Consider the following 111,467-nt stretch of genomic DNA (forward strand, 5'->3'; position numbering starts at 1 on the left):
GTGTGGCGGAGCGGGTGTGATGAGCGGGGTCGCGACGATGACTGAGCCACTGCTCGAGGTCGAGGGCGTGAACAAGACCTTCCCCGGTGTCCGTGCGCTGCACGACATGCGGCTGGAGTTGCGTTCCGGCGAAGTGCTCGCGCTGGTCGGCGAGAACGGTGCCGGGAAGTCCACCCTGATGAAGCTGCTGTCGGGCATCCACCGGGCCGACTCCGGGCATTTCCGGCTGCGCGGCGAGCCGTACCAGCCGGCCGGCCCGCGGCACGCGCTCGAACTGGGCATCAGCATCATCCACCAGGAGTTCAACCTGGTGCCGCACCTGACGGTCGCGCAGAACATCTTCATCGGGCGGGAACCGCGGCGCGGGCGGCTGCTGCTGGACGAGCGCAAGCTCAACACCGGCGCCGCGGAGCTGCTGGACCGGCTGCACCTGCGGCTGGACCCCCGCGCGGTGGTCGGCGGGCTGACGGTGGCCAACCAGCAGATGGTGGAGATCGCCAAGGCGCTGTCCTACGACCCGCGCGTGCTGATCATGGACGAGCCGACCGCGGCGCTCAACGACGCCGAGGTGGAAACCCTGCACGAACTGATCCGGCGGTTCGTGCGGCCCGGCACCGGCGTCATCTACATCTCCCACCGGATCGAGGAGATCAAGCGCATCGCCGACCGGGTCACCGTGATCCGCGACGGCGAGTACATCGACACCCTCGACATGGCCACCGCGGCCACCCCGGACATCATCGCGCTGATGGTGGGCCGGCCCATCGACACCGAAGCCCGGCCGGAGGGGGTGCAGCAGGACCGGGAGGTCGTGCTGCGCGTCGAGGGCCTGCGCACCCGGGACCTGCTCAAGGACGTGTCGTTCGACCTGCGGCACGGCGAGATCCTCGGGTTCGCCGGGCTGATGGGCGCCGGCCGCACCGAGGTCGCCCGCGCCCTCGTCGGCGCCGACAAGGCGGAGGCCGGCACGGTGACCCTGCACGGCAAGCCGGTCCGCATCGCCAACCCCGCCGACGCCGCCCGCCTCGGTGTGGGCTACCTGTCCGAGGACCGGAAACGGTACGGGCTGCTGCTGGACCAGGACGTCAAGGCCAACATCGCGCTGTCCGCGCTGCGCGACCAGTTCACCCGCGGCGGGTTCGTCCGCGACGGCGCCCTGCGTGCCAAGGTCGAGAGCTACATCGGCACCTTGCGGATCAAGACGCCGTCGCTGGACCAGACCACCAAGAACCTCTCCGGTGGCAACCAGCAGAAGGTCGTCATCGCCAAGTGGCTGGCCAAGGACTGCGACGTCCTCATCTTCGACGAACCGACCCGCGGGATCGACGTCGGCGCGAAAGAGGAGATCTACCAGCTGCTCAACGAGCTCACCGCGCAGGGCAAGTCGATCATCATGATCTCCTCCGAGCTCCCCGAGATCCTGCGCATGTCGCACCGCGTCGTGGTGATGAGCGAGGGCCGCGTCACCCGCGTGCTCGGCGCCGCCGAAGCGACCCAGGAGAACATCATGCACTTCGCGACCCTGCGGCCGGACGAGAACCCCGCCGACGCCGCCGAGCTCGGACTCGCTCCCGAAGAGAAGGCAGGACAGGCATGACCACGGTCAAGGCTCCGGTGGCGGAGCGGCAGCAGGCCGGCGGCGTGGCCGGCGCGATCAAGAGCAGGCTCCAGCAACTGCTGGCGTTCGCGAGCCTCATCGTGATCTACGCTTTCTTCTCGATCGTCAGCCCGTTCTTCTTCTCCTACGGCAACTTCATCGCCATCCTGTTCTCCACGGTGGTGATCGGGACCCTCGCGGTCGGCACCACGTTCGTCATCATCACCGGCGGCATCGACCTGTCCATCGGCACCGGGATGGCGCTGTGCGCGGTCATGTCCGGGGTGTTCATCGTGAACATGGGACTGCCGCTGGCCGTCGGGGTGCCGCTGGCGATCCTGTTCGGCGGGCTGATCGGGCTGGTCAACGGGATCAACGTGGCCCTGCTGAAGATCCCGCCGTTCATCGCGACGCTGGCGATGATGCTCGTCGCCGAGGGGCTGGCGCTCGTGCTGTCGCACAGCACCCCCATCTACTTCAGCAACTCGCCCGGCTACATCGAGATCTCGGCGGGCAACCTGATCCCGAACGTGCCCAACGCGGTGCTGATCCTGCTGGTGATCGCGATCATCGCGGGCGTGCTGCTGACCAAGAGCGTGCTCGGCCGCTACACCTACTCCATCGGCAGCAACGAGGAGGCCACGGCACTGTCCGGCATCGACGTGCGCCGGTGGAAGCTCGGGATCTACACGTTCGCGGGGCTGTTCATCGGTCTGGCCGGCGTGATGATCTCGGCCCGGCTGGGGTCGGCGCAGCCGGCCACCGGCATGGGGTACGAGCTGCAGGCGATCGCCGCCGTGGTGATCGGCGGGACGTCGCTGTCCGGCGGCAAGGGATCGATCCTCGGCACCCTGATCGGTGCGCTGATCATCTCGGTGCTCAACAACGGGTTGCAGATCATGTCCATCCCGCAGGAGTGGCAGAACGTCATCCTCGGGTGCGTGATCCTGGTGGCCGTCTACACCGACCGGATCCGGAAACGGGAAGCCTGAAAGAACAAAGGAGTTCTTGATGAGGACTAAAAGGTTCGCCGCAGCGGCCGCCGCCGCCCTGCTGGCGCTGACGCTGGGCGCGTGCGGCCAGGGCGGGAACTCCGCCGGCGGCGGCGGTAACGGCCCGCTCATCTCGATCGTGTCCAAGGGCTTCCAGCACCAGTTCTGGCAGGCTGTGAAGAAGGGCGCCGAGGACGAGGCCGCCGCCAAGGGCGCGCGCACCACGTTCGTCGGCCCGGCCACCGAGAAGGACGTCGAGCAGCAGGTCAACATGCTCACCAACGAGCTGGCCAAGTCGCCGCAGGCGCTCGGGTTCGCGGCGCTGGACTCGCGGGCCGCCGCCCCGCTGCTGCAGCAGGCGAAGTCGCAGAACATCCCGGTGATCGCGTTCGACTCCGGTGTGGACAGCGACATCCCGGTCACCACGGTTGCCACGGACAACAAGGCCGCGGCGGCCGAGGCGGCCAAGCACCTGGCGCAGCAGATCGGCGGACAGGGCAAGGTCGCGCTGGTCGTGCACGACCAGACGAGCCTGTCCGGCAAGGACCGGCGGGACGGGTTCCTGGACTGGATGGCGAAGAACGCGCCCGGTATCACGGTGCTGCCGCCCCAGTACGGTGGTGGTGACCAGCTGGAGTCGGCCAACATCACCAAGTCGATCATCTCGGCCAACCCCGACCTGAAGGGCATCTACGCCTCCAACGAGGGTTCGGCGATCGGCGTGCTCAAGGGTGTGCAGGAGAGCGGGAAGCAGGGCCTGACGGTGGTCGGGTTCGACTCCGGCAAGGCCCAGATCGACGCGATCAACAGCGGCCTCGAGTTCGGCGCGATCACCCAGGACCCGGTGGACATCGGGCGGCAACTGGTGGACGCCGCGCTGAAGGCGATCAACCACCAGCCGCTGCCCAAGCGGATCGACACCGCGTTCTACTGGTACGACAAGACCAACATCAACGACCCGAAGATCCAGGCGGCGCTCTACCAGTGACCGCCCGGGGACGGGCCGCGGAACACCTTCCGCGGCCCGTCCCGGTGGGTTTCCTCCTCCGGTGCGGGTTTCGGCTTGGTGGCGGGGTATCAGCCCACGCCGCCGTCTGCTGGTGATGCTCGTCGCCGCGGTGGCGGTGGCGGGTCTGCTCGCGGGCGCCCTCGCCGCCGGCCGTTCTGCGCCGGCCGGTGACGGGTGGCCGGCGCAGGACGACCCGGGTCCCGTGCTGCTGGTTCCCGGCTACGGTGGCGCGCAGGACGCGCTCGCCCGGCTCGCCGGCCGGATCCGGCAGGCGACCGGACGGCAGACCGAGGTGCTGACACTGCCGGACGGCGGCACCGGGGATCTGCTGGCCCAGGTCGCCGTCCTGGACGACGCGGCCGAGCGGGCGCGCGCCCGCGGGGCACCGTCGGTCGACGTGATCGGCTATTCGGCCGGCGGGGTGGTCGCCGGCTGGTGGGCCACCCAGGGCGGCGGCGAGCACCAGGCCCGCCGCCTGGTGACGCTGGGCGCGCCCCTGCACGGCACCCAGCTCGCGGCGGCCGCCGCGGCGCTCGACCCGTCCGCGTGCCCGGCCGCGTGCCGGCAGCTCGCCCCCGGCAGCGCGCTGCTGCGGCAGCTGCAGGCGCAGCCGGTGCCGGCCGCCCTCCCGTGGCTGTCGGTGTGGACCGAGCGCGACGAGGTGGTGGTGCCGCCCGACTCGGCCCGGATCGACGGCGCGGTGAACGTGCCGCTGCAAGCCGTGTGCCCGGCGGATCCCGCCGCCCACGGCGACCTGCCCACCGACCCGCAGGTCACCGCGCTCGTCCTGCGCGCGCTGGGCACCGCACCGCTGACCGCGCCGGCCGGCTGCGGCTAGCTGGTGATGTCCCGGGTGGCGAAGTTGGCCCAGGCGGCGCCGAAGAAGACGACGAGGTAACCGGCCTGCAGGAGCAGTCCCTGGTCGATGTTGCGCCACAGCACCGGATCGCGGAAGAAGTCGATCCAGGACAGCCAGTAGTGCGTCGGCAGGTACGGCTTCGCGGGAGCTGCGGCGTCCAGGGTTTCCAGCACCGAGCTGGTGATCAGCACCGCGAGACCGCCGAGGGCGGCGCCGAGCGCCGAGTCCGTCACGGTGGACAGGAACAGCGTGATCGCGGCGAACCCGAGCATCGACACCACGATGTAGGCGACCGCGCCGAGCAGCCGCCACCCCAGTGCCGACGAGCTCAGCGCCGTGCCGGACATCGAGATCACCCCGGGTGGCGGCGCACCGCCACCGGCCACGCCGGGCTGCCCGCCGGTGCCGAACAGCAGCACCCCCACGGCCAGCGAGGTCAGGACCACGAGCGCGATCGCGGCCGTCACGTAGACGGCGACCGCGACGAGCTTCGCAACCAGCAGCCGGGTCCGGCCGACCGGCCGGGCGAGCAGGTACCGCAGCGTGCCGCCGGCGGCCTCGCCGGCGACCGCGTCCCCGGCGACGACCGCGACGGCGATCGGCAGGAACAACGGCAGCACCAGCGCGAGCGCGGCGGCCGGGTACAGCGAGCCGTCGGAGACCACCGCGGACAGGAACGCCGCGCCCTGCCCGGGTGGTGGGGCGAAGTCCGCGGTGGCCAGGAACACCGCGACGATCGCGGGCAGCAGGCACAACAGCCCCACGCTCACCCACATCCGCGGCCGCAGCACGAGTTTGCGCAGCTCCACCGCGATCACGGCGGCACCCCGAACCGGTCGGAGCCGGTGCCGGTGACCTCCAGCACGACCTGCTCCAGCGTCCGCCGTTCGGCGCGGATCGCGTGCACCCGCACGCCGGCCGCGACCAGCCGGGCGTTGAGCGCGGCCGGGTCGTCGTGCCGGACCACCAGCGCCTCACCGGCCCGCGACTCCAGGCGACCGTCGAGGACGGCGGCGGCCTGCGCCACGTCCGGCGTGGCGACCAGCACCCGGCCGGTCGGCTCGCGGAGCACGGCGAGGTCGTCCTCCAGCACGAGGCGGCCGCGGTCGACGATGCCGACGCGGGTGCACAGCTGCTCGACCTCGGCGAGCAGGTGGCTGGACAGGAACACCGTGGTGCCGTGGGCGTTCAGCTCGACGAGCAGGTCGCGAATCTCCTTGATGCCCTGCGGGTCCAGCCCGTTCGTGGGCTCGTCGAGCACGAGCAGCCGCGGGCGCCCGAGCAGGGCGGCGGCCAGCCCGAGACGCTGCCGCATGCCCAGGGAGTACGCCTTGACCGGGCGCTGGTCGACCGCCGCCAGCCCGACCCGGTCCAGGGCCTCCTCGATCCGGGCGCGCCGGGACCGCCGGGCACCGCCGCCCGCGGCGTCGAGCAGGACGAGGTTGCGGCGCCCGGACAAGTGGGCATACGCGCCCGGGCCCTCGACCAGGGCGCCGACCTGCGGCAGCACCTCCGCGGCCCGGCGCGGCATCGGACGGCCCAGCACCTCGATCTCGCCGCTGGAGGCGTAGACCAGGCCGAGCAGCATCCGGACCAGGGTCGTCTTGCCCGACCCGTTCGGTCCGAGGAAGCCGTACCGGTCGCCCTCGCGCACCCGCAGGTCCACGGCGTCGACGGCCACGGTGCGGCCGAACCGCTTGGTCAGCGCGTGCGTGGTGATCATCGTCCGCTCCGCTGGGCGAGCTCACCGGCGGCCGCGCGCAGCACCTCCGGGGTGACCAGGCCGGCGAGCAGGTACCCGCGGCCCCCTTCGTGGGGCTGCACCACGGCGAGCGACAGCGGCGGGATCGACAGGACCACCACGCTGCCCGCGGTCAGGGCCGATTTCGCCCCGCCGGCCGTGGCCGCCGCGTCGGCAACGGATCCGGCGACCTCCGGCGGCACCCGGACGACCGCGAACGCCGCGAGCCCGGGCCCGTAGAGGGCGACACCGTCCAGGCCCGAGGCGCGGGCGGGACGGCCGTGCAGCACCGGCGGCAACCGTGCGCTGCCGAGCGCGCGCAAGGCGCGGCTGAGGTCGGGAGCGGTGGTCAGGGTGAAGCTCGCGCCCGGCGCCAGATCGGGCGTGGCGATCACCGGCGCGGTCTCCTCGACGGCGTCGAACGTGCTCACCAGACCCGGCGCCCGCTGACCGCGCGCGGTCACCTCGACGCGCACCGGCAGCCCGGTGGCGGGATCGGCCCACAGGTCGGCCTGCCCGATGGCGGTGTCCGGATCGGCGGGCACCACCCGGAGTCCGGACGCGGCCACCCCTGCGACGTTCCGGCCGGGCAGGGCGTCCAGCCGGTCCCCCGGCGTGGCGTTCAGGAGCCACCGCGCCAGGTCGGGCGGGAGCAGGTCGCTCGCGCGCGGCAGCCGCAGCGCCGGTGTCCCGGTGAGCTCGGTGAGCGTCCGTGTGCCGTAGTCCCAGGTGTAGTCGGCGTCGGGCATCCGGTAGAGGTCCTGTTCGCCGGTGACGGTGAGGACGGCGACGCGGGAGCGGACGGGCCCGGCGTACCAGGCGTGCATGGTGGTCGTGGTGGCGAACAGCTTCGCGACGTCGCCGAGGTCCGGCAGATCGGGCAGCGCGAGCGCGCCGGTGCTGTGCGCGTATCCCTGGTACGGGACGGTGCCGGAACGCAGGACCAGCTCACGCAGCGCGGCCGGGTCCCGCGGCGGCCCGGACGGGCGCAGTGCGGCGACGACCAGGGGCGCCGTCAGCAGCGCCGCGGTCACCATGGCCACCACCGTCCAGCGGCGCCGTCTCGCGTCCCGCACGACCGCCAACGGCACCACCACCTCTGGGTTCCTTTGTACGCCCTGCGATCGTGCGGTTCGACGCGGAAATTCCCGGACCCGGGGACGGCACCCACCGGCCGCGACCCGGGCAGGTCCGGCGTGGACACCCGCGGCCCGTCTTCGGGACCACCGCCGACCGGGGTCACCACGGGAAATCCGGTGGACGCGGCCGGCACGCGCCCCGTATACAGGAGCAGGGGTTGTTTCCGCCTGCTGTCCTCCGGGACCGCGGCTGCGGTCGCTCCGGCGGGGCCGATGCCGTCTCCCCAGCCCCAGATCCCTTGCCACCACTGTCCCGTGAGGTGTTGTCCATGGCCGCCCCCGCGACCACTCCGTCCGGCGCGGCGGACACGACCCCGCCACGGTCCGGGCTGCTCATCGGCGTGCTCGTGGTGTCCGCGTTCGTGATGATCCTCAACGAGACGATCCTCAGCGTGGCGCTGCGCGACCTCACCGCCGACCTCGCCGTCTCGACCACCACCGTGCAGTGGCTGACCAGCGGGTTCCTGCTGACGATGGCCGTGGTCATCCCGACCACCGGGTTCCTGCTGGAACGGTTCACGCCGCGCCGGGTGTTCCTCGCGTCGCTGGGCCTGTTCAGCCTCGGCACCCTGGTGAGCGGGCTGGCGCCGGGCTTCGGCGTGCTGCTGGCCGGGCGCGTGGTGCAGGCGTGCGGTACCGCGGTGATGCTGCCGCTGCTGATGACCTCGGTGATGCGCCTGGTGCCCGCGCACAAACGGGGTGCGACGATGGGCACGATCACCATCGTCATCGCGGTGGCGCCGGCGATCGGCCCGACCATCGGCGGCGCGGTGCTGTCGTCGCTGACCTGGCGCTGGATGTTCTGGATCGTGCTGCCGCTGGCGCTGGCCGCGCTGTGCCTCGGCGCCGTCTGGTTCCACCTGGACGGCGCGACGCGGAAGGTGCCGCTGGACGTGCCGTCGGTGCTGCTGTCGGCGTTCGGGTTCGGCGGGGTGCTCTACGGCCTGGCCGGGATCGGCGAGGGTGGCGGCCACTCCCCCGTCGCGCCGTGGGTCCCGGTCGTCGCGGGGCTGGCCCTGCTCGCGGTCTTCACCTGGCGGCAGACGCGGCTGCAGCGCGCCGACCGGGCGCTGCTGGACCTGCGGCCGTTCACGCACCGCAGCTTCGTGATCGCGCTCGTGCTGGCCGCGCTGCTGTTCGTGTGCCTGCTCGGGGTCGCGTCGATCATGCTGCCGCTGTACCTGCAGACCGTGCTGCACACGAGCACGTTCGTCAGTGGCCTCGCGGTGCTGCCCGGCGGCCTGGCCCTCGGCCTGCTCGGCCGCCCGGTGGGCGCGTTGTTCGACCGGTTCGGCGCGCGGCCGCTGGTGATCCCCGGCGCGGTGGCGCTGGCGGTGTCGATGTGGTTGTTCGCCCTGCTCGGTCCCGGCTCACCCCTGGGCGCGGTGATCGCGATCCACGTGCTGCTGATGGCCGGGCTCGGGTTCATGATGACGCCGCTGATGACCGAGTCCCTCGGCGTGCTGCCGGACCACCTGTACTCGCACGGCAGCGCGATCCTGGCCACGCTCCAGCAGGTGGCGGGCGCGTTCGGCACCGCGGTGTTCGTCAGCGTCGCCACGCTCGGCAGCGCCGACCCGGCCGGACCGCCGGACGCGGCCGGCCTGCGCATCGCGTTCGTGGTGGCCGGCGTGGTCGGGGTGCTCGCCCTGGTGACGGCGCTGTTCGTGCGCCGCGCGCCGGCACCGGAACCCGTCGCCCGGTAGGCGCCGCGCCGCGTGACCTTCCGGCGGGTGTTGCGTTCCGCCATCCGGCGGCGCAAGGTGTAGGGCTACCGGCGGCGCCGCCGGGACGCCGCCTCGATCGGAGAGGGGGTGGACGGCGTGTTCGCACGTTCCACCACGATTCAGGCTCAGCAGGACACCCTCGACGCCGGCCTTTCCCACGTGCGTGACGAGACCATGCCCGAGTTGATGGACATGCCCGGTTTCGTCGGGCTCTCGCTGCTCATCGACCGCGACTCCGGGCGGTGCATCGTCACCACCTCCTGGGAATCGGCGGAGGCGATGCACGACACCGCGGACCGGGTACGCCCGCTGCGTGACCGCGCGATGGAGGTGATGGGCGGGGGCCGGCCGCAGGTCGACGAGTGGGAGATCGCGGTGCTGCACCGGGACCACCCGGCCCCGGAGGGCGCCTGCTGCCGCGTCACCTGGGTCCGCTTCGATCAGCTGGACCGCGCCCTGGACAGCTACCGGATGGGCCTGCTGCCCGAGCTGACGCAGTTCGGCGGCTTCTGCAGCGCCAGCCTGATGATCGACCGGGATTCCGGGCGGGCGGTCTCGTCGGTGACCTTCACCGACCGGCAGGCGATGGACTCCAGCCGCTCCCGGGCCGAGGAGCTGCGCTCGCGCATCACCGGCGAGGCCGGGGTCGAGATCCTCGAGGTGGGCGAGTTCGAGCTGGCCCTGGCACACCTGCGCGTGCCCGAGATGGCCTGACCGGAGACCGGCCGGGGCGCCGGGCGCCCCGGCCGGCCCACGGTGGCCTCCGCTGCCGCGGGATACGCTGGCTCGTGTGGGATCGCGGTGGACGGTGGCGCGCGTGCTGGCGCTGGCGCCCGACGCCGGGTCCGCGAAGGCCGCCCGCGCCCTGGCGAACCCGCGCACCTGGTCCGATCTGGGCAGTACCAGCTCACTCGTCTGGGGTAAGTGCCAGGGCAGCGCCCGCTCCCCCTACCAGGTGACCGTCGATCTCACCGAACCGTCCTTCCGGTGCACCTGCCCGAGCCGCAAGTTCCCCTGCAAGCACGGCCTGGCGCTGCTGCTGATGTGGGTGGCGGGCGACGGGTCGGTGACGGCCGGCGCCGCGCCTGCGGAGTGGGCCACCCCGGCCGCTCCCCGGACGGAACCCGCGCGGCCCGACCCGGAGGCACAGGCCCGCCGCCTCGCCGAGCGGGAGTCGCTGATGTCGGCCGGGCTCGGTGATTTCGAGTTGTGGCTGCACGACCTGGTTCGGCAGGGGCTGGCCACCGCCCGCAGGCAGCCGGCGGGCTTCTGGGACACCGCCGCCGCCCGTCTGGTCGACGCCCAGCTGCCCGGGCTGGCCGACCGGGTCCGCGCGGTGGCCGCCGACCTGCACGCCCGCGCCGACTGGGCCCCGCACCTGCTCGGCGAGCTGGGCGGCTGGTACCTCGCGATCCGCGCCTGGCGCCGCCGCGCCGAACTGGACGAGGCGGCCGTGGGCGACCTGCGTGCCGTGCTCGGCTGGCCGCGCCGCCGCGACGAGATCGGCGACCGGGTCGCCGACCGCTGGTGGGTGGTGGGCCTGAGCCAGGAGGAGGACGACCGCCTGCTGTCCCAGCGGACCTGGCTGCACGGCGAGCGCACCGGCGAGACCGTGGTGCTGCTGGACTTCGCCGCCGCCGGCCAGGCGCTGAAGGTGGCGCACGTGCTCGGGTCCGTTGTGGACGGTGAAGTGGCCCGGTACCCGGGTGCCGGCCCCCGGCGCGCGTTGCTCACCGGCGACGAGCACCAGGTGATGGCCGGTTCCGGCCTGCCGCACGCCACCGGCGTGCCCGACGCGCTCGCCCAGGCGGCCCGGTGGCTGGCCGGCAACCCGTGGTTGCGCCGCATCCCGCTGGCCCTGGCGGGCATGACGGTGGTGCCCGGTGAGCCGCCGCTGCTCGTCGATTCCGGCGGCGCGGCCCTGACCCTGGCGCCGGGCACCGACGTGTGGCAACTGCTCGCCCTGTCCGGCGGTCACCCGGTGGCGGTGTTCGGCGAGTGGATCGACGAGCGCCTGCACCCGCTGAGCGTGCAGGTCGGCGACCGGCTGGTGGCACTGTGACCGCCTGGGAAGACCTGCTCGGCACCGCACTGGTCGGCACCGGCCGCCGCCCGTTCACGCTCGCCGGGTGCGGTGTCGCGGGCGCCGACCGCGTCACCGCGGGCTCCCCCGAAGCCGCCGTCCTGGCGGCCGCCGCGCTCGCCGCCGGCTACCGGCGGGCCGGCTGGACCCCGCCCACCTGGCGCGGCACCCCACGGCAACCGGCGGATCGCGACGAGCGTCCCGAGTGCTCCCCGGTCGCCGCCCAGATCCTCGAACTCCTCCTCGGCCGCAGCATCCGTCTCGAGGCCGGCACCGACCTGCTCACCACCGGCTGGCTCACCGCGGCCCGCGCCTCCGGGCGGCGCCCGCCGTACCGGCTGCTGCCCGAGCTGCTCCGGTTCGGCACCACCGCCACCGGCGCGCGCCGCCTGGTCAAGCAGGTCATCGGCCCGCGGGGCACCTGGCTGGCCGGGCACCAGCCGGCGTGGAGCTGGGCCGCCACCGTCCCGCGCGCCGAGGTGGCCGGACGGTTCGCGACCGGCACCCGCGCCGAACGGCTGGCCCTGTTGAGCGACCTGCGGGAGACCGAACCGGACCGGGCTCGCGAACTCGTCGAGGACACCTGGGCCGCCGAACCGGCTGCGACCCGCGCCGCCTTCCTCGACGTCCTGCGCACCGGACTGTCCGATGCGGACGAGCCGCTGCTGGAACGCGCGCTGGACGACCGGGCCGGGACGGTGCGCGCGGCCGCCGCCGCGCTGCTGGAGCACCTGCCCGGTTCGGCCCGCGCGCACCGGATGGCCGGACGCGCGCGGCGGCTGCACACGGCGGCCGGCACCTTCGAGCTGCCGGGCGAACCCGACGAGGCGGCGCGCCGTGACGGGATCGGCGGCCACCGCGAACCGGGGCGGGGCCGGGCCGCGTCCCGGCTGATCCAGATCCTCGCCGCCACGCCACTGTCCACCTGGGACACCAGCGAGATCAGCCACGCGGACGCCGACGTCGTCCTCGGCTGGACGAAAGCCGCGGTGCGCCAGGGCGACCAGGAGTGGCTCACCGCGCTCGCCCGCCACGAGCCCACCCCGGACCTGATCGCCGCACTCACCCCGGACATCGCCACGGACCTCCTGAGCGGTGCGCGCAAGCTCGACACCCGCTTCGGCGCCCTGCTCGCCGCCGCCCCGGGACCGTGGCCGGCCCGGTTCTCCACGGAGCTCGTCGGCCGCCTGCGCGACGCGAAGGCCGAAGCTGTGCTGCGGCTCGCCGCGCGAGCACTGGCCGAGCACCTGCACCCGGCCGCGCTGGCCGCGGTGGAGAACTGGCTCCTGGCTCTGGGCACCGGCTCCGCACCAGCGGCCCGCACCCTGCGCGGCATCGCCCACGCACTGACCATCCGAGCGACCATCCTGCAGGAGTTCCCATGACGGATGTGCTGCGCGCGCACGCCGAGCAGCAGTACGCCGGCGAGCTGGCCGCGCTGGCCGCCACCGACGACCGGCCGAAGCCGCCCAACTGGCGCCTCTCCCCGTGGGCGGTCGCCACCTACGTGCTGGGCGGCGAGACCGGCGACGGCACCCCGGTCTCCCCCAAGTACCTCGGCTCGCGCCGGCTGGTGGAGGTGGCCATCGCGACCCTGGCCACCGACCGCGCGTTGCTGCTGCTCGGGGTGCCCGGCACGGCGAAGACGTGGTTGTCCGAGCACCTGGCCGCCGCGATCTCCGGTGATTCCACACAGCTGGTCCAGGGCACGTCCGGTACCCCCGAGGAAGCCATCCGCTACGGCTGGAACTACGCCCGCCTGCTCGCCGAGGGTCCGTCACCGAAGGCCCTGGTCGCCAGCCCGGTGCTGCGCGCCATGGAGACCGGCGGCATCGCGCGGATCGAGGAGCTGACGCGGATCCCGTCCGACGTGCAGGACGCGCTGATCACCGTCCTGAGCGAGAAGACGCTGCCGATCCCCGAGCTGGACAGCGAGGTGCAGGCCCGCGCCGGGTTCAACGTGATCGCCACCGCCAACGACCGCGACCGGGGCGTGAACGACCTGTCCGCCGCGCTCAAACGCCGCTTCAACGTCGTGGTGCTGCCGTTGCCGGACGACGCCGAGGCCGAGGTGGAGATCGTCCGCCTGCGCGTCGAGCAGCTGGGCCGGTCGCTGCGGCTGCCGGCTGGGGCCGAGCACGCCGACGAGATCCGGCGGGTGGTCACCGTGTTCCGGGAGCTGCGCGACGGGGTGACCACCGACGGCCGCACCAGGATCAAGTCACCGTCCGGGACCCTGTCCACCGCGGAGGCGATCTCGGTGGTGACCAACGGGATCGCACTGGCCACCCACTTCGGCGACGGCGTGGTGCGCGCCGACGACGTGGCGGCCGGCCTGCACGGCGCGGTGGTCAAGGACCCGGTGCAGGACCGGATCGTGTGGCAGGAGTACCTGGAAACCGTGGTCCGCGAGCGCAAGCCGTGGGCCGACCTGTATCGCGCGTGCCGGGAACTGGCGTGAGCCTGCACGTCCTGGGCGTCCGGCACCACGGGCCCGGGTCGGCGCGGGCGGTGGCCGGCGCACTGGCCCGGCTGGACCCGCAGGTCGTGGTGATCGAGGGGCCGCCGGAACTGGACGCGGTCGCCCCGCTCGCCGCGGCGGCCGGGATGCGGCCCCCGGTCGCCGGCCTGGTGTACGCGACCGCCACACCCGCGCGGGCCGCGTTCTACCCGATGGCCGTGTTCTCCCCGGAGTGGGTGGCGCTGCGGTGGGCGCTCGAGCACGGGCGGGAGGTGCGGTTCGCCGACCTGCCGGCGAACGTCGCGCTCACGCTCGAGGACGCGGACGATCCCGCCGGGCCGCCGATCGACCCGATCGCGACGCTGGCCGGCGCCGCCGGGTACGACGATCCGGAGCGCTGGTGGGAGGACGCGGTCGAGCTGCGCTACCACGGGCTGGAGGTGTTCGACGCGCTCCTGGACGCGATGCGCACGCTGCGCGAAGGGCACGTGCCGGACCTGCGCACGCAGCGGCGCGAGGCGGCGATGCGGCGGGTGCTGCGCGCCACGCTGCGCAGCGGCGCCGGGTCCGTCGCGGTCGTCTGCGGCGCCTGGCACGCACCGGCTCTCGTGCCGTCGGAGTTCCCGTCCCAGGCGGCCGACACCCGGCTGCTCAAGGGTCTGCGCACGACGAAGGTCGCGGCGACGTGGGTGCCGTGGACGTCTTCGCGGCTGGCGCGGGCGAGCGGTTACGGCGCCGGGATCTCCTCCCCCGGCTGGTACCACCACCTGTTCACCACCGGCCGGGACGAGGCGGTCGGCCGCTGGCTGGTGCGGGTGGCGCACCTGCTGCGCCGCGAGCAGCACGACGTGTCCCCGGCCGCGGTCATCGAGGCGGTGCGGCTGGCCGACGCGCTGGCCGCCCTGCGCGACCGCCCGCACCCGGGACTGCCGGAAGTGCTGGAAGCGTGCCGCGCGGTCCTGTGTGGCGGGTCGGACGTCCCGATGCGGCTGGTCGCCCGCACGCTGCTGGTGGGCGACGTCCTCGGCCGGGTTCCGGACGAGACACCGATGGTGCCGCTGGCCGCCGACCTCGCCGCGACCCGGAAACGGTTGCGGCTCAAGCAGAGCGCGGCCGAGCAGCAGCTGGACCTCGACCTGCGGACACCGTCCCACCTGGAGCGCAGCACACTGCTGCACCGGCTGCTGCTGCTCGGCGTGCCGTGGGGCGAACCGGCGGAGACCAGCCGCACCAAGGGCACGTTCCGCGAGTCGTGGGTGCTGGAATGGCGCCCGGAGCTGGAGGTCGCGCTCATCGAGGCGAGCGGTCACGGCACCACCATCGCCTCCGCGGCCACCGCGGTGGTCGCGCAGCGGACCGCCGAGGCCGGCATCGCGGAGCTGAGCACGCTGGTCGAACAGACCCTGACGGCCGACCTGCCCGCGGCGCTGGCCGGGGTGCTCGCCGCCCTCGACGAGCGGGCGGCCCGCCAGCACGACATCACCCGGCTGATGGCCGCCGTCGAGCCGATGGCGCGGGTGCGCCGGTACGGCAACGTGCGGCGGTCGGACACCGAACTGGTGCAGCGGGTGGTGAGCGGGGTGGTCACCCGCATCGCGGTCGGCCTGCCGGCCGCCTGCGCCGGGCTGGACGAGGAGTCCGGCCGCGAGGTGCGGCAGCTGGTGGACGGGGTGCAGCGCGGCATCGGGCTGCTCGACCAGCCGGAGCTGCGTGACGTCTGGTACGGGGCGTTGCGGACAGTCGCCGACCGGCGCGGCGTGCCGGGGCCGATCGCGGGCCGCGCGGTGCGGCTGTTGCTCGACGCCGGGCTGCTCGACGTCACCGACGCCGGCGGGCGCCTGTCCCGGCAGCTGTCCCCGGCCGCGGACGCCACGCAGGCGGCGGGGTGGCTGGAGGGGTTCCTGTCCGGCGAGGCGGCGTTGCTGGTGCACGAGCCGGAGCTGCTGGAGATCGTCGACCGGTGGGCCGGCGGCGTCGGCGGTGACGTGTTCGACCACCTGCTTCCGTTGCTCCGCCGGACGTTCGCCGGGTTTTCCGCCGCCGAGCGGCGGGAGATCGGGTTGCGGGTACGCCGCCTCGACCGCGGCGCGGCCGCGTCCGGGGTGCGCGCGGAGGACGAGGCGCTGGACCACGAGCGGGCGGCGCTGGTGGTGCCGCGGATCCTGGAGCTGCTGGGATGAGCGAACGGCTGCGACGCTGGCGGATGATCCTCGGCGGCCAGGACGCCGACGGCACCGGCACGGCACTGTCCGGTGTGGACGCCCGCCGGGACGCGGCGCTGGAGGCGTTGTACGGCACGGAGTCCGACCGCCGCGGCGGCCTGGGCGCTTCGTCACCGCGGGTGGCGCGGTGGCTGGGCGACATCCGCGGCTACTTCCCCAGTTCGGTCGTGCAGGTCATGCAGCGCGACGCGATCGACCGGCTGGGCCTCGCCGAGCTGCTGCTGGAGCCGGAGCTGCTGGAGTCCGTGCAGCCGGACGTGCACCTGGTGGGCACGCTGCTGTCGCTGAACCGGGCCATCCCGGAGCGGTCGCGGGAGACCGCGCGGGCGGTGGTCCGGAAGGTGGTGGACGAGCTGGAGAAACGCCTGGCGCAGCCGACGCGGCAGGCGGTGAGCGGCGCGCTGCACCGGGCCGGCCGCACGAACCGGCCGCGGCACGGCGACATCGACTGGAACCGCACGATCCTGGCGAACCTCAAGCACTACCAGCCCGAGCAGCGCACGGTCGTCCCGGAGCGGCTGGTGGGGTTCGGGCGGCGGCTGCCGAGCGTGAGCAGGCGGATCGTGCTGTGCCTTGACCAGAGCGGCTCCATGACGGCGTCCGTGGTCTACGCGAGCGTGTTCGGCGCGGTGCTGGCGTCGATCCGGTCCCTGCGGACGCAAATCATCGCGTTCGACACCGCGGTGGCGGACCTGACCGAGGCGATGCCGGACCCGGTGGAGCTGCTGTTCGGGGTCCAGCTGGGTGGCGGCACCGACATCAACGCGGCGCTGGCGTACTGCCAGAGCCGGATCGACGCGCCGCGGGAGACGGTGCTGGTGCTGATCAGTGACCTGTTCGAGGGCGGCAACGAGGCGGAGATGCGGCAGCGCGCGCAGGCGCTGCGGGCGGACGGCGTGCAGGTGGTCTGCCTGCTCGCGCTGAGCGACGACGGCGCGCCCGCCTACGACCACGACAACGCCGCCGCGCTCGCCGCACTCGGCATCCCGGCCTTCGCCTGCACCCCGGACCAGTTCCCGGACCTCCTCGCGGCGGCGATCCAGCAGCAGGACCTGGTCTCCTGGACCGCGGCGAACGACATTCCCACCGCCGCGCCGGCCGAGGGCGGCCAGTAGCGTCAGCGGGAACACACCCACCCGGTTTGCATGATCATGCATTGCCATGCATATACTGGTCTCGTGTCCAAGGTGCTCACCTCTCTGCCTGCCGGTGAACGTGTCGGGATCGCCTTCTCCGGTGGCCTCGATACGTCCGTAGCTGTCGCGTGGATGCGCGAGAAGGGCGCGGTGCCCTGCGCCTACACCGCGGACATCGGGCAGTACGACGAGCCCGACATCGCGTCCGTGCCCGGCCGGGCCAAGACCTACGGCGCCGAGATCGCGCGGCTCGTCGACTGCCGGGAGGCACTGGTCGAGGAGGGGCTGGCCGCTCTGGCCTGCGGCGCGTTCCACATCCGCTCCGGCGGCCGCGCCTACTTCAACACCACCCCGCTCGGCCGCGCCGTCACCGGCACCCTCCTGGTCCGCGCGATGCTCGAGGACGACGTCCAGATCTGGGGCGACGGATCCACCTTCAAGGGCAACGACATCGAGCGGTTCTACCGCTACGGCCTGCTCGCCAACCCGGCGCTGCGGATCTACAAGCCGTGGCTGGACGCCGACTTCGTGACCGAGCTGGGCGGCCGCACCGAGATGTCGGAGTGGCTGACCGCCCGCGGCCTGCCCTACCGGGCCAGCACCGAGAAGGCCTACTCGACCGACGCGAACATCTGGGGCGCGACCCACGAGGCCAAGGCGCTCGAGCACCTCGACGCCGGCATCGAACTGGTCGAGCCGATCATGGGCGTCCGCTTCTGGGACCCCCAGGTCGAGATCCCGGCCGAGGACGTGACGATCGGTTTCGAGCAGGGCCGGCCGGTGCGGATCAACGGCAAGGAGTTCGCCTCCGCCGTCGACCTGGTCCTGGAGGCCAACGCCATCGGCGGCCGGCACGGGCTGGGCATGTCCGACCAGATCGAGAACCGGATCATCGAGGCCAAGAGCCGCGGCATCTACGAGGCGCCGGGCATGGCGCTGCTGCACGCGGCCTACGAGCGGCTGGTGAACGCGATCCACAACGAGGACACCATCGCCAGCTACCACACCGAGGGCCGCCGCCTGGGCCGCCTGATGTACGAGGGCCGCTGGCTCGACCCGCAGTCGCTCATGCTGCGCGAGTCGCTGCAGCGGTGGGTCGGCACCGCCGTCACCGGCGAGGTGACCCTGCGGCTGCGGCGCGGCGAGGACTACTCCATCCTCGACACCACCGGCCCGGCGTTCAGCTACCACCCGGACAAGCTGTCGATGGAGCGCACCGAGGACTCGGCGTTCGGCCCGGTGGACCGCATCGGCCAGCTGACCATGCGCAACCTGGACATCGCCGACTCCCGGGCCCGCCTGGAGCAGTACGCGAACCTGGGCATGGTCGGCAGCGGCGGCACCGCGCAGCCGCAGCTGGTCGGCGCCGCGCAGGCCGCCTCGACGGGCCTGATCGGGGCGATGACCGAGGGTGGCGCCGAGACGATCGCCTCCCGCGGCACCACCACCGAGGAGGCCGAGCTGCTCGACCGCGCGGCCATCGAGTCCGGCACCGACTGACGACGTCGCCGGGGGCGGCGGGGCGCCCGCCCCGCCGCCCCGCCGGTCAGGACTGCGGGCCGAGGTTCACCGGGATCGACAGCGGGCCGATCGTGAAGAACGACGGCGAGTAGGGGATGTCGTCCGGGTCGACGGCCAGGCTCAGCTCCGGGAACCGCCGGTAGAGCGCGGCCAGCCCCAGCCGGCTCTCCAGGCGCGCGAGCGGCGCGCCGATGCAGTACCGCGGCCCGTGGCCGAACCCGAGGTTCGCGCCCTGCGGGCGCGTGATGTCGAACTCCCCGGCGGTGTCACCGTAGACCTCCGGGTCGAGGCCGGCGGCCTGGTAGACCACGCCCACCGCGTTGCCCTTGGGGATGTCCACGCCGGCGATGGTCACGTCCGCCAGGGTGAAGCGGAAGCTGGTCATCATCACCGAGTGCCGGTACCGGATCGTCTCCTCGACGACATCGGCCCAGCGGTCCTCGTTCTTCGCGAGGGCCAGCTGGCCGGGGTTCTGGGCGAGCGCGATGACGGCGTTGCCGAGGAGGTGGACGGTGGTCTCGTGGCCGGCGACCAGCATCAGCCACAGCACACCGACCAGTTCGTCGGTGGTCAGCTTGTCGCCGGAGTCGCGGGCCTGCACCAGACTGCTGGTCAGGTCGTCGGCGGGCTCGGCCTGCTTGCGCTCCACCAGCTCACGCAGGTAGCCGGTGAGTGCGTTGTGGGTCGCGAACGCCTCCTCCGCCGGCGTGGTGTGCGCCAGCAGCGTCGCGGTCCAGTTGCGCAGCCGCTTGCGCTCCGGCCCGGGCACGCCGAACAGCTCGCAGATCACGGCCATCGGCAGCACCTCGGTGAACTCCGAGACCAGATCCACGCCGTCGCCGGCGGCCGCGACTCCGTCCAGCAGCTCGTCGACGAGCTGCTGGATCCGCGGTTCCAGCGCGAGCACCCGGGCGGGCGTGAACGCCTTGCCGACCAGGCCTCGCAGCCGCCGGTGATCCGCGCCGTCCTTGGTGGACAGGTGATCGCCCTGCACGATGCTGCGCAGCGGCCAGTCCTCCGGGATGGAACCGTCGTGGAGGGCGGGCCAGTGCTTCGGCTCGCGCGCGAACGTCTTGTTGTCCCCGGCCAGGACCTCCCGCACCGCCCGGGTGGTCAGCGCCAGGTAGGCGGGCACGCCGCCGGGGAACTCCACCTCCACCACCGGTGCGATCTTCCGGAGACGGATGCACGTGTCGAGCGGCCTCTCGGCGGCGGCGGGAAAAGCGGGAAGACTGACGGTCATGCGGTTGCGCCCCTTCGGCCCCGTGCGCCCGTCGTCGGGCGCGTAGTACGAGTAGTACCGCAGCCGGTGAGACGCAACAAGAATCATGGCCCGACCGGGAATTCCCCGTACCGGACCCGTACTTCCCCCCGCTACAGCGGTCCTGCCTGCGGTTTTACCTGTTGCCCCGGCATTCACCAGTGCCGGGAACGGACGGCGCCGGCCCGTAGGATGCGCGCCACCATTCGCGCGGCACTTCCCGCGCGGGCAGTACGCGAACCCGCCGCAGATCAACTCTCGTGATCCGACTGTGATTCGTTCGTGACCTGTCCTGCCGGTCCGGGCCGTTCGACTGGAGGGCCGTCCCGAACCACGGAAGACGCCCATGACTCGCACGACGCCGGCAGTGCTGCTCGCCGCGGTCCTCGTCCTGCTCGGCACCACCGCCTGCCGGCCGGACGGCTCGTCGTCCGCGCCGCCGTCCCCGGCCGCCACGGCCGCGCCGGCGCCGGGCAGCGCGGCCGTGCCCGGACAGAGCTGCACCGACCCGGCGTTCACCACCAGCGATCCCGATGGGGGCTGGTCCGAGGGCGGCTACTACGTGCACAACAACATGTGGAACCAGGGCGAGGCCGGCCCGCAGACCCTGTCGGCGTGCTCGCACGGCAACTGGTACGTCGACTCCGCCCAGCCGGCCACGACCTCGGTGAAGACCTACCCGAACGTCCACCAGGACATCAACGACCAGGACGGCGCCCCGCTGTCCACCTTCCCCGCCATCCGCTCCACCTTCGCCGGCCGCGGGCCCGGCACCGGCATCTACGACGTGGCCTACGACCTGTGGCTGAACGGCGTCGGCGACGGGCCGGGTGTGACCGAGCTGATGGTGTGGACGGAGAACCACGGCCAGGTGCCGGACGGCAGCGAGGTGGCGACCTACACCGCGGACGGCGTGACCTACGACGTCTGGCGGGACGAGGGCTACCTGGCCTTCGTCGCCCAGGGCACGCACTACTCCGGCACGGTCGACCTCAAGGCGATGATCGGCTGGGCGATCGGCGCGGGCCACGTCCCGCCGAACCCGACGGTGAACCAGATCGGGTACGGCATCGAGTTCTGCTCGACCGACGGCAAGCCCGCGCGCTTCACCGTCACGGACTTCTCGGTCGCGCTGAGCTGATCCGGCACCCCATCACCACCGCGCATGGAGTGATCAGGAACGGGCATTTCTCGCCGGCCGGTACCGGCGACGATGATGTCGGTGATGACGGTGATGACGGTGCGCAGGAAGGACTTCCGATGGACGGCCTGACCGAGGACGAGGCCGCCATCGCCGCGGTGGTCGCCGACTGGGTCACCCGCGAGGTGCGGCCGGTGGTGCGCGAGCTGGAGCACGCGAACGCCTATCCGGAACAGCTCGTCGAGGCGATGAAACGGATGGGCATCTTCGGTCTGGCGATCCCGGAGCCGTGGGGCGGGGCGGCGGTCTCGGCCCAGTGCTACGCGGTGGTGACCGAGGAGCTGGCGCGGGGATGGATGAGCCTGGCGGGCGCGATGGGCGGCCACACCGTGGTGGCGAAGCTGCTGCTCGCCCACGGCACCCGGGAGCAGCAGGACCGCTACCTGCCGCGGATGGCCACCGGCGAGGTGCGGGCCACCATGGCGCTGACCGAACCCGGTGGCGGGTCGGACCTGCAGGCGTTGCGCACGACCGCCCGGCGCGACGGCGACGAGTACGTGGTCACCGGGTCCAAAACCTGGATCACCAACGCGCGGCGCTCGGATCTGGTCGCCCTGCTGTGCAAGACCGACCCGCGAGCCGATCCGCCGCACCGCGGCATCAGCGTGCTGCTGGTGGAGAAGGGCCCGGGGTTCCACGTCTCGCGCGACCTGCCCAAGCTCGGCTACAAGGGTGTGGAGAGCTGCGAGCTGACCTTCGACGACCTGCGCGTGCCCGCTTCGGCGGTGCTGGGCGGTGTGGAGGGGCGCGGATTCGCGCAGATGATGCGCGGGCTGGAGATCGGCCGCATCCAGGTCGCCGCCCGCGCGCTGGGCGTGGGCCGTGCCGCGCTGGAGGACTCGCTGCGCTACGCCCAGGAGCGCGAAACGTTCGGCAAGCCGATCTGGCAGCACCAGTCGATCGGCAACTACCTGGCCGACATGGCCACCAAGCTCGAAGCCGCCCGCCAGCTCGTGCACCACGCCGCCCGCCGCTACGACTCCGGTGAGCGGGCCGACCTGGAGTGCGGGATGGCGAAGCTGTTCGCCTCCGAGACCGCCATGGAGATCGCGCTGAACGCCGTGCGGATCCACGGCGGCTACGGCTACTCCACCGAATTCGACGTGGAACGCTACTTCCGCGACGCGCCGCTGATGATCGTCGGTGAGGGCACCAACGAAATCCAGCGCACCGTCATCGCCCGCCAGCTCGTCCGCCGCCACCCGATCCGATAGGGACCCCCCATGCTCGCTCCCGACACCGTCGAACGCACCGAAGTCCTGCTGCCCGGTCCGGCGCAGGCCCTCGGCGCGCTGCTGGACGTCCCGGTGCCCGACCTCGACCGCGAGGGGTTGCCGCTGCTGTGGCACTGGCTCTACCTGCTGGAACGGCCCGCGCAGGCGGATCTGGGCCCGGACGGCCACCCGGTCCGCAACTGCGTGCCGGCGCCGCCCGGCCCGGGACGGCGGCGCATGTGGGCGGGCGGGCGCGTCCGGACCGAGGGGGCGCTGCGGTGCGGTGAACCGGCGACGCGGCGCACCCGGGTGCTGTCCGTCCAGGACAAGCAGGGCCGCTCGGGGCCGCTGACGTTCGTGGTGGTCGGGCACCGGATCGAACAGGGCGGCCGGCTCGTGGTCGAGGAGCAGCAGGACATCGTGTACCGCCCGGTCGCCGCGGCGGCGTTGCCCGCCGGGGCCGGCGAGGAGGTGGTGCCGCCCGGACCGGGCGAGTGGGCGATCGAGGTGACCCCGACGCTGCTGTTCCGCTTCTCCGCGCTGACCTACAACGCGCACCGGATCCACTACGACCGCGGCTACGCGCGCGAGGTCGAGGGCTATCCCGGGCTGCTCACCCACGGGCCGCTGCAGGCGATCGCGATGGCCGAGGCGGCCCGCGCCACCGGGTGCGGCGGGGATCAGGTCTTCGAGTACCGGCTCGTCGCACCGCTGTTCGACCACCAGGGCCTGGTGGCCGGCGCGGTCGCGGGGCCGGCGGGGACCACCACCGCGGTGCGGGACCGGTACGGCCGCCGGACCGCGACCGGAACCGTGCGGAGCGCGCGGTGACCGGGCCGATCGCGGGTGCCCGGAGCCTGCTGTTCGTGCCGGGTCACCGCCCGGACCGGTTCGCCAAGGCCGCGGCCAGCGGGTGCGACCTGGTCGTGCTCGATCTGGAGGACGCGGTGGGCCCGGACAGCAAAGCCGCGGCGCGGGAGCACGTCCGGTCGTGGCTGGACGCGGGTCACGCCGCCGTGGTGCGGATCAACGCGCCCGGCACGCCCTGGTTCGACGCCGACCTGGCGGCGGTCGCCGGGCGCGCCGTCGCGGTGATGGTGCCCAAGGCCGAGGACCGCGCGGTGCTGGACGCGCTCGCCGACCGCGGGGTGGGTCCGGTGATCCCGCTGATCGAGACCGCGCTGGGCGTCACCCGCGCGGTGGAGGTGTGCGGCGCGGACTCGGTGGTGCGGCCCGCGTTCGGCAGCATCGACCTGGCGGTGCAGCTCGGCGTCGACCACCGCTCGCACGAGGCGCTGCGGCATGCGCGGTCCGCGGTCGTGCTCGCGGCGGCCGCGGCCGGGTGCGCCGCCCCGGTCGACGGCGTCACCACCGCCCTGGACGACCCGGCGGCGCTGCGGGCCGACGTCGCGCACGCGATCGAGCTCGGGTTGACCGGCAAGTTGTGCATCCACCCGCGCCAGGTGGCCGCGGTGAACGACGCGTTCCTTCCCGGCGAAGCCGAGACCCGCTGGGCGCGGGAGGCGCTGGCGTCGGTCACCGACGGCTCCGTCGGAGTCCACAACGGTCAGATGGTGGACCGCCCCGTGATCCTGCGCGCGGAGGCGATCCTGGCGCGCGCACGCCGGACCGGTAGCCCACACGACCCGGCGCACGACCGATCGCCCGGGTAGCCCGTCGTGCCGGTGCCACCACTCGTGCGGCGGCGTCCGGGGGCACCCCGCGGGCGAATGCTCCCGGCCCGCACCGTGCCGGGCGGGGGCCGGGTCGCGCGGTCAGCGCTGGTTCTTCTCCTTCTGCCGCGCGGCCTCCTGGCGCACGTCCGCCTGCAGGGCGCGCTCGCGCTGGAGCCACTCGGGGTTCTCGGTCTTGAGGGCGTCGATCTGCTCGGTGGTCAGCGGGTCGGTGATCCCGCCGCGGGCCAGGCCGCCGATCGACACACCCAGCTTCGCCGCGACCACCGGACGCGGGTGCGGCCCGTTGCGGCGCAGGTCCCGCAGCCACTCCGGCGGGTCGCTCTGCAGGGCGTTCAGCTCGTCGCGCGAGACGACACCCTCCCGGAACTGCGCCGGGGTGGCTTCGAGGTACACGCCCAGCTTCTTCGCCGCCGTCGCCGGCTTCATCGTCTGGGGGGTCTTCTGCGACGTCATGCCGTCCAGCGTATCCGCCACGGTCACGGCCGGTAGCCTGGCGTGGTGACCGAGCCGGACGCCGCCCCCTCCTTCACGCTCGGCTACGTGCCGGGGGTGACCCCCGGCAAGTGGGTGCGGATCTGGCAGGAACGCACGCCCGGCGTCCCGCTCGAGCTGGTGCAGGTCGGCGCCGCCGAGGCGGCCGGCCGGGTGCGCGACCGCGAGCTCGACGCCGTGCTGCTGCGCCTGCCGACGGACCGCACCGGGCTGCACGCCATCCCGCTCTACACCGAGACGACCGTGGTGGTGGTCCCCAAGGACCACGTGGTGACCGCGGCGGACGAGGTGCACACCGGCGACCTGGCCGACGAACTGGTGCTGCACCCGCTGGACGACACGCTCGGCTGGGCGCGCCCGCCGGGCCGCCCGGCCCTCGACCGGCCCGCCACCACCGCCGACGCGATCCAGCTGGTCGCGGCCGGGGTGGGCGTGCTCGTCGTGCCCCAGTCGCTCGCCCGGCTGCACCACCGGCGCGACCTGACCTACCGGCCGGTGGCCGACGCCCCGCAGTCGCAGGTGGCGCTGTCCTGGCTCGAGGACGAAACGACCGACCTGGTGGAGCAGTTCATCGGGATCGTGCGCGGCCGGACGGTCAACAGCACCCGCGGCCGGCCGCCCGCGGCGAAGCAGTCGAAGTCGAAACGCCCCGCGGCCGACGAGCGCAAGCCCGCGCCCCGCCGGAACCAGCCCCGCGGCGGCCGCCGCGGCAAGCCCCGCCGCCGCTGACCGGCCGTTCGGCGCACCGGGTGCGCCCGGTTGCCGCAACCGGTTTCTCCTTCACCGGTTCCCTGTCAACATCGTGGGAATGAACCAGTCTCTGCGTCCGGGCCTGCGGCAGCGGCACGTCCGGATGATCGCCCTCGGCGGGATCATCGGTGCCAGCCTGTTCGTCGGCAGCGGCGCCGTGGTGCACACGGTCGGCCCGGCGGCGATCGTGTCCTACGCGCTCGGCGGGCTGCTCGTCGTGCTGGTCATGCGGATGCTGGGCGAGATGGCGACCGCCTCCCCCGCGCTCGGCTCATTCATGGAGTACGCCCGGGAGGCGCTCGGCGGCTGGGCCGGCTTCGCGATCGGCTGGCTGTACTGGTACTTCTGGGTCGGCGTGGTGGCGTTCGAGGCGGTGGCCGGGGCGAAGATCCTCGTCGGCTGGCTGCCCGCGGTGCCGCAGTGGGTGTTCTCGCTCGCCCTGATGCTGCTGCTGACCGCGACCAACCTGGCCTCGACGCGGTCGTTCGGCGAGACCGAATTCTGGCTGGCGTCGGTCAAGGTCACCACGATCGTGGTGTTCCTGGTGATCGGGGTGCTGTTCGTGCTGGGCCTGTGGCCGCACGCCACGTTCTCGGTCGGCAACGTCGCGCTCGACGGGTTCTTCGCCACCGGCGGGTTCGCCGTCGTGCACGGCGTGGTGATCGTGATCTTCTCCTACTTCGGCACCGAGATCGTCACCATCGCCGCCGCCGAGTCGGCCGAACCGGCGAAGGCGGTGGCGAAGGCGACCGCGGCGACGGTGTGGCGGGTCATCCTGTTCTACGTCGGGTCGATCACGCTCATCGTGATGATCACGCCGTGGCGCGAGGTGCCCAGCGACACCAGCCCGTTCGCGGCGGCGTTCGGGCGGTTCGGCATCCCGGCGGCGGAGACGATCGTCAGCGCCGTGGTCCTGACCGCCGCGCTGTCCGTGCTCAACTCGGGCCTGTACACCGCCTCCCGCATGCTGTTCGCGCTGCACCGCCACCGCTGGGCGCCCCGCTGGGTCGCCGACGTCAACCGGCGCGGCGTCCCGTGGAAGGCCATCTTGCTGTCCACTGTGGTCGGTTATGTCGCGGTGGTGATGAGCTACGTCGCACCGGCCACCATCTTCTCGTTCATCATCAACTCCGCCGGCGCGGTGGCGCTGTTCGTCTACGCGTTCATCGCCGGCTCCCAGCTGCGCATGCGCCGCGACCTGCAACGGACCGACCCCGAGCGGCTGACGCTGCGCATGTGGGGTTACCCGTGGCTGAGCCGGCTCACCCTGGCGGCCACCCTCGCCGTCGTGGTGTCGATGCTGTTCGTCGGGGCGGCCCGGTCGCAGCTCTACCTCAGCGTGCTCAGCCTCGCGGTGATCCTGCTGGTGTACCCGCTGGTCCGGCGCCACGTCGCGGACCAGCCGGCCGACCGGCGGTGACGCGCACTTCCGCACCGGCCGGGTGGCGGCGGATACTCGGGCATGGCTTACGACCCCGGGCTCGCCGACCGCATTCGTGACCTGCTGTCCGGCGCCGAGGGCATCACCGAGAAGCGGATGTTCGGCGGGCTGGCGTTCCTGGTGCACGGCAACATGGCGGTCGCCGCGCGGTCGCGGGGCGGGCTGCTGGTGCGCGTCGACCCCGCGGAGGGCGAGAGCCTGCTGGGCGAGGACGTCCGGCCGATGGTCATGCGCGGGCGCGAGATGCCCGGGTGGCTGGAGGTCGACGCCGGCGCGGTGCGTGATCGCCGCCGCCTCGAACGCTGGGTGACCCGCGGACTGTCCTATGCGCGAGGGCTGCCGGCGAAGGCGTGACCGGTAATGCGGCGGAATCGCCGGTGGACGTCACCGCAGGCCGGCGAGGACGAGGTAGCGCTCGGTGCCGTCGTCGATGGCGTCGAGGTGCCATCCGGCTGCGGTGAGCGCGGCGCGGATGTTCGGTTCGGCGCGCAGGTCCCCGGCAGTCAGCTCGCGGCCCTGCCGCCGGGCGAGTGCCGCCCGGCCGACGGGGTGGAACAGGGCGAGGCGGCCGCCCGGACGGCACACCCGGGCCAGCTCGCGCAGCCCGGCGACCGGGTCGGCGAGGTGCGTGACCAGGCCCGCGGCGAACACCGCGTCCAGCGCCCCGGTGGCGAGGGGCAGGTGCAGGGCGTCGCCGAGGACGAGAGCCGCGAGGTGGTGCCGTCCCCGGGCGGCGGCCTCCTGGAGCATTTCGGGCGTTGCGTCGAGCCCGACGACCGTGCCGTCCGGGCCGACGGCGTCCCGCAGTTCCGGCAGGGCGCGCCCCGTGCCGCACGCGATGTCCGCGACCGCGCCCCCGGGCGGTGGCGCCAGCTCGGCGACCGCGGCCCGGTACCGCGGGCCGTCGTCGGGGAAGCGGGTCTCCCAGGTCGCCGCCCGCGGCCCGAAGAACGCCCGGGTCGCGGCCAGGCCGGTCGGTGGCACGCGCATACGGCAGCCTAACCACCACCCGGGTCGCGCGGCGTCCCTCAGCACCACCCCGCGCGGCCCGCGGCTCGCTCAGTCCCGCCCGACGGTGCCGCCGTCGACCATCACCGCGCTCACGGCTTCGGCCACCCACACCGCGGCCTCCGGCAGCGCGCCGGGCATCCGGGCCAGCATCAGCCGCCGTTGTTCGGCCGGGCCGCCGTGCACCGGCAGGACCCGCACGCCGGGTGGCACCACCGCCGCGAGCGACGCGGGCACCGTCGTGATGCCGCAGCCGGCGGCGACCAGGTGCAGCTTCGCCAGCCAGTCGCGCGCCGTGTGCGTGACCTCCGCCCGCTCGTCCAGCCCCGGCCACACCCCCATCAGCCCGTCCCGCCCGGTGCCCGCGATCCACCGTTGCCCGCGCAGGTCCGCGATGTCGACGAACTCACCGCGAGCGAGCGGGTGCGCGGCAGGCACGGCCAGGCACTGGCTGCGTTCGGCCAGCGTGGACAGCACCAGTGCCGGCGTTTCGTCATCCGGCGGGCGGAACGGCGGTGCGGCGGCGAGCAGCGCCAGGTCCAGCGTGCCGGCCCGCAACGCCCGCACCAGCGCGGGGGTGCTGCCCTCCCGCGTGATCACGGTGATCCCGGGATGAGCGGCGCGCACCGCGGCGAGCGCGCGCGGTACCAGCGTGGCTCCGGCGCTGGGGAACCACCCGAGCCGCACGGTGGCCCGCTCGTCGGGCAGCCCGGCCAGCTCGCGGGCGGTGGCGTCGATCTGGTCGACGACACTCGCGGCGCGGCGGACCACGACACGCCCCGCGGCGGTCAGCCGCACCCCGTCGTGGCGCCGCTCCAGCAGGGGCGCCCCCGCCGCCCGTTCCAGCGCCGCGATCTGCCGGGAGACGGCGGACTGGGTGTAGCCGAGCGCGGCCGCCGCCGCGGTGAGCGTCCCCCGCTCGGCCACCTCCCGGAAGACGCGCAGCGCGGTCAGCGACGCATCGGTGAAGGCCATGCCGAACAGGAATACCCCCGTTGCCAGACTTTCGCTACCCGAATGGCTCGCGCGTTCCTAGTGTGGTGATCATGAACGAAACACCGAAGGTCGCCGTCGTCACCGGAGCCACCCAGGGCCTGGGTCTCGCCCTCGTGGAAGGGCTCGCGCAGCGACTGTCCCCCGCCGACACCGTCTACCTCACCGGCCGCGACGCCGGCCGCGTGCAGGAGGCGGTGGAGGCGGCGCCCGCGGGCGGCGCTCAGATCCGCGGCGAAGTCTTCGACGTCGCCGACCCGGACGCCGCCGGCCGGTTCGCCGGTCTGCTGCGCGAGCGGCACGGCGGTGTCGACATCGTGTTCGGCAACGCCGTGATGCGGGTGGGCCCGGACGACGATCCGCGCGACGTCATCGAGCCTTACACCCAGGTGAACAACTTCGGCACCACCCGCCTGCTGCGCGCGTTCGCACCGCTCGTCCGGGACGGAGGCAGCCTGATCGTCGTGGCCAGCAGCCTCGGGACGCTGAACCAGCTCGCGCCCGTGCTGCACCGCCGGTTCGACGGCCTGACCACGCTCGAGGAGGTGGACGAGCAGGTCGCCGCGTGGCGGGACGCGGTCGCCGACGGGAGCGCCCGTGCCGGCGCGTGGCCCGGGTTCGTGAACATCCCGTCGAAGATCGGTCAGGTCGCCGCGGTGCGCGCGCTCGCCGCGCAGCGGCGCGCCGACGACCTCGCGCGCGGCATCCTCGTCGCGGCGGTGTGCCCCGGGATGATCAACACTCCGACGTCCGCGTTGTGGTGGGACGTGAGCGAGGCAGCGACGCCCGCCCAGGCCGCGGTCCCGCTGCTGGACCTCGCGCTGGAGCCGGTGAAGCCGGAGCAGTACGGCGAGCTCGTGCGGCACGGGCAGGTGGTGCCGTGGTCGCCGCGATATCATCAGTCCTGATGCCGTAACAGCGGCCATGCCGGTGCGTGATGCCGCACCTGGAGCCACGATGGGACGGGGATGGACTTCAAGCAGCTCAGGGCCCTCGTGACCGTGGCCGAGGTGGGCAGCGTGACGCGCGCGGCCGAGCTGCTGCACCTGGTCCAGCCCGCGGTCACCCGGCAGATCAAGGCACTGGAAGCGGAACTCGGGGTGCCGCTGTTCGACCGGACCCGGCAGGGCATGCGCCCCACCGAGGCGGGTGTGACGATGGCCGACCGCGCGCGGCGGGCCCTGACCGAGCTCGACCGCGCCCGCGCCGAGGTCGCGCCCGCCCGCGGCGCCGTCACCGGCATCGTCACGCTCGGTCTGCTGGAGAGCGCGGCCGGGCTGATCGCCGAGCCGCTCACCTCCGCGGTCCTGCGCGCCCACCCGGGTATCGAACTGCGCCTGCAGACCGGCTACTCCGGGCACCTGCGGCGCTGGCTGGACGAGGGCGACCTCGACCTGAGCCTGCTGTACGACATCACCGGCTCGCCGTCGCTGACCGTGACCCCGGTGGTGCGGGAACGGCTGTGGGTGCTCGCTCCCCCGGCCGCGGGGCTCGATCCGCAGCGGCCGGTGTCGTTCGCGCGGATCGCGCGGGACCCGCTCGTGCTGCCCTCGCCGGGGCACGGGCTGCGCAGCCTGATCGACACCGCGGCCCGCCAGGCCGGGGCCGAGCTGATCCCGAGCGTGCAGACCAATTCGATGCCGCTGCAGAAGAGGCTGGTGCTCGCCGGGCACGGCTGGACGATCCTGCCCGGTGTCGGGATCGCCGAGGACATCGCGGCCGGCCGGCTCACCGGCGCCCCGGTGCGCGAACCGGAGGTGTGGCGCTCGATCGCCGTGGCCCGGCCGCGGTCCGGACGGGTGCCGCCCGCGGTCGACGTGGTCGCCCGCGAACTGCTGTGCCAGGTCCACGCGGCCGTCGCGGACGGCCGTTGGCCGTCGGCGGAGCCGCTCATCGGGGACGGAGGACGATGATCGTCGCGCACGCGCCGGACGGCACACCGCTGGCGGCCCAGCCCGAGGGCACCGGACGGCCGCTGGTACTGCTGGCCGGGCAGGCCAACGACCACACGTGGTGGGACGCCGTCCGGGACGATTTCCCGTGCACCGTCACGGTCGACTACCGCGGCACCGGCGCGAGCGGCAAGCCGGACGCGCCGTACTCGACTCCGCTGTTCGCCGACGACGTGATCGCCGTGCTGGACGAGCTGGGCATCGAGCGGGCCGACGTGTACGGGACCTCGATGGGCGGCCGGGTCGCGCAGTGGATCGCGATCCGCTACCCGGAGCGGGTGCGGCGGCTGGTCCTGGGCTGCACCTCGCCCGGCGGGCCGCACGCGGTGGAGCGGTCGGCTGAGGTGCGCCGGGCGCTGATGCGGCCGGACGCCCGGGAGACGCTGGCCGACCTGATGTACACGCCGGCCTGGCGCGCGACGCATCCCGGCCCGTACCGCACCCTCGGCGATCCGGCGATGCCTCCGCACGCCCGCCGCCACCACCTGCGGGCCAGTGACCAGCACGACGCGTGGGACGCGCTCCCCCGCATCAGCGCGCCGACGCTGATCCTGCACGGTGACGACGACGGACTGGCCCCGGTTGCGAACGCCACGCTGCTGGCCGAGCGCATCCCGGACGCGCGGGTGCACGTCCTGCCCGGCGCGCGGCACGGGTACTTCGAGGAGTGCCGCCCGCACGCATCCGAGCTGGTCCGGGACTTCCTCGCCTGACCCGTCACCCGATCGGGCGGCGGTCACCCGCCACCACAGTGCCCCAGGCGTTGTGCATTTCCGGCGCCACCGGAGAAGAATCCCGGGCGCGGGCTGTCGAGTTCCGGGCATCCCGTTCGTCATCCTCTGCGGAGTCGCAACCGGGAGGGACCGATGCGCTACCTGCTGATGATCTACGACTGCGACCGGCCGGAACCGGGCGATCCCGGGTTCGCCGGTGCGCTGGCCCGGGTGGCCGCGTTCGCCGACGAGCTGCGGCGGCGCAACGCCCTGGTGTCCGGCGATCCGGTGGCGGACGAGCACAGCGCGACGACCGTGGCCGTGCGGGACGGGCGGACGCTGATCACCGACGGGCCGTTCGCCGAGACCCACGAGCACCTGGGCGGCTACTACGTCCTGGACTGCCGGGACCTCGACGAGGCGCTGGAACTCGCGGCGTTGTGCCCGATGGCCGAGACCGGGACGATCGAGGTCCGGCCGCTGGCACGGGTACCGGGCGTCGACCACCGCCCGGGCGGGCATGCGGCGTCCCCGGCCCGCTGATCCGGCGCTCGCGGTCGAGCAGGTCTACCGCGAGCACCGGACCCGGATGCTGGCCGCGCTGGTGCGGGTGCTCGGCGACTTCGAGGCGGCCGAGGACGGGCTGCAGGACGCGTGCGCGCTCGCCTTGCGTGCCTGGCGGGACACCGTGCCCGCCGATCCCGTCGCGTGGCTGCTCACCGCGGCTCGCAACCGCGTCGTGGACCGGTGGCGGCGGGCCCGCGTGGGCCGGGAGAAGGAGGAGCGGGCCGGGGACCCGCGACCGGTGATGACCGACTTCGACGTGGAACGCGTGCTCGCCGTCGGCGACGAACGGCTGAGCCTGATCTTCACCTGCTGCCACCCCGCCCTGGCGCCGGAGGCCCGGGTGGCGCTCACCCTGCAGGCCGTGGCCGGGCTGTCCGCCGCCCAGATCGCGCGGATGTTCCTGGTGCCCGAGGCGACACTCGCGCAGCGGCTGGTGCGGGCCAAGCGCAAGATCCGGGACGCCGGGATCTCCTTCACGGTGCCGCCCGACCACCTGCTCCCGGAACGGCTGTCCGGCGTCCTGTCGGTGATCTACCTGATCTTCACCCACGGGTACACGGCGGCGCCCGGGGACGGGGGCGCACCGCGGGCGGAGGCGATCCGGCTCGCCAAGCTCGTCGCGGCCCTGATGCCCGATGAACCCGAGGCCCTCGGCCTGGTCGCGCTGCTGCTGTTGCACGACTCGCGCGCCGGTGCCCGGCACTCCCCCGGCGGTGATCTGGTCCTGCTGGCCGACCAGGACCGCCGGGAGTGGCACGCGGGCGGGATCGCGGAGGCGGTCCGCGTACTGGACCGGGCGCTGCGGCTCGGCGCTCCCGGCCCGTACCAGCTGCAGGCCGCCATCGCCGCGCTGCACGCCCAGGCCCCCTGCGTCGAGGAGACGGACTGGCCGCGCATCGCCGCGCTCTACAGCGAATTGCTGCGGATGGCGCCGTCGCCGGTCGTGGCGCTCAACCACGCGGTCGCCGTCGCCATGAGCGACGGGCCCGCGGCCGGGCTGGCGCTGCTCGACCGGATCGACGGGCTCGACCGGTACCACCTGCACCACGCCGCGCGGGCCGACCTGTTGCACCGCCTGGGCCGCACCGCCGAAGCCGTCACGGCCTACCGGCGCGCACACGAACTGGCCGCCAACCCGGCCGACCGCCGGTTCCTGGCCGGACGGCTCGCCGCGCTCGACCCACGGGAGTCCCGATGAGACTGTCCATTCTCGACCACGGGCACCGGTTGCGCGCCCGGCTGTTCTTCGCCGCGACCGGCCGGGACGCCCCGGACATCGTGCGCACCCTGCTGTACCGGCCGGACTTCTTCGCCCGGCCGCTGCTGGGGATCGCCGCCCCCGCGATGCGCGGCCCGTCGTTCTGGAGCGCCGCCGAACGCGAGTACCTGGCGATGACCACCGCGCGCCGGCACCGGTGCCCGTTCTGCATCGATTCGCACACCGAGCTGGTCCGCATCGCTGGGAACGGCGAGCTCGACCCGGCCGCCGTGCGCCCCGAGCTGGCCGCGGTGCGCGCGTTCCTGGACGGCACGCAGACCGGCGAGGCGGTCCGCCCCGCGCTGCCCGAGCACGCGGTGCGCGAAGCCCTGCACGTCGACCTGGTGTGGAACGTGGTGAACCGGCTGGCCAACGCGTTCGGGTTCGTCCTGCGCGGTGACCAGGTGCACCGCGGCACGCGGGCGCTGCACCGCTTCGGCTACCGCTTCCCGGGTTTCCTCCTCGCCGGCGGCGAAACCACCGACCGCACCGACCACGCCGGCCAGGGCGACCCGGTGGCGAACCTGCGGCACGCCGTGTTCGAGGCGCCCGCGGTCACCCCGCCGTCGCTGCGGCTGGCCGCCGGGACCGGCGCCGCGGTGCCGGAACCGTGGCGGGCCTACACGACACTGGTGCGGGACGCCTCGGACCGGATCACCGGCGCCGACATCGCACGGCTGCCCGGCAGCGAGGACGAAATCTTCGAGGTGACGGTCGCCGCGGCGGTCGGCGCCGCGCTGACGGCCTTCGACACCGGCCTGCGCGTCCTGCACAGCGAGCCCGGGCCGTCCGGCGGCGGTGGCAGGATGGGGACATGAGCAACGTCGAGGCCCACCCAGCCGAGCTGGTGTGCGGGGACCGGCCCGCGTCCGCGAGCACCCTGACCGTGCTGGCCCCGCGGGACGTCCCCCTCGGCGGACCCCGCGCGATGCGGGTGCGGCGCACCCTGCCGCAGCGGCAGCGTTCGCTGATCGGAGCGTGGTGCTTCGCCGACCACTACGGCCCCGAGGACGTCGCGGCGACCGGGGGGATGGACGTCGCCCCGCACCCGCACACCGGGTTGCAGACCGTGAGCTGGTTGTTCAGCGGCATGATCGAGCACCGGGACAGCCTCGGCACCCACGCCGTGGTCCGGCCCGGCGAGCTGAACCTGATGACCGGCGGGAACGGCATCGCGCATTCCGAGGTGTCCACACCGGACACCACGACGCTGCACGGCGTCCAGCTGTGGATCGCCCTGCCCGGCGAGCACCGGCACGCCGCGCGGGACTTCCAGCACTACGTCCCGCCGGTCGTCACCGTGCCCGGCGCCACGGTCCGCGTCTTCCTCGGCAGCCTCGCCGGGAGCACGTCCCCGGTCCCGGCGTACACACCGCTGCTCGGCGCGGAACTCACCCTCGATCCCGGTGCGCGCCTGGTGCTCGACGTCGATCCCGCGTTCGAACACGGTGTCCTGCAGGACACCGGCAGCGTCACGATCGACGGCACCGCGCTCGCCACCGGCGACCTCGCCTATCTCGCCCCCGGTGCGAGCCGGCTGGAGCTCGCCGGCCACGACGCGGAACCGGCCCGGGTCCTGCTGATCGGTGGCGTGCCGTTCACCGAGGAAATCGTGATGTGGTGGAACTTCGTGGGACGGTCACACGACGAGGTCGTACAGGCTCGCGAGGACTGGATGAAGGGAACCCGTTTCGGCGAGGTCCACGGCTACGACGGCGCTCCGCTGCCCGCGCCAGAGCTGCCGAACGCACCCTTGAAACCCCGAGGAAGCAAGCGCTGACCCGCGAGAACAGCGGCCGTATGCCAAGAAGCCGTGATTGCTTCTGCGCCTGCCGGGCAACCTGGGAGTCCCACGGCGTCTGCGTTCGCCATCAGCCGCACGCATCCCTCTGAAGCTGTCTGCGAGTTGCAACGTGTGAGCATCTGCGGGCAGCTCAAGCCGTATTGATGCTGACCCTTTGCTGACTTTCTTGACGGTGCACCAGGTGTGTGGGGCTCGGGTGTCGTCCGGGCTCGAGTCCCTCACGAAGCGTCCTCGTGCCATAGCGCTCTGCTGATGGACCAGTAGCGAGAAGTCTCTCGCAGTCCGCGACCGCGGACTGCGCCGACAAACTCAGCGACGAGCAGTGACGGCGCCTCTGAGACCGCCTTGTCACCGTGGGATACGGCCTGCTGCGCCCACGCTCCCCTGCGGCCGCTCCCTTTCCCGGTCAGCGGGAAGAGGCCATGTCGTCGCGAGCCGTGACGGATACGGTCCTGGCACCTGCCGACGACGACACAGAACGCGGCCCTGCCCGGGTCCGCCACGGGAGGGCCGACCCCGCCCGGTCCCCGGTCACGACCGTCCCCTACCAGCGATCCGCGCACACGGAAGGTCACCTGCATGTCCGCAAGCCTCGACGCACGCGCTGTCACCGGCCTGTTCCACGCCTACGCCGACGCCTTGGACCGCCGCGACTGGTCCGCGCTGGACGGGGTCTTCCTGGAGGACGTGCACGCCGACTACAACGGGACCGAGGTCGTCCAGGGGCGGGCGGCCCTCGTCGGGATGATCCGCGGATACCTCGACGGGTGCGGCCCCACGCAGCATCTCATGGGCAATGAGCGGGTCGTGGTGGAAGGCGACCGGGCCACGGCGTCGGTCAAGATGCGGGTCCACCACATCGGCGCGGCCGAACGCGCCGAGCTCGTCTACGAGTGCTTCGGCTGGTACCACGCCGAACTGGTCCGGACCGGACAGGGCTGGCGGGTCGCCTCCTGGCGCCAGGAGGTCACGCACCAACTCGGCACGTACGACGTGTTCGCTCGCGCCTGATTCGACCCCGCACCCACCGGCCGGGCATCCGAACTGCCCGATCGGGAGAACCGCATGTCCGCCTCGAAGCAGACCCTCACCCAGCGGTGCCGGCCATGGGCACTGGTCACCGGCGCCTCCGACCAAATGTCGAATATTCAACAGCAGTGCGATCCTGTACACCCCAAGGAGGGCCCCTTGTCGCAGCCCGCACCCACCGCACTCACCCCTGCGTCCGCTGCCGAGCGCCTCGCGGCGATCGAGGACATCAAACAGCTGAAGGCGCGCTACTTCCGACTGATGGACACCAAGGACTGGACCGCGCTGCGCGAGGTGTTCACCGACGACGCCCACATGGACATCGACGGCTTCCCTCGCGACGGCGGCGACGCGATCACCGCGTTCCTGTCCAAGGTCCTGACCCCGCTGCGCACGGTCCACCACGGACACATGCCGGAGATCACCCTGATCTCCAGGGACCAGGCGAGCGGCGTGTGGGCGATGTTCGACTACGTCGAGTTCCCCTCGGACGGCCTGCCGCGGGGCTTTCACGGCTACGGGCACTACCACGACCAGTACCGCGTCGAACGCGGCGCCTGGCGCATCGCGTCCACCCGCGTGGCACGCCTGCGCATCGACCCGCTCTCCGGCGGCCTGCCCGACGGAGCCCCCGCGTGACCACGAACCCGTCACACGCGACCGCTTGAGTCTGACCGCCTCCACCCGCCACCATCCGATCCAGGAGCAAACCGTGACCAACCTCGACGGCAAAGTCGCCCTCATCACCGGTGCCGCGCGCGGCATGGGTGAGTCCCATGCCCGCCACTTCGTCGCGTCCGGCGCCAAGGTCGTCCTCGGGGACGTCCTCGACGAACCAGGCAGGGCCGTCGCCGACTCGCTCGGCGAACACGCCTACTACGTACACCTGGACGTCACCTCCGAAGCCGCCTGGGACGCCGCGGTCGCCGTCGCGATATCCCGGTTCGGCCGGCTCGACGTACTGGTCAACAACGCCGGCGTGCAGCCGATCAGCCCGATGGCGGACACCTCCGCCGACGACTTTCGCCACTGCCTCGACATCAACACCGTCGGCCAGTTCATCGGCATCAAGGCGGTCACCGCGGCGATGACCGAGGCGGGCGGCGGCTCGATCGTCAACATCTCCTCCACCAACGGCTTCGTCGGGGCGCCCGGGATGTCCGCGTACACCGCAAGCAAGTTCGCTATCCGCGGCCTGACCCGCTGTGCGGCGCTGGAGCTGGGCCACGCCGGGATCCGGGTCAACTCCGTGCACCCCGGCGGCGTGGACACCGCGATGACCCGCGATCCCGAGTGGGAGGGCCAGGACCAGAGCGCGTTCTTCGCCACGCTGCCGGTGCCGCGCATCGGGCAGCCCGCCGACATCTCCCGCATGGTCGCATGGCTGGCCTCCGACGAGTCCGCCTACGCATCCGGCGCCGAATTCCTCGTGGACGGGGGCCTGCTGGCCGGCCGCTACTGACTGCCGGCTGCCGCGGGCGGCGGCGAGCGGCCTGGGCTCGCAAGCAAGCCCTGGCTGGCGACAGAAGGACGGCGGCATGTCCTGGCGGAAACGCTGATGGAGTTCGCTATGTGGTGGAACTTCGTGGGCCGCAGCCACGAGGAGATCGTTGCGCACCGCGCGGCGTGGGAGGCCGGGTCGGACCAGTTCGGCCGCGTCGAGGGCTACCGGGGTGCCGTGTCCCGGCTGCCGGCGCCCGAGCTGCCGCACGTGCGCATCACCCCGCGCCGCCACCGGCCCCAGTAATGTGGACGCATGACGGAAGCGGCGGTCACCCCGGACCCCGGCGTCGTCCGCGCGCTGCGGGCCTTGTCGAACCCGGTGCGCCTGCAGCTGCTGTCGTGGTTGCGTGAGCCCGAGCGGCATTTCCCGATGGACCAGGCGATCGCCGATCCGGTCGAGGTCGGGGTGTGCGTGAGTCACATCCAGGCGAAGGCCGGGCTGGCGCAGTCGACCGTCTCGGCGTACCTGGCCGAGCTGCAGCGCGCCGGGCTGGTGCGCGCCACCCGCGTCGGCAAGTGGACGCACTACCGGCGCGACGAGCAGCGCATCGCCGAGCTGGTGGCGGTGCTCGGGCAAACCCTGTAGCGATCTCGCGTTCGCGGGAGCGGCCCGCGCGCGGCAGTGATATCGACAATCTACGATATTTCGATCTTGAGCCGACCCGCGGCACACCATGGACTCGACCGGATGGATAGGGTAGCTTTCCGTATTGGATAGTCGTTCTATCTGTTCTATCGGTTCAAAGGAGCTGCCATGACAACCCTGCTCGGCCGGGCCTCCGCCTGGCACCGCCCGATGATGTGGACCGCCGCCGTCATGGCCGTCATGACCGCGGTGTCGGCCGGCGGCCTCGTGGTCGACGACCGCATCCTGCTCGGCGCGCCGATCTGGCTCAAACCGCTCAAGTTCGCCGTGTCCATCGCGGTGTACTGCGTGACGTGGGCATGGATGCTCACCCTCCTCGACCGCGGCCGCCGCCTCGCCGCGCGCGTGTCCACCGCGCTCGCCGCGATCCTGCTGACCGAGTACACGATCATCGTGACGCAGGTGATCCGCGGCCGGGCGAGCCACTTCAACGTCGCGACCCCGTTCGACAAGGCACTGTTCTCGATCATGGGGATCTCGATCGCCGCCCTGTGGACGGGAACCCTCGTGCTCACCGTCCTGGTGCTGCGGACGAAGATCGCCGACCCGGCGGCGCGGTGGGCGGTACGGCTCGGCGCGGTCGTGTCGCTGGCCGGGCTCGCGCTGGCCGGGCTGATGCTCGGGCCCACCCCGGAGCAAGCGCGATCGCTGCACGAGGGCACCTTGGGCGGCATGATCGGCGCGCACAGCGTGGGCGTGCCCGACGGCGGGCCGGTCATGCCCGTCACCGGCTGGAGCACGACCGGCGGCGACCTCCGCATCCCGCACTTCGTGGGCATGCACGCCCTGCAGGCGCTGCCGCTGTTGGCGCTGCTGCTGAGCGCACTGGCCCGGCGGGTCCCGCGCCTGCGGCCGGAGAGGGTGCGCGCGCGGCTGGTGCTGGTGGCCGCGGCCGGGTACGCCGGCCTGGTCGCGCTGGTGACGTGGCAGGCGCTGCGCGGCCGGCCGCTGATCCACCCCGACGGGCCGACGCTGCTCGCGCTGGCCGGGCTCGCCGTCGCCGTGGCCGCCGGGGCTTCGTGGTCCCTCCTCGACTCCCGCCGACCGGAAGTGAGCGTGGCATGAGCACGGCGGCCCTGTTCCAGATCACCTTCAACCTGGCCGTCCCGTTCTGGGCGCTGATGATCTTCGCCCCCGGCTGGGCGGTGACCCGGCGGGTGATCGGCTCGCCGTGGATCGTGCTGCCACCACTGGTGGTCTACCTGGTGTTCGCGGTGGGCGAGTTCGGCACGCTGTGGCCGGTGGTGAGCCGGCCGGACCTCGAGACACTGCGCGCGTTCCTCGGGACCCCGCACGGCGCCGCCGCGATCTGGGCGCACCTGATCGCGTTCGACCTGTTCATCGGCCGCTGGATGTACCACGACGCGCGGGCGCGGGGCGTGACCCACGCGATCCTGGCGCCGATCCTGGTGCTCACGATCCTGTTGTCGCCGTTCGGCTTGCTGGCCCACCTGGTCGTGCGGTCGGTCGCGGCCCGCCGGCCCGCACGGCAGGCACCGGTGACCCCGGCGGACGGGTGACCCGCTTCCGGCCGTCAGCCGCGGCGGGCGCGCGGGCGGCGCCGCCCCCGCTCGCCGCCGGTGCGCTCGTCGTGGATCTCCGCCAGCGAGCGCAGCATCTCGCGCTCCCGGATGACCTGCGGATCCGATCGCAGGTCGCGGTACAACGCCACGCACAACGCGACCATCACCACCACGAACGGCACCGCCACCAGGATGGTCAGGTTCTGCAGACCGGTCAGGCCGTCCTCGCCGCCGACCAGCACCATCACCGCCGCGACCGCCCCGGTCAGCACACCCCAGAAGATCACCGGGTTGCGGTGCGGGTTGACCGCACCCCGCTGCGACAGCGTGCCCATCACCACCGATGCCGCATCGGCCCCGGAGACGAAGAAGATCGACACCAGGATCATCACCAGGATCGCCATCGGCACGAACCACGGCAGGTGCTCCAGGAGGGTGAACGTCGCCGACTCGGAACTGCCCGCGCCCGCGATGTCGACCCCGGCGCGCTGCTTCTCGATCGCCGCGCCGCCGAAGATCGCGAACCACACCAGGCTGACCACGCTCGGCACCGCGATCACGCCGATCACGAACTGCCGGATGGTGCGCCCGCGCGAGATGCGGGCGATGAACATGCCGACGAACGGCGTCCAGGAGATCCACCACGCCCAGTAGAAGACGGTCCAGCCGGACAGCCACGTCTGCATCGGCTGCCCGCCGGTCACCCCGGAGCGGCCGGACATCTCGGCCAGTTCCCGGAAGTAGTCGCCGATCGCGCTGGGCACCAGGTTGAGGATCAGCACCGTCGGGCCGACGACCAGCACGAACACCGCGAGCAGCGCGGCGAGCACCATGTTGATGTTGGACAGCCACTGGATGCCCTTGGCGATGCCGGACACCGCCGAGGCGACGAACGCGACGGTGAGGATCGCGATGATCCCGACCAGCAGCCCGGTGCCGGGGCTGTCGATCCAGCCGACCGAGGCCATGCCGCCGCCGACCTGCAGCGCACCGAGGCCCAGCGAAGCGGCCGAGCCGAACAGGGTCGCGAAGATCGCCATCACGTCGATGGCCTTGCCCAGCGGCCCCTCGGTGCGGCGCCGGCCCAGCAGCGGTGCGAACACGGCGCTGATCAGCTGACTGCGGCCGCGGCGGAAGGTGCTGTAGGCGATGGCGAGCCCGGCCACCGCGTAGATGGCCCACGGGTGCACGGTCCAGTGGAACAGGGTGGTGGCCATCGCGGTGTGCACGGCCTCGTCCGAGTTGGGCGCCGCGGTGCCCGGCGGCGGGCTGGCCAGGTGCGACACCGGCTCGTACACGCCGAAGAACATCAGGCCGATGCCCATGCCGGCGCTGAACATCATGGCGATCCACGACGCCGTGCGGAACTCCGGCTGCTCGTCGTCCCGGCCGAGCCGGATGCGCCCGTACCGGCTCACCGCCAGTGCGACGACGAAGACCACGAAACCGCTCGCGGCCAGCACGAACGCCCAGCCGCCGTAGGGGATCACCGCGTGGTTGAGCACGGTGTCCGCGACGCTCGCCAGGCTGCCCGGCGAGGCGATACCCCAGCCGATGATGGCCAGCGCCAGTGCCGCGGCCACCCCGAACACGGTGCGGTCGGTCCGCGGCCGGGTGGGGTCGCCGACGGGGGGAACGTGCTCGTCCGGCAGGTGACCGGCCGTGCCGGTCTCCTCGGGCACTCTCGCGCGGGCCTCGGTCTCAGCGTCAGCAGACATACGCACGCGCCGTCGCGAACGAGGCGCGCCTCCTCTCCCATGCCTAACCCGAACGGGTCAAACCTCGATCGTTGGTCAACCTACCGTTACCGATCGAGCGGGAATGGGCAACCTGAAGATCAGGTTTCCGGGTGGTTCCTGGCGGCGCGACCTGCGGAATGGCAACTTCGCCACAGTACGGGCGGATCATGCGCCGATCACCGTTCAACGACACCCCTGGCGTCAGCGTCCGAGCCCTTCCGGCGCCGGAGCTGCCGGAGCCGCGCCGGCCGCCCGGCGGCGGCCCGAGCCGAGCAGCAGGATCGCACCCAGGCCGAGCGCGGCGACGACGGCGAAGAAGTAGAAGCCCCACGGATAGGCCACGCCGGCGGTGACCAGCGCGCCGGTCACGAACGGGCCCACGATCGACCCGAGCCGGCCCACCGCCGAGGTCATGCCGAGCGCCGTGCCCCGCGCCTGCGCCGGGAAGACGTGCGCGACGTAGCCGTAGATCAGCACCTGCGCCGAGAACACGAACACGCCGGTCAGCAGCACCAGCGCGTTGAGCACCACGCTGTTGCCGATCTTCAGGCTGAGCAGCGCGAGCAGCACCGCACCCGCGCCGAACCAGATGCGGGCGATGGGACGGATACCGAAGCGGTCGGCGATCGTCCCGGCGAGCACCAGCCCCAGCACCGCACCGATGTTGAGCACCAGCAGCAGCGTGATCGACGTGGACAGCGGGTATCCCGCGGTCCGCATCAGCTGCGGCAGCCAGGTGTTGAGCCCGTACACCAGCAGCAGGCCCATGAACGAGCCGATCCAGACCGCGACGCTGACGCGGCGGAACTCCGGGCCGAGCAGATCGCGGAAACCGAACTTCGCCGCGTCCTCCTGCCGGGCCTCCAGGTAGGCGGCCGACTCGGGCAGCCGCCACCACATGAGCGGCAGGACGACCAGCCCGGCGATGCCGCCGCCGTAGAACAGCACGTGCCAGTTCCCGACCGCGGCCAGCGCCAGCAGCGAGGTGAGCACGGCACCGACGTGGTAACCGGTCATGGTGAAGGTGGAGGCGCTGGCGCGGCGCCGCGCGGGCAGGTTCTCCGACATGACGGTCAGCGCGACCGGCATGCAAGCGCCCAGCCCGAGCCCGGCGGCGAACCGGAACACGCCGAAGGTCGCCACGTTCGGTGCCAGCGGCAGCACCAGCGTGAACACCGAGAACAGCAGCACCGAGCCGAGGAGCATGACCCGGCGGCCGAACCGGTCGGTCAGCGGGCCGAGCGCGGCGGCCCCGACCGCGACACCGATCAGCGACACGGTCGCCACCGCCGTCGCGCCGGCCGCGGTGAAGCCGAGGTGCCCGGACTTGAGCAGGGTTGGGATGGTCGCGCCGAGGGCGACCAGGTCGTAGCCCTCGAGCAGGACGGTCAGCCAGCACAGCACCGCCGTCCAGACCGACCGGGAGGGAGACGTCGTCATTGCCGTTCTCCTTGCTGGGATTGGGGAATCAGGGGGTGGTGAGCTCGGTGTCCACCTGGATGAGCCGGGGCCCGGCCGAGGTCGTCTTGAGCTGGGCACGCAGATCGTCCACATCGGACGCCGTCGTGGCGGGCACGCCGTACCCGGCGGCGATCGCGGTGAAGTCCAGGCCGGGGATCTCGGTGCCGGGCACACCGGTGGTGCCGAGCACACCGGCGAACCAGCGCAGCGCGCCGTAGGTGCCGTTGCGCAGGATCACGAAGGTCACCGGCACCTGGTACCGGGCGGCGGTCCACAGCGCGGTGATGCCGTAGTTGGCGGAGCCGTCGCCGATCACCCCGACCACCGGGCGCCCGGGCAGGCCCATCGCCACACCGACCGCGGCGGGCAGGCCGAAGCCGAGGCCACCGGCGGCGGGCCAGAAGTACGAACCGGGGCGGCGCAGGTCCATCTGCCGCCACCAGGCCGAGTTCGTCGACGTGGACTCGACGACGTAGGCGGTGTCGGCCGGCTGGGTCTCGCGCAGCGCGGCGAACACCTGCTCGGGGTGCAGTGCACGTTCGCCGGCGGCCGGCTCCGGGGCCGGCACGAACGCGGTCTCCCGGGGCGCCCGCCCGGGCAGCTGGGCGCGCAGGCCGTCGAGCACCGCACCGGGATCGGCGACGAGCGCCTCCCCCACCGGCGCGCGGGCCGCCTCGCCCGGGTCGTCGGTGACCTGGACCAGCGTCGCGCCGCGCGGCAGGAACGGGCCCGGCACGTGCTGGTGGTAGCGGAACACCGGCGCACCCAGCACCAGGATCAGGTCGTGCCCGTCGAGCGCGGACGACACCGCGCCGATCCCGGCGGGCAGGACCCCGCGGAACAGCGGGTGCCGGTTGGGGAACGGCAGCCGGTGCGGCGACGGAGCGACCCACACCGGCAGGTCGCGTTCCTCGGCGAAGGCCACCGCGCGGTCGAACAGCCCGAGGGCGTCGGCATCACCGCCGAGCACGAGCACCGGGCTGGCCGCGCCGTCCAGGCGGGCGGCCAGTTCGAGCAGCTGGTCCTCCCCGGCCGACCCGCCGCGCCGCACGCTCCGGCCGAGGGTGGCGGTGACGTCGTCGCCGAGTTCGGCGGACCAGTCGTCGTAGGGCACCGACAGGTAGGTGGGGCGGCGCTGCAACTCGGCCTCGAACACGGCCTGCGCGAGCGAGCGCGGCACGTCGGCGGCGCAGCTCGGTTCCCCGGCCCAGCCGACCAGGGGGCGCATCAGCTGGGTGGCCTCGACGTTGGCGAGCATCGCCTCCAGCCCGATCGCCGAGCGCACCTGCTGCCCGGCGGTGAGCACCAGCGGCGAGCGGGAGTAGACGGCGTTGGTCAGCGCGCCCATGGCGTTGCCGGAACCGGCCGCGGCGTGCAGGTTGACCAGCACCGGACGGCCGGTCGCCTGCGCGTACCCGTCGGCCATGCCGACCACGACACCCTCGTGCAGGCCGAGCACGTAGGAGAAGGACTCCGGCAGCCCGGCCAGGAACGGCAGCTCGTTGGAGCCGGGATTGCCGAAGATCGTGGTCAGGCCACGCCGTTCCAGGAACTCGTGGGCGATCGTCCGGACGGTCGGCATGTGCGGTCCTCCTCGACGGCGGGTTGGCCTCGAGGGTCGCAGACCAGGTGGCGTGTGCTCCAATCAATGTTGCCGCCCGACCACATAGACGGGATCGATGATGCGGGATTTCGACCTCAACCTGGTGCGCACGTTCGTCCTGCTGTACGAGACGCGCAGCGTCACGGCCACCGCGGACTCGATGCACGTCACCCAGCCGACCGTGAGCTACAGCCTGCAGAAACTGCGGCGGCGGTTCTCCGACGAGCTGTTCCGGCGCAGCGGCCGCGGGCTGGTGCCGACGACCACCGCACAGGCCCTCTACCCGCCGCTGCACCACGCGCTGGCCGAGATCGAGTCCACCGTCGCGGGGGCGCACACCTTCGACCCGGCCACCGCCCGCGCCCGGTTCACGCTGTGCCTGTCCGACCTCGGCGAGGTGTCGCTGCTCCCCCGGCTGATGGCCGCGCTGCCGTCGCGGGCTCCCGGGGTCACGCTGACGGTGCGGCCGCTGGACGTCGCCAGCGCGGTCGACCAGCTGGGCCGCGGCGAGATCGACGCGTTCGTCGCCTCGCCGTTGATCAGTTCGCAGCGGGTGGCGCGGATCCCGCTGTTCTCCGAGGGGTACGTCGGCATGGTCGCCCGCTCCCATCCCCGCCTGCGCGGCCCGCGGATCTCGCTGGCCGAACTGTCCGCGGAGCAGCACATCACGGTGTTCGGCCCGGCCGGGCACGACGGCCCGCGCCGCGCGCTCGAGGCCCACGGCCTGCTGGACCGGGTCGTGCTCGAGGTGACGCGGTTTTCCACCCTGCCCCACCTGGTGCAGGACGGCGAACTGGTGGCGATGGTGCCCCGGCTCGTGGCCGACGTCTTCGCCGCCGACCACCGGGTGCGGCTGCTGGAGCTGCCGGTGGACGTCGAACCGGCGCAGGTCTCGGTCTACGCCCGGCACAGCCACGCACGCACCCCCGCGCAGCACTGGCTCACCGGGTTCATGCGCGAACTCCTCGCCGAACCGGCGATCCGCGCCCCGGCGGAATAAGCGCCCGCGGCCCGCGTTCTGATGCAGGACGGTGATCTCGGCGAAAGGACCGCGGATGCCTCTCGACGGTGTGTACGAACCCAGCACGATGGAGTACTCCCGCAAGCAGGTGGCGGTGTACGAGGGCTCCGGCGGTACGTGGGGCACCACCGCGCACGGCCTGCCCGTCATCGTGCTGACCACGGTCGGCCGGAAATCCGGGAAGCTGCGGAAGTCGCCGCTGATGAAGGTCGAGCACGAGGGCGTGTACGCGGCCGTCGCCTCGCTCGGTGGCGGCCCGAAGCACCCGCTGTGGTACCACAACGCGCTCGCCGAACCGCGGGTCGAGGTGCGCGACGGCACCCGGGTGTTCGACATGGTCGCGCGGGAGGTGGACGGCGAGGAGCGCGAGGTGTGGTGGCAGCGCGCGGTGGCGACCTACCCGCCGTACGGCGAGTACCAGAAACGCACCGAGCGCGTCATCCCGGTCCTGCTGCTGGAGCCCGCGCCGGAACCGCACTGAGCTGCGGGCCGAAGGCGGCCAGGAACCGGTCGCGGAACGCGCTCATCGGCCAGACCGGGGCTGACGCCGCGGGACGGAGACCGGGCGTCCAGCCCCAGCCACCGATGCGGGCGAGCACGGCCGGATCACGCGCCACGAGGGTCACCGGCACGTCCCGGTCCGCGCCGGGGCCGGTCACCGCCGGGTCCGGCTGGTGGTCGCCGAGGAACACCAGCACCAGATCGTCCCCGCCGTAGGTCTCCACGTAGGAGATCAGCGCCGACAGCGAGTAGCGGACCGCCTCGTCGTATCCGGCGGTCCCGCCGGCCGGCCGGTCCGTCGCCGAGGCGAACACCGAGCCGTCGCCGAGGGCGTCCCAGCCGACCAGCCGGGGCACCGCCGTCCACGGCCAGTGGCTGGACACCAGGTCGATCTCGGCCATCACCGGCGGGTGGCCCGGGGCGAGCTCGGCGCGCTGGAACGCCGACAGCGTGAACTGGTCGGGCATCGCGGCGTAGGCGAAACCGGGGCCGGAGTAGCCCAGGTCGCGACCGTCGTAGAGCCGGTCGAACCGGTACACCGCGCCCTCCGGCCAGGCGGCGGCGTTCTCCGGTTGCACGTTCACGGTGCGCCAGCCGGCGCGGGCGAAGGCGCCGGACAGGGTCAGCCGGTCGCTTGTCACGAACGTGCGGTAGCGCTGCTCGTTGTCGACCCACAGCCCGGATTCCAGGGTGGAGTGGGCGAGCCAGCTGCCGCCGCCGGTGGTGGCGGAGGTGAGGAACGCGCTGCGCGCGCCGAACCCGTCCGCCTGCAGCCGGTTCGTCGCCGACTCGAGCAGCGCGTCGACCCCCGGGCCGGCCAGCGCGGCGCGGCCGTAGCTCTCCACGAAGGTGAGCAGGACGTCCTTGCCGCGCAACGCGGTCAGCAGCCCCGCCGGGGCAGTGGCGCGGAAGGCGTCGGTGGTCATGGCCGCGGCGAACTCCCGCCGGTCGGCCAGGTCGGCGGCGGCACCGCGCACCTCGCGGTAGGCCAGCGCGCTGGTGGTGTGCGCGGCGAGCGGCAGGCCGGCGAGGGCCGCGACGGTCCAGGCCACCGTGAACACGGCCACCACCCGTGCCGCGACCCGGCGGTGCTCCCCCGCGAGGCGTGCCACGCGCAGCGCCGCCAGCGTCGTCAGCACCACCAGCGTCAGCACCCCGAACCCGGCGCCCGCCAGCGTGCCGATGCGCGCCGCACCACCGAGCAGGCTGAGCGCGGGCCCGGCGAAGCCCCAGTCGAACACGGGGTGGAACGGGCGGCCGAAGGCCTGGGAGAACCCGATGTCGGCGACCTTGAGCAGCGTCAGCACCCCGAGCAGCGCACCCGCCACGGCCGCTGTGATCCGGCGTGCGCGTGGCGGCAGGACCAGCATCAGCGCGGCACCGGCCACCGCCTCGACCGGGAGGACCAGGAACGCCGCGGGCCGGGTGCCCACCAGGCTGTCCGGCAGGACGAGCGCGGCGAGGACGAGCCCGCAGGCCAGGACGTCGGCCGTCACCCGGCGCACGGTCACCGCGTCCGCCACAGGGTCCGCACGTCCCGCCCGAACGACCAGGCCAGCGCCGCGAGCGCCACCGCGGTCCCGGCCAGCGCCGCGCCACGCGGCAGCACCCCGGCAACCACCACGAGCAGCGTGACACCTTGCGCCGCCGCCACCGCCTTGCGCGCCCGGTCGGGCGCCAGCGGCCCGCGCAGCCACGGCAGAACCCAGCCGGCCGCCACGAACGCGTACCGCATCGCGCCGATCAGCAGCACCCACGGTCCCAGCACCACCGCGACCGGCACGCACAGCACGAGGATCAGGACCGCGTCCGCCTCCAGGTCGAACCGCGCCCCCAGCGGCGACACCGTCGCGGTGCGGCGCGCGACCCGGCCGTCCACGGCGTCCAGCGCGAGCGCGAGCGTCGCGAGCCCGGCCGGGACCGGCCCGGACGACCCGGCGGCGACCAGGGCAAGCACGCCGCCGGTGAGGGTGGCGCGAGCCAGCGTGACCCGGTCCGCCGGACCCAGCGCGACCCGGCCGGCGCGGCGCAGCGCGCCGGTCAGCAGCACCCACAGCGCGCCGCCGTAACCGGCGCCGGCCACCCAGCCGGCCGGCGTCAGCCCCACGGTCAGCGCGAGCCCACTCACCAGCACGAGCAGTGCACCGGCCGCCACGGCCTGTTCCTGGCGGGCCGGAATCGTGCGAGGCTGGGTCTGGACGATCATCGCGGTCCCTTCGCCGGAGGTGTGCCCATGACACGTGCCGCACGGGCGTTCTGGTTCAACCCGCCCGGGCCGGGCGAGATCCGGGCCGTGCCGCTGCCCGCGTGCGGAGCCGGCGAGGTCGAGGTGCGGACGCTGTTCTCGGGCATCAGCCGGGGCACCGAGACGCTCGTCTTCCGCGGCGGCGTGCCGGCGAGCCAGCACGAGCTGATGCGGGCCCCGTTCCAGGAGGGCGAGTTCCCGGGGCCGGTCAAGTACGGCTACCTCAACGTCGGTGTCGCCGAGGACGGGCCGCCGGAGCTGGTGGGCCGCACGGTGTTCACGCTCTACCCGCACCAGACCCGGTTCGTCGTGCCGGCGAGCGCGGTGACCGTGGTACCCGAGACGGTGCCCGCCCGGCGGGCGGTGCTGGCGGGCACGGTGGAGACCGCGGTGAACGCGCTGTGGGACGCCGCCCCGCTGGTCGGCGACCGGATCGCGGTGGTCGGCGGCGGCATGGTCGGCTGCGCGGTCGCGGCCCTGCTCGCCCGGTTCCCCGCGGTGCGGGTGCAGCTGGTCGACGCCGACCCGGCACGCGCGGCGGTGGCGGCGGCGCTGGGCGTGGAGTTCGCGCTGCCGGCCGACGCGCGGCCCGGCTGCGATCTGGTGGTGCACGCGAGTGCCACGGACGCGGGCCTGGCACGGTCGCTGGAACTGCTCGCCCCCGAAGGCGAGGTGATCGAGCTGAGCTGGTACGGCGACCGGCCGGTGAGCGTGCCGCTGGGCGGGTTCTTCCACTCGCGCCGGCTGGCGGTCCGCGCCAGCCAGGTCGGGGCGGTGGCCGCGGCGCGGCGGTCGCGGCGCACGCACGCCGACCGGCTCGCGCTCGCCCTCGAGCTGCTCGCCGATCCCGTCTTCGACATCCTGATCACCGGCGAGTGCGCGTTCGAGGACCTGCCGTCGGTGATGCCGAAGCTGGCCTCGGGCGAGCTCCCCGCCCTGTGCCACCGCGTCGTCTACCCGGAGGAGGGGTCGTGTTCAGCGTGACCGTGCGGGACCACCTGATGGTCGCCCACAGCTTCCGCGGGGAGGTGTTCGGGCCGGCGCAACGCCTGCACGGGGCGACGTTCGTGGTCGACGCGACGTTCCGCCGGCCCGAGCTCGACGCGGACAACATCGTGGTCGACATCGGGCTCGCGACCCAGCAGCTGGGCGCGGTGCTGGGCGAGCTGAACTACCGCAACCTCGACGAGGTACCGGAGTTCGCCGGGATCAACACCTCGACGGAGTTCCTCGCGCAGGTGATCGCCGACGCCCTCGCCGAGCGCGTGCACGACGGCGCACTCGGCGAGGGCGCACGCGGACTGGCCGGGATCACGGTGACGCTGCACGAATCGCACGTCGCGTGGGCGAGCTACGACCGTGATCTTCGTCCAGCCCGGTGACGCCACCGACCCGGAGCTGCCCAGCGGCGGCAACGTCTTCGACCGGCGGATCAGCCGGGAGCTGACCGCCCTGGGCCGGACGGTGCGGGAGGTCGCGGTCCCCGGATCGTGGCCGCATCCGGACGCCGGTGCGCGCGCCCGGCTGGGCCGCGAGCTCGCTGCGGCCGCACCGGGCACGCTGGTCGTGCTCGACGGGCTGGTGGCCTGCGGGGTACCGGAGATCGTGGTGCCGCACTCGGCCCGGCTGCGGCTGGTGGTGCTGGTGCACATGCCGCTGGGCGAGGAGACCGGTGCCGATCCCGCGCTGGACGCCCGGGAGCGGGCGACGCTGCGCGCGGCCCGGACAGTGGTGACGACGAGCGCCCGGACGGCGGAGCGGCTGCGCCGGCACCACGGCCTCGCCCGCGTCGAGGTGGTGGTGCCCGGGACGGACCCGGCGCCGCCGTCCTCCGGTGACGAACTGTTGTGCGTCGGGTCGCTGACCCCGCACAAGGGGCAGGACGTGCTGGTCGAGGCGCTGGCGGCGGTGGCAGACCTGCCGTGGCGGTGCCGGCTGACCGGGCCGGTGCGCCGCAGCCCCGCGTTCGCGGCCCGCGTGCGCCGGTCGATCGATGCGCACCGCCTGACCGGCCGCGTGACGATCACCGGGCCGCTCACCGGGCCGCGGCTGGAGCGGGCCTACGCGCGCGCCGGGCTGCTGATACTGCCGTCGCGGTCGGAGACCTACGGCATGGCCATGGCCGAGGCGCTGGCGCGCGGCATCCCGGTCCTGACCTCCGCGCCCACCGAAGTGCTGGGTGGGGTGCTGGGTGAGGTGGCGGGTGAGCCCGGGCAGCTGCCGGGCCTCGTGGTCCCGCCGGGCGACGCGGACGCGCTGGCACAGGCGCTCCGGTCGTGGTTGACGTCCCCGCGGTTGCGGCAGGCGCTGCGCGAGGCGGCCCGCTCACGCCGCGGCACGTTGCCGACGTGGGAGACCGCCGCACGGGTGATGTCGCGGATCCTCGGTGAACCGGAAGCCGGTGGTGTTCCGTGACAAGGAGGTGGCACCCGACCGATGGGACGGCGCCGGTCCCGGCACCACCCGCTGCGCACCGGACTGGCTGGCGCTGCGCGAGCCCGCCGACGCCGCCGCCCGGGCGGCCGCGCTGCTCGGCCCGCTGCGCGCATCCCTGAGCACCGTCGGCGGCCGGCTGGTCATCCGGGACGTGGGGTGCGGCACCGGCTCGATGGCGCGCTGGCTCGCGCCCCGGCTGCCGGTCCCGCAGCACTGGATCCTGCACGACCGCGACCCCGCGCTGCTCGCCCGCGCGTCGATCACCGGGACGGGCGTCACGGTGGAAACGCACCACGGCGACCTCGGCCGGCTCGATCTCGGGGGCACCTCGCTCGTCACCGCGTCGGCGCTGCTCGACCTGCTCACGCTGTCCGACGTGGACGGCCTGGCGGGATCGTGCGCCGCCGCCGGGTGCCCGGCGCTGCTGACCCTGTCGGTCACCGGGCGGGTCGAGCTGACCCCCGCCGACCCGCTCGACGCGGAGATCGCCGCGGCCTTCGCGGCCCACCAGCGGCGCAACGGGCTCCTCGGCCCGGATGCGGTCGCCATGGCCGCACTCGCGTTCGAACGCCGGGGTGCGGTGGTGCGGCTCGCGCCCAGTCCCTGGCGGCTCGGGCCGCGGCAACGGGCGCTGACCGAACGGTGGTTCCGCGGCTGGGTCGCCGCCGCCCGGGAGCACGCACCGAACCTCGACACCGCGGCCTACACCCGGAGCCGCCTCGACGCCTGCGCGGCCGGCGAGTTGCGCGCGGTGGTGCACCACACCGACCTGCTCGCGACCGGAGCGTCCTGATGCCACCCGCCCGCGCCGACCCAGCGGCGCCCAACAGCCCACACCCCGCCACCACCGGCCAACCCCAGCCCGAGCAGCAAACACAGCGCCACGAGCAGCAAACACGCCGCCACCGCGTGTTTGCCGCTCCGCGCGGCGTGTTTGCCGCTCCGCGCGGCGTGTTTGCCGCTCCGCGCGGCGTGTTTGCCGCTCCGCGCGGCGTGTTTGCCGCTCCGCGCGGCGTGTTGGCTGCTCCGCGCGGCGTGTTTGCTGCTCCGGGTGGGGTGTTGGCTGGGCGGGGCTACGTGGTGGCCGCGCCGGTGACCGCCGTGGTCCCGCTGGTGGTCGCCGCGCTGCCGGGGATCCTCACTCTCCCGCTCCGAGGACGGGCAGGTGCGCCCGGAACGACCCGGCCAGCGCGTCCAGGACCGCCCGGCCCTTGTCCGCACTCGCCCGTGACGGATGACCGGCCACGCCCGACTTGCTGTAGGGAGCCAGTCCGAGCGAGAGGAGGTGGCGCAGATCGCCGGGTGCCGAGTCCGCGGCCGCGTAGTCGGGCCTGACCACCTCCGGGCTGGTGGCGAGCAGGAGGGAGGTCTCCAGCTCGCCCGCGTGCATGTCCTCGTCGTTGGTGGTCGTCACGCCCGCCGCGGCCCGCGCGGCCTGCCACTCGCCGTAGCTGGGGAACAGCACCATGGCGCCGCGGGCCTGCTGGACGACGTTGGCCAGGACGTGGTTGCCGCCGTGCCCGTTGACCAGCACGAGCTTGCCGGCACCGGAGGACCGCAGCGACGCCGCGATGTCCTCCACCACCGCGATCAGCGTGGTGGCCGAGATGCTCACCGTGCCGGGCCAGGCCGCGTGCTCGTGCGAGCAGGAGATCGTGACCGGCGGCAGCAGCCAGAACCGGTGTTCCGCGGCGATGCGCTCGGCCACCGCGGACGCGATCAGGGTGTCGGTGGTCAGCGGCAGGTGCGGGCCGTGCTGTTCGAGGCTTCCGACGGGCAGGACGGCCACGCCCGGCGCGCGGTCGCGCACGTCGGCGGTCGTGTCCGGCGGGAGCGGAGTCATCGCTTCAGGTATACCGGGGAGGGCAAGTTCCCGGTCGATGATGAGGGGGAACACCGTGCGTGAGCAGGACATCGCCGAATCGACCCTGGGCACGCGCCGCGGCGAGTTCCGCGCCGTGGCCTTCGCCGACGGCGCCGAGCACCTGGCGCTGGTGCACGGCCCCCTCCCGCGGGACGACGTGCTGGTGCGGGTGCACTCGGAATGCCTCACCGGAGACGTGTTCGGCGCGGTGCGCTGCGAGTGCGGCGAACAGCTGCACGCCGCACTGGACGCGATCGTCGCGGAGGGCAGCGGCGTGCTGGTGTACCTGCGCGGGCACGAGGGACGCGGCATCGGCCTGGTGGCGAAGGTGCGCACGCACGTCCTGCAGGACGAGCACGGCCTGGACACCGTCGATTCCGCCACGACCCTCGGCCTGCCGGTGGACGTGCGCGACTACGGCCCGGCGGCGCGGGTGCTGTGGCACCTCGGTGTGCGGTCGGTGCGGCTGATGTCGAACAACCCGGACAAGATCGCGGCGCTGGAGTCGCACGGCATCCGGGTGGCGGCGCGGGTGCCGCTGCTGGCTCCCGCGAGCCCGCACAACATCCGGTACCTGACCGCCAAGCGCGACCGGCTCGGCCACGTGCTGCCGCAGGTGGACGCCTTCGACGTCGCGGAGTCCTGACGTGGACCACGCCGACCTGCTGCCGGTTGCCCGCGAGGCCGTCGCGATCGGACGGCGGATCTTCACCTCACGCGCGCCGCGGTCGGTGACCGAGAAGAGCGAACGCGACCTGGTGACCGACATCGACCTCGCCGTCGAGGACGCGGTGCGCGAGTTCCTGGCGCGGGAGACCCCGGAGATCGGTGTCGTCGGTGAGGAGCACGGCGGCGACCGCGGCCCGCGGTGGTGGGCCCTGGACCCGGTGGACGGCACCGCGAACTTCGCGCGCGGCATCCCGCTGACCGGGATCTCGCTGGCCCTGGTGTCGGGCGAGCGCAGCGTGGTGGCGGCGATCGACCTGCCGTTCCTGGACACGGTCTACACCGCGGCCACCGGTCACGGCGCGTTCGCCGGGGACACCCGGATCGGCGTGTCCGGGGTGCGCGATCTGGCCGGCGCGATGGTGTCGCTGGGCGACTTCGCCATCGGCGAGGACGCAGGACCGAAGAACCGGTTGCGGCTGTCCCTGCTCGAGCAGCTGGGTGCGCGGGCGCAGCGGGTGCGGATGATCGGCACGGCGGCAGCCGACCTGGCCTGGGTCGCGCACGGCCGGCTGGACGCCACGATCATCCTGTCGAACCTCCCGTGGGACACGATGGCCGGTGTGCTGCTGGTCCGCGAGGCCGGCGGGCTGGTGCTCGACACCGACGGCAGCGAGCACACCGTGTCCTCGGCGTCCACCGTCGCGCTGTCGCCCGGCCTCCGGGACGTGGTGGTGCCGCTCCTCACTTAATCTCGCGAGGAATATTCTTCCGCGCGAGACGTTGCACCGGCCGAACACCGGATCAGCAGGAGGCTGTCATGCAGTTCGGGATCTTCTCAGTCAGCGACGTGACCACGGATCCGACCACCGGCCGGACACCGGACGACACCGAGCGCGTGCGGTCGATGCTGACCATCGCCCGGCACGCCGACCAGGCCGGGCTCGACGTGTTCGCCACCGGCGAGCACCACAACCCGCCGTTCGTCGCGTCCTCCCCCACCACGGTGCTCGGCTACCTGGCGGGCGTCACCAAGGACATCGTCCTGTCCACCTCGACCACCCTGATCACCACGAACGACCCGGTGAAGATCGCCGAGGACTACGCGATGCTGCAGGTCATCTCGAACGGGCGGATGGACCTGATGATGGGCCGCGGCAACACCGGCCCGGTCTACCCGTGGTTCGGCCAGGACATCCGGCAGGGCATCCCGCTCGCGATCGAGAACTACGCGCTGCTGCGCCGCCTGTGGGAGGAGGACGTGGTCGACTGGGAGGGGAACTTCCGCACGCCGCTGCGCGGGTTCACCGCCACTCCGCGCCCGCTCGACGGGGTGCCGCCGTTCGTCTGGCACGGCTCGATCCGCAGCCCGGAGATCGCCGAGCAGGCCGCCTACTACGGGGACGGCTTCTTCCACAACAACATCTTCTGGCCGATGTCGCACACGAAGAAGATGGTGCACTTCTACCGCCAGCGGTTCGAGCACTACGGCCACGGGCCGGCCGACACCGCGATCGTCGGCCTGGGCGGGCAGGTGTTCATGCGCCGCAACTCCCAGGACGCCTGGAACGAGTTCCGCCCGTACTTCGACAACGCCCCGGTCTACGGCCACGGCCCGTCGATGGAGGAGTTCACCGCGACGACCCCGCTGACCGTCGGCAGCCCGCAGCAGGTGATCGACCGGTACGCCACGATGCGCGAGCACGTCGGCGACTACCAGCGGCAGCTGTTCCTCGTCGACCACGCCGGCCTGCCGCTCAAGACGGTGCTGGAGCAGATCGACCTGCTCGCCGGGGAGGTCGTGCCGGTGCTGCGCAAGGAGATGGAGGCCCGGCGGCCGGCGCACGTGCCGGCGAACCCGCCGAGCCACGCCGACCGCGTCGCCGCGGCGCGCGCGAAGGCCACCGAGCAGGCGCCGGCCGCCCACTGAGACCCGCGCCGTACGCACAAGTAACCTACGCTCCCGTAACCTGACGGTATGGCCGAGGTGGTGTACCCACCCGTCATCCTCTTCGCGAAGACCCTGATCCGGGTCCTGGATCTGAAGCTGCGGGTCGAGGGCGGCGAGCACGTCCCGGCCGAGGGCGGCGCGGTGATCGCCTGCAACCACGTGTCCTACCTGGACTTCGTGTTCTGCGGGCTGGGCGCGCTGCCGGCGCGGCGGCTGGTGCGGTTCATGGCCAAGAAGGAGGTCTTCGACCACCGGATCTCCGGTCCCCTGATGCGCGGCATGGGCCACATTCCGGTCGACCGCGCCGCCGGCCGCGGCGCCTACGACGAGGCGGTGGCGCGGCTGCGCGCCGGCGAGGTCGTCGGCGTCTTCCCGGAAGCGACGATCAGCACCTCCTTCACCGTCGAGGACGTCAAGTCCGGCGCAGCCCGGATGGCGGCCCAGGCGGAGGTGCCCCTGATCTCGATGGCCGTGTGGGGCGGCCAGCGCCTGTGGACCAAGGGCCGGCCGCGCACGCTCACGCGGCGCCACCTGCCGATCTCGGTGCTGATCGGCGAGCCGCTGCACCCCCGCCCGGAGGACGACCCGGGCGAGGTCACCCGGGAGCTGCGGAACCGGATGCGCACCCTGCTGGACCAGGTCCAGGCCGGGTACCCGGACTCTCCCACCGGCCCCGGCGACCGGTGGTGGCTGCCCGCTCACCTCGGCGGGACCGCGCCCGCCCCCTGACCGGGCGGTCAGCCCGCCGCGTGCCGGCGGTGGCGGGCGGACACCGCCGCGGTGAGCAGCTCCCCGGGCCTCGGCAGGCGGGCGATCGTCCTGCTGAACACGCTGCCCGGCCGCACGCGCCGGGGCTCGCTGCCGTGCACCCGCCCGGGTTCGTCCACCGGGGTGTCCACATTGTCCACTCCGTTGTCCGGGCGGTCGTCGCGGAAGGCGGCGGAACCCAGCCGGCGCACCGCGAGCAGCGCATCGGTCAGGGCGGGCGAGAACCGCTGGCCGAAGAAGAACGCCAGCGCGGCCCCGCCGACCGGGATCTCCCGCCGCGGGTGCTCGGCGGCGAACACCACGTTCTCGGCCACGGTCTCCGGCGCGTAAACCGGTGGCGGCGGTTTCGGCAGCGCACCCATCTTGCTGCGGGAGTGCTCGAAGAACGGCGTGTCGATCGCCGCGGGCAGGATCGTGGTCACCGCGATCTGCTCGCCCCGCTGGGCGAGTTCCATCCGCAAGCAGTCGTAGAACCCGCGCAGCGCGAACTTGCTGGCCGTGTAGGGCGCGTGCAGCGGCACCGACCGGACCCCCTCCACCGAGGCGATCCCGATGATCACCCCGCCGCCGGCGCGCCGCAACGCGGGCAGCGCGGCCTTCACCCCGTGCACCTGACCCAGGAAGTTCACCCGCATCACCCGGTCGAACTCCGCGTCGCTGATCTCCTCGACCTGACCGAACACGGCCACCGCCGCGGCGTTGACCCAGGTGTCGATCCGGCCGAACTCGCGCTCCGCGGCGGCCGCCAGGGCCCGGACCGCGCCGGGATCGGCCACGTCCGTCGGCACCGCGACGGCCTGCCCACCGCCGTCCCGGATCTCGCGCACCAGCGAATCCAGGGCCGCCTCGCCCCGTGCCGCGCACACGACCCTGGCGCCGCGCCCGGCGAAGGCGAGCGCGGCCGCCCGCCCGATTCCGCTGGACGCGCCCGCGATGACGACCACCTGCTCGGACACCGGTTTCGGCATGGCGTCTCCTTTCCCTCCCCGGTCCGGTACCCGCGACGCGGGGCGGCAACCCATGCCGGTGCCCGGTCGCCGGCGGGCCCCTTGACTGAGTACTCACTCAAGAGCACGCTCGGCGGCGACCCCGTGACGGCGCGGGAGACGAGGAGACCGGCACATGGCGGGACGGGTAGCGGGCAAGGTCGCCCTGGTCACGGGCGCGGCCCGCGGGCAGGGCCGGGCCGACGCGGTGCGGCTGGCGCAGGAGGGCGCCGACGTGATCGTGGTGGACATCGCGGACACGCTGCCCAGCGTGACCTACTCCTCCACCACGCTCGCGGACCTGGACGAGACCGCGAACCTGGTGGAGAAGACCGGGCGGCGAGCGGTCCGGGTGCAGGCGGACGTGCGGGACCTGGCGAAGCTGCGCGCCGGTGTCGACGCCGGGGTGGCGGAGCTGGGCGGGCTCGACATCGTCGTGGCCAACGCCGGGATCTGCGTGCCGGCGATGTGGGACGAGGTGACCGAGGAGGTCTTCGACGACACCCTCGGCGTCAACGTGCGTGGCGTGTGGAACACGGTCATGGTGGGCGCGCCGCACCTGGTGGAGCGCGGCGGCGGGTCGATCATCCTGATCAGTTCGGCGGCCGGGATGAAGGTGCAGCCGTTCCTCCTGCCGTACACGACGAGCAAGTGGGCCGTGCGCGGGATGGCGAAGGCGTTCGCCGCCGAACTGGCGCGGCACCACATCCGCGTCAACAGCGTGCACCCCGCGGGCGTGAACACCCCGATGACCGGCGAGTCGCTGCAGGCCGCGTTCGCCCGGGCGTTCGAGCGGGACCCGAAACTGGCCGGGATGCTGACGAACCTGTTGCCGGTGGCCATGACCGAGCCCGCGGACATCGCCGACACGGTGCTGTTCCTGGCCTCGGACGAGTCGAAGTACGTCACCGCGCACGAGCTCGCCCCGGACGCCGGCGTCACCGAGTTCTAGTGACCGGGCACGGCTCCGCGGGCCGCGACCGCATCCTGGCCGCGGCCGAGGAGCTGTTCGCCGAACACGGCTACGCCCGCACCTCGACGGCCCGCCTCGCCGCCGCGGCCGGGGTACCGCAGGGACTGATCTTCTACCACTTCGGCACCAAGGAAGGGCTGCTGCTCGCGCTGATCCGGGAGCGGTCCACGCAGACCCTGGCCGACCTGGTGCCGGCCGAGGTGCCGGCCGATCCGCGCCTCGCGGTGACCGAGCTGTGGCGGCGGCTCACGCGGCACCTGGGTGAGCAGACGCCGATGCACCGCATCGTGTTCCGGGAAAGCGAGCACCACCCCGAGCTGCGGGCCCGCGCCCGCGAGATCCACGACGGCATCACCGACGCGATCACCGTCTACCTCGCGCGGGCGACCGGCCATCGCCGTCCGACCTCCCGCCACCACACCGCCGCGCGGATGCTGGTGGCGGCGTCCTCGGCCGGCTCGGTGGCGCCCGGCGGTCCGGCCCTGACGGCCAGAGCGGTGGCGGACCTGCTGCTCGACGGCCTCGGCTAGCGGGGCCGGCGACGGATCCCCGGACCGGCGGCCGCTGCCCTGGTGCGCCGCTCCCCCGGCTTAACCCGCCACCTGCCGGGTACACCCGATCGAGTGGTCGGGGTGGACGAGGAGGCGCGCATGACGAGCGGCACGGCAACGGGCAGAGCGTCCCGGGCACGGCGGAGCACGGCGACGCAGGTAGCGGGGCGCGTGGGCATGGCGTGCTGGGGGCTGGTGCACCTGGTCGTCGCCTACCTGGCGGTTCGCGTGGCGTCCGGCGACAGCGGCAAGGAGGCCGACCAGAAGGGTGCGCTGCAGGAGGTCGGATCCAGCACTGCCGGCCAGGCCGTGCTGTGGGTGCTGGCGCTCGGGCTGGTCGCGTTCGGGGTGTGGCAGTTCCTGATGGCCGCGGGCGGCTACCAGTGGCGGACCGACAAGGGCGCGCGGATCCGCAACCGGCTCGGCTCCGCGGCACGTGGGCTCATGGTGCTCGTGCTGGCCTACACCGCGATCCGGATCGCCACGGGCAGCGGGTCGGCCTCGGGCAACCAGCCGCAGCAGGAGCTGAGCGCGCGGCTGCTCCGGTTGCCGGCGGGACAGGCGCTGGTGGCCGCGGCCGGGGCGGTGGTGGTCGTGGTGGGGGTCGCCGCGGCCGTCAAGGGGATCAAACGCAGCTTCCGCCAGGACCTCGACCTGCCGCTGCGCGGCGGGACGTGGGTGGAGTGGCTGGGCTCGGCGGGGTACGTCGCCAAGGGCGTGGTGTACGTGATCATCGGCGGCCTGCTCGGCTACGCGGCGCTGCGGTCGGACGCCGGCCAGGCGGGCGGCGTGGACAAGGCGCTGCGCACGCTCGCGGCACAGCCCTACGGCGTCGTGCTGCTGGTGATCGTGGCGGCCGGGCTGGCCGCCTTCGGTGTCTACAGCTTCGCCGCGGCGCGGGCGCACAAGAGCTGAGCGGTCTGGATAAGCTGGCGCCCGAGTCGGAGCGGCGAGAGGGGCGAGTGTGACCATCTGGACCGACGTGATCAACTACGTGCGCATCCGGTACGAGGTACTCGAGGAGAGCACGGACTGGCTGCGGTTCCGGCTGGGCACCGAAGGCGGCCGCACGCAACAGGTCACCGTGCACCACCTGCCCGACGTCGACGGGGCCGAGTGGGCCGAGATCTCCTCCGCCGTCGGCTGGGCCGACAAGATCGACCTGCGCCGCCTGCTGGAGCTGGCGGGCGGTTCGCCGGTGGGCGGGGCGGCGGTCGTGGACGGCGTCGCGCTGCTCAAGCACACGGTGCCGCTGAAGTCGCTGCACCTGCGCGAGGAGTTCGAGCGGCCGCTGCTGTCGGTCGTCGCGCAGGCCGACGCGTTCGAGAAGGAACTGTCCAGCGGCGACGAGTTCTGAACCGGCGGTGGTCCCGCGGCCGCGGGACCACCGCCGACAGGTCAGGACAGCGGCACGGTCCAGGCGTCGTACTCGTAGAGCCAGTCGGCGTCGGTCGAGTCGCGCAGCCAGTCGTTGCCGCGCGAACCCAGCTGGACACGGCGGGTCCGGTCCAGCCGCGCCGCCTGGTACGCCTTCAGCGCCACTTCGGCGTCGGAGTACTCGGCCAGCGCGCGGGCCAGGACCACGGCGTCCTCCACAGCCATCCCCGCACCCTGGGCCATGAACGGCATCATCGGGTGGCAGGCGTCGCCAAGCAGGGTGTGCCGCCCCGCCGACCAGGCCGGCAACGGGTCGCGCACGTAGAGGGCGGACTTGAGCACGCTGTCGCACGCGTCCAGCAACGCCCGCGCCTCCGGGTGGAACCCGGAGTACACGGCGCGCAGCTCGGCCACATCACCGGGGGCGGTCCAGGACTCGGCACGCCACTCCTGCTGGGCGGTCGTGGCGAACACGAACACGTCCCGGCCGCGGTTGAGCGGGAACGTGACGATCTGCGTGTCCGGGCGCGGTCCCCACCACTTGGTGAAGCAGTCCAGATTGGGCACGTCGACGCGCTCGGCCGGGACCACCGCGCGGTAGGCCACGACGCCGGTGAATTCGGGGCTCTCCGGGCCGAACAGGGCCGTGCGCACCACCGAATGGATGCCGTCGGCCCCGACCAGGACATCCGGCTGGAACTCCGCGCCGTCCGCGAAGGACAGCCGGGTGCGGTCCTGGTTGGACAGTCCGACCAGCTTGCTGCCCAGCCTGACGACGCCGTCCGGCAGCGCTTCCGCGAGTGCGGCGAGCAGGTCGGCCCGGTGCATGGTCAGCTGGGGCGAGCCGTACCGCCGTTCGGCCACGCCGGCCATCGGCAGCCGGGAGGTCTCCGCACCGGTGTCCCAGGTCCGGCTGATCCGGTAGCGGGGCCGGGCCGCGGTCTCCCGCAACCGCTCCCCGACGCCGAGACCGTCCAGCGCGCGCACGGCGTTGGGGGTGAGGTTGATGTCGGCGCCGACCCGGCCGAACGCCGGTGCCTGTTCGAAGACGACGGCCTCGATCCCGACGCGGCGCAACGCGATGGCCGCGGCGAGACCACCGATGCCGCCGCCGACGATGCCGACCGTGCCCGGTGCGGGCGTGCTCATGACGTTCCTCCTTGGACTGCTTGGGGGGCCAGCTGGGTGAGGTCGTGCCCCACCACGATGCGGCCGGAGTAGTGCGGCCGGACCCGGCGGGCCCAGGCCTCGTCGCTCAGGTGCCGGGGATCGGCGGGGCCGACGTGGCTCAGGGCCACGCAGCGGGCGCCCGCGGCGGCGGCGAGCCGGCCCACGTCGGCGGGCGCGGTGTGCGAGGCGGCGAGGAAATCGAGCAGCTGGTCGGAGTAGCCCAGTTCGCGGTAGAAGCCCGGTTCCATCGCCTCGTGCACCAGCAGGTCGGCGTCCGCGGCCAGCTCGCCCACCGCGTCGCTGCGCGCGGTGTCGCCGGAGAAGGCGACCACACCGTGCTCGGTCTCGAAGCGGAAACCCAGCGCGAGGTGCAGCGGCGGGTGCGGCACGGCGCGGGCGGTGACCCGCACCCGGTCGTCCTCGTGCACCAGCACCTCGCCCGCGGGAACGGCGAGTTCATGCGTCCGCACCAGCTTCGCGAGCGGCGGGCGCGTGCTGGTCCGCTCGCGCACCGCTATGTCCTGTCCGAACGCGGACAGGCAGCCCGCCACCAGCCCGGAGATCCCGGCCGCGCCGCCCGGTTCGGGGCCCGGCCCGTAGACGTCGACCGGCGCCACGACACCCGCGTTGGCCGGTCCCCAGCCGAGCAGGAACAGCGAGAACAGGTCGACGACGTGGTCGGAGTGCAGGTGCGTGACGAACACGGCGGCCAGATCGCGCAGCGCCAGCCCGGACTGCGCGTACTTGCGGACGGTGCCGTAACCGGCGTCCACGAGGTACACGCGGTCGCCCACCACCACGGCGCTCGCGCAGCCCTGCCGGCCGGCGACCGGGTAAGGTCCGGCAGCCGTGCCCAGCAGGATCACCCGTAGCGGCGCCGGGCCGAGATCGCCACGCAGGGTGACGGCGTCGGGCGGAACCGTCACGGCGAGACCTCCTCGAGCGTGCGGCCCGAGGTCTCCTCGGCGAACACGGCGGCGACGATCGTGCCGACCAGGGTGAGCGCGCCGATCAGCAGGAACACCGCGTCGAGGTGCGCGCCGCCGGCGTAGACGAGGCCGACCAGGATCGGCCCGGTGATCAGGCCGAGCCGGTTGAGCACGCCGCCCATGCTGCAGCCGAGCGCGCGGCTGCGGGTCGGGTACAGCTCCGGCGTGTAGAGGTAGAGGCTGATGTTGACGGCGAAGTTGAACAGCGCGGCCAGCGACGACAGCACGATGAGCTTCAGCGGGCTGTCCGCGCCGATCACGCCCAGCACGACCAGCATCGCGGTGGTGCCGCCGAGCCCGGCGGCCAGCACGACCCGGCGGCCCAGCCGGTCGACGACGAGCGCCGCGATGACGCAGCCGATGAGACCGGCGGCCGAGGTCGCGGTGCTGTACCACAGCGCCTGGCCGATCGACACGTGGAACACGCCCCGGTAGATGGTGGGCAGCCACGAGGTGATGCCGTAGTTGGCCAGGTAGCCGACGAACCACAACGTCCACAGCACGAGGGTGCGGCGCCGGTAGCGGCCGGTGAACAGCTCCCGCAGCCCGCCGCGGCGGACCGGTTCGGCGACCGCGGTGGTCGCGGGCGCGGGCGCGGGCAGTGGTTCGCCCGTCGCGGCGGACACCCGTCGTTCGATGTCGGCCATCGTGGCGAGGGCCTGCTCGTGCCGTCCGCGGGCGGCGAGCCAGCGGGGTGACTCGGGCACCCGGCGCTGGAGCACGACCGCGACGAGGCCCGGAACGGCCGCGCACACGTACAGCGTCGGCCAGCCCCAGTGCGGGATCACCCAGGCCGCCACGAGCGCACCGACGGTGAGCCCGGCCGGGAACACCACCTCGTAGAGCAGGACGAACCGGCCGCGCCGGCCGGCCCGGCTGATCTCGCTGATGTAGGCGGCCGCGGTGGGCACCTCGCCACCGATCGCCAGGCCCTGGACGAAGCGCAGGACGAGGAACGGCAGCAGCGACGTGCACAGCGCCATGCCGAGGCTGCACAGCGCGGTCAGGGCGACGCACACCGAGATGACCCGGACCCGGCCGACCCGGTCGGCCACCCAGCCGGACGCGAACGCGCCGATGAGCATGCCGACCGAACCGATCGTCAGGGTCGCCGTCCCGGCACTCGTGGACATGTGCCACTCCCGGCTGATGACCGGCAGGGTGTAGGCGATGAGAAGCTGGTCGAAGGCCTCGAAGAACGTCACGATGCCGACGATCAGCCGGACGCCGATCTGCCATCTGGACATCGGCAGGCGCTCCAGCCGCGCCGCGATGTCACGCTGCGCGGTGCCGGGTGTGGCGGCGGTACTCATGTGGCCCTCCTTTGGACCTACGGCTACGCCGGAGCGTAGTCACAACTACGCCGTTCGGGTGACAAGCGGGGTTGGTTCGGGCAGCCGTCGCCGGGCTGCCAGGAGGCCGGCGTCATCGCACGGCCCCGGATCGGTCAGTCGCGGGTGAGGCCGTGCATCGGCGAGGTCGGCGGGTAGGTGGGCAGCTGCGGCTTCTGCGCGCCGATGATCACCGCGAACAACGCGTCGGTCGCCCCGATGTTGCGCAGGCTGCGCGGCACCCCGGCGGGCACCCGGATCAGATCGCGGTAGCCCAGCACCCGGCTGGCGGTCCTGGTGCCGTCCTCCACGTCGTGCACCGTCACCTCCAGCTCACCCTCCAGGACGAAGAACACCTCCTCCACGTCGTGGTGCGTGTGCTCCGGCCCCACCGCCCCCACCGGCAACCGCATGTTGGAGAACGTGAAGTGCTCCGAGGGCAGGATCCGGTTGTCCGTCTCGTGGTTGCCGGTGGCACCCGACCCGATGTAGCGCACCTGCGCCCGGCGGAACTCCTCCCCCGCCTTGGCCTGAAAACCCAGCGTCTCCCAGTCCTCGAACCGCGACTCGCGGGTCGCGATGCAGGAGTCGATCAGTTCCTCGAGGTGCTGATGCCCGGCTTCGGTCGTGGTCATCGCTGACACTCCTTTCAATGTCTTAGCTCTAAGAGAGCCAGCGATAAGGGTTGTAGCATCGCGGCTGTGACCCACACAACCCCTTGACATCCAGATTTTTCCGATACCGCAGCGGATCAAGGCCGATCGGTCACAGGGTCCCGGCACGTCCCAGCGCTTGCCGAGAGCAGAATCTTAGAAGTAAGCTAATGGGCGCCGACGGGTTGCCGTCACGAACCCCCGGGGAGGACGGCGTGGACCGAAGCCGGACACCCGCGAGCCCGGTCCCAACCGTGCAACGTCCCCGGGGAGCGGCCGGAGTGGTGCCGCAGCACGTGCAGCCCGGATCCGGCGGCCGAGCCGCTTCTGCCGAGGTAGCGGCGACCAACAGCACGGCACCGCGTCGAACACGGCACCGCGTCGAGCGCTTCCCGCCCATGACGCCGGGCACCGCGCTCGGCGCAGCCGGTCGTCCGTCTTGCCGCCTTCACGACGTCCGCCCGGCGGGACACGTCGAGGCGAACTACCCTTCCGCCTGGAGCTCGGACACCTCGAGGGAGTGCTCCAGCTTGCTCAGCAGCTTCGCCAGCTGCGCGCGTTCGTTCTGGGTGAGTTCCGCCAGCATCCGGCGCTCGTTGGCGAAATGCGCCTCGACCACCTTGTCGGTCAGCGCCAGGCCTTCCGGTGTCAGTCCGATGTAGACGACGCGCCGGTCCTCGAGGTCCCGTTCACGCCGGACGAGCCCCGCAGCCTCCAGCCGGTCGACCCGCTGGGTGATGCCACCGGTGGTCAGCAACGTGGTGTCCGCCAGATCCCCGGCGGTGCGGCGGTAGGGCTCCCCCGCCCGGCGCAGGGCGGTGAGGATGCCGAAGGCCGAGATCGAGACGTCGAAGCGACCCAGGACCCGCGTCAGCTGGTGCTGGTACCGGTCGAAGGCACGGTGCAACCGCCCGAACACCGCCAGTGGCGAGGCATCGACCCCGGGTATCTCGCGGCGCCACTGCTCCAGCATCAGATCCACGGCGTCCGGATGGGACACCTGTCGCCTGGCCATCGACTCACCCCCGGTGATTATTTCTCGCGTAAGTATATCAGCGCTAAACCAATCCACAGATGGGCGAGGCCGGGACACACCGGGCCCCGCCGAGGGCTACGGCGGGCCGGCGCGCAGTCCCGGGAGGGAGCGGTCCGCGCATCCCCGGGCCACCAGTCACGGCCGGCAGCAGCGGCCGAGGATCGTGACCCCGGACGCGGTCCTCAGCCGAGCCGGTCGGTCGCCGCGATGACCCTGGCCAGTGCGGCGTGCAGCTGCTGCAGCTCGGCGACCTCCATGCCGAGGGTCTCCACAACGCGGTAGGGGATCTTCTCGGCCTCGGCGCGCAGCGCGCGGCCGGCGTCGGTCAGATCGACCGTCAGCGCCCGCTCGTCGGAGCGGTTGCGCTCCCGGGTCAGGTATCCCAGCGCCTGCAGCCGCTTCAGCAGCGGCGACAGCGTGGCGGGCTCCGCGCGCAGTGTCCCGGCGAGGTCCTTCACCGACCGGGGCGCGCGGTCCCACAACGCGAGCAGCACCAGGTACTGCGGGTGCGTGAGCCCGTACGGCTTGAGCAGTGGCCGGTAGATGCCGATGACGCTGCGGGAGGCGACCGACAAGGCGAAGCAGACCTGCCGGTCCAGTGCCAGCGGGTCCTCGCCCAGGTCGATTTCGGTCATGTGGCTCAGCCTACCTCGCGCGCTGATAGTTAATGCACTAACGATTAAGGTACTGTGCACCACGTGACCGAGCGCCGACGCCCCCACCCGTTCCTGTGGCTCTGGTACGCCATCGGCGGCCGCCTGCCCGACGAGCACCGCACCTGGGTCCTGCACGACGTGACCACCCGGAGCTGGCTGTGGCGCCACGCGGCGCGAGCGTCGGTGCTGCTGCTGCCGCTGATGCTGGTCTGGTTGCTGCTCCCCGGCCCGCTCACCCTGCGGCTGAGCCTGGTGCTGATGGCGGGCCTGGTCGGCTTCTTCTACTCCCTGGTCTACGCCGAGGAGAGCGGCGAGAACCGGCTGCGCAAGCACGGCTACCCCTACGGCACCGGGCGGCAGGTGCGCACCCAGGCCCGGGACGAGGCGGAGCGCGAGGTCAAGGAGCGCTACCTCGCGCGCTACCGCCGTCCCGAGTGACCGGCCGCGGAACCGGGACGAACGGCCCGGGGAGCTAGCGTTCGATGGCCTGGTGGGCGCGCCGCAGCTGGAAGGCGAACCACAGCTCGCCGATCCCGCGCACCAGCAGCGCGATGCCGAGCCAGATCGCGAGGGTGAGGATCGTCAGGCCCGGCCAGACCAGCGCCACCACGCCGATCAGCAAGGTGACCACGCCCAGAGCGAGCCACAACCCCCACAACGGCAGGCGCCGCCGCCAGGTCAGCGCCGCGGCGATCTGGCCGATCCCGCCGACGACGAACCCGGCGCCCACGAGCACCGCCAGCGCCAGCAGCGTGATACCCGGCCAGGCGAGCGCGATGACGCCGACGACGATCCACAGGACGCCCAGCAGGTAGAACGGCCAGCGGGTGCGGTGCCGGCCGGCGGTGATGATCTCGTCGGCGCCCTCGGCGAACAACGCGATCGCGACGAGGATGGCGAGCGTGCCCACCGCGGCGGCCAGGTTGGCCAGCAGGAGGACCCCGAGGACCGCGGTGGCGACCCCGAGCAGCGCGACCGCCCACCACCGGCCGGTGACCCGCCGGAGTTCACCGGCCATCCCGTCGCCGTAGGTCATCCGGAACGCGCCGTGAGATTGGTGGACGGCCATGCCGGTTCCCCCTTCCGCACTCCTCGCGCACCACGCTAGGGCCGCGGCGGCCACCCCGCTACCCAGGACACCACCGGAGAGCGGCGGTGCAGGCGCCCGGTGATCGGCTCGGCCCCGGTCACCGGCGCCGCCCGTTCGCCGGGTGGACCGTGCTCGCCGCGCGCGGTCCGGTTCGGACAGCCGCTGCCGCTGGGCGTCCGCGTGCGCCGGGCCCGCACCCACCGGTGACCGTCCGCACCGGCGCTCCACCCTCCAGGCCGGCGGGATCACCAGGCCCGGTGCCCGCGGCTGCCCGGCGATCACCCGTCGGGGCAGGAGAACCGGCCCGAAGGGGGGAGGTTGATCCCTCCGGGCCCCGGGTAGATCTTTCGCCGTGACCACGGCAGGCACGATCACCGACACCCTCCCGTCCCCCGGCCCGTACCGGCTCCACCGGCGCCGCACGACCACGACCGCGTTGAGCTGTCTGGGAATTCTGCTCGCGTCGGCGTTGCTGCCCGGGCCCATGACGCACACCGCGCACGCCGCGACCGCCCCGCGCGCGCTGCTGGAGCAGAACTTCCCGGACCCCGACGTGCTCCGGACCGGCTCGGCCTACCACGCCTTCGCCACCTCCGGGTCCGCCGGCCGGGTGCCGGTCGCGGTGGCCGAGGACCCCGACGGGCCGTGGCGGGTGACCGGGGACGCCCTCGCCGCCGATCCGTCCTGGGTGGACCCGGCGGGCGGCTACTGGGCGCCGGACGTGACCAGGCGGGCGGACGGCTCCTTCCTCATGTACTACTCGGCGGTGTCCACACGCGACGGGCACCGCTGCATCGGCACGGCGGTCGCCGGCTCCGTCACCGGCCCCTACCAGCCCACCGGCGACGGACCGTTGATCTGCGATCCCGGCGACGGCGGCGACATCGACCCGCAGACCTTCCAGGGCCGCGACGGCACCCGCTACCTGCTCTACAAGGGTGAACACCCGGGCGGCGGCCCCTCGGCGATCTTCGTGCAGAAGATGACCCAGGACGGCGGCGCGACCACCGGGCCGCGCACCGAGATCCTGCGCGCCGACCGGCCGGAGGAGAACGGTGTCGTGGAGGCGCCGGTGATCGTGCAACGCGGCGGCCGGTTCGTGCTGTTCTACTCCGCCGACGACTTCCGCAACGCCACCTACCACACCCGCTACGCCACGGCGAACTCGCTGACCGGCCCCTACACCAAAGCCGATCAGCCGCTGCTGACCACCGACTCCATCGGTCACGCGGCCGAGGGCCCCGGTGGCGCGGACGTGGTCGACGGGCGGATCTACTTCCACGGCTGGCTGAACGGGCAGCGCTCCGAACGCGGGCTGTTCGACCTGGACCTGGAGTTCGTGCGCGGCGTACCGCAGGTGTCCTAACCGGACTCGGCGGCGAAGCGGCGTTCCAGGTCGTGCACCTCGGGCAGTCCGATCAGGTCGGTGAACTCGCCGAACGACGGCAGCCGCGGCAGCGCGGCGGCGGGCGTGCCGTCCGCGCGCACGGTCTCCAGCAGGGCGCGCACCGCCGCGGTCGCCGCGAGCAGCGCCCCGATCGGGTACAGCACCAGCGAAAAGCCCAGTTCGCCGATCCGCTCCAGCGACAGCGGGGGCGTGCGCCCGCCCTCGGCCCAGTTGAACACGAGCGGGGCCACCCCGGACAGCTCGCGGGCGACCGTGGCGAGGTCCTCCTCGCTGGTCGGCGCCTCCACGAACAGCAGGTCCGCACCGGCGTCGGCGTAGGCGCGGGCGCGGTCGACGGCGTCGGCGAGCCCGTGCACCGCGGCGGCGTCGGTGCGCGCGATGATCACGAAGTCCGGGTCCCGCCGGGCGGCGACCGCGGCGCGCACCTTGCCGGCCATCTCCTCGCGGGGGATGACCGCCTTGCCGCTGAGGTGCCCGCACTTCTTCGGGCTGACCTGGTCCTCCAGGTGGACGCCGGCCACCCCGGCCTGCTCGTAGGCCCGCACGGTCCGGACCACGTTGAGCGCGTTGCCGTAGCCGGTGTCGGCGTCGGCGATCACCGGCACGTCCACGGCGGCGGCCAGGCGCCGCGCCTGGTCCACCATCTCGGTGCCGGTCAGCAGGCCGACGTCGGGTCGCCCGATCAGGGACGCGGTGGCACCGAACCCGGTCAGGTAGACCACGTCGAAGCCGGCCTGTTCGATCAGCCGGGCGGAGAGCGCGTCGTAGGCACCGGGCGCCACCAGCGGTCCCGGGGCCGCGAGCAGCTCGCGCAACCGCTTCCGGGGTGGTGGCCCCGAGCCCAGCAGATCTCCCACCGCGTCCTCCCGCTGTCCGGTCCCGTCGAGGTCCGTCACCTACGCTAGTCCCCGGGGACGGCAGCGCACCGGGTGGACAACGTCGCAACGTTCGTGCAACGTTCTAGCTGTCCGAGCGGGGTGAGTGAGGGGTGGCGGGATGCGGACCGTGACAGGCCCGGCGGATCGGATCGTCGTGGTCGGCGCGGGGTTGTCCGGGCTGGCGGCGGCGCTGCACCTGGCCGGGCGGGGACGGCAGGTGACCGTGGTCGAGCGCGAGCCGGTGCCCGGTGGGCGGACCGGGCGGCTGGACCTCGGCGGCTACCGGATCGACACCGGACCCACGGTGCTGACGATGCCGGGCATCGTCGAGGAGACCCTGGCCGCGGTCGGGGACAGCCTGGCCGGCCGCCTCGACCTCGTCCCGGTCACGCCCGCCTACCGGGCTCGCTTCGCCGACGGCAGCAGCCTCGACGTGCACAGCGACGCCGAGGCGATGACCGAGGCCGTCCGGGCGTTCGCCGGCCCGTCCGAAGCCGCCGGCTACCGGCGCCTGCGCGACTGGCTCACGCGGCTCTACCGCACCGAGTTCGACCGGTTCATCGCTGCGAACTTCGACTCGCCGCTGGCACTGGTGACCCCGCACCTGGCGCGGCTGGTCGCGATGGGCGCCTTCGGGCCGCTGGACCGCAAGATCGGGCAGTTCGTGCGCGACGAGCGGTTGCGCCGGGTGTTCTCCTTCCAGTCGCTCTACGCCGGACAGTCGCCGCAGCACGCCCTCGCCGTGTACGCGGTGATCGCCTACATGGACACCGTGGCCGGCGTGTTCTTCCCGCGCGGTGGCATGCGCGCGCTGCCCGACGCCCTCGCCGCGGCCGCCGCGGATGCCGGCGTGGAATTCCGCTACGGCACCGAGGTCACCGGACTGGACCGGTCCGGCTCCCGGGTCAAGGCCGTGCACACGACCGACGGCAGCCTGCCGGCCGACGCCGTCGTGCTCACCACCGAACTGCCGGCCGCCTACCGCCTGCTCGGCCGCACGCCGCGGCGGCCGGTGCCGCTGCGGGCCGCGCCGTCGGCCGTCGTCGTGCACGTCGGCACCCGGCGGCGCTGCGACACCGCGCACCACACCATCCTGTTCGGCGCGGCGTGGCGGCGGACGTTCCACGAGCTGATCTCCCAGGGACGGCTGATGAGCGACCCCTCGCTGCTGGTCACGCGGCCCACGGCCACCGACCCGGCGCTCGCCCCGGACGGGCGCGAGCTGCTCTACGTGCTGGCGCCCGCGCCGAACCTGGCCCGCGGCGCGGTGGACTGGGACCGCGTCGGGGACGCCTACGCCGACGAGGTCCTCGGGCACGCGGCGGAGCGGCTGCTGCCCGGTCTGGACGGGACGATCGAAGCCCGGCACGTGGTCACGCCGGCCGGCTGGGCACGGCAGGGCATGCTCGCCGGCACGCCGTTCGCGCTGGCCCACACCGTGGCCCAGACCGGCCCGTTCCGCCCGCGCAACCTGGTGCGGGGCACCGGCAACGTGGTCCTCGCCGGCGGCAGCACCGCCCCCGGGGTCGGCGTGCCGACGGCGCTGATCTCCGGGCGGCTGGCCGCCGACCGGATCACCGGGGTGACGCTCCCCGCGGCCCGGCCGGTCGTGGTGACGGCCCGATGAGCGGCGCGCTGGACGCCGCCGGCATCACCGAACCGCGGCTGCGCGAGTCCTATCTCCGCTGCCGCCGCCTCAACGCCCAGCACGGCCGCACCTACTACCTGGCCACCCGGCTGCTGACCAAACCGCAGCGCCCGGCGGTGCACGCGCTCTACGGGTTCGCCCGGTTCGCCGACGACATCGTCGATTCCGCGCCACCGGGCAGTGATCCCGTGCACCGGCTGGAAGCGCTTTCCGCCGCGCTGCTCACCGGTCTGGACACCGGCCACAGCGACGACCCGATCCTCGCCGCGGTGGTGGACACCGCGTCCCGCTACGGGATCCGGCGCGACCTGTTCACCGCATTCCTCGACTCGATGCGGATGGACCTCACCATCACCGGCTACCCGGACCGGGCGGCGCTGGATCGCTACGTGCACGGCTCGGCCGAGGTGATCGGCCTGCAGATGCTGCCGGTGCTGGGCACCGCGGGCGAGCCGGACGAGGCCGCCCCGTACGCAGCGGCGCTGGGCAAGGCGTTCCAGCTGACGAACTTCCTGCGCGACGTCGCCGAGGACCTCGACCGGGGCCGCGTGTACCTGCCCGAGGACGAGCTGGCCGCGTTCGGCGTCGACCGCGAGCTGCTGACCTGGTGCCGCCACACCGGTCGCACCGATCCGAAGGTCCGCGCGGCGCTCGCCGCCCAGCACGCCACCACCCGGGCGATCTACACCTACGCCCGCGCGGGCATCGACCGGCTGCACCCGGTGTCCCGGCCGTGCATCACGACCGCCCTGGTGCTGTACTCGGAGATCCTGGACCGGATCGAGGCGGCCGGGTTCGCGGTCTTCGCGCACCGCGCGCGGGTCGGCCACGGCCGCCGCGCGCGGCTGGCGGTCTCCGGGCTGGTCCGGGCGATGTGGGCCAGACGGGGACGGCGGGCGGCCGGGCTGACCGCGGCGGCGACGGAGAGGTGGGCGTGAGGTGGACCGCTACCAGTACCTGCTCGTCCTGGCGGGGTGCGTGCTGATCACCCTGCCGCTGGAGTTCCTGGGCGCGCGGGTGTACCGGCGGCCGGTGGCGCTGGCGCGCGCGGTGCTCCCGGTCGCGCTGGTGTTCGTGGTGTGGGACGCGATCGCGATCGCCTGGCGGGTGTGGTGGTACAACCCCGACTACGTCACCGGGGTGCGGCTGCCGTTCGCGATCCCGCTGGAGGAAGTGCTGTTCTTCCTGGTCATCCCCGTGTGCGGGGTGCTGACCTACGGGTGCGTACAGGCGATGCTCGCCCGGCTGCGCGCGCCGCGGAAGGTCCGCCGGTGACCGGGCTGGGGTACACCGTGCCCGCCGTGCTGGCGGTGATCGCGGTGTGCGTGTGGGAGCTGGCGTACCTGCGCACCGGGCTGTTCCGCAAACCGGCCTACTGGATCGCGATGGTGATCGTGATCGGCTTCCAGATCCCGGTGGACGGCTGGCTGACCAAGCTGAGCGCGCCGATCGTGCAGTACGCGCCGGAGCACACCAGCGGCCTGCGATTCCCGTGGGACATCCCGGTGGAGGACTTCCTGTTCGGGTTCGCGCTGGTCACCGCGGTGCTGCTGCTGTGGGAGCGGCGCACCGGCAGGCAGGAGGACTCGTGACCCTGGACCGCACCGGCCTGGCCCGGCACGAGGTGCCCGCCGCGTTCGACACCGGCGCGGCCGCCTACGACCGGCTGGTCGGCGCCAACCCCGGCTACCACCGGCACCTGCGGCTGTCCGCGCGCCGGATGCAGCTGCCCCACGGCGGCCGGGGCCTGCGCCTGCTCGACGCCGGGTGCGGCACCGGTGCGTCCACCGCCGCGCTGCTGGCGGCCGCGCCGCACGCCGAGATCGTCGCCGTCGACGCGTCCGCCGGGATGCTCGCCCAGGCCCGGCGCAAGTCCTGGCCGCCCACCGTCCACTTCGTCCACAGCCCGGTCGAGGGCCTGGCCGCCGCGGGCGTCACCGGGCCGTTCGACGGCGTGTTCGCCGCGTACCTGATCCGCAACCTCGCCGACCCGGGCGGCCAGCTGCGTGCGCTGCGGGCGCTGCTCAAACCCGGCGGCACCTTCGCCGCGCACGAGTACGCGGTGCGCGACTCCCGCGTCGCGACGCTGGTCTGGCACGCGGTGTGCTGGAGCGTCATCATTCCGGCCGGGCGGCTGGCCACCGGGGACGCGACCCTCTACCGGCACCTGTGGCGCAGCGCGCTCACCTTCGACGGCGCCGCCGGGTTCCGGCGGCGGCTGGCCGACGCCGGGTTCACCGCCGTGCACAGCGAGACGATGACCGGGTGGCAGCGCGGTGTCGTGCACACGTTCCTGGCCACCAATCCCGGGGAGGAGACCGCGTGAGGGACCGTCGCGCCGTCCGGCACCGCGCGCCCACCGGTGCCGCGGACGCCGGCACCCGGCCGCACCGGCCGTCGGTGGTGGTGGCCGGCGGCGGGATCGCGGGCCTGACCGCCGCCACCGCGCTGGCCGAACGCGGGGTCACGGTCACCGTGCTCGAGCGCGAGAACGAGCTCGGCGGCCGGGTCGCCGCCTGGCGCGAGCAGCTGCCCGACGGCAGCACGGTGTCCATGAGCCGCGGCTTCCACGCCTTCTTCCGCCAGTACTACAACCTGCGCGCCCTGCTGCGCCGCGCCGACCCGGGCCTGGCGCGGCTGACCCCGGTGCCGGACTACCCGCTGGTCGACGGCGCGGGCCGGCGCGACACCTTCCGCGGCCTGCCGCGCACGCCGCCGTGGAACGCGCTCGCGTTCGCGCTGCGCAGCCCCACGTTCCGGCCGGCCGACCTGCTGCGGCTCAACGCGCGGGCGGCCGCACCGCTGGCCGCGGTGTCGGTGCCGGAGACCTACGAGCGGCTCGACGGGATCGACGCGCAGACGTTCCTGGAACGCATCAACTTCCCGCCCGCTGCCCGGCACCTGGCGTTCGAGGTGTTCTCCCGCAGCTTCTTCGCACCGCCGTCGCGCATGTCCGCGGCCGAGCTGGCGACCATGTTCCACCTGTACTTCCTCGGCTCGTCCGAAGGGCTCGTGTTCGACGTGCCGGACGCCGCGTACGACACCGCGCTGTGGGAGCCGCTGCGGGTGTACCTGCTGCGGCTGGGCGTGCGGTTCCACCACCGCACCCAGGTCCGCACCGTGGCGCGGGACGGCGCGCGATGGCTGGTCGACGGGGTGCCCGCCGACGGGGTCGTGCTCGCCACCGACGTGGCCGGGCTGCGCTCGATCGTGTCGTCGTCGCCGGACCTCGCCGACGACGACTGGCGGGCCCGCGTGCTCGGGCTGCGCACCGCCCCGCCGTTCCTGGTGCACCGGCTGTGGCTGGACCGTCCCGTCGCGCCGGACCGGCCCGCGTTCCTGGCCACCGGCGGGCTCGACCCGCTGGACAACATCAGCGTCCTGGACCGCTACGAGCGGGAGGCCGCCACCTGGGCCCGCGATCGTGGCGGCTCCGTCGTGGAGCTGCACGCCTACGCCTGCAGTAGCGACACCGACGGGACCGTCCCGGCGCTGCGCACACGGCTGCTGCAGCGCCTGCACCAGCTCTACCCGGAGACCGCGCACGCCGGGATCGCCGGTGAGCTGGTGCAGTGGCGGCAGGACTGCCCGTTGTTCGGGGTGGGCGACTTCGCGCGGCGGCCCCGGGTGCGCACGCCGTTCGACGGGCTGGTGCTGGCCGGGGACGGGATCCGCATCGACCTTCCGGTCGCGCTGATGGAACGGGCGGCCACGACCGGCTGGCACGCCGCGAACTGCCTGCTCGCGCGGTGGGGGCTGGCCGGCCACGAACTGACCACCGTGCCGGTCCGCGGGCGGTTCGCGCCGCTGCGGGCCCTGGCCTCGCTAGGAGGGTGAGATGGCGCCGCGCTGGCCCCGGGACTGGCCGTTGCAACCGATCCCGCGCCTGCCGTGGGCCCGGCAGGAACCGACCTACCGGGACGCCCGGCCGTCGCTGATCGAGGCCGCGCTGAAGCGGGCCGAGGCGCGGCCGTCGGGCAACTGGTACGTGTTCGCGGGCGCGCGGGACGTGCGCGCGGACCGCCCGTACGGGTTCTCCGTCGCCGGGACCGAACTGGTCGCGTGGCGGGACAGCGCGGGGAAACTGCTGGTCGCGCCGGGTGCCTGCCCGCATCTGGGCGCACCGTTGGCGCTGGGCCGGGTCGACGACGGCGGGTTGCGGTGCCGGTGGCACGGGCTGCGGGTGGACGAGCGGTCGTGCCTGCCCGCGTTCGACGACGGGGTGCTGGCGTGGGTGCGGCTGGACCGGGCGGGCGGTGAGGAACCGCTGGCGGCGCCGGTCGTGGTCGAGCGGCCCGCGGCCGGGGTGGACTCGGTGGCGCAGCTGGTCGGGGTGTGCGAACCGCGGGATGTGATCGCGAACCGGCTCGACCCGTGGCACGGTTCCTGGTTCCACCCGTACTCGTTCACCCGGCTGTCGGTGCTGTCCGCGCCGGCCGAGGGCGAGGTGGCCGAGGCGGACGACCGGTTCGCGGTGTCGGTGACCTTCCGGGTCACCCCGGCGCTGGGTGTGCCGGTGACCGCGGAGTTCACCTGCCCGGAGCCGCGGACGATCGTCATGCGCATCACCGGTGGCGAGGGTGCCGGCAGCGTGGTCGAGACGCACGCGACGCCGCTGGGCCCGGGCGCCGACGGGCGCCCGCGCACCGCGGTGATCGAGGCCGTGGTGGCGGCGTCGGACCGCCCCGGCTTCCGGCTCGCGCGGGCGGCCGCTCCCCTGCTGCGCCCGGTGATGCGCCACGCGGCGGCCCGGTTGTGGCGGGACGACCTCGCCTACGCCGAGCGCCGCTATCAGTTGCGCGCGCGGGACTGGGCCACCCGGTCCGACGCCGGCCACACGTAGGGCAGATCGTCCGGCACCCCGGGGAAGAACCGCCGGTAGTGGTCCTGGTCCTTGTGCAGCAGGGCCGACTGGTGGCTGCGGTGGAAGCCCGGATCACCGAGCCACGGCGGCATCTCCCCCGCCTCGTGCAGTGCCTGCTCGTCACGCGGCTGCGCCACGCCGGTCGCGCGCAGCAGGTCACCGGTCAGCTTCACCGCGCACGTGTCGGCGTGCCCGGCCGCGCACCAGACCCGGCACACCTCCAGGCCGTACCGCGTCAGCGCCTCCTCGTACCCGGTCCACATCTTCGCGGCCGGGTGGTGCCGCCACCCGTAGCCCGGCACCGTCAGCGCCCGCAGCACCTGCAAGGTCTCCACGCGCTGCTTGCCCAGGCGCCGGCTGTCCAGGACGCGCGCGGTGTCCGCGAACCCCGGGTAGGGCAGGAAGGTCTGCATTCACCCCACCCATTCGTCCGGCGTCGCCTCGTGACCGTCCACCCCCCGTGACCGCCGCTCACGTTTCAGTTCCGCCTCGAACAGGTGCCGCCACCCGCCGGTCAGCTCGCGCGCCCGCTGCTCGAGCGCGCGGAACGGCTGGTAGTAGGTGTCGTCGAAGTCCTCGACCACCTGGAACGTCCAGCGGCCCGGCAGCACGTTGCGGCCCACCAGCTCCCGCGCGACACGGTCGGCGAACTCGCCGTGACCGGCCACGCGCAACAGCTCCACGGCCTCGCCGACGGCGAAGTCGGCGGTGCCGGTCATGCGGTGGAACTGGTAGAGGTGCCCGCGGGCCACCTCGAGCGTCTCCAGCGCCTCGGTGAGCTTGCCGACCGCCTCCACGGTGGCCCGGTCGTAGCGGCCGGCCTCAGGGGCGTCGTCGTCGAGTCGGGTGTCTGTCATGGGTGCCGGATACCCACTACAAACCGTTTCACAACCGTTGCGACGTGAGCACCGGTTCACGCCGGGGCCGGGTGCGCGACACCGCGACCCCGGCCAGGCACAGCACGCCCCCGGCCAGGGACAACCAGGCCGGCACCTCACCGAGTACCGTCCACGACATCAGCACCACGACCGCCGGGACGGCGTAGGTGGTCGAGCCCATCTTCCCCGCGGTGGTGCGGGCCAGCGCGTAGGCCCAGGTGGTGAACGCCAGGGCGGTCGGGAACACGCCGAGGTAGACCACGGCGAGCACCGCCCCGGCCGGTGCCGCGGCGAGTTCGCCGGCCAGCTGACCGGCGAACGGCAGGCACGCGAGGGTGCCGGTGAGGCAGCCGAACGTGGTGACCTGCAGCGCCGAGGCGTGCCGCAGGGCGGGCTTCTGGCCGACGACCCCGCCGGCGTAGGTGATGGCGGCGACCACGCACAACACGACGCCGAGTACCGACGCGTGTCCGCGCCCGGACATCGACAGCCCCACGACCACCGCACCGGCGAACGACACGGCGAGCCCGGCCAGCAGCCGCTTCGGGAAGCCCTCCCGCAGCAGACGCCCGCCGAGCAGGGCGATGAGGATCGGCCCGATGTTGACCAGCATCGCGGCCGTGCCCGCATCCACCAGCTCCTCGCCCCAGTTCAGGACGACCATGTAGGCGCCGAACCAGAGGAGACCGGAGATCACGATGCCCGGCCACGCCGCGCGCCCCGGCAGCCCCGCCCGCCGGAGGCCCAGGAAAACGAGGAGGGTGACACTCCCCGCGGCGAGCCGCCCGAGCGCCAGTGCCCCCGGGGAGAAGTACTGACCGGCTGCCCGGATGGCAACGAAAGCCGACGCCCAGAGCACAACGGTGACCCCCGCCGCGGCCACCGCCCGGCGATCCCTGCTGACCTGCATACTCCTACGCTATTCGGGTGACGTTCCGGTGTCCGGCGAATTTCGGACACCTCTCACCCAGCGTGAGCACTCAGGCCCTATAGCGCACTGTTGATCACCCCCGGTGACCCACCCCCCGGTCACGGCGCTCCGCCGATGGGCTACTCTTGTGCGCACAAGAGAAGAGCAGGTCCGAGTGGCGGAATGGCAGACGCGCTAGCTTGAGGTGCTAGTGCCCGTAAAGGGCGTGGGGGTTCAAGTCCCCCCTCGGACACAGTTTCGTGGCAGATCTGCCACATCTGACGTATAAGTGCTTGAGTGCACTCCACCACCTGATTGCGGCATGTAGGCCGCGTCCGTGTGTCTCCCGGCGGTGGTCCTCGTGACCGGCGCCGTGATCAAGCCGGTCATCCCGGCTACTCCTTCCCCGCGCGATGGTCATGCCGCTGTCGGCATCGGGACCACCCGTCGAACGCTGCCGCTCCCAGCAATGGCGGCACCTCGCACGAGCGACGTCGTGTACGGGATGGCGGCGGTGGACTGCCGGGGCCGCGTAGCCGATCGAACGGTGCTGACGGCGCTGTCCTGGGCACCGGGCGACCGCTTGGACATCCGCGAATCTCACGGCCTCCTCCTCGTTCGCCGCGACGACCACGGTGTGTTCAGCGTGACGAAGCAGGGGCACCTTCGGCTGCCCGCCAACGTTCGGCACCGGTGTGGCCTGGTTCCCGGCGACCGCGTCCTCCTGGTCACCGACTCCCAGCGGGACCTGCTCATCGTCCACCCGCCCGCAGCGCTCGACGACCTCCTCGCCCATCGCCACACCGAGGTACGGGGCGGTGATCCCGCATGACGACACCGTCCTCCGCCGACCTGGACGCCGCGCGCCTGCTGCTGACACGAATGGGCCTCTCCCGCCGCAACGCCTGCGGCGGACGTAGCGCTGGCGAACATCTCATCGCCGCCCTGCGCTGCCTGTACCGGCACGCCGAAGACGACGGGCTCATCGACCCAGCCGACAATCCGGCCACGAAGGTCGCCAAACCACGCCGCCTGCCCTCCACCCGCCGCGCGGTCGCCCACACCCGGCTGGCCGAGATCAACCACGTCGCCGCCACCACCGGCAACGACCCCGCACTCGACAGCCTGATCCTGCGCCTGCACACCGAAACCGCCTGCCGACGCGGCGGCGCACTCGCGCTCCGCCCCCAAGACCTCGACCCAGACCAGTGCCTGATCTTCCTGCGTGAGAAGGGCGAAACGGTGCGCTGGCAACCGGTGTCACCAACCCTGATGACCCACCTCCAGCACCACGCCGACCAACGCCACGCCCCACGCGACGGCCAACTCCTCCGCTACACCGACGGCCGGCCGATCACCACCAGGCGTTACGACCACCTCTGGACAAGAATCGGCAAACACCTCCTCCGGGTCGCTACCCAGCAAATCTCCACCCACTGGCTCCGCCACACCACCCTCACCTGGGTCGGACGCAACTTCGGCTACGCCGTCGCCCGCGCCTACGCGGGACACACCGACCACAACAACGACGCCGGCACCACAACGACCTACGTCCGAGCCAGCATGGAAAAGAGCTTGCCGCCGCGCTCGCCGCTCCCACCGGTGAACCACACCCCCTCGCCTAGTTCACAGCTGCCGCAACCTCTTAGGCGTGAACTATGTACGCGATAGCGCGTTGACCTGCGAAAATGCGACTCCTGCAGGTAAACGCGGGTTCAGGTGAGTTGAGGCACGTTCCAGCCCGTTGTGTGCACAGCGCTGCTCCCAGCAGCCTGGTGTTTCGCGTGCGCACACCGCTCGCTCGACACGGCACATAGCCGTGCGAACGACGAGCAACGTCCAAATTGCGTCCTGGGTGATCTGGGCGGTGTTGCAAACCCGAGCGCGGCCAGCGCTCCGTCCTCGGCCACCTTGTCGACCGCGGCGACCGTGGTGCTGCAAATCTCGCTGGCCGCGGACGGCCAGCGCTGCCCGGGTCGTCGATCCGGTCGTGCGTCCTGGTGTCGTTGCGATCCTCGCCGACCGCCGACGGCCAGCGCTGCCTGTGGTCCTCGTTCGTCCGGGCCTGTCTGAAGAGGGTGTTGCGATCCTCGCTGGCCGCGGACGGCCAGCGCTGCCCTGCCTCACCAGGCACCCAGGCGGCAAGCCCGGCATGGACACGCATCAGACTCTCATCAAGGAAGACGACACGCCGACCACAGCATCGGAACCTCCCGGCGTGTCGCTTCACGCCACAGGTTCCCAACCCTGCACGCCAAGTACTTGGTTCACCGGCCGGCGGGACCTGGCCGTGGCCCGCCGAGCAGTACTGGCGGACGCGGGCCGGACTGAGGTGAGACTAGCTTGTCCGGTTTCTGACACATGTCACGGCCAGGTCGTGCGGATCATCGCTACCAGCGAAAACGTCACGAGACCAGCATTGTCGGCATGACGAACCGAACTGTGACCGACCCCGGCGCCCGCGAGAAGCTGCACATTGCCAGGACGCTGCTCGGCGGCTACGCGGCCGTGGCCGTGCTGACCCTGTTGGCGATCGTGGTGTTCAGCGGCAACCCTGACCTCGTCACCGGCGCGGTGTGGATCCGCGGCTCGATCCTCGCGGCCGCGTCGCTGGTGACCTTCGCGCTCGGGGTCTCCATGGCGAACGGCTCGCGCGGCAACTACCGGCGGGTGAAGATCATCGCGCTGGCCCAGGTGGTGGCGATCGTGGTGATCGAGTGCATCCCCGGTTCCTTCCCGGTCTGGTTCAAGATCGCGAACGGGGTGTGCGGGGCGCTGCTGGTCATCGTCGTCCTGCTGACCCTCTCCCGCAGCGTGCGCGCCACCTTCGCGGCCTAATACGGTTCTCGCTGTGGACGAACTGCGCGGCGTGGACGAGCGGCGCCGGCTGCTGCTCTCCCTCGGCATGCTCTGCTACCCGTTCCTGGCGGCCGCGGGCGTCAACCAGTACGCGCACGGCGCAGGTCTCGTGGTCGGCTACCTGCTGCTGGTGGCCATCTCCGGCTGTTACCTGGCGCTCATGATCGCCTCGATGCGGTCGGCGTGGCGGGTCTACTGGTGGCTGGTGGCGGTGATGACGGTGCTGGCCGTGCTGCTCGCGCCGCTGGCCCACGAGGGCGTGCTGATCCTCGCCGCGGTGATCGTGCCGTCGGCGGCGGCACGTGTCGGGGTCCGGACGGCGGTGGCCGTCGTGGCCCTGGGTGCCGCGACGTGCGTGGTGGTGCCGATGGTGGTGCCCGGCTGGAACACCGGCGGGAGCTGGTACTTCGCGGTGGCGGTGGTGTTCACCGCACTGCTGGTGCTCGCCTTCAGCCGCACCGCCACGGCCAACCAGCAGCTGCGCGAGGCGAGGGCCGAGGTGGCGCGCCTGGCGTCGGAGGCCGAGCGCAACCGGATCGCCCGCGACCTGCACGACCTGCTCGGCCACTCGCTCACCGCGATCACCGTGAAGAGCGCGCTGGCCAGAAGACTGGACCCGGACGCGGCACGAGCCGAGATGGAGTCGGTGGAGCAGCTGGCCCGGCAGGCGTTGTCCGACGTGCGGGCCGCGGTGTCCGGGTACCAGGACGTCACGCTCGCCGGCGAGCTGGCCAAAGGCCGGGAACTGCTGCGGGCGGCGGGCGTCGCGGCCGACCTGCCGACCGCCTGCGACGTGGTGCCACCGCGGCGGCAGGAGCTGTTCGGCTGGGTCGTCCGGGAAGGGGTGACGAACGTGGTGCGGCACGCGCGGGCCGGTCGCTGCACGGTGGAGCTCACCGCGTCCTCGGTGGAGGTGCGCGACGACGGGGTGGGCGGCCCTCCCGGTGAGGGGTCCGGTCTGGACGGTCTGCGGGCCAGGGTGACCGCGGCCGGTGGCGTGCTCACCGCCGGTCCGACGCAAACCGGCGGGTGGTCGTTGCGGGTGGAGGCGGCATGACGATCAGGCTGCTGCTGGCCGACGACCAGGAGCTGATCCGGCAGGCGCTCGGCGTGTTGCTCGACCTCGAACCGGACTTCGAGGTGGTGGCCTCGGTCGGCCGCGGCGACGAGGTCACGGCCGCGGCGCTGGAACACCGCCCGGACGTCGCGCTGCTGGACATCGACATGCCGGGGCTGGACGGCCTGGCGGCCGCCGCCGTGCTCACCGCGCAGGTGCCCGACTGTCGCGTGGTCATCCTGACCACCTTCGGCCGCACCGGCTACCTGCGCCGCGCCATGGAGGCGGGCGCCGTCGGGTTCGTCGTGAAGGACGCCCCGGCCGACGCGCTGGCCGACGCCATCCGGCGGGTGATGGCGGGCGAGCGCGTGGTCGACCCGGCACTGGCCGCGGCCACGCTGGCGGCGGGCGAGTCACCGTTGACCGCGCGCGAACGCGACGTGCTCATCGCCGTCCGCTCCAGCGCCAGCGTGGCCGAGATCGCGGCGCGGTTGTACCTGGCCGAGGGCACGGTGCGGAACTACCTGTCCGGAGCGACCACGAAAACCGGTACCCGCAACCGGATGGAGGCGTTGCGGGTGGCCGACGAACGCGGATGGCTCTAGCGCGATCCGGTGCGGCGCAACGACCCTCGGGCGATCCCGCGGCCGTCCGGCACGAACGTCCAGCCGGGTCGTGCGAACTTGCCGGCACTGTCGGAATCAGCGCCTCCTCCGCTTCGAACACACCACCGCCCTGCGCAACGCCAGCCTGGTCACCAGTCACCGCCTCGGCCAGGCCGTCCATCACCACCTCACCACCCGGGATTTTCGTGCTGATGCAGCACTGAGCTCGGCCCGGCAGCGGTTTGGCGGACAAGAAGTCGCGTAACAACTCACCCTGGGCCCGTCCCCACTCGTTGATCGTTCACGGCAGTCGGCGGACGCCTACATCACCAAGCCGACTTTTATCTGTTCTTCTCCGACGCGGTCAGCAACGTCCTGGACGCGTTTCTTGGGCACCCGAACTGGCGAGTCCGCGCAGCGCTCGCCGAGGCCCTCGGCGACAGCCACACGCCCATTGATAAGGCCGGCCTCGCGGTTATGGAGGTGGCTGGTCCAGGACGCCGACTACAAAGTCCGTGCCGCCGTCGCGCCCGCTGTCACCCGCGCCGCGGGGCCGATCGCCGAACGCCACCTCACCACGTTGTTGCGAGATGACAATTGGCACGTCCGCGAACGGGCTTTGCGCGGTCTTGACCGGCTCGGACCCGAGCACCCCAAGGCCGACCTCGTACGCTCCGCGCTGGACACCATGAGCACCGACCCGAGTTGGAGCCGCTGTCCCCGGCACGTTCGGCCCAGCTGGCAGCGACTGCAGATCCTCCACCTCGCCGAATTCGGCCACGGCCCTCGGACACTTGACCACGACCGTGCGCTTCTCACGATGCTCAGGGAGACGCGCACCGGCCATCTCGCTCTGCCCACCGAGCTGCGGAAGACGGTCGTCGCCCGGGCACTGCGGAGCAACAACTGGCTGGTGCGGCAGGAAGCCGCCCGTCTCGGTGCCGACGAAGGCACCGCGTCGCCGGAAAACCCCCGGCTCAGCGGCGAACGCTTCCGTCGAGCTCGCGATCACCGGACTGTCCAGATCGGCCTCGACATGCGTGACATCGATGATGCGATCGCTGTGGCCCGCGCCGCCGACGCGTCGAAGCGCTGTCGTTCTGCTGTCTTGCCGGTGTCGACGAAGATGAACGGCTCGTTCTCGATGTACAGCGAGAAGGTGTCGAGAGGACATCTCCGCTTGCTAACTAGCGAGCCCTGACCACGCGTCACCGACAAACAGCGAGAGAGCAGCCCGGGGTATCTCGATGCGCAGTGCCCAGTGGACTGGAGTCGAGCTCCTACTGGCACGTTGCGGCACACGGTGCTGTCCAGCGCGGAGAAAAGTTCCTGATCGACGAGCGTGGCGGCCGCCGTCTGCACCTGAGCCAGACAACGGCCGCCGCTGCTCCCACGTTGGCCTATTTCCTACCACGTAGTCGATCCCACATCTTGACCACCAGCCCGAGGCCAAGCAGAACTGCGCACCCGATGGTCGCAAAGATCACAGCGAAGATCGGACCGTGAAACACGAAGGGGAACGCTACCCCGAAGGGCACGAGCCAGCAGGTCGCGACGACGAGGACGATGTCGCGAAGGTGGTGGCGGCTAATCCGTTTCAGCGGATCATCCAATTGTGTCGCGTGCGCAAGAGGTCTCGGGAAACGCGGATACGACGTGCGACTGCTCGCATGTTCCCTTTAGAGCGCACGAACCGCTTCCCTGGTGCCCCGACTGGGACCTGACCTCATCGTCCATGACGATGAGGTCGAGTTTTGCCTTCACCGCGCGCTCGGCGGAATTGCGGGCCGTTCAGCTGGGGTGGTGTCGATGAAGACAGGGGTCGACGAAACGGGGATTCGAAGTTTTCCGTCGTGGGTTTCCGTGGGCACGCTGACGCAGAGGGCGTCCACCGCGTGCGCGCTGGGGTATGGCCATTCCCAGGTGAGTTCGATCGAGGGCAGGTCTTCCTGGTCCGCACCATCGTGTCGTTGCCAGGCGATCAGCAGTGGTGTGCGGTTGGTTCGCTGGATCTCGAACAAGTACAGGTCCGGGTGGTTGGGCACTGTGATCCGGTCGACTCGTTCGACCTTGTCGAGGTGACGTGTCAGCAGTTCGAACGTGTCGGCGGCCGGGTATCGGTGGCTGATGGTGTCGTCGCTGTAGTCCATCAGTTTGAGTTTGTCGAACATCAGTATCGGGGGGATGCGGAGGACACGGTCCAGTTTCCACTCGGGTCCCATCGCGTAGTAGAGGTTGCGCCGCACGCCCGCCGACAAGGCCAGTACGGTTCGGACGACCAGATCTCGGCAGGCGATCCGATGACGCTTGTTGTCGAGTTCGGTCGGACATCCGTCCATGAACATCTGCAGGGTCGGCGGCAGCTCGTCCATGCATTCGTAGAGGGCTATCACCGCGGGGGCTTCGGAGGCCTGCATGTCCTCGATCGTGTCGGGCATGGGCACCTCACCGAGGAACTGCTTCTGGTGCGCTGCGAGGACCTCGGCCAGGTAGGGATGGTTGTCGGGGAAGTCTGTCGGCAGGGGGCCGCTGTGTTCGCTGGCGACGACGGGTTGCCGGCACCCGTGCGCGGCCAGCTGAGCGTGGCATGTCTGCACCAGAGCCGGGACCTGGTAGGCGTCACCGTAGGGGTGGATGTCGAAGATGTCGAAATATTCGGACCCGTCGCGCAACACCTGGCCGAAGAAGCTCGTCCACGTCTGCGCTCCAGCCGGGCCGTCACCGAGCATCGCTCCTGGCACCGCCGCACCGAGAACCACCAGGGCGGCGGGGTCGGCGGCCTTGACCGCGGCATGGAACACACGCAAGTGAGCCAGATACTCCTCAGCCGTGCCCGCCCAGAACAGCGGCAGGCATGGCTCGATCTCGGACTGCCAGAACCGGATCGATCCGGGCCGGCGGCCCACCAGTTCGGTGACGAATCGGTGGTACCGGTCGATATCGACCGCCGGTGATGCCGGTAGCCATCGAGTCGCGCGGCGCGTCGCCCACGGTGAGCTAGCACAGACCGTCACCCACGCCTCGTCACCGTCGTCGAGTTGATCCAGCAGCGCGTCCACGGCGCCCCACTCGAAAACCCCGGGCTCGGGCTCCACCTGCGACCAGTAGATGTTCACCCGCACGATGCCCGCCCCCAACGCGTGCGCCTGCGGCATGAACTGCTCCGGCGGACCGAACAACCCGTAGGTCGTGGCACGCACCACGCCGACTCGGATGCCGGGCAGCAGATCCTCTGCCTGTGCGGTGTACGTCATCGCTACCATCTCTCCCTGAACACCCGTTAGAGGACGAAGCGTCCCTTATATTGACAAGCTAGAGTAACAGGACACGACAACGATAGAGGACTATCAGTCCCCTACTGTGATGGGAGTGACAGTGTCGACGAGATCCGACCGCGACCCCCGCGGGAGGCCACGGCGGCGCGGCGCAGTACTGGAGCAGGCGATCCTGCAAGCCGCGCTGGACGAGCTGACCGAGGTCGGCTACACCGGCCTGACCATTGACCGAGTCGCCGCCCGCGCCCGCACCAACAAAACCGCGATCTATCGCCGCTGGCCCAGCCGCGCCGCACTGGCTGTCGCCGCGCATCGCCACGCCACGACGGCCGAGGATCCACCCGACACCGGCGACCTTCGCGCCGACGTACTCGCGCTGCTGCGCGGAGCAGCTCGACGGATCAGTTCCCCGCAAGGAGACATCCTGCACATCCTCGCCGCCGAGATGGGAAACGAACCCGACCTCATCCGTGAGGCCCGCGATCAAATGCTCGATACCAGCCTCACTCGATGGCTGACCGTACTGGGCCGGGCGGTCGCCCGCGGGCAAGCCCGACCCGAAGCACTCTCGCCCCGCATCGCCACCGTCGCTATCGACCTGCTCCGCCACGAGTACCTCATCCGCGGCGCCGACACCATCGCCGACCACACCATCACCGAGATCGTCGACACGATCTACCTCCCCCTCGTGCAGACCCACAGCGACACGGACAAACCGAAAACTCGACGAGAAAGCACAGACGCGGAGGAATAGAGCACCCCTGGAACAAGTCCCCTTCGCCAGTCAACGGACCCGACAACGGCGACCAGGGGTTCGACTGCAGCGGCCTGACAAAGCCGCCTACGACGCCGCGGGAATCACCCTCCCCCGCACCGCCCACGCCCAATTTCACACAGGAACCCGCGTTCCCGACGGATCCCCGCTACTACCCGGCGACCTCATCTTCTACGGCACCCCAGCCAACATCTCCCACGTCGCGCTCGACCTCGGCAACGGCAAAATGATCAACGCCCCCACCTTCGGCAGCCCGTCCAGATCGACAACTACCGCCACCCGAATGACAACATCAAACAGGAAGCCAGGTCGATCGGCGAACAACTGAACAGGGGGCAGGGTAGTTTTCACCAACAGACAACCGTTTGGGGCCTGACCTGCGGTGATGTGGGCCCGGCGCTGGACCGGGTGACCGGCTGGGGGACGATATTGCTCGTCACGACAATCGGCGAAGTAGCCACCGAGGGGGTTCCCATGCCGTTCGTCCGGATCACGTTGAGTACGGACCGTCCCGAACCGATGCGCGCAGCCGTTGCCGAGGGCGTGCGCAGCGCGTTGGTCAGCGCCATCGGCGTTCCCCCGGACGATCGGTTCCAGGTCGTCGACGCGCAACCGGCCACCGCCTTCCACGTAGATCGCCACTACCTCGACGGTGATCGGCGCGATCCGGTGGTGGTGGAGATCACGCTCACACGCGGGCGGACCCGGGACATGAAACTCGCGCTCTACCAGGCGATCGTGGCCAACCTGTCCGAAGTCGGCGTGCGACCGGACGATGTGCTGATCATGCTGCAGGAGTCCGGGCGGGAGGACTGGTCCTTGGGCGGCGGGAAGATGCAGCTGCTCGACGAGGACCTGATCCGCAAGTACGGCTGGTCACCACCGGAGGCGTGATCCCGACTTGCCCTGCGGCAACGCATCGGTTCCCGGAACTTCCCTGGGATCGACTCCGCCGCGCTCCAGCAATGCCTGCGGCCCGGGGGGATCTACCGGGATAACGGTGGTCGGGACGGCCCGCCTTCACGCGAGCTTCTCCGCTGTGGACTGAGGGCGAGTATCTCACGAACGGATTACGAGGCCAGGGGACGGATCGTCGATGCTCTTCAACAGTCAGATTGTCTACTACACCGTCGGGGGAATACCGTGACCTCGGAGTCTCGGTGCGAGGAGATCCACGCGATTGTCACGAGCGACAGATCGGCACCAGAGTGCGCGGAGCTCATCGCGGGACGGCCAGATCTAGTAGACTGCCTAAATAGGGGGCTCGAAGTCTCCCTGAACACCGGGGACTGGTATAGTTTCGAGGCATACAATGCCATGGCGTTCCGATTTCCTTCGCCTCGCTATGTAACTCACTTGAGTTTCGCTCTGGACTTGAGAAATGCTCACGTGCAGCCAGGTGATGTTCTGCTGACCTTGGGGCGGATCCAATCTGCCGAGTCCGTTCCTGTCCTTGAACGGGTGCTCAAGTGGCATCCTGAATGGGATGAGTTCCACGACCTGGCCTTCAAGGCGCTCGCCCTGCTTGCTCGTATTGATACTGATGCGGCTTGGCAAGTCATCGAAAGCGCGGCAGAGGATGACCGTGGTCGGGTTAGAGAAATCGCAAATTCGCTCCTCGATGGTCGTCGTTAGTACTACGTCGACGGGATATGGTTTTCTGTTGCACTGTTCCCGGAGCCTCGGATGAGGTCTGCTCAGAAGGGTGTCGAGGCGGGGGTGTCGCTTGCCGTGGGGTGGCACTTGGACGATGCGGACCGGTGCGGCCGAGGTGTTCGACGGTGTGCGGGGCGTTGGTGAGTTCGGGGTCCGGTCTGCGTCGGGAGCGCGATCGAGGGTGCCGTCCGGACCGGTGGATGTGAGCTTCCGGCGCGGGGCTCTGTGGTGATGGCGAGGGGAGTAGCACAATGCGCGTGCCGGGCACGCACGAGCTCGGCATCCAGCCCGGGGCTTACGACCCGGAACTGGACGTCGACTTCACCGCGCTGCGCGAGCAGGATCCGGCCACCCGCACTCGACGTGCGGCGTGAACGTCTCCGGCCCCAGAGGCCGGCCTCGTACGCGCACAGCGCCGCTCGACCCACTCGACGCAGGCCTCGCCGTGCGCGAGCGCGCCGACGCCAAGATCATGCATGACAGTCGCACCGGGTCCCTCTGGCGACGCCCTGACCAGGTGGTTCCGTGCCACGGTGCGGTGGCGCTCTCATCGGCGCCCCGATATGGACGCCATGTTGATCCCCCGGGTGATCCCCATCCGGCTCTGTAGGGTCCCGATCTGCGTGGCAAATTCTCATTGCTCTTGGCATCCCATTGGCACATGTGCCACCTGGTTGAGACGGCGCGTTACTGTCGTCGGGACGTGGTCGTCTTCGTGTTTCTGGCGGGCTGTGGGGGCTTCGAATGGTGTCGGCGATGCGGGACGCACGGTTGATCAGTTGTCGGATGTGCTGGCAGCTGCCTCGATGACGGCCCGGATGAGCTGCGCGGACTGCTCGGCGATCTCCTCGGCTGGGCAGGGCCGGCCGTGTTCGAGCCACCACAGGATGGACTGGACGAACATCGCCGAAATGACACTGGGCGCCAGCGTGTCGACATCCCGACCGGGGAGATGCTCGCTCGACATGGCGGCGAGCGCCGACCGCATCCGGTCGGCGAACCACGGGCTGCCCTTGCGCCCCAGCAGTGCGCCGTAGAGCCGGTGATACGTGTCGATGTGGCCGAAGAATTCGGCGAAGCGTTGGCCGGGTGAGCGAGTGTCGTCCTCGTCGTCGGCGGTCATCTCAGCCATCGCCTCGTCGAAGATCTGCTCGACCAGTTCGTACTTGTCACGGTAGTTGCGGTAGAACGCGGCCCGGCTGACCATGGCCCGGGAGCACAGCTCGCCGACGGTGACGCGGTCGAAACCGCGGTCCTCGATCAGGTCCACCAGCGCCTCGCGCAGCAGCGCCCGAGTGCGGCGAACCCGAACATTCGGCTGAGACATTCCAGGCTCCTTGTCTCAACGACGGGGTCGGTCGTGCCGCGCTGTGGTGAGGTGTGTCCAGGTCGACGGCGTGAACGGCGGTCCGGACGATGAGATCCGGCCTGCACGTCCCGCCACCGGTGCATTGGGTGGGATTGCGTGCAGGTGGGAGGCTCCCGGCCGAGGTTGGCCAAACTCGGCCGGGAGCCCGGTCGTCAACCCCGTGTGAACGTCCCGGTTCCGGTGGGGGTGACATCCACAGCATCCCAGGCGCGGCTCGAGCGCGAATGTCCGGACGCTCCTCACCGCCCCCTGGTTCGGTGAGGCGCGTTCCGATCTCGCTGCGATGCGCGCGCAGCGACCTCGGCCGGGCACGCGCCCATCGTGGCTCGCCGATTCCGCGCGATAGCACCTGGTCGTGCCGGGTTGGCTGGCGTAGCGGCAGGCGCGCTGACCCAGCAGCCCTTGGGCATGGAACCTCCAGCGTTGTGTTGCGTGCATCTGGTTTTCACGGGTTGGTTTTGGCCGAGCGTCGGCAGGCGAGAGCGAGGCCTGTCAGCGTCGTGATCGCCATGGCGCCGATGCCGATCAGCGCCGCGGTGGTGTAGGCGCTGTCGTCGGGGAAGAGGTGGCCGGTGCCGGTGCCGCGGCGCGGATGAGGCCGCCGATGGCGCTGCCCAGGGCGTCTCGCTCTTGACGCTGACGGCCAGGATGACGCCGGGCATCGCGGCCGAGAAGTCGCCGACACCGAAGCCGAGCACGCCCATCGCCGCGGACAGTTCGGCCAGGTCCGACCGGGCCGCCGCGAACAGGGCGAAGCCGCCGCCGGCCACGACGGCGCTGCCGGCCAGGAGCAGGGGTCGGCGATCCGCGTCCGGACCCGTAGCGCGAGCTTGCCGGCGACGAACCCCAGCACCGAGAACGCGATGAGGACCAGCCCGGCGACGAACGCCGTCAGCCCGAAGCCGTAGCCGGCGCCGTGCGGCGTCTGCGCGTACCGGGTGATGAGCGTGAGCAGGAGGCACGGGCCGATGCCGCCGGCGAACATGGCGAGGTTCGCCCCGGCGACCGCCGGGTGCTGCACCGCCCGCACGTCCGCTGCCACTCCCCGCCCTCCGCACTCTCCTGGACGCCGGGCACCCGCCTGGACATCCGCGAAGCGCACGGACTCCTCCTCATCCGCCGCGAAGACCACGGCATGTTCACCGTGACCAAGCGGAGCCACCTCCGCCTGCCCGCCACTGTTCGGCACCGCTGCGGCCTAGACCCCGGCAACCGCGTCGTCCTCGTGACCGACCCGCAGCGCTCAACGACCTTGTCGCCCATCGCCACACCGAGGTACCGGGCGGTGATCCCACATGACGACACCGTCCGCAGCCGACCTGGACGCCGCACGCCTGCTGCTGACCCGCATGGCTCCGGCCTCGGCCTGGTCGTCATCGTCGCCGCGCTGCTGGCCGCGTCGCGCTCCATGCCCGAAGCCCCGAAGGCCGCACCTCCCGCGTGGACGTGGCAGGCGCGCTCGCGCTCGCCGCTGCGCTGCTCCTCGCCGTCGAACGGGATCTGTGGAGCCGGCACCCCGCCGTGGCGGCGGGCCTCGCCGTCATCGCGGTGGTGCTGCTCTGCGTCGGGGCCGTCATCGAGCTGCGCAGCACGACGCCCTCTGGTCGCGTGCGACAGGTCGTCACGATGCCGACAGCGGCATGACCACCGCGCGGGAAAGGAGTAGCCGGGATTACCGGCTTGATCACAGCGCCGGTCAAGAGCACCAGCGCCAGAAGACACGCAGACGCGGCCTACATGCCGCCGTCAGGTTTTGATGTGCACTAGGTCGGCCGCACCGCAGCCGGCACCATCATCGACGAATCCCTCGCCGGGGTCGATGCCCGCCTGGTGCCCGAACTATCTCTATGACGGTGCCGGGCGCCTGGCCGAGGCTTACGTCACTGGCCACCACTACACCTACGACTACACGTCCCCGGCCTCGACGACCTGCCCGACCCGCGCCCGGACCCTATGAGCACACCGGTGCGCTGTCGCTGGTCCAGATGGGCGCACGGCCCTACCGCCCGCTGCTGGGCAGGTTCCTGTCTGTCGACCCGGATGAGGGCGGCTCCGCCAACGACTACGATTACGTCGCCGGCGACCCCATCAACACCCTCGACTTCGACGGACACGGCTGGTTCAGCTCCATGGTCAAAGCCGTCACCAAGATCGCCGAAGTCGTCTCCTGGGTCCCCGGCCCCATCGGCGCCATCGCCAGCGGCGTCGCAGCCGCCGGCAACGCCATCCAAGGCAACTGGGGCGCAGCAGCGAGGTACGCAGCTGGCGCTTTGACCATGGGCGCAACAAAGTACGTCGCCGCAGCCGTGAAGGTCACCAGGTGGGTTAGGGCCCGCAAGGGTGAATACCCGGTTGGCGGCCAAGGTACCTCGCGTATCCCGGAAGCCGTCGGCAATTCTGAAGATGGCGTTCACCGAGAAGAAGTTGCCCCTCGACCAAGAAGGCCGTAACCCGCACGAGACTGTAAAAGCAAATCGACCCGAGACAAGCATCAAAGTGCTGGATCGCATGGAGGTCGGAGGCCTGTACTGGCTGCCCACCGACGCGCTGTCCACCGCGCCCCCGCGTGAATGCCGACGATCCTTCTGTTGCTACGGCAAAACCACTTCTGGTCAGTCGACGTGGGAGCACACGGAGGCCTTTACGTCGCGCTCGGCGAGCACCGCGCTGTAGGTTCGTAGAAGTTGCTCGGTCCCCTTGTGAGTGTAGATCGTGACAAACACGTCGTAGAGGCCCGCGATCGATACAGTGCCCTGTCATCCCAAACCATCGATGAGAGGGCGCCCATGACCGACACCAACCTGCGCCACCTGTCCGCGCTCGCTACGCCCCCGCGAACGCCGTCACCAGCGGAGGCACCGGCTGTTGCGGCCCCGCCGCACCCGACGTCGACGACTCGTTCGGCGCTGCGTTGTACTCGACCGCCGACCGCGACCAGTTGCCCGCCGAGACCATCGCCGACCATCGCGGCCTCCCTGGGCTGCGGCAATCCCACCGCCGTCGCCGAACTCCGGGCCGGCGAGCGCGTGCGGCTGCCAGTCCTGATCCGGCGGAAGGATCACGACGACCTTGGCATCTGGTCAGGTAAGCCTGCGCAGCGACTTCCCCGACCAGAGGCCGATCGACAATGAGCCAGTGGAGCTGGGGGCGGGCCGGCCGACCGCCCGGTTCCGGTCAGGAGCGGTGCGAGCCGCCCTCGCCGGTGACGGCAATGCGCTCCGCCGCGAGGATTTCCCCGGCTGCCCGCACACCCGAGGAGATCGCGCCGTCGATGTAGCCGTTCCAGCCGTCGGCGGTTTCGGTCCCGGCCCAGTGGATCCGGCCGCACGGGCGCCGCCAGCCGGAGCTGCCGTGAGCCACCCACGCACCGGGCGTGGGGTTGGCCGCGTACCCGCCCTGGGCCCAGGGATCCTCCGGCCAGATCTTCTCCAGGTACTCCACCGGTTCACCGGCGCGCGGCCCGAACAACCGCGTCAGCGTGGCCAGCACCGCCGCCCGCCGGGCCGGTCCGTCCAAGGTGGACCACACGCGCAGGCGGTCGCCGTAGACGAATCCCACCAGCACTCCGGGCCCGGGGTCCGGCGGCGAGTTGTCGAACACCACTCCCACCGCGTCCTCCCCGTACAGCGACGCGATTCCGGACAGGCCCTCGTTCCGCCAGAACGGCTCCGCGTACACGACGTGCACTTTCGCCACATCGCCCATGACACTGCGCTGCACCCAGCGCGCCCTGGCCGCGGGCAGCCCGGGCCGGAACCGGATCCCGGCGGTCGCGGGTGGTGGTGTCGCCACGACCACCCGTCCTGCGCGAACGGTTCCGCGCGCGGTGTGCACCAGCACCCCGTCACCGCCCTGGTCGACCGACTCGACCGGTGTTCCCAGGACGACCGCGTCTCCCAGCCGCCGGGCCGCGGCCAGCGCGGGCGCCTGCGCCCCCGCGACGAACCGCGCGTCCTGCGCGGCGTTCCGGGTCTGCATCAGCTGGTCGAACCCGCCCGCGCTGGCCGTGTAGAACAGCAGGTGCAACAGGGAGATCTCGCGTGGCTCCACGGCCCACACGCCCTGCACCGCCAGCGCCAGCCTGCGCCGGGCGTCCGGGCACGCGACCTCTCGCGACAGGTACGACTCCACGGTCTCGGCGTCCCACGCCGCGGCGTCGGGACAGCTACCGGGGTCGCTGGTGTCCACCCGGCGGGCCAGTTCGTCCAGCCTCGCCGTCGCGGCAACGTACTCAGCGAGGCCGGGCGCACCGTCCGGTCCCTCCCCGGTGTAGCGGCGCAGCGCACCGTCATGCCACAGCTCGAGGTGTGCGCCGGTGTCCCACGTCGGGAAGGTGGCACAGCCGAACCGTTCCGCCCAGCCGAGCAGGTGCCGTTGGGTCGGCCCGACCCACTGGCCGCCGTGGTCCACGACCACGCCGGAGGACGTGGACTGCGAGAGGATCCGGCCGCCGACGCGGTCGGCGGCTTCCAGGACGAGAGCGGGTACCCCGGCGTCGTGCAGGGTCAGTGCGGCGGACAAGCCCGCGTACCCGGCACCCACGACGACGACGGGGACCTGGGAGGGCAGAGCGGTGACGGTCATGTCTCCCATCGTGAAGATTCCTGATCCGCCAGTCAACTATCTTCGCGTCGTCTCGACGCGGTCCCCGACCGATCTTTGCCGCACAATGACTCTTGACAGACGTGTGCACCAGATCACAGACTCCTATAACTAATCCGCCAATCAATTATGAGGAGTCCCCGCGGTGCCCGAGTCCTCCTTCGAGGCTGAGCTGGAACACCGGCTCGCCCTGCTCGAAAGTCCTGACAGCGACGAGACCTTCCTGCCCGACCTCCCGTGGCGCGACGTCGTCCTGGCGGCCGTCGTGCTCGCCGTTGTGAGCGTGCTGCTGATCTGGTGGGGGTACCCGGCATGAGCACACCCGCCAGGACCGGCGGCACGGAGTCAGCCGGCACCGACGCCACCCTCAACGAACTGCCCCTGTTGCGGCGCGAACGACTCTGGGGCTTCTGGGGCTATTCCTCGGTGAACGTAGGCCTGTCGATCGCCACGTGGGCGTTCCTGCAGGGCGGAGCGGTCGCCCTCTACGTCGGCGCCAAGGCCGGAATCGCCAGTATCGTCGTCGGCTACGGGATCAGCGTGCTGCTCGTCGCGCTCGCGCCGTGCCTGCCCTGCGCGAAGTACGGTGTCGAGCAGTTCACGGCGCTGCGCAGCGTGTTCGGCTCCGGCGGCGCACGACTGCTGATGATCACGATGTCGACACTGCTCGCGGCGGCCTGGTCGGCGGTGCTCGCGATCATGTGCGGCCACGCGCTGGGCAACGTCGCCGAGCAGGTCTTCTCGACCGACATCGACAACTCGGGCATCGTGATCAGCCTGATCGCGCTCGTGGCCGTGCTGCTGTCGTGGCTCGTGCTCGCCCGTGGCCCGGTGTCGGTGGAGTGGGTCAACCGGATCGTCGCCCCCGGGCTGGTGATCGTCACGGCCGGCATGCTCGTGCTGATCTTCACGCAGACCTCGTGGTCGGAGCTGGCCGCGATCCCACCGCTGGCGTCCTCGGGCGACACGCAACTGGACTTCGTGCTCGCGGTCGAACTCAACATCGCGGGCGGGTTCGCGTGGTGGCCCAACGTCGGCAACCTCGCGCGCCTCACGCGCTCCTCCCGCGCGGCGTTCTGGCCCAACATGGTGGGGTTGTTCTTCACCTCGGTCCTCGCTGCCGTCGTCGGCGCCTTCGCCGCACTGGCGCTGGCCTCCGAGGACCCGACCATGTGGATGGTGCCGCTCGGTGGCGCCGCGCTCGGCGTGCTCGCCCTCGCGTTCGTCGGTTTCGCGAACATCACCAGCGTCGTGTCGCAGGGTTACTCTTCGCTGGTCGCGCTCAAGGGCGGCGGCGGGGGGCTGCTGCGCCGCGTGCCGTGGGCCCTGATGGCCGCCGGGATCCTCGCGCCGGCCGCGGTCCTCGTGTTCTTCCCCGCCGCGGTCTACGACAACTACTCGCGGTTCGTCTCCTGGGGAGCGATCCTGGTCGCTCCACTGTGTTCGGTCCAGGTCGTCGACTACTTCGTGCTGCGGCGCGGGCGGTTGCGCGTACGGGACCTGTACCTGCCCAACCAGGAGTCGTGCTACGGCTTCTGGCGCGGGTTCAACCCCGTCGCGTTCATCGCCGTGGGGGCGGGCGCGGTCACCTACGCGCTGCTGCTCAACCCGGTGACCTACGAGCCGGCCGGACCGTTCCGGTACCTGACGGCGTCGTTGCCCTCGGTCGTGGTCTCCGGGGTCCTGCACTACGCCCTGACCGTGCTGATCGTGCGGCGCCGCGCCAAGGGCGGGTACCTTCCCGTGGAACAACTGACTGATGCGTGAATCAACTCCACTACACTGGGTCGCGCTGCCACCGGGGGAAGAAGGAGTACGCATGCCGCGGCCCAACGTCGAAGCGGAACGGCGTGAGCAGATCCTGCAAGCCGCGTGCCACGTCATCGCCGAGCAGGGGTTCCGCGCGCTGCGGCTCGCCGACGTGGCGAAGGCGGCGGGGTTGTCCTCGGGCATCCTGCACTACTACTTCACCAACAAGCAGGACCTGGTGCGCGCGGCGTTCGAGCAGAACGTGGCCCGGTCGTTCGCCCGCCGCACCGCCATCCTGGAGTCCGACACCGACGCCGTCAGCAAGCTGCGCGCCCTGGTCGACGCCTACCTGCCCGCCGACGACGAGACCGTCGAGTCCTGGCACGTCTGGGCCGAGCTGTGGGTCGAGGCCATCCACGACCCGGACCTGCAGGACCTCAACGAGCGCGCCTACGGCGAGTGGCGACGGCTCATCGCCGGCATCGTCCGGGACGGGCAGGCGGCGGGCCAGATCGGTGACGCCGACGCGGTCGAGCTCGCGAACCTGCTGGTCGCGGTGCTCGACGGGCTGGCGCTCCAGGTGCTGGCCGGGTCGCGGAACATGACCCTGGCGCGGATGCGCACCACCTGCCAGTCCTTCATCGATCGCGTCATCCTGCCCCGGTAACCCGAGCCGCACGATCTCGACCGGGCGCCGACCCGTCTGCATTATTGACTGACGCGCCAGTTATTTATTACCCTGGGAGTCCGGGCGCGGTCCGTGCTCGACCATTCCCTCCCCGTTTCCGAGGAGCCATCCGTTGCGTCTACCCACCGAGCTCGTCGCCCTGACCGATGAGCAGAACCACATCCTGGACCTGTGCCGCCGCTTCGCCGAACAGGAGATCCGGCCCATCGCGCGGGAGGTCGACGAGGCCGACACCGAAGTCCCGTGGGACATCTGGTATTCGGCCGCGAAGGTCGGCCTCACGTCGTTCATGCTTCCGGAGGCCTACGGGGGTGGCGGTTTCACCGACGTGTTCACGCAGTGCCTCGTGCAGGAGGAGCTGTGCACGGGTGACCTCGCCATCGGGAACCTGCTGACCGCCAACGGGTTCTTCGCCCACCCGATCCTGGAGCTGGGCACCGGCGAGCAGCGCGAGCGCTTCCTCACCCCGCTGGGGGCGCAGCGTCCGCCGATGACCTCCCTCGCGGTGACCGAGCCCGACACCGGCTCGGACGCGGCGAGCCTGACCACGCGCGCCGTCCGCAAGGGCGACCGGTACGTCCTTTCCGGACGGAAGGCGTGGATCTCCAACGCCGGTGCCTCCGAGCACTACATCGTGTTCGCCACCGTCGACCCGGCACTGCGTGCCCGTGGGGTGACGGCGTTCGTCCTGCACCGCGACACTCCCGGGTTCACCGTGTCCGAGCCGTGGAAGAAGATGGGCCAGCGGGCACTGATCAACGCCGAGCTCGTGCTCGACGAGGTGGAGGTGCCGGAACGCGACCGGATCGGTGCCGAGGGAGAGGGTTTCCGCGGCCTGATGCACACCTTCGACCGGTCGCGCACGATCCTCGCCGCGGCGGCGACCGGTGTCGCGCGCGCAGCCACCGAGTACGCCACCGAGTACGCGCGCCAGCGCCGTCAGTTCGGCAAGCCGATCATCGAACACCAGGCGGTCGCCTTCCGGCTCGCGGACATGGCGACCAGGGTGGAGTCCGCGCGGCTCATGACGTGGCGCGCGGCCAAGCGCATCGACGCCGGGCTGCCCGCCGGCCGGGAGTCGGCCATGGCCAAGCTCGTCGCGTCCGAGACAGCCATGTTCGCCACCTGGGCCGCGGTGCAGACGCTCGGCGGGTGGGGCTACTCGCGGGAGTTCCTGGTGGAGAAGTGGATGCGCGACGCCAAGCTCGAGGAGATCGAGGAAGGGACCTCCGACATCCAGCGGCTCATCATCTCCCGGAGCCTCGATGACCGCCGCTGACACCTTCACCGGCCGCGTGGAACCGGTGGCGGACGACCTGTCGCCCCTATGGGCCCCCCGTTCGGTCGCCGTCGTCGGTGCGAGCGACAACCCGGCGAAATGGGGTTACTGGCTCGCGTCCGGCGCGCTGAGCGGGGGCGGCCGCCGCGCGGTGCACCTGGTCAACCACCGGGGTGGCAGCGTGTGCGGGGTGCCCGTCGCACGCAGCCTGCGTGAGCTGGGCGGGCCGGTGGACCTGACGGCGGTGGTGGTGCCGGCCGCCGTTGTCGAGGAGACGGTGACCGACGCGCTCGACCTCGGATCGCGGGCGCTGCTCGTCATCAGCGACGGCGTGCAGCGGCTGCCCGGCGGGTCCGCGCTGCTCCGCGACCTCGCGCGGCGCGCCCGAGAGGCGGGAGCCAGGCTGCTCGGTCCCAGCTCACTGGGCATTGTGGACAGTGCACAGGAGTTGCGGCTGGCCTGGGGCCACTTCACGCCGGGACCCGTCGGGATCGTCACGCAGAGTGGCCAGGTCGGCTCCGAGCTGGCGCACCTGTTGCACCGGCACGGGTCGGGTGTGTCCAGGTTCGCCTCGGTGGGAGCGCAGGCCGACATCACGTTCGAGGAACTGCTGGCCGGGCTCGCCGCACACCCGGCCACCACGGCGGTCATCGGCTACCTGGAAGGGGTCCGGGACGCCGCCGGGTTCCTGTCCGCGGCGAGGGCGTTGCGTGCGGCGGGCAAACCGCTTGTGGTCCTGGCCGTCGGCGACAGCGCGGCAGGCAGCGCCGCGGCGCGGTCGCACACCGGGGCGCTCACCGGCAGCATGGACGTGCTCGACGCGGCCTGTCGCGCCGTGGGCGCCGTGCGGGCGCGGACCCCGGCGGAGGCGGCGGCGCTCGCGCACGCCCTCGCCGCGGGTGTGCGCCCGCGCAGCGACCGGATCGTCGTCGTCTCCGACTCGGGCGGGCAGGGAGCGCTCGCCGCGGACGTCGCCGCCGCGGCCGGTCTGCGCGTCACCCCGCTCGGGTCCGGTACGCGGGCGCGGCTGGCCGAAGCCTTGCCGGACGGCCCTGCGCCCGGCAACCCGGTCGACCTCGCCGGCGCGGGGGAACAGGACCTGTCGTCCTACGCGGCGGCCGCGGAGGCGGTCGCGTCCGATGCGGGCGCTGTCGTCCTGACCGGATACTTCGGACGGTTCGGAGTGGACAGTCCGGGGTTGGGCGAGGCCGAGTGCGCCGTCGCGCACCGGCTGACCCGCCTCGCACGGACGGTTCCGGTGGTCGTGCACAGCATGGCCGAGGACGGGCCGGCCGTCAACGTGCTGGTCCGCGGCGGGATCCCGGTGTTCTCCGATGTGGAGACGACCTTGCGCGCGGTCGCCGGGTGCCTGCGGTGGGAGCGCGCGGTAGCGCGGGACGTGCCCGCCCCGGCCCCGGTCGGGGAAGGTGACCGTTGTTCGTACCCGGCAGCGCGCGAAATGCTGCGCGAGGCGGGGATACCGGTGCCGGAGGCCGGCACCGCGCGGTCGGCGGAGGAGGCCGTGACACTCGCCGGGAGCTGGCCAGGTGCCACGGTGCTCAAGGCGGACCTCGACCACAAGACCGAGGCGGGCGGCGTCGTGCTCGGGCTGCGCACCGCCGGGGAGGTGGCTGCCGCGCACCGGGACCTGACCGCCCGGCTCGGCCTGGACTCGGTGGTGGTCGAGCGGATGGACGAGCGCGCCGGGGTGGTCGAGGTGCTCGTGGGGATGCGTCACGACCCCGTGTTCGGGCGGGTCGTCGTCGTCTCCTCGGGTGGTGTCGAGGCCGAGTTGTGGCGCGACACGGTGCTGGAACTGGCGCCGGTCGACGAGGCCGGAGCGACGGCCATGCTCACCCGGCTGCGCAGCCATCCCCGGCTGCTCGGCTGGCGCGGCGCGCCCGGCGTGGACATCCCGGCGCTGACTCGCGCGATCGCCGCCGTGTCCCGGATGCCGGTCGCGACCTGCGAGATCAACCCCCTGCGGGCCGGTGCCGACGGTGTGCTCGCCGTCGACGCGCTCGTGTTCCGCGGGCACAGCGAGGAGGAAACGGCATGAGCGAGTTCGCGGGACGCGTCGCGGTGGTCACCGGTGGCGGATCCGGCATCGGCCGCGCCATCGCGCGCCGTTATGCCGCGGGTGGTGGCCGCGTCGCGGTGCTCGGCAGGCGGATCGAACCGCTGACCGAGACGGTGGACCTGATCCGCGCCGCGGGCGGCACCGCCACCGCGCTGACCGTGGACGTGCGCGACTTCGACCAGGTCAGCGCCGCGATGAACGCGGTGCGCGACCGGTTCGGCCGCATCGACGCGCTCGTCAACAACGCGGCGGGCAACTTCGTGTGCCCCGGGGAGCGGCTCAGCCCCGGCGGCTGGCGCGCGGTGATCGACATCGTGCTGAACGGCACGTTCCACTGCACGCGGGCGGCCGCCGACGTCATGCTCGAGCAGCAGTCCGGCAGCGTGCTGTCGGTGATCGCCAGCTACGCGTGGCACGGCCACCCGGGCACGGTGCACAGCGCCGCGGCCAAGGCCGGGGTCCTCGCGATGACCCGCACCCTGGCCGTCGAATGGGCCGGCCGCGGCGTGCGGTTGAACTGCCTGGCGCCCGGGCCCACGGAAACCGCGGGCGCGGGAGCGGCGCTGTGGGGCGATCGGGCCAGCCGCGACCGCGTCTTGGCCAGCGTGCCCCAGCGCCGCATGGCCGGGACGGACGAGATCGCCGGGACGGCTGCGTTCCTGCTCGGGGACGGCGCCGCCTACATCACCGGCGAGGTCCTGACCGTCGACGGTGGACAGTGGCTGGGTAAACAGGTCTACGGACCCGAGCTCGGTGCCGGGGAGGCCGCTGATGCCCGCTGACACGGCTGCCGTGTTCGTCGACGGCGAGTGGCACCGGTCGGCGGCGGCCATCCCGGTGTCGAACCCGGCGACCGGGGAGGTCGTCGGGCACGCCGCCGACGGTACCGAACAGGACGTGGCGCGGGCGGTGGCCGCGGCGGCGCGCGCGTTCCCGGGATGGGCCGAACGCGGGTACGCCGAGCGTGCAGCTCTGCTCGGCGCGCTGGCCGACCGGCTGCGGGACCGGCGGGACGAGCTGGTCGACACGGTCGTCGCCGAGGTCGGCTGCCCGGTCACGGTGACGCGGGAGTCCCAGGTGGACGTGGCGATCGACGTGGTGCGGTACTACGCCGAGCTCGCCGCGCATCGGTCACCTATCCGCGAGATGGGCACCTCACTCGTGCATGAGGTGCCCGCCGGTGTGGTCGCCGCGATCACACCGTGGAACTACCCGCTGTACCAGCTGGCCGCGAAGGTCGCACCGGCGCTGGCCGCGGGGTGCACCGTGGTCGCCAAGCCGGCCGAGCTGACCCCGTTGAGCACGTGCCTGTTCACCGAAGCCGTCGCCGAAGCCGGCGTGCCGCCCGGGGTGGTCAACGTCGTGCCGGGTCGCGGCCAGGTCGTCGGCACGGCGCTGGCATCCCATCCCGACGTCGACGTGGTGTCGTTCACCGGGTCGACCACGGTCGGGCGGGCCGTCATGGCGAGGGCGGCCGAGTCGGTGAAACGCGTGTGTCTCGAGCTGGGCGGCAAGTCGGCGAGTGTCGTGCTGCCCGGCGCGGACCTCACCACGGCGGTGCGCGCCACGGTCGCTTCGGCGACCCTGAACTCCGGTCAGACGTGCAGCGCCTGGACCCGGCTGCTTGTCCCGGCCGCGCGACACGACGCCGCGGTCGAGTGCGCGGCCGATGCGATGGCCGCGGTGATCGTCGGTGATCCCCGCGACCCGGCCACCGAGAACGGACCGCTTGTGTCCGCAGCACAGCGGCAGCGCGTGGAGTCCTTCGTGGAACGCGCCCGGGCCCGCGGCGCGCGGGTGACCGGGAGCGGGCGCGTTCTGCCCCCGCGCGGGCACTTCACGCCGCCGGTCGTCGTGGCCGGGGCGAGGGAGGACTGGGAGATCGCGCAGGAGGAGGTGTTCGGCCCGGTGCTCGTGGTGCTGCCGTACCGGGACGAGGGCGAGGCGCTGCGCATCGCGAACGGCACCCGCTACGGCTTGCACGGCGCGGTGTGGGGGGAGCCGGAGCGGGCCCTGGCGTTCGCCGCACGAATGCGCACGGGCCAGGTCGACGTGAACGGACCTGCCTTCAGCCTCGACGCCCCGTTCGGCGGGTTCGGCCAGTCCGGGGTCGGCCGGGAGCTCGGCGAGGAGGGCCTGCGCGAGTACACCGAGACCGTGGCCGTGCAGGGAGTGCTCGGCTGACCGTGCGTGGCCTCCCGGGTACCGCGCCGGCATCGCGCAACTCGCCGCACCTGCGGTCGGAGGTGGCCACAGACCGCCAAGGCCCGCAGACCAAGGTCCCAGAAGACCCTGCATGCGGCTCCGTCCCCGCATCGCGAGCGCCAGGGCCGCGGGGGCAGGTCGGGGGAACGACTTCTCGATCGCTGCGGCGGCGCCGGGCAGCCGCTTACCCTCAGCGGCCTTCGCCGGATGTGGGTGCGGACCGGCATCCGCCGATCGGTACCCATACCGCGGGCGTCCCCCCGGGAAACGGCCTTCGACGCTCGCCTGCGCTGCCATCGCTGACCGCACCCGGATCTAGTGGACACCCGCCCGTTCCCGCCGGCTCCACGGCGCGCGGCGGCTGAGGGCGGCCGCCCACTCAGTCGCCGCCGAGGAAGACCACCGCGTCGTCGAGCTGGGCCCGGTCGGTGCGGAACCGGTTGACCGGGTGCGCGGTGTCGGCGTAGCCGAAGGAGACCGCGCAGACCACGAGCCGTTCGGCCGGGATCCCGAGGCACCGGTGGACGTGGTCGGCGTGCATCGCGATCGCGGCCTGCGGGATCGTGGCGACGCCGAGCGCGGTGGCGGCGTTGAGGAGGTTCGCCACGTAGCCGCCGCAATCGATCGCGCCGTAGACGCCCTGCTCGCGGTCGGTGGTGACAACCGCGACGTGCGGGGCGCCGAAGAACTCGAAGTTCCTCAGGCGCTGCGCCTCCCGCGCGTCGCGGTCCTCCCGCCGGATCCCGAGGCTCCGGTAGAGCGCGTACCCCGCGCCGCGCCGGCGCTCCCGGTACACCCCGTGGTATCCGGCGGGCATCGGCAGGTCCGGCGCGGGCTCATGGGTCTTCGCGTGCTCGGTCAGGCTGCGCGCGAACCGCCGGGTCGCCTCCCCCGAGGTGACGTACACCTGCCACGGCTGGGTGTTGCACCACGACGCGGTCCGCTGGGCGATCCCGAACATCTCGCGCACCACCGCGTCCGGGACCGGATCCGGCAGGTAGGCGCGACAACTCCAGCGCTGCCCGAGCAGCAGATCGAACCCGGTGGCGGTCACGGAACTCCTCACCACTAGAATATATCATACTTGATTCTGCGTCCCGTGACGGCCGCCACTACCCCGCCAGGTTCTCCTCGAAGAACGGCGCGGCCTCCTCGACGGCCCGCTTCACGTACTGCGGCACGTCGTAGAAGTCCATGTGCGTGCCGCCCTCGACGACCACCAGCTTCTTGGCCGACCGCACCCGCGAGTGCAGCTCCGTGGTGTGCCACAGGGAGCCGGCCTCGCTCCCGGCGACCATCAGGATCGGCTGCGTCAGCAGGTCCTCGACGAGGTGGAAGGCGTCGTAGGCGAAGATCCGGGAAACGCTCTTGGCGAACAGCTTCTTGTTCTGCGCGTTCGGGTGCTGGGCGCGCGGCGTCAGGTAGTAGTCGTGCGCCTCGACCATGTCGCGCGGGGTGCTCTCGTCGAGGGCCGGCGGCACGTACGGGATGAACGCCGCCTCGGCACCCTTCGCCTCGGCCGTCCGCTGCTGGGCGGCGGCTTCCAGCGTGGCCACGGCCGCCGAGTCGGGGTCGGTGCCGAACCAGCCCTTGCGGTACGCGGAGCCGATGTTGACCGCGCTGACGGTCGTGACGGCCTTGATGCGGTGGTCGGTCATCGCCGCGGTGACGGCGTACCCGCCGCCGGCGCAGACGCCCAGCACACCGATGCGCTCGGCGTCGACGTAGCCGAGGGTCTGCAGGTGGTCGACCGCGGCGCGCACGTCCTCCACGCGGGCGGCCGGGTCCTCCAGGAACCGCGGCTGCCCGCCGGAGTCACCCTGGCAGGAGGCGTCGAACGCGAGCGCGACGAAACCCCGCTCGGCCAGCTTGCTCGCGTACCGGCCAGCGGTCTGCTCCTTCACCCCGCCGCCGGGGTGGACGGTGACCACAGCCGCGTAGCTGCCCTGCGGGTCGAAGTCCGACGGCAGGTACAGGTTGCCCGCCATGCTGATCGGGCCGTTGGGGAAAGTGATCGTCTGCACTGGACACTCCCTGGATTCGGTTCCGCCCGGCGGTTCCGGGCTCCGGCATCCACGATGCGGGCGGGCGCGCTCCCGTGGCAGAGGCCGGTTATGGGGGGTACCGGCAGCCCCTCCATCGCCCGGCTGAACACGCCTAGCCTGGAGTCATGGAAATCGCCAAGGACATCCGGGACTTCCTGATGACCCGCCGCGCGAAGATCACCCCGGAGCAGGCCGGGCTCGTGCCCGGGGCACGGCGGCGGGTGCCCGGGCTGCGGCGTGAGGAGGTGGCGCGCCTGGCCGGCGTGAGCACCGAGTACTACGTGCAGATCGAACGCGGTCAGATCTCCGGCGTGTCCGACGAGGTCCTGCACGCCATCGCCAGGGCGCTGCAGCTCGACGACGTCGAGACGGCCCACCTGTTCGACCTGGTGCGCGCCACCACCCGCCGCGCCGGGGCGCGCACGGCGAAACCGCGCGCCGCGCGGCAGCGGGTCCCCGACGGCGTGCAGGCGCTGATGGACTCGATGGCCGGCGCCCCGGCGATCGTCCAGAACGGCCACCTCGACCTCGTCGGCGCCAACGCGCTGGGGCGGGCACTGTACGCCGGCGTGTCCGAGCGGGCCTCCGGGACGCCGAACCTGGCGCGGTTCATCTTCCTGGACGAGCGCGCCGCGGAGGTCTTCCCGGACTGGGAGAAGGCGGCCGACGACTCGGTGGCGCTGCTGCACGTCGAAGCGGCCCGCTCGCCCTACTCCAAGGTGGTCACCGGTCTCGTCGGGGAGCTGGCCACGCGCAGCGCGGAGTTCCGTGCGCGGTGGGCCGCCCACGACGTGCGGGCCCACCGGCGCGGCACGAAGCAGTTCCACCACCCGCTGGTCGGCGACCTCACCCTGCGCTTCGAAGCGCTCGAGATCACCAGCGCGGCCAACCTGACGCTGATCGGCTACACCGCGGAGCCCCGCTCCCCCTCGGCCGAGGCGCTGCAGCTCCTCGCGAGCTGGATCGCGACCGCGCCGTCACCGGAGGCGAGCGCGCCCGCGGCGACTGACCGACAATGACCGGATGCCGGCGTCGAACGCACGGGCCCACCGGGACGTCTCACCACTCGAACTCTTCTTCGACCTGGTGTTCGTCCTGGCCATCGGACAGCTCACGCACCACCTGATCGAGCACCTGACCTGGCGGGGCGCCGGCGAGACGCTGATCGCCCTCGTGGCCGTGTGCGGGGTCTGGGCGTTCACGTCCTTCGAGGTCACCCTGCTCGACATCGAGCGCACGGCCACCCGTGCGATAACGCTCCTGGTGATGGGCCTCGGCCTGTTCATGAACGCCGGGATCCAACACGCGTTCGACTCCGGGCCGTGGCTCTTCGTCGTGCCGATGCTGCTCGCGCTCGCCGGTCCGGGCGCCTACGCCGCGGCGACATCGCCCGCGCCCGAACTGCGGCGGCACTTCGGGCGCGTGCTGATCTGGATCGGCGCGTCGACCCCCTTCTGGGTGGCCGGAGCGGCCTCCGCCCCCGGCGCCCGGATCTGGTGGTGGGCGGGCGGCGCGCTCATCGATCTGCTCGGCACCTGGACCGCGCACCCGACGCCCGGTCGCACGACCCGGACCGAGCGCCTCCCGTTCGACGCCGAGCACATGCTCGAACGGATGCGGCTGTTCCTCATCATCCTGCTGGGTGAAACCGTGCTCACCCTCGGACGGGTGCTCGCCGACCACGCCCAGGACGTCCTGACCCCGCTGATGGCGCTGGGTGGTTTCGTCGCGCTGGTCTGCCTGTGGGCGATCTACTTCGGACGGTCCGAGCAGGAGGTCGTCAGCCACGCGGCCAGCAGCGCCGACCCGATCCGGTCGGTGCACCTGGGCATCAACGTGGTCTACGGGGTGGTCGCCGGGCTGGTCGTGTTCGCCGCGGGGATGGAGCTGGTCCTCGTCCACGCCCACCACCCCTCCGCCGGGATCGCCGGTGTGCTGGTGGCGGCCGGCCCGCTCGTCTACCTCGCGGCGCAGGCCGTCTACTTCCGGGCCGGACCGGGCACCGGGTGGCTGCCGCGCGCCCTCGGCGCCGTCGCCCTGGCAATCGTCGCCGCGGCCGCGTACTGGCTGCCGGCGTACGGGGTGCTGACGCTCCTGGTCGTCGTCCTCGTCGTGCCGACCGCGCACCTCGTGCGGGCCCGGGTGAGGTGAGTCAGACCCGCCCAGCCTGGCCCGGCAGCGGGTCAGCACCTCCGCCGCGGACAGGGCGTTCCCGGGGGGACACGAAGGCGAGATGACGGTTTCGATCTCCCGCGGATACGCGTTGAACCCGCCGGTGATGATCATGTCCTTGCGGCGGTCGAGGATGAACAGGAACCCGTCCTCGTCGAGGTACCCGACGTCACCGGTGTGCGCCCACCCACCCGCGAAGGTCTCCGCCGTCTCCTCGGGCCGGCGCCAGTAACCGGCGCTGACGTGGTCGCCCCGGGTCCGGATCTCCCCCGTCTCGCCGGGCGGCACCGGCCGCCGCGCTCGACGTGCAACTGCGCCTCGGTGGCGCCGTAGAACTGCTGCATCGCGTCGCCGAACCAGGCGCAGGCCCGCGCCGGGACGCCGGGCTGGGGTGAAGTGCCAGGACTGCATCACCCATCTGTCGGTGGCCCGGCCCACTCTGTGTCACCGGTCGCGGCCGACAGACCCGGGAAACGCGGGCCGCGGGCACGCGCTGGGGACCGGACCGCGGGCGCCGGCCGGCTGTTCCCCGGTGATCACCGTCTCCGCCGCCGCGCGGAACGGCCCGCCGGCGAAGTCGGCTCTCCCCGAGCGGAGCGGGAGGCGGCCGCCCAGCAGGCCGGGCACACCGGCACCACGGCGCCCCTCGTGCCCGGCAACGGCAGCCGGAAGCCGTCCGCGGCGATCCCGCGGCACTCCGACGAGTCGTGCCCCAGCGGAGCGCACAAGCACTGGCACCGCTCGACACCGGCCCGTCTCCTCGGAACCGGAGGCTTCACCGGCTTCTCCGCCGCCCTCCGATGCGGGTGCCGCGCGGTCGGCACGGCCGGGCGGGGCGGCACCCGCCAGGCCGCCGGGCAGGTCAGGTAGGTGCCGAGCACGAACGAGCGCAGCACGTCGAACTCCTCGGGGCGCGCCTCCCGCAGGGTGGTCAGGTAGGCCCCGGCGTCCGCGGCGGGAACCGCTCGCAGGGCGGACTCCACGACGCCCGGCGAGCGCGCGAGCATCGCCGCGATCACGTCCTCGCCGGGGACGTCGGCCGCCAGCCCGGGGAGGACGACCTCACCGAGGATGGCCAGTTTGTCCCGCAGTCGTCGGTGATCCGGTGCCATCGGACAGCGTTTCCCTTCGCGGCTCCAGGAGCCAGGCCCTCAGTCGAACAGCACGACTCCCCGGATGTTCTTGCCCTCGTGCATGTCCCGGTACCCCTGCGCGATGTCGTCCAGCGGGTACGTCCTGGTGATCATCTCGTCGAGTTTCAACGTGCCCTCCTGGTAGAGCCGGAGCAGCCGGTGGACGTCCCGGTTCCCGCTCGTGGCACCGAAACACGTGCCCTCCAGGCGCTTCTGGAAGAGCGTCAGCTCGAACAGGTCGAGCGGCACGTCGCTGACCCGGTGCGGCCCGACCGCCGTGGTGACCACGATGCCCGCCTTGCGGACCGCCCCGAGCGCCTGGCCGACGTACTCCGGCCGCATGACCCCGACCGTGATGACGGCGGCGTCGGCACCCTGCCCATTGGTGAACTGCTTGGCGAGCTCCGTGGCCTCCGCCATCGACTCGACGGCGTGGGTGGCCCCGAACACCGGCGCCTGTTCCCGTTTGAAGGCCACCGGATCCACCGCGATGACGTTCGACGCCCCCGCGTGGACGGCACCTTGCAGCGCGCTCGCGCCGATCCCGCCGACGCCCATCACGATCACCGTGTCCCCCGGCCGGACGCGGGCGGAGTTGACCGCCGAACCCCAGCCGGTGCTGACCCCGCACCCGACCAGGCACGCCTTGTCCAGCGGGATGTCCGGGTCGATCTTCACCACCGAGGCCAGCGACACCGTCGTCGTCTCGGCGAAGGTGGAGATACCGCACATCTGGCCGACCGGCGTGCCCTCGGTGGTGTGCAGGCGGTAGGTGCCGTCGGTGAACCGGGGGCCGGCCAGGATGCCCGCGGCCAGGTCGCACAGGTTCGACGCCCCGGCAGCGCACCAGCGGCAGTGCCCGCACGAGGGAATCGCGGAGAAGATGACGTGATCGCCTTCCTCGATGCCCTTGGTGTTCGGCCCCGCCTTCGTCACGACGCCCGCACCTTCGTGCCCCAGTGCGAAGGGGTAGGTGCCGACCGGGATGTCCCCCGTGGCGTGGTGGTCGTCCGAGTGGCACAGCCCCGAGGCGACGAGCCGCACCTGCACCTCGTCCGGATAGGGGTCGTCCAGCTCGAGGTCGACCACCTCCAGCTCACCGGGCGCCTGCCGGATCACCGCTCCACGTGTGTACACCGGTTGACCTCCTTCATGCGTCGAGCAGCGTGACCACGGACTTGGTCTCGAGGTATTCCCCGATCGCCTCGGGTCCGTTCTCCCGGCCCCACCCGGACTGCTTGTAGCCCCCGACGGGCATCTGCACCCCGCCGGCGCGGTGGACGTTGATGCCGACCCGGCCGGCCCGCAGCCGGCGCGCGATCGAATGGGCTCGTGCGACGTCCCGGGTCCACACGCTCGCGGCCAGCCCGTAGTCGCTGTCGTTGGCCGCGGCGACCGCCGCGCCGACGTCGTCGAACGCCATCGCGCCGAGCACCGGCCCGAAGATCTCCTCGCGCACGATGCGCATCGACTGGTCGACGTCGGCGACCACCGTGGGCTGGAAGAAGAAACCCTTGTCCCCGATGCGGGATCCGCCGGTCAGCACCCGTGCGCCCGCCTCGATCCCGCCTTCGACGTACCGGCTGACGCGGGCGAGCTGGCGTTGCGAGATCAGCGGCCCCAGATCCACGGACGGCTCCGTGCCGTACCCGACCTTGAGATCGCCCGCGTATTCCGCGATTCCGTGCACGAGTTCGTCGAACACGTCCCGGTGGGCGAACAGCCGGGTGCCGGACGTGCAGATCTGCCCGGAGTTCCAGAACACGCCCATGGCGATGCCCGGAACCGCCGCGGCCAGGTCCGCGTCCGGCAGCACGACGACCGGGGACTTGCCGCCCAGCTCGAGGGAGACCTTCTTGAGGTTGCCGGTGGCGGCGCGCACGATCTGCCTGCCGACCTCCGTCGAACCGGTGAAGCTCACCTTGTCGATGCCGTCGTGGGCGGCCATCGCCGCCCCGGCCGGCAGCCCGTACCCGGTGACGATGTTGACCACCCCGTCCGGCACGCCGGCCTCGAGCAGGATCCGTCCGAGTGCGAGCGTGGTGAGCGGCGCCTCCTCCGAGGGCTTCAGCACGCACGAACACCCGGCGGCCAGAGCCGGGGCCAGCTTCTGCGACACCGCGATCATCGGCGCGTTCCACGGGACGATCAGACCGGCGACGCCGACGGGTTCACGGAGCGTGTACCCGTGCAGGCGCCGCTCGGCCGTGCCGGCCTGGACGCTCCGGCCGTCGATCTTGTCCGCCCATCCGGCGAAGTACCGGAACTGGTTGACCGCCTCGCCGGCCATGGCCCGCGCCTGGGACACCGGCATGCCCACGTCCAGGCTCTCCAGGCGGGCCAGCTCGTCGGCGCTCGCCTCGATCAGCTCGGCGACGCGCCACAGGACCACCGCCCGCTGGGCGCCGGACAACCGAAGCCAGCGCTCGTCCTCGAACGACCCGCGGGCCGCTCGCACCGCCGCGTCGACGTCCGCGACGCCGCCCTCGCCGGCTTCCGCGACGACCTCACCGGTGCCGGGGTCGAGGACCGGGAAGGTCTTCCCGGAAACCGCCGGAACCCAGGATCCGCCGATGAGCATCCGTCCCGGGTCGACGAGCCGGACGGGGTGCGTGCCGGTACCCGTCATGTCAGTGCACCGCCGCGAACATCAGCCGCTGGTCGTCGGCCTCGGCCGGGTCGAACTCGGCCGCGATGCTGCCCTGCCGCGCCACCAGGATGCGGTCGGACAGCGCGCGGATCTCCGGCAGGTAGGACGAGATCACCACCACGGCCACGCCCTCGTCGGCGAGCGCCCGGATCATCGCGTGGATCTCCACGATCGTGCCGAGGTCCACGCCGCGGGTCGGCTCGTCGATGATCGCCACCAGCGGCTTGCGCGTCAGGCCCTTCGCCAGGACCACCTTCTGCTGGTTGCCGCCGGACAGCTCGACGAGCTTCGCCCGGTCGGGCCGCAGGGTGCGCACCTGGAACCGGTCGACGAACCGCTTCGCGAGGGACTTGCGCTCCCCCGGCCGCAGCAGGAACGGCAGTCGCGCCGAGCCGCAGATGTGGCCCAGGTGGATGTTGTCCGCGATGCTGAAGTGGCTGAAGAACCCGGACGCCTTGCGGTCCTCGGTGATGTAGACGACGCCGGCCTTGCGGGCCTGCCGCGGCGTGCGGAACCGGACCTCGCGTCCGGCGACCCGGACCTTGCCACCGCGCAGCCGCCGCCGCTTCATGATCCCGCTGACGATCATCGCGACCTCGCTGCGCCCCGCGCCGACCAGCCCGTAAATCCCGACGATCTCACCCGGGCAGGCCGAGAACGACATGTTGCGCACCACCGGCAGCAGGGTGACATCCTCCACCTCGAGCACCGGGGTGGGGTCCGGTGCCCGGCCGGGCGGCACCCGGCCGTACTCGACATCGCGTCCCACCATCATCCGGACGACCTCTTCCCGGTCGAACTCCGGTTTGGACAGCGTGCCCTGCACCGCGCCGTCACGCAGCACCGTGATCCGGTCGGCCTCGCTGAACGCCTCGTCGAGCATGTGGGTGATGAAGATGACCCCGATGCCGTCCCGCTTGAGCCGCTGCATCGACAGGAACAGCTGCAGCCGCTCCTCCGGCGTCACCGACGACGTCGGCTCGTCCAGGATGACGACCTTGGCCCTGCGGTGCACCGCGCGCGCGATCTCCACCATCTGCTTCTGGGCCACACCCAGCGCGCCGACGGTCACTTCCGGCCGGATGTGGAAGTTGTGCGATTCCAGCAGCTCACGCGCCACGATGTTGAGGTGCGAGAGGTTGTTGAACACCTTCTCCTGGCCCAGGAACAGGTTCTGGGCCACGGTCATCGACTCGACCAGCGATCCCTCCTGGTAGACCATGGCGATCCCGGCCGCGGCGGAGTCCTTCGGCGTCGCGAACCGCCGCTCCACCCCGTCGACGGTGAGGGTGCCGGCATCGTGCGTGATCGCCCCGGAGATGATCTTCACCAGGGTGGACTTGCCCGCGCCGTTCTCGCCCAGCAGGGCGTGGATTTCCCCGGGGCGGACGTCGAAGCTCACGTCGCGCAGCGCGTAGGTGCCGCTGTAGCGCTTGCTCACCCCGTCGAGCCTGATGACCGGCTCCATCTCGTCACTCCTCATCGTCGACCGCCAGCAGGTTCCGGTAGCCGCGAGCGGCGACCACCAGTTCCCCGCCACGCACCGCCACTCCGGTGACCCCGTGCCGCTCACCGTCCACCCGGGACTGCAGGCTCTCCGCCACGCGGCCGCCGGCGTCCATCCGGAACACCAGCCCGTAGGAGCGGGCCGGCGCCCACGGCTTGAGCACGCCGAGCACCCGCAGCTGCCCCATCTGGGGCGTGTCCGTGTACGGATTGGTGCTGCGCAGCCGCGGCACGAACCAGTCGCGCGGCGCGACGGTCGCCGTCATGTCCGCCAGGACCTCGGGTTCGTCCAGCAGCAGCTCGGTGATGCGGTTGCGCACGTAGGGCGCGGCGGCCCACCAGCCGTCACCCGCGGCCACCAGGCGGCCCGGGTAGACCGGCAGGTTCGCCACGAACGGGCGCGCCGGGCGGGACAGGGACGCCACGGCCCGCCGTTCGATCCGGTGGTCCAGGCTCAGGGACACCAGCACGTCGCCACCGGGTGCCGTCTCGATCCCGGAGGGCCAGGCCAGTCCCTCGGCCTCGACCCGCGCCGCCGCACCGTCCACCCGCACGATCCGGCCCGACCGG

Annotated in this window: 113 protein-coding genes, 1 tRNA gene and 3 pseudogenes (2 of these 117 cut by a window edge); 81 read left to right on the forward strand and 36 right to left on the reverse strand. The window is 72.3% G+C overall.

What is annotated here, in order from left to right; translation table 11 throughout:
- The 5 genes from FHX46_RS15615 to FHX46_RS15635 form a co-directional block, all read left to right on the forward strand.
- On the forward strand, nt 1–20 hold the final stretch of the coding sequence (locus tag FHX46_RS15615) for an amidohydrolase family protein (RefSeq protein ID WP_167115093.1). It extends 829 nt beyond the left edge of the window; the window shows 20 of its 849 coding nt (coding positions 830–849); its start codon lies beyond the left edge, outside the window; its stop codon occupies nt 18–20.
- Entirely contained in the window at nt 20–1,597 is a 1,578-nt protein-coding gene (locus FHX46_RS15620; RefSeq protein WP_167115095.1) for a sugar ABC transporter ATP-binding protein, read from the forward strand. The genes FHX46_RS15615 and FHX46_RS15620 overlap by 1 nt, the downstream gene beginning before the upstream one ends.
- Nucleotides 1,594–2,589 carry an ABC transporter permease gene (locus FHX46_RS15625; RefSeq protein ID WP_167115098.1) on the forward strand — a complete coding sequence of 332 codons (996 nt, stop codon included), beginning with the start codon at nt 1,594–1,596 and terminating at the stop codon, nt 2,587–2,589. Before FHX46_RS15620 ends, FHX46_RS15625 begins: the two co-directional genes overlap by 4 nt.
- Nucleotides 2,590–2,608: 19 nt before the next feature.
- On the forward strand, nt 2,609–3,577 hold the full coding sequence (locus FHX46_RS15630; RefSeq protein ID WP_167115101.1) for an ABC transporter substrate-binding protein: 969 nt from the start codon (nt 2,609–2,611) through the stop codon (nt 3,575–3,577).
- A gap of 61 nt (nt 3,578–3,638) precedes the next feature.
- Nucleotides 3,639–4,436, forward strand: a complete 798-nt coding sequence (locus FHX46_RS15635) for an esterase/lipase family protein (protein WP_313886151.1) — start codon at nt 3,639–3,641, stop codon at nt 4,434–4,436.
- Here FHX46_RS15635 and FHX46_RS15640 read toward each other — a convergent pair.
- From FHX46_RS15640 to FHX46_RS15650, 3 genes are read right to left on the reverse strand one after another with little or no spacing between them, the layout of a single operon-like run.
- Complete coding sequence (locus tag FHX46_RS15640) at nt 4,433–5,275, reverse strand: ABC transporter permease (RefSeq protein WP_167115104.1); 843 nt, start codon at nt 5,273–5,275, stop codon at nt 4,433–4,435. The two genes, FHX46_RS15635 and FHX46_RS15640, sit on opposite strands and share 4 nt — an antisense overlap.
- Nucleotides 5,272–6,180, reverse strand: coding sequence for an ABC transporter ATP-binding protein (locus tag FHX46_RS15645; RefSeq protein ID WP_167115107.1), 909 nt, complete (start codon nt 6,178–6,180; stop codon nt 5,272–5,274). Before FHX46_RS15645 ends, FHX46_RS15640 begins: the two co-directional genes overlap by 4 nt.
- Nucleotides 6,177–7,295: a hypothetical protein gene (locus tag FHX46_RS15650; protein ID WP_313886152.1), complete on the reverse strand. Its 1,119-nt coding sequence runs from the start codon at nt 7,293–7,295 to the stop codon at nt 6,177–6,179. Before FHX46_RS15650 ends, FHX46_RS15645 begins: the two co-directional genes overlap by 4 nt.
- 311 nt (nt 7,296–7,606) lie before the next feature.
- Here FHX46_RS15650 and FHX46_RS15655 point away from each other — a divergent pair, with 311 nt between their 5' ends.
- The 8 genes from FHX46_RS15655 to argG all read left to right on the forward strand — a co-directional run bounded on the left by FHX46_RS15655 (nt 7,607) and on the right by argG (nt 18,466).
- Nucleotides 7,607–9,043 (forward strand): MDR family MFS transporter, encoded by a 1,437-nt coding sequence (locus tag FHX46_RS15655; RefSeq protein ID WP_167115110.1) that lies wholly within the window; start codon nt 7,607–7,609, stop codon nt 9,041–9,043.
- A 117-nt stretch (nt 9,044–9,160) separates the two neighbouring features.
- Nucleotides 9,161–9,778, forward strand: a complete 618-nt coding sequence (locus FHX46_RS15660; protein WP_167115115.1) for an antibiotic biosynthesis monooxygenase — start codon at nt 9,161–9,163, stop codon at nt 9,776–9,778.
- A gap of 76 nt (nt 9,779–9,854) precedes the next feature.
- Nucleotides 9,855–11,126, forward strand: coding sequence for an SWIM zinc finger family protein (locus tag FHX46_RS15665; protein WP_313886153.1), 1,272 nt, complete (start codon nt 9,855–9,857; stop codon nt 11,124–11,126).
- Nucleotides 11,123–12,532, forward strand: coding sequence for a DUF5691 domain-containing protein (locus FHX46_RS15670; RefSeq protein ID WP_167115118.1), 1,410 nt, complete (start codon nt 11,123–11,125; stop codon nt 12,530–12,532). Before FHX46_RS15665 ends, FHX46_RS15670 begins: the two co-directional genes overlap by 4 nt.
- Nucleotides 12,529–13,608, forward strand: coding sequence for an ATP-binding protein (locus FHX46_RS15675; protein ID WP_167115120.1), 1,080 nt, complete (start codon nt 12,529–12,531; stop codon nt 13,606–13,608). Before FHX46_RS15670 ends, FHX46_RS15675 begins: the two co-directional genes overlap by 4 nt.
- Nucleotides 13,605–15,788, forward strand: coding sequence for a DUF5682 family protein (locus tag FHX46_RS15680; RefSeq protein ID WP_167115122.1), 2,184 nt, complete (start codon nt 13,605–13,607; stop codon nt 15,786–15,788). The genes FHX46_RS15675 and FHX46_RS15680 overlap by 4 nt, the downstream gene beginning before the upstream one ends.
- Nucleotides 15,785–16,945 (forward strand): VWA domain-containing protein, encoded by a 1,161-nt coding sequence (locus tag FHX46_RS15685; protein WP_167115125.1) that lies wholly within the window; start codon nt 15,785–15,787, stop codon nt 16,943–16,945. The genes FHX46_RS15680 and FHX46_RS15685 overlap by 4 nt, the downstream gene beginning before the upstream one ends.
- Before the next feature lie 63 nt (nt 16,946–17,008).
- The gene (gene argG, locus FHX46_RS15690) at nt 17,009–18,466 is read left to right on the forward strand and encodes an argininosuccinate synthase (RefSeq protein WP_167115129.1); all 1,458 of its coding nucleotides are present in this window, start codon (nt 17,009–17,011) and stop codon (nt 18,464–18,466) included.
- 46 nt (nt 18,467–18,512) lie between these two features.
- Here the strand turns inward: argG and FHX46_RS15695 are convergent, their stop codons facing one another.
- Nucleotides 18,513–19,817 carry a cytochrome P450 family protein gene (locus FHX46_RS15695; protein WP_167115132.1) on the reverse strand — a complete coding sequence of 435 codons (1,305 nt, stop codon included), beginning with the start codon at nt 19,815–19,817 and terminating at the stop codon, nt 18,513–18,515.
- Nucleotides 19,818–20,094: 277 nt separating this feature from the next.
- Between FHX46_RS15695 and FHX46_RS15700 the strand changes: the two genes are divergently transcribed.
- From FHX46_RS15700 to FHX46_RS15715, 4 genes are all read left to right on the forward strand, one after another.
- The gene (locus tag FHX46_RS15700; protein ID WP_167115135.1) at nt 20,095–20,889 is read left to right on the forward strand and encodes a GH12 family glycosyl hydrolase domain-containing protein; all 795 of its coding nucleotides are present in this window, start codon (nt 20,095–20,097) and stop codon (nt 20,887–20,889) included.
- A gap of 119 nt (nt 20,890–21,008) precedes the next feature.
- Nucleotides 21,009–22,163 carry an acyl-CoA dehydrogenase family protein gene (locus FHX46_RS15705; RefSeq protein WP_167115139.1) on the forward strand — a complete coding sequence of 385 codons (1,155 nt, stop codon included), beginning with the start codon at nt 21,009–21,011 and terminating at the stop codon, nt 22,161–22,163.
- A 9-nt stretch (nt 22,164–22,172) separates the two neighbouring features.
- Nucleotides 22,173–22,994: an FAS1-like dehydratase domain-containing protein gene (locus FHX46_RS15710; RefSeq protein ID WP_167115142.1), complete on the forward strand. Its 822-nt coding sequence runs from the start codon at nt 22,173–22,175 to the stop codon at nt 22,992–22,994.
- Nucleotides 22,991–23,836: an HpcH/HpaI aldolase/citrate lyase family protein gene (locus FHX46_RS15715; protein WP_167115145.1), complete on the forward strand. Its 846-nt coding sequence runs from the start codon at nt 22,991–22,993 to the stop codon at nt 23,834–23,836. The genes FHX46_RS15710 and FHX46_RS15715 overlap by 4 nt, the downstream gene beginning before the upstream one ends.
- Before the next feature lie 102 nt (nt 23,837–23,938).
- On the opposite strand, the gene FHX46_RS15720 is transcribed toward FHX46_RS15715, so the two are convergent.
- The gene (locus tag FHX46_RS15720; RefSeq protein ID WP_208401310.1) at nt 23,939–24,313 is read right to left on the reverse strand and encodes a DUF5997 family protein; all 375 of its coding nucleotides are present in this window, start codon (nt 24,311–24,313) and stop codon (nt 23,939–23,941) included.
- A gap of 45 nt (nt 24,314–24,358) precedes the next feature.
- On the opposite strand from FHX46_RS15720, the gene FHX46_RS15725 reads away from it, so the two are divergent.
- From FHX46_RS15725 to FHX46_RS15735, 3 genes are all read left to right on the forward strand, one after another.
- Nucleotides 24,359–25,081, forward strand: a complete 723-nt coding sequence (locus FHX46_RS15725) for a LysR substrate-binding domain-containing protein (protein ID WP_167115151.1) — start codon at nt 24,359–24,361, stop codon at nt 25,079–25,081.
- 79 nt (nt 25,082–25,160) lie between these two features.
- Entirely contained in the window at nt 25,161–26,522 is a 1,362-nt protein-coding gene (locus FHX46_RS15730; protein ID WP_167115153.1) for an amino acid permease, read from the forward strand.
- 42 nt (nt 26,523–26,564) lie between these two features.
- A complete protein-coding gene (locus tag FHX46_RS15735) occupies nt 26,565–26,897 on the forward strand; it encodes a TfoX/Sxy family protein (RefSeq protein WP_167115156.1) in 333 nt (110 codons plus the stop codon).
- A gap of 30 nt (nt 26,898–26,927) precedes the next feature.
- Here FHX46_RS15735 and FHX46_RS15740 read toward each other — a convergent pair whose 3' ends face one another.
- Together FHX46_RS15740 and FHX46_RS15745 are read right to left on the reverse strand one after the other, a co-directional pair.
- Nucleotides 26,928–27,533: a class I SAM-dependent methyltransferase gene (locus FHX46_RS15740; RefSeq protein ID WP_167115159.1), complete on the reverse strand. Its 606-nt coding sequence runs from the start codon at nt 27,531–27,533 to the stop codon at nt 26,928–26,930.
- A gap of 69 nt (nt 27,534–27,602) precedes the next feature.
- Nucleotides 27,603–28,526: a LysR family transcriptional regulator gene (locus tag FHX46_RS15745; RefSeq protein ID WP_167115162.1), complete on the reverse strand. Its 924-nt coding sequence runs from the start codon at nt 28,524–28,526 to the stop codon at nt 27,603–27,605.
- A 71-nt stretch (nt 28,527–28,597) separates the two neighbouring features.
- On the opposite strand from FHX46_RS15745, the gene FHX46_RS15750 reads away from it, so the two are divergent.
- From FHX46_RS15750 to FHX46_RS15815, 14 genes and pseudogenes are all read left to right on the forward strand, one after another.
- The gene (locus FHX46_RS15750) at nt 28,598–29,452 is read left to right on the forward strand and encodes an SDR family NAD(P)-dependent oxidoreductase (RefSeq protein ID WP_167115165.1); all 855 of its coding nucleotides are present in this window, start codon (nt 28,598–28,600) and stop codon (nt 29,450–29,452) included.
- Between the two features lie 60 nt (nt 29,453–29,512).
- Nucleotides 29,513–30,457 carry a LysR family transcriptional regulator gene (locus FHX46_RS15755; RefSeq protein ID WP_167115168.1) on the forward strand — a complete coding sequence of 315 codons (945 nt, stop codon included), beginning with the start codon at nt 29,513–29,515 and terminating at the stop codon, nt 30,455–30,457.
- Complete coding sequence (locus FHX46_RS15760) at nt 30,454–31,209, forward strand: alpha/beta fold hydrolase (protein WP_167115171.1); 756 nt, start codon at nt 30,454–30,456, stop codon at nt 31,207–31,209. The genes FHX46_RS15755 and FHX46_RS15760 overlap by 4 nt, the downstream gene beginning before the upstream one ends.
- A 153-nt stretch (nt 31,210–31,362) precedes the next feature.
- Nucleotides 31,363–31,752: a YciI family protein gene (locus tag FHX46_RS15765; protein ID WP_167115174.1), complete on the forward strand. Its 390-nt coding sequence runs from the start codon at nt 31,363–31,365 to the stop codon at nt 31,750–31,752.
- Nucleotides 31,730–32,974 carry an RNA polymerase sigma factor gene (locus FHX46_RS15770; protein ID WP_167115177.1) on the forward strand — a complete coding sequence of 415 codons (1,245 nt, stop codon included), beginning with the start codon at nt 31,730–31,732 and terminating at the stop codon, nt 32,972–32,974. The genes FHX46_RS15765 and FHX46_RS15770 overlap by 23 nt, the downstream gene beginning before the upstream one ends.
- Nucleotides 32,971–33,852, forward strand: a complete 882-nt coding sequence (locus FHX46_RS15775) for a hypothetical protein (protein ID WP_167115180.1) — start codon at nt 32,971–32,973, stop codon at nt 33,850–33,852. Before FHX46_RS15770 ends, FHX46_RS15775 begins: the two co-directional genes overlap by 4 nt.
- Nucleotides 33,849–34,814 carry a pirin family protein gene (locus tag FHX46_RS15780; protein ID WP_167115183.1) on the forward strand — a complete coding sequence of 322 codons (966 nt, stop codon included), beginning with the start codon at nt 33,849–33,851 and terminating at the stop codon, nt 34,812–34,814. The genes FHX46_RS15775 and FHX46_RS15780 overlap by 4 nt, the downstream gene beginning before the upstream one ends.
- A 603-nt stretch (nt 34,815–35,417) precedes the next feature.
- Nucleotides 35,418–35,849 carry a nuclear transport factor 2 family protein gene (locus tag FHX46_RS15785; protein WP_167115186.1) on the forward strand — a complete coding sequence of 144 codons (432 nt, stop codon included), beginning with the start codon at nt 35,418–35,420 and terminating at the stop codon, nt 35,847–35,849.
- Between the two features lie 177 nt (nt 35,850–36,026).
- Complete coding sequence (locus tag FHX46_RS15790; protein ID WP_208400160.1) at nt 36,027–36,506, forward strand: nuclear transport factor 2 family protein; 480 nt, start codon at nt 36,027–36,029, stop codon at nt 36,504–36,506.
- Nucleotides 36,507–36,579: 73 nt separating this feature from the next.
- Nucleotides 36,580–37,329 carry a glucose 1-dehydrogenase gene (locus FHX46_RS15795; RefSeq protein WP_167115189.1) on the forward strand — a complete coding sequence of 250 codons (750 nt, stop codon included), beginning with the start codon at nt 36,580–36,582 and terminating at the stop codon, nt 37,327–37,329.
- 99 nt (nt 37,330–37,428) lie between these two features.
- Nucleotides 37,429–37,614 (forward strand): annotated as a pseudogene (locus FHX46_RS15800) (pirin family protein); the annotation flags it as partial.
- Between the two features lie 9 nt (nt 37,615–37,623).
- On the forward strand, nt 37,624–37,956 hold the full coding sequence (locus tag FHX46_RS15805; protein WP_167115192.1) for an ArsR/SmtB family transcription factor: 333 nt from the start codon (nt 37,624–37,626) through the stop codon (nt 37,954–37,956).
- Nucleotides 37,957–38,124: 168 nt separating this feature from the next.
- Nucleotides 38,125–39,081, forward strand: coding sequence for a hypothetical protein (locus FHX46_RS15810; protein ID WP_167115195.1), 957 nt, complete (start codon nt 38,125–38,127; stop codon nt 39,079–39,081).
- On the forward strand, nt 39,078–39,536 hold the full coding sequence (locus FHX46_RS15815) for an ABA4-like family protein (protein ID WP_167115198.1): 459 nt from the start codon (nt 39,078–39,080) through the stop codon (nt 39,534–39,536). The genes FHX46_RS15810 and FHX46_RS15815 overlap by 4 nt, the downstream gene beginning before the upstream one ends.
- Nucleotides 39,537–39,550: 14 nt before the next feature.
- Here the strand turns inward: FHX46_RS15815 and FHX46_RS15820 are convergent, their stop codons facing one another.
- The 3 genes from FHX46_RS15820 to mdlC all read right to left on the reverse strand — a co-directional run bounded on the left by FHX46_RS15820 (nt 39,551) and on the right by mdlC (nt 44,321).
- A complete protein-coding gene (locus FHX46_RS15820) occupies nt 39,551–41,257 on the reverse strand; it encodes a BCCT family transporter (protein ID WP_208400161.1) in 1,707 nt (568 codons plus the stop codon).
- A 222-nt stretch (nt 41,258–41,479) separates the two neighbouring features.
- Nucleotides 41,480–42,718 (reverse strand): MFS transporter, encoded by a 1,239-nt coding sequence (locus FHX46_RS15825; RefSeq protein WP_167115201.1) that lies wholly within the window; start codon nt 42,716–42,718, stop codon nt 41,480–41,482.
- Nucleotides 42,719–42,746: 28 nt separating this feature from the next.
- Entirely contained in the window at nt 42,747–44,321 is a 1,575-nt protein-coding gene (gene mdlC / locus FHX46_RS15830) for a benzoylformate decarboxylase (protein WP_167115204.1), read from the reverse strand.
- Nucleotides 44,322–44,418: 97 nt separating this feature from the next.
- Here mdlC and FHX46_RS15835 point away from each other — a divergent pair, with 97 nt between their 5' ends.
- Both FHX46_RS15835 and FHX46_RS15840 read left to right on the forward strand, forming a co-directional pair.
- Nucleotides 44,419–45,342 carry a LysR family transcriptional regulator gene (locus tag FHX46_RS15835; protein ID WP_243871278.1) on the forward strand — a complete coding sequence of 308 codons (924 nt, stop codon included), beginning with the start codon at nt 44,419–44,421 and terminating at the stop codon, nt 45,340–45,342.
- A gap of 55 nt (nt 45,343–45,397) precedes the next feature.
- Nucleotides 45,398–45,844, forward strand: a complete 447-nt coding sequence (locus FHX46_RS15840) for a nitroreductase family deazaflavin-dependent oxidoreductase (protein ID WP_167115206.1) — start codon at nt 45,398–45,400, stop codon at nt 45,842–45,844.
- Here FHX46_RS15840 and FHX46_RS15845 read toward each other — a convergent pair.
- Both FHX46_RS15845 and FHX46_RS15850 read right to left on the reverse strand, forming a co-directional pair.
- Complete coding sequence (locus FHX46_RS15845; RefSeq protein WP_167115209.1) at nt 45,801–47,387, reverse strand: sulfatase; 1,587 nt, start codon at nt 47,385–47,387, stop codon at nt 45,801–45,803. The genes FHX46_RS15840 and FHX46_RS15845 overlap by 44 nt on opposite strands.
- Nucleotides 47,372–48,070, reverse strand: coding sequence for a CDP-alcohol phosphatidyltransferase family protein (locus tag FHX46_RS15850; protein WP_167115212.1), 699 nt, complete (start codon nt 48,068–48,070; stop codon nt 47,372–47,374). The genes FHX46_RS15845 and FHX46_RS15850 overlap by 16 nt, the downstream gene beginning before the upstream one ends.
- Before the next feature lie 27 nt (nt 48,071–48,097).
- On the opposite strand from FHX46_RS15850, the gene FHX46_RS15855 reads away from it, so the two are divergent.
- Genes FHX46_RS15855 through FHX46_RS15870 form a run of 4 tightly spaced genes read left to right on the forward strand, consistent with a single transcriptional unit; the run spans nt 48,098 to nt 51,338 of the window.
- Entirely contained in the window at nt 48,098–49,093 is a 996-nt protein-coding gene (locus tag FHX46_RS15855; RefSeq protein ID WP_167115214.1) for a zinc-dependent alcohol dehydrogenase, read from the forward strand.
- Nucleotides 49,081–49,491 carry a 6-pyruvoyl trahydropterin synthase family protein gene (locus tag FHX46_RS15860; protein WP_167115217.1) on the forward strand — a complete coding sequence of 137 codons (411 nt, stop codon included), beginning with the start codon at nt 49,081–49,083 and terminating at the stop codon, nt 49,489–49,491. Before FHX46_RS15855 ends, FHX46_RS15860 begins: the two co-directional genes overlap by 13 nt.
- A complete protein-coding gene (locus tag FHX46_RS15865; protein WP_167115220.1) occupies nt 49,469–50,524 on the forward strand; it encodes a glycosyltransferase family 4 protein in 1,056 nt (351 codons plus the stop codon). Before FHX46_RS15860 ends, FHX46_RS15865 begins: the two co-directional genes overlap by 23 nt.
- Nucleotides 50,525–50,531: 7 nt before the next feature.
- Entirely contained in the window at nt 50,532–51,338 is an 807-nt protein-coding gene (locus tag FHX46_RS15870) for a class I SAM-dependent methyltransferase (RefSeq protein ID WP_313886284.1), read from the forward strand.
- A 345-nt stretch (nt 51,339–51,683) separates the two neighbouring features.
- On the opposite strand, the gene FHX46_RS15875 is transcribed toward FHX46_RS15870, so the two are convergent.
- The gene (locus FHX46_RS15875; RefSeq protein ID WP_167115223.1) at nt 51,684–52,388 is read right to left on the reverse strand and encodes a creatininase family protein; all 705 of its coding nucleotides are present in this window, start codon (nt 52,386–52,388) and stop codon (nt 51,684–51,686) included.
- A 37-nt stretch (nt 52,389–52,425) separates the two neighbouring features.
- On the opposite strand from FHX46_RS15875, the gene FHX46_RS15880 reads away from it, so the two are divergent.
- From FHX46_RS15880 to FHX46_RS15895, 4 genes are all read left to right on the forward strand, one after another.
- Nucleotides 52,426–53,055, forward strand: coding sequence for a GTP cyclohydrolase II (locus FHX46_RS15880; protein WP_243871279.1), 630 nt, complete (start codon nt 52,426–52,428; stop codon nt 53,053–53,055).
- 1 nt (nt 53,056) lies between these two features.
- A complete protein-coding gene (locus FHX46_RS15885; protein WP_167115226.1) occupies nt 53,057–53,827 on the forward strand; it encodes an inositol monophosphatase family protein in 771 nt (256 codons plus the stop codon).
- Between the two features lie 68 nt (nt 53,828–53,895).
- A complete protein-coding gene (locus FHX46_RS15890; protein ID WP_167115229.1) occupies nt 53,896–55,005 on the forward strand; it encodes an LLM class flavin-dependent oxidoreductase in 1,110 nt (369 codons plus the stop codon).
- Between the two features lie 48 nt (nt 55,006–55,053).
- Entirely contained in the window at nt 55,054–55,755 is a 702-nt protein-coding gene (locus FHX46_RS15895) for a lysophospholipid acyltransferase family protein (RefSeq protein ID WP_167115232.1), read from the forward strand.
- A gap of 8 nt (nt 55,756–55,763) precedes the next feature.
- On the opposite strand, the gene FHX46_RS15900 is transcribed toward FHX46_RS15895, so the two are convergent.
- Nucleotides 55,764–56,762, reverse strand: coding sequence for an SDR family oxidoreductase (locus tag FHX46_RS15900; protein ID WP_167115235.1), 999 nt, complete (start codon nt 56,760–56,762; stop codon nt 55,764–55,766).
- A gap of 154 nt (nt 56,763–56,916) precedes the next feature.
- On the opposite strand from FHX46_RS15900, the gene FHX46_RS15905 reads away from it, so the two are divergent.
- From FHX46_RS15905 to FHX46_RS15920, 4 genes are all read left to right on the forward strand, one after another.
- On the forward strand, nt 56,917–57,732 hold the full coding sequence (locus FHX46_RS15905; protein ID WP_167115238.1) for a mycofactocin-coupled SDR family oxidoreductase: 816 nt from the start codon (nt 56,917–56,919) through the stop codon (nt 57,730–57,732).
- Entirely contained in the window at nt 57,732–58,283 is a 552-nt protein-coding gene (locus tag FHX46_RS15910) for a TetR/AcrR family transcriptional regulator (protein ID WP_167115241.1), read from the forward strand. Before FHX46_RS15905 ends, FHX46_RS15910 begins: the two co-directional genes overlap by 1 nt.
- Nucleotides 58,284–58,403: 120 nt before the next feature.
- Complete coding sequence (locus FHX46_RS15915) at nt 58,404–59,219, forward strand: DUF1206 domain-containing protein (RefSeq protein ID WP_167115244.1); 816 nt, start codon at nt 58,404–58,406, stop codon at nt 59,217–59,219.
- A 49-nt stretch (nt 59,220–59,268) separates the two neighbouring features.
- Nucleotides 59,269–59,661 carry a hypothetical protein gene (locus FHX46_RS15920; RefSeq protein ID WP_167115247.1) on the forward strand — a complete coding sequence of 131 codons (393 nt, stop codon included), beginning with the start codon at nt 59,269–59,271 and terminating at the stop codon, nt 59,659–59,661.
- Between the two features lie 41 nt (nt 59,662–59,702).
- On the opposite strand, the gene FHX46_RS15925 is transcribed toward FHX46_RS15920, so the two are convergent.
- The 6 genes from FHX46_RS15925 to FHX46_RS15950 form a co-directional block, all read right to left on the reverse strand.
- Nucleotides 59,703–60,830, reverse strand: coding sequence for an FAD-dependent monooxygenase (locus FHX46_RS15925; protein ID WP_167115250.1), 1,128 nt, complete (start codon nt 60,828–60,830; stop codon nt 59,703–59,705).
- Entirely contained in the window at nt 60,827–61,777 is a 951-nt protein-coding gene (locus FHX46_RS15930; RefSeq protein ID WP_167115253.1) for an MBL fold metallo-hydrolase, read from the reverse strand. Before FHX46_RS15930 ends, FHX46_RS15925 begins: the two co-directional genes overlap by 4 nt.
- Complete coding sequence (locus tag FHX46_RS15935) at nt 61,774–63,153, reverse strand: MFS transporter (RefSeq protein ID WP_167115255.1); 1,380 nt, start codon at nt 63,151–63,153, stop codon at nt 61,774–61,776. Before FHX46_RS15935 ends, FHX46_RS15930 begins: the two co-directional genes overlap by 4 nt.
- 134 nt (nt 63,154–63,287) lie before the next feature.
- Nucleotides 63,288–63,806 (reverse strand): cupin domain-containing protein, encoded by a 519-nt coding sequence (locus tag FHX46_RS15940; RefSeq protein ID WP_167115258.1) that lies wholly within the window; start codon nt 63,804–63,806, stop codon nt 63,288–63,290.
- 502 nt (nt 63,807–64,308) lie between these two features.
- Nucleotides 64,309–64,839 carry a MarR family winged helix-turn-helix transcriptional regulator gene (locus FHX46_RS15945; protein ID WP_167115261.1) on the reverse strand — a complete coding sequence of 177 codons (531 nt, stop codon included), beginning with the start codon at nt 64,837–64,839 and terminating at the stop codon, nt 64,309–64,311.
- Nucleotides 64,840–65,042: 203 nt separating this feature from the next.
- Complete coding sequence (locus FHX46_RS15950; RefSeq protein WP_167115264.1) at nt 65,043–65,495, reverse strand: MarR family winged helix-turn-helix transcriptional regulator; 453 nt, start codon at nt 65,493–65,495, stop codon at nt 65,043–65,045.
- Between the two features lie 63 nt (nt 65,496–65,558).
- Here FHX46_RS15950 and FHX46_RS15955 point away from each other — a divergent pair, with 63 nt between their 5' ends.
- Complete coding sequence (locus tag FHX46_RS15955) at nt 65,559–65,954, forward strand: DUF5313 family protein (RefSeq protein WP_167115267.1); 396 nt, start codon at nt 65,559–65,561, stop codon at nt 65,952–65,954.
- A gap of 34 nt (nt 65,955–65,988) precedes the next feature.
- Here FHX46_RS15955 and FHX46_RS15960 read toward each other — a convergent pair whose 3' ends face one another.
- Entirely contained in the window at nt 65,989–66,585 is a 597-nt protein-coding gene (locus FHX46_RS15960) for an HdeD family acid-resistance protein (protein WP_167115270.1), read from the reverse strand.
- Between the two features lie 373 nt (nt 66,586–66,958).
- Here FHX46_RS15960 and FHX46_RS15965 point away from each other — a divergent pair, with 373 nt between their 5' ends.
- The gene (locus FHX46_RS15965) at nt 66,959–67,972 is read left to right on the forward strand and encodes a glycoside hydrolase family 43 protein (protein ID WP_313886154.1); all 1,014 of its coding nucleotides are present in this window, start codon (nt 66,959–66,961) and stop codon (nt 67,970–67,972) included.
- Here FHX46_RS15965 and FHX46_RS15970 read toward each other — a convergent pair.
- A complete protein-coding gene (locus FHX46_RS15970) occupies nt 67,969–68,910 on the reverse strand; it encodes an isocitrate lyase/PEP mutase family protein (protein WP_167115273.1) in 942 nt (313 codons plus the stop codon). The two genes, FHX46_RS15965 and FHX46_RS15970, sit on opposite strands and share 4 nt — an antisense overlap.
- Before the next feature lie 100 nt (nt 68,911–69,010).
- Between FHX46_RS15970 and crtI the strand changes: the two genes are divergently transcribed.
- The 7 genes from crtI to FHX46_RS16005 are packed head-to-tail and all read left to right on the forward strand — an operon-like array spanning nt 69,011 to nt 75,383.
- Complete coding sequence (gene crtI / locus FHX46_RS15975; protein WP_167115277.1) at nt 69,011–70,519, forward strand: phytoene desaturase family protein; 1,509 nt, start codon at nt 69,011–69,013, stop codon at nt 70,517–70,519.
- Nucleotides 70,516–71,478: a phytoene/squalene synthase family protein gene (locus tag FHX46_RS15980; protein WP_167115280.1), complete on the forward strand. Its 963-nt coding sequence runs from the start codon at nt 70,516–70,518 to the stop codon at nt 71,476–71,478. The genes crtI and FHX46_RS15980 overlap by 4 nt, the downstream gene beginning before the upstream one ends.
- A gap of 1 nt (nt 71,479) precedes the next feature.
- Nucleotides 71,480–71,815, forward strand: coding sequence for a lycopene cyclase domain-containing protein (locus FHX46_RS15985; RefSeq protein WP_167115283.1), 336 nt, complete (start codon nt 71,480–71,482; stop codon nt 71,813–71,815).
- Entirely contained in the window at nt 71,812–72,132 is a 321-nt protein-coding gene (locus FHX46_RS15990) for a lycopene cyclase domain-containing protein (protein WP_167115286.1), read from the forward strand. The genes FHX46_RS15985 and FHX46_RS15990 overlap by 4 nt, the downstream gene beginning before the upstream one ends.
- Nucleotides 72,129–72,866, forward strand: a complete 738-nt coding sequence (locus tag FHX46_RS15995; protein ID WP_167115289.1) for a class I SAM-dependent methyltransferase — start codon at nt 72,129–72,131, stop codon at nt 72,864–72,866. The genes FHX46_RS15990 and FHX46_RS15995 overlap by 4 nt, the downstream gene beginning before the upstream one ends.
- Complete coding sequence (locus FHX46_RS16000) at nt 72,863–74,377, forward strand: FAD-dependent oxidoreductase (protein ID WP_167115292.1); 1,515 nt, start codon at nt 72,863–72,865, stop codon at nt 74,375–74,377. Before FHX46_RS15995 ends, FHX46_RS16000 begins: the two co-directional genes overlap by 4 nt.
- Before the next feature lies 1 nt (nt 74,378).
- Nucleotides 74,379–75,383 carry a DUF5914 domain-containing protein gene (locus FHX46_RS16005; protein ID WP_167115295.1) on the forward strand — a complete coding sequence of 335 codons (1,005 nt, stop codon included), beginning with the start codon at nt 74,379–74,381 and terminating at the stop codon, nt 75,381–75,383.
- On the opposite strand, the gene FHX46_RS16010 is transcribed toward FHX46_RS16005, so the two are convergent.
- From FHX46_RS16010 to FHX46_RS16020, 3 genes are read right to left on the reverse strand one after another with little or no spacing between them, the layout of a single operon-like run.
- Nucleotides 75,332–75,817, reverse strand: coding sequence for an MSMEG_6728 family protein (locus FHX46_RS16010; RefSeq protein WP_167115299.1), 486 nt, complete (start codon nt 75,815–75,817; stop codon nt 75,332–75,334). The two genes, FHX46_RS16005 and FHX46_RS16010, sit on opposite strands and share 52 nt — an antisense overlap.
- Nucleotides 75,818–76,261 (reverse strand): hypothetical protein, encoded by a 444-nt coding sequence (locus tag FHX46_RS16015; protein WP_167115302.1) that lies wholly within the window; start codon nt 76,259–76,261, stop codon nt 75,818–75,820.
- Nucleotides 76,262–76,289: 28 nt separating this feature from the next.
- The gene (locus FHX46_RS16020) at nt 76,290–77,192 is read right to left on the reverse strand and encodes a DMT family transporter (RefSeq protein ID WP_167115305.1); all 903 of its coding nucleotides are present in this window, start codon (nt 77,190–77,192) and stop codon (nt 76,290–76,292) included.
- 169 nt (nt 77,193–77,361) lie between these two features.
- Between FHX46_RS16020 and FHX46_RS16025 the strand changes: the two genes are divergently transcribed.
- The 8 genes and pseudogenes from FHX46_RS16025 (at nt 77,362) to FHX46_RS28515 (ending at nt 82,914) form a co-directional block, all read left to right on the forward strand.
- Nucleotides 77,362–77,445 (forward strand) — tRNA-Leu (locus FHX46_RS16025).
- A gap of 108 nt (nt 77,446–77,553) precedes the next feature.
- Complete coding sequence (locus tag FHX46_RS16030; protein ID WP_243871280.1) at nt 77,554–78,024, forward strand: AbrB/MazE/SpoVT family DNA-binding domain-containing protein; 471 nt, start codon at nt 77,554–77,556, stop codon at nt 78,022–78,024.
- Nucleotides 78,021–78,863, forward strand: a complete 843-nt coding sequence (locus tag FHX46_RS16035; RefSeq protein WP_243871281.1) for a tyrosine-type recombinase/integrase — start codon at nt 78,021–78,023, stop codon at nt 78,861–78,863. Before FHX46_RS16030 ends, FHX46_RS16035 begins: the two co-directional genes overlap by 4 nt.
- A gap of 756 nt (nt 78,864–79,619) precedes the next feature.
- Complete coding sequence (locus FHX46_RS16040; protein WP_167115308.1) at nt 79,620–80,030, forward strand: hypothetical protein; 411 nt, start codon at nt 79,620–79,622, stop codon at nt 80,028–80,030.
- A gap of 13 nt (nt 80,031–80,043) precedes the next feature.
- The gene (locus FHX46_RS16045; RefSeq protein ID WP_313886155.1) at nt 80,044–81,108 is read left to right on the forward strand and encodes a sensor histidine kinase; all 1,065 of its coding nucleotides are present in this window, start codon (nt 80,044–80,046) and stop codon (nt 81,106–81,108) included.
- A complete protein-coding gene (locus FHX46_RS16050; RefSeq protein WP_167115311.1) occupies nt 81,105–81,713 on the forward strand; it encodes a response regulator transcription factor in 609 nt (202 codons plus the stop codon). The genes FHX46_RS16045 and FHX46_RS16050 overlap by 4 nt, the downstream gene beginning before the upstream one ends.
- Nucleotides 81,714–82,167: 454 nt before the next feature.
- Nucleotides 82,168–82,386, forward strand: a pseudogene (locus FHX46_RS29140) (HEAT repeat domain-containing protein); the annotation flags it as partial.
- Nucleotides 82,387–82,533: 147 nt separating this feature from the next.
- Complete coding sequence (locus FHX46_RS28515) at nt 82,534–82,914, forward strand: hypothetical protein (protein WP_243871282.1); 381 nt, start codon at nt 82,534–82,536, stop codon at nt 82,912–82,914.
- A gap of 559 nt (nt 82,915–83,473) precedes the next feature.
- On the opposite strand, the gene FHX46_RS16060 is transcribed toward FHX46_RS28515, so the two are convergent.
- Nucleotides 83,474–84,967 (reverse strand): hypothetical protein, encoded by a 1,494-nt coding sequence (locus FHX46_RS16060; RefSeq protein ID WP_167115317.1) that lies wholly within the window; start codon nt 84,965–84,967, stop codon nt 83,474–83,476.
- Nucleotides 84,968–85,082: 115 nt separating this feature from the next.
- Between FHX46_RS16060 and FHX46_RS16065 the strand changes: the two genes are divergently transcribed.
- The 5 genes and pseudogenes from FHX46_RS16065 (at nt 85,083) to FHX46_RS28850 (ending at nt 87,793) form a co-directional block, all read left to right on the forward strand.
- Nucleotides 85,083–85,742, forward strand: coding sequence for a TetR/AcrR family transcriptional regulator (locus FHX46_RS16065; protein WP_313886156.1), 660 nt, complete (start codon nt 85,083–85,085; stop codon nt 85,740–85,742).
- A gap of 32 nt (nt 85,743–85,774) precedes the next feature.
- Nucleotides 85,775–86,054 (forward strand): annotated as a pseudogene (locus FHX46_RS16070) (C40 family peptidase); the annotation flags it as partial.
- A gap of 96 nt (nt 86,055–86,150) precedes the next feature.
- Nucleotides 86,151–86,657 (forward strand): tautomerase family protein, encoded by a 507-nt coding sequence (locus FHX46_RS16075; RefSeq protein ID WP_313886285.1) that lies wholly within the window; start codon nt 86,151–86,153, stop codon nt 86,655–86,657.
- A gap of 462 nt (nt 86,658–87,119) precedes the next feature.
- A complete protein-coding gene (locus FHX46_RS16080; protein ID WP_167115323.1) occupies nt 87,120–87,398 on the forward strand; it encodes a hypothetical protein in 279 nt (92 codons plus the stop codon).
- A 272-nt stretch (nt 87,399–87,670) separates the two neighbouring features.
- Nucleotides 87,671–87,793: a hypothetical protein gene (locus FHX46_RS28850; protein WP_279589470.1), complete on the forward strand. Its 123-nt coding sequence runs from the start codon at nt 87,671–87,673 to the stop codon at nt 87,791–87,793.
- Nucleotides 87,794–88,194: 401 nt separating this feature from the next.
- Here the strand turns inward: FHX46_RS28850 and FHX46_RS16085 are convergent, their stop codons facing one another.
- Both FHX46_RS16085 and FHX46_RS16090 read right to left on the reverse strand, forming a co-directional pair.
- Nucleotides 88,195–88,689, reverse strand: coding sequence for a TetR/AcrR family transcriptional regulator (locus FHX46_RS16085; RefSeq protein ID WP_208400162.1), 495 nt, complete (start codon nt 88,687–88,689; stop codon nt 88,195–88,197).
- Between the two features lie 544 nt (nt 88,690–89,233).
- Nucleotides 89,234–89,977 carry a hypothetical protein gene (locus FHX46_RS16090; RefSeq protein WP_243871283.1) on the reverse strand — a complete coding sequence of 248 codons (744 nt, stop codon included), beginning with the start codon at nt 89,975–89,977 and terminating at the stop codon, nt 89,234–89,236.
- A 251-nt stretch (nt 89,978–90,228) separates the two neighbouring features.
- Between FHX46_RS16090 and FHX46_RS16095 the strand changes: the two genes are divergently transcribed.
- Nucleotides 90,229–90,432 carry a hypothetical protein gene (locus tag FHX46_RS16095; protein WP_243871284.1) on the forward strand — a complete coding sequence of 68 codons (204 nt, stop codon included), beginning with the start codon at nt 90,229–90,231 and terminating at the stop codon, nt 90,430–90,432.
- A 341-nt stretch (nt 90,433–90,773) separates the two neighbouring features.
- On the forward strand, nt 90,774–91,238 hold the full coding sequence (locus FHX46_RS16100; RefSeq protein ID WP_243871285.1) for an RHS repeat-associated core domain-containing protein: 465 nt from the start codon (nt 90,774–90,776) through the stop codon (nt 91,236–91,238).
- Between the two features lie 724 nt (nt 91,239–91,962).
- Here the strand turns inward: FHX46_RS16100 and FHX46_RS16105 are convergent.
- Nucleotides 91,963–93,372, reverse strand: coding sequence for a flavin monoamine oxidase family protein (locus FHX46_RS16105; protein ID WP_208400163.1), 1,410 nt, complete (start codon nt 93,370–93,372; stop codon nt 91,963–91,965).
- Between the two features lie 163 nt (nt 93,373–93,535).
- Between FHX46_RS16105 and FHX46_RS16110 the strand changes: the two genes are divergently transcribed.
- The 7 genes from FHX46_RS16110 to FHX46_RS16140 all read left to right on the forward strand — a co-directional run bounded on the left by FHX46_RS16110 (nt 93,536) and on the right by FHX46_RS16140 (nt 101,370).
- Nucleotides 93,536–93,706: a hypothetical protein gene (locus FHX46_RS16110; RefSeq protein WP_167115332.1), complete on the forward strand. Its 171-nt coding sequence runs from the start codon at nt 93,536–93,538 to the stop codon at nt 93,704–93,706.
- Complete coding sequence (locus FHX46_RS16115; RefSeq protein WP_167115335.1) at nt 93,703–95,157, forward strand: purine-cytosine permease family protein; 1,455 nt, start codon at nt 93,703–93,705, stop codon at nt 95,155–95,157. Before FHX46_RS16110 ends, FHX46_RS16115 begins: the two co-directional genes overlap by 4 nt.
- A gap of 52 nt (nt 95,158–95,209) precedes the next feature.
- Nucleotides 95,210–95,806, forward strand: a complete 597-nt coding sequence (locus FHX46_RS16120) for a TetR/AcrR family transcriptional regulator (protein ID WP_167115338.1) — start codon at nt 95,210–95,212, stop codon at nt 95,804–95,806.
- A 133-nt stretch (nt 95,807–95,939) separates the two neighbouring features.
- Nucleotides 95,940–97,106, forward strand: a complete 1,167-nt coding sequence (locus FHX46_RS16125; RefSeq protein WP_167115341.1) for an acyl-CoA dehydrogenase family protein — start codon at nt 95,940–95,942, stop codon at nt 97,104–97,106.
- Entirely contained in the window at nt 97,093–99,165 is a 2,073-nt protein-coding gene (locus FHX46_RS16130; protein WP_167115344.1) for an acetate--CoA ligase family protein, read from the forward strand. Before FHX46_RS16125 ends, FHX46_RS16130 begins: the two co-directional genes overlap by 14 nt.
- The gene (locus tag FHX46_RS16135) at nt 99,162–99,968 is read left to right on the forward strand and encodes an SDR family oxidoreductase (protein ID WP_167115347.1); all 807 of its coding nucleotides are present in this window, start codon (nt 99,162–99,164) and stop codon (nt 99,966–99,968) included. The genes FHX46_RS16130 and FHX46_RS16135 overlap by 4 nt, the downstream gene beginning before the upstream one ends.
- Nucleotides 99,958–101,370, forward strand: a complete 1,413-nt coding sequence (locus FHX46_RS16140) for an aldehyde dehydrogenase family protein (protein WP_167115350.1) — start codon at nt 99,958–99,960, stop codon at nt 101,368–101,370. The genes FHX46_RS16135 and FHX46_RS16140 overlap by 11 nt, the downstream gene beginning before the upstream one ends.
- A gap of 400 nt (nt 101,371–101,770) precedes the next feature.
- Here the strand turns inward: FHX46_RS16140 and FHX46_RS16145 are convergent, their stop codons facing one another.
- Both FHX46_RS16145 and FHX46_RS16150 read right to left on the reverse strand, forming a co-directional pair.
- Complete coding sequence (locus FHX46_RS16145; protein ID WP_313886157.1) at nt 101,771–102,457, reverse strand: nitroreductase; 687 nt, start codon at nt 102,455–102,457, stop codon at nt 101,771–101,773.
- 46 nt (nt 102,458–102,503) lie between these two features.
- A complete protein-coding gene (locus tag FHX46_RS16150; RefSeq protein ID WP_167115353.1) occupies nt 102,504–103,415 on the reverse strand; it encodes an alpha/beta hydrolase in 912 nt (303 codons plus the stop codon).
- A gap of 146 nt (nt 103,416–103,561) precedes the next feature.
- Here FHX46_RS16150 and FHX46_RS16155 point away from each other — a divergent pair, with 146 nt between their 5' ends.
- Both FHX46_RS16155 and FHX46_RS16160 read left to right on the forward strand, forming a co-directional pair.
- Nucleotides 103,562–104,455, forward strand: coding sequence for a helix-turn-helix domain-containing protein (locus FHX46_RS16155; RefSeq protein ID WP_167115356.1), 894 nt, complete (start codon nt 103,562–103,564; stop codon nt 104,453–104,455).
- A gap of 4 nt (nt 104,456–104,459) precedes the next feature.
- Nucleotides 104,460–105,587 carry a low temperature requirement protein A gene (locus FHX46_RS16160; RefSeq protein ID WP_167115359.1) on the forward strand — a complete coding sequence of 376 codons (1,128 nt, stop codon included), beginning with the start codon at nt 104,460–104,462 and terminating at the stop codon, nt 105,585–105,587.
- Nucleotides 105,588–106,144: 557 nt separating this feature from the next.
- On the opposite strand, the gene FHX46_RS16170 is transcribed toward FHX46_RS16160, so the two are convergent.
- The 5 genes in view from FHX46_RS16170 to FHX46_RS16190 are tightly spaced (at most 39 nt apart) and all read right to left on the reverse strand, a layout consistent with a single transcriptional unit that may run on beyond the window.
- A complete protein-coding gene (locus FHX46_RS16170; protein WP_167115362.1) occupies nt 106,145–106,720 on the reverse strand; it encodes a hypothetical protein in 576 nt (191 codons plus the stop codon).
- 39 nt (nt 106,721–106,759) lie between these two features.
- Nucleotides 106,760–107,878 (reverse strand): NDMA-dependent alcohol dehydrogenase, encoded by a 1,119-nt coding sequence (locus FHX46_RS16175; RefSeq protein ID WP_167115365.1) that lies wholly within the window; start codon nt 107,876–107,878, stop codon nt 106,760–106,762.
- Between the two features lie 13 nt (nt 107,879–107,891).
- Entirely contained in the window at nt 107,892–109,370 is a 1,479-nt protein-coding gene (locus FHX46_RS16180) for an aldehyde dehydrogenase family protein (RefSeq protein ID WP_167115368.1), read from the reverse strand.
- Nucleotide 109,371: 1 nt separating this feature from the next.
- The gene (locus tag FHX46_RS16185; RefSeq protein ID WP_167115371.1) at nt 109,372–110,859 is read right to left on the reverse strand and encodes a sugar ABC transporter ATP-binding protein; all 1,488 of its coding nucleotides are present in this window, start codon (nt 110,857–110,859) and stop codon (nt 109,372–109,374) included.
- Nucleotides 110,860–110,863: 4 nt separating this feature from the next.
- Nucleotides 110,864–111,467, reverse strand: partial view of an SMP-30/gluconolactonase/LRE family protein gene (locus tag FHX46_RS16190; RefSeq protein ID WP_167115374.1) — the 3' portion only. Its footprint extends 476 nt past the window's final position; 604 of the gene's 1,080 nt are visible here — the last part of the coding sequence; its start codon lies beyond the right edge, outside the window — the gene reads right to left on this strand; its stop codon occupies nt 110,864–110,866.

It is taken from the genome of Amycolatopsis viridis, from assembly GCF_011758765.1.
GTDB classification, from domain to species: Bacteria; Actinomycetota; Actinomycetes; order Mycobacteriales; family Pseudonocardiaceae; genus Amycolatopsis_E; species Amycolatopsis_E viridis.

What these genes read in the sequence shown, in the direction of transcription:
- FHX46_RS16015 (WP_167115302.1), bottom strand. Translation starts at nt 76,261, where the DNA reads ATGACAGACACCCGACTCGACGACGACGCCCCTGAGGCCGGCCGCTAC.
- FHX46_RS15855 (WP_167115214.1), top strand. Translation starts at nt 48,098, where the DNA reads ATGACACGTGCCGCACGGGCGTTCTGGTTCAACCCGCCCGGGCCGGGC.
- FHX46_RS15980 (WP_167115280.1), top strand. Translation starts at nt 70,516, where the DNA reads ATGAGCGGCGCGCTGGACGCCGCCGGCATCACCGAACCGCGGCTGCGC.
- FHX46_RS15925 (WP_167115250.1), bottom strand. Translation starts at nt 60,830, where the DNA reads ATGAGCACGCCCGCACCGGGCACGGTCGGCATCGTCGGCGGCGGCATC.
- FHX46_RS16005 (WP_167115295.1), top strand. Translation starts at nt 74,379, where the DNA reads ATGGCGCCGCGCTGGCCCCGGGACTGGCCGTTGCAACCGATCCCGCGC.
- FHX46_RS16115 (WP_167115335.1), top strand. Translation starts at nt 93,703, where the DNA reads ATGAGCACACCCGCCAGGACCGGCGGCACGGAGTCAGCCGGCACCGAC.
- FHX46_RS15705 (WP_167115139.1), top strand. Translation starts at nt 21,009, where the DNA reads ATGGACGGCCTGACCGAGGACGAGGCCGCCATCGCCGCGGTGGTCGCC.
- FHX46_RS15745 (WP_167115162.1), bottom strand. Translation starts at nt 28,526, where the DNA reads ATGGCCTTCACCGATGCGTCGCTGACCGCGCTGCGCGTCTTCCGGGAG.
- FHX46_RS15760 (WP_167115171.1), top strand. Translation starts at nt 30,454, where the DNA reads ATGATCGTCGCGCACGCGCCGGACGGCACACCGCTGGCGGCCCAGCCC.
- FHX46_RS15730 (WP_167115153.1), top strand. Translation starts at nt 25,161, where the DNA reads ATGAACCAGTCTCTGCGTCCGGGCCTGCGGCAGCGGCACGTCCGGATG.
- FHX46_RS16105 (WP_208400163.1), bottom strand. Translation starts at nt 93,372, where the DNA reads ATGACCGTCACCGCTCTGCCCTCCCAGGTCCCCGTCGTCGTCGTGGGT.
- FHX46_RS15655 (WP_167115110.1), top strand. Translation starts at nt 7,607, where the DNA reads ATGGCCGCCCCCGCGACCACTCCGTCCGGCGCGGCGGACACGACCCCG.
- FHX46_RS15780 (WP_167115183.1), top strand. Translation starts at nt 33,849, where the DNA reads ATGAGCAACGTCGAGGCCCACCCAGCCGAGCTGGTGTGCGGGGACCGG.
- FHX46_RS15880 (WP_243871279.1), top strand. Translation starts at nt 52,426, where the DNA reads ATGATGAGGGGGAACACCGTGCGTGAGCAGGACATCGCCGAATCGACC.
- FHX46_RS15645 (WP_167115107.1), bottom strand. Translation starts at nt 6,180, where the DNA reads ATGATCACCACGCACGCGCTGACCAAGCGGTTCGGCCGCACCGTGGCC.
- mdlC (WP_167115204.1), bottom strand. Translation starts at nt 44,321, where the DNA reads ATGCCGACCGTCCGGACGATCGCCCACGAGTTCCTGGAACGGCGTGGC.
- crtI (WP_167115277.1), top strand. Translation starts at nt 69,011, where the DNA reads ATGCGGACCGTGACAGGCCCGGCGGATCGGATCGTCGTGGTCGGCGCG.
- FHX46_RS15805 (WP_167115192.1), top strand. Translation starts at nt 37,624, where the DNA reads ATGACGGAAGCGGCGGTCACCCCGGACCCCGGCGTCGTCCGCGCGCTG.
- FHX46_RS15875 (WP_167115223.1), bottom strand. Translation starts at nt 52,388, where the DNA reads ATGACTCCGCTCCCGCCGGACACGACCGCCGACGTGCGCGACCGCGCG.
- FHX46_RS15960 (WP_167115270.1), bottom strand. Translation starts at nt 66,585, where the DNA reads ATGGCCGTCCACCAATCTCACGGCGCGTTCCGGATGACCTACGGCGAC.
- FHX46_RS15850 (WP_167115212.1), bottom strand. Translation starts at nt 48,070, where the DNA reads ATGATCGTCCAGACCCAGCCTCGCACGATTCCGGCCCGCCAGGAACAG.
- FHX46_RS15750 (WP_167115165.1), top strand. Translation starts at nt 28,598, where the DNA reads ATGAACGAAACACCGAAGGTCGCCGTCGTCACCGGAGCCACCCAGGGC.
- FHX46_RS15905 (WP_167115238.1), top strand. Translation starts at nt 56,917, where the DNA reads ATGGCGGGACGGGTAGCGGGCAAGGTCGCCCTGGTCACGGGCGCGGCC.
- FHX46_RS15895 (WP_167115232.1), top strand. Translation starts at nt 55,054, where the DNA reads ATGGCCGAGGTGGTGTACCCACCCGTCATCCTCTTCGCGAAGACCCTG.
- FHX46_RS16010 (WP_167115299.1), bottom strand. Translation starts at nt 75,817, where the DNA reads ATGCAGACCTTCCTGCCCTACCCGGGGTTCGCGGACACCGCGCGCGTC.
- FHX46_RS15740 (WP_167115159.1), bottom strand. Translation starts at nt 27,533, where the DNA reads ATGCGCGTGCCACCGACCGGCCTGGCCGCGACCCGGGCGTTCTTCGGG.
- FHX46_RS15785 (WP_167115186.1), top strand. Translation starts at nt 35,418, where the DNA reads ATGTCCGCAAGCCTCGACGCACGCGCTGTCACCGGCCTGTTCCACGCC.
- FHX46_RS28850 (WP_279589470.1), top strand. Translation starts at nt 87,671, where the DNA reads ATGCGCGTGCCGGGCACGCACGAGCTCGGCATCCAGCCCGGGGCTTAC.
- FHX46_RS15825 (WP_167115201.1), bottom strand. Translation starts at nt 42,718, where the DNA reads ATGACGACGTCTCCCTCCCGGTCGGTCTGGACGGCGGTGCTGTGCTGG.
- FHX46_RS16100 (WP_243871285.1), top strand. Translation starts at nt 90,774, where the DNA reads ATGGGCGCACGGCCCTACCGCCCGCTGCTGGGCAGGTTCCTGTCTGTC.
- FHX46_RS15630 (WP_167115101.1), top strand. Translation starts at nt 2,609, where the DNA reads ATGAGGACTAAAAGGTTCGCCGCAGCGGCCGCCGCCGCCCTGCTGGCG.
- FHX46_RS15815 (WP_167115198.1), top strand. Translation starts at nt 39,078, where the DNA reads ATGAGCACGGCGGCCCTGTTCCAGATCACCTTCAACCTGGCCGTCCCG.
- FHX46_RS15765 (WP_167115174.1), top strand. Translation starts at nt 31,363, where the DNA reads ATGCGCTACCTGCTGATGATCTACGACTGCGACCGGCCGGAACCGGGC.
- FHX46_RS15935 (WP_167115255.1), bottom strand. Translation starts at nt 63,153, where the DNA reads ATGAGTACCGCCGCCACACCCGGCACCGCGCAGCGTGACATCGCGGCG.
- FHX46_RS15900 (WP_167115235.1), bottom strand. Translation starts at nt 56,762, where the DNA reads ATGCCGAAACCGGTGTCCGAGCAGGTGGTCGTCATCGCGGGCGCGTCC.
- FHX46_RS15685 (WP_167115125.1), top strand. Translation starts at nt 15,785, where the DNA reads ATGAGCGAACGGCTGCGACGCTGGCGGATGATCCTCGGCGGCCAGGAC.
- FHX46_RS15675 (WP_167115120.1), top strand. Translation starts at nt 12,529, where the DNA reads ATGACGGATGTGCTGCGCGCGCACGCCGAGCAGCAGTACGCCGGCGAG.
- FHX46_RS16160 (WP_167115359.1), top strand. Translation starts at nt 104,460, where the DNA reads ATGCCGGCGTCGAACGCACGGGCCCACCGGGACGTCTCACCACTCGAA.
- FHX46_RS15835 (WP_243871278.1), top strand. Translation starts at nt 44,419, where the DNA reads ATGATGCGGGATTTCGACCTCAACCTGGTGCGCACGTTCGTCCTGCTG.
- FHX46_RS15950 (WP_167115264.1), bottom strand. Translation starts at nt 65,495, where the DNA reads ATGACCGAAATCGACCTGGGCGAGGACCCGCTGGCACTGGACCGGCAG.
- FHX46_RS15720 (WP_208401310.1), bottom strand. Translation starts at nt 24,313, where the DNA reads ATGACGTCGCAGAAGACCCCCCAGACGATGAAGCCGGCGACGGCGGCG.
- FHX46_RS15915 (WP_167115244.1), top strand. Translation starts at nt 58,404, where the DNA reads ATGACGAGCGGCACGGCAACGGGCAGAGCGTCCCGGGCACGGCGGAGC.
- FHX46_RS16180 (WP_167115368.1), bottom strand. Translation starts at nt 109,370, where the DNA reads ATGACGGGTACCGGCACGCACCCCGTCCGGCTCGTCGACCCGGGACGG.
- FHX46_RS16040 (WP_167115308.1), top strand. Translation starts at nt 79,620, where the DNA reads ATGACGAACCGAACTGTGACCGACCCCGGCGCCCGCGAGAAGCTGCAC.
- FHX46_RS15695 (WP_167115132.1), bottom strand. Translation starts at nt 19,817, where the DNA reads ATGATTCTTGTTGCGTCTCACCGGCTGCGGTACTACTCGTACTACGCG.
- FHX46_RS16170 (WP_167115362.1), bottom strand. Translation starts at nt 106,720, where the DNA reads ATGGCACCGGATCACCGACGACTGCGGGACAAACTGGCCATCCTCGGT.
- FHX46_RS16020 (WP_167115305.1), bottom strand. Translation starts at nt 77,192, where the DNA reads ATGCAGGTCAGCAGGGATCGCCGGGCGGTGGCCGCGGCGGGGGTCACC.
- FHX46_RS16035 (WP_243871281.1), top strand. Translation starts at nt 78,021, where the DNA reads ATGACGACACCGTCCTCCGCCGACCTGGACGCCGCGCGCCTGCTGCTG.
- FHX46_RS16060 (WP_167115317.1), bottom strand. Translation starts at nt 84,967, where the DNA reads ATGACGTACACCGCACAGGCAGAGGATCTGCTGCCCGGCATCCGAGTC.
- FHX46_RS16130 (WP_167115344.1), top strand. Translation starts at nt 97,093, where the DNA reads ATGACCGCCGCTGACACCTTCACCGGCCGCGTGGAACCGGTGGCGGAC.
- FHX46_RS15840 (WP_167115206.1), top strand. Translation starts at nt 45,398, where the DNA reads ATGCCTCTCGACGGTGTGTACGAACCCAGCACGATGGAGTACTCCCGC.
- FHX46_RS28515 (WP_243871282.1), top strand. Translation starts at nt 82,534, where the DNA reads ATGCTCAGGGAGACGCGCACCGGCCATCTCGCTCTGCCCACCGAGCTG.
- FHX46_RS16185 (WP_167115371.1), bottom strand. Translation starts at nt 110,859, where the DNA reads ATGGAGCCGGTCATCAGGCTCGACGGGGTGAGCAAGCGCTACAGCGGC.
- FHX46_RS15810 (WP_167115195.1), top strand. Translation starts at nt 38,125, where the DNA reads ATGACAACCCTGCTCGGCCGGGCCTCCGCCTGGCACCGCCCGATGATG.
- FHX46_RS15770 (WP_167115177.1), top strand. Translation starts at nt 31,730, where the DNA reads ATGCGGCGTCCCCGGCCCGCTGATCCGGCGCTCGCGGTCGAGCAGGTC.
- FHX46_RS15755 (WP_167115168.1), top strand. Translation starts at nt 29,513, where the DNA reads ATGGACTTCAAGCAGCTCAGGGCCCTCGTGACCGTGGCCGAGGTGGGC.
- FHX46_RS15735 (WP_167115156.1), top strand. Translation starts at nt 26,565, where the DNA reads ATGGCTTACGACCCCGGGCTCGCCGACCGCATTCGTGACCTGCTGTCC.
- FHX46_RS16050 (WP_167115311.1), top strand. Translation starts at nt 81,105, where the DNA reads ATGACGATCAGGCTGCTGCTGGCCGACGACCAGGAGCTGATCCGGCAG.
- FHX46_RS16135 (WP_167115347.1), top strand. Translation starts at nt 99,162, where the DNA reads ATGAGCGAGTTCGCGGGACGCGTCGCGGTGGTCACCGGTGGCGGATCC.
- FHX46_RS15820 (WP_208400161.1), bottom strand. Translation starts at nt 41,257, where the DNA reads ATGTCTGCTGACGCTGAGACCGAGGCCCGCGCGAGAGTGCCCGAGGAG.
- FHX46_RS15710 (WP_167115142.1), top strand. Translation starts at nt 22,173, where the DNA reads ATGCTCGCTCCCGACACCGTCGAACGCACCGAAGTCCTGCTGCCCGGT.
- FHX46_RS16140 (WP_167115350.1), top strand. Translation starts at nt 99,958, where the DNA reads ATGCCCGCTGACACGGCTGCCGTGTTCGTCGACGGCGAGTGGCACCGG.
- FHX46_RS15940 (WP_167115258.1), bottom strand. Translation starts at nt 63,806, where the DNA reads ATGACCACGACCGAAGCCGGGCATCAGCACCTCGAGGAACTGATCGAC.
- FHX46_RS15620 (WP_167115095.1), top strand. Translation starts at nt 20, where the DNA reads ATGAGCGGGGTCGCGACGATGACTGAGCCACTGCTCGAGGTCGAGGGC.
- FHX46_RS16155 (WP_167115356.1), top strand. Translation starts at nt 103,562, where the DNA reads ATGGAAATCGCCAAGGACATCCGGGACTTCCTGATGACCCGCCGCGCG.
- FHX46_RS15890 (WP_167115229.1), top strand. Translation starts at nt 53,896, where the DNA reads ATGCAGTTCGGGATCTTCTCAGTCAGCGACGTGACCACGGATCCGACC.
- FHX46_RS15700 (WP_167115135.1), top strand. Translation starts at nt 20,095, where the DNA reads ATGACTCGCACGACGCCGGCAGTGCTGCTCGCCGCGGTCCTCGTCCTG.
- FHX46_RS15945 (WP_167115261.1), bottom strand. Translation starts at nt 64,839, where the DNA reads ATGGCCAGGCGACAGGTGTCCCATCCGGACGCCGTGGATCTGATGCTG.
- FHX46_RS15775 (WP_167115180.1), top strand. Translation starts at nt 32,971, where the DNA reads ATGAGACTGTCCATTCTCGACCACGGGCACCGGTTGCGCGCCCGGCTG.
- FHX46_RS16120 (WP_167115338.1), top strand. Translation starts at nt 95,210, where the DNA reads ATGCCGCGGCCCAACGTCGAAGCGGAACGGCGTGAGCAGATCCTGCAA.
- FHX46_RS15625 (WP_167115098.1), top strand. Translation starts at nt 1,594, where the DNA reads ATGACCACGGTCAAGGCTCCGGTGGCGGAGCGGCAGCAGGCCGGCGGC.